Source organism: Caulobacter sp. GW822-FHT07D08 (assembly GCF_058798735.1).
The window spans coordinates 563,375-678,717 of the sequence record NZ_JBXAKU010000001.1; the positions used below are offsets into that span (position 1 = coordinate 563,375).

Genomic DNA, 115,343 nt, shown 5'->3' on the forward strand with positions numbered 1-115,343 from the left:
CGGCAACGATCTCGGCGCCGTCCCTGGAGCCGGCCAGGCTGTAGGCCCAGCGGCGGGCGCACTCGTCGACCGGCGTCGACGGGTCCGAGGCCGCCGTGGCGCCGGGACCGGCGTTGTTTCGGAAGTCGGCGCAGATCTTCGGGTTGGACATGGCCTCATGCCCGTTTTCGCAGGCGGCCAGGGCGAGGGTGGCGAGGGCCACGGCGGCCATCACGGGCTTGCGGATCATCTTTTTGATTTCCGTGTGTTTCTAGCGGGGGCAGATCTGGACCGGGCGCTGGGCCAGGCGGCCGCGCTCGTCGTAGTAGGAGATCGTCGCGTTGCGGCAGGTCCCGCCGGTCGGCGCGGTGGCCGAGACCTGCTGGAAGGTCCCGTTGCGGACTTCGCCGGTCGCGACCGGGTTGCCCATGTGGTCGTAATAGACCTGACGGACGGGCGCGGGCCGCGCTGGCGCCGCCGAGGCGGCGCGATAGCTGGAGCCGGAGCTGTAATAGGCCGTGCGGGTGCGGCAGCCGCTCTTGCCGATTTCGCGGCCGACCAGGGCGCCGCCGACGCCGCCGATCAGCAGACCGCCGCCGCCCTTGGAGACGGCGTTGCCGACCAGGGCCCCGCCCAGGCCGCCGATGACGGTTCCGGTGGCCTTGCGGCTGCGGCAGGTGGCGGCGTCGGCGTCCGTGGGCGCCAGCGTCGCGGGAAGGGCGATGGCGCCGATGGCCAGGCCGACGATAATGAGACGCGTCATGTGATCTTCGCCTTGGTGAAGGTCCCTCGGGCTTCACAACGCGTCTCGTCGGCAGAAGGATGCGCGAACGGCGGGATGTCGACTTAATCCCGCCATTCGCGCTTTGGGTCTTTAGGCCTTGCGCGCCTCGCGACCGGCCCGAACCGCCGCCGCCAACTGGTCGAGCAGGCGCACCGAGGTGTCCCAGTCGACGCAGGCGTCGGTGACCGACTGGCCGTAGGTCAGGGGCTGGCCGGGAACGATGTCCTGGCGGCCCGCGACGAGGTTGCTCTCGATCATCACCCCCATGATCGGCGAAGTCCCGGTCGCCACCTGAGCGCAGACTTCGGCGACCACGGCCGGCTGGTTCTCGTGGTTCTTGCCGCTGTTGGCGTGGCTGACGTCGACCATGATCCGGGCCGGCATGCCCGCCTTGGCCACGGCTTGCGCGGCGGCGGCCACGCTGGCGGCGTCGTAGTTGGGCGTCTTGCCGCCGCGCAGCACGACGTGACAGTCGCCGTTGCCGGTGGTGGTGGCGATGGCCGCGCGGCCCTCCTTGGTCACGGCCAGGAAATGGTGCGGCTGCGAGGCGGCGGTGACCGCGTCGACCGCGACCTTGACGTCGCCATTGGTGCCGTTCTTGAAGCCGACCGGGCAGGATAGGCCCGAGGCCATCTCGCGGTGGATCTGGCTTTCCGTCGTGCGCGCGCCGATCGCGCCCCAGGCCACCAGGTCGGCGATGTACTGCGGGGTGGTGACGTCCAGGAACTCGCAGGCCGTCGGCAGGCCCTGGGCGCTGACGTCCAGCAGCACCCGGCGCGCCAGGCGCAGGCCCTCGTTGATCCGGAAGCCGCCGTCCAGGTCCGGATCGTTGATCAGGCCCTTCCAGCCGACCGTGGTGCGGGGCTTCTCGAAATAGACCCGCATGATCACTTCCAACTCGCCGGCGTGGCGCTCGCGTTCGGCGGCCAGGCGATGGGCGTAGTCGAGGGCGGCCTTCGGATCGTGGATCGAGCAGGGGCCGATCACCACCACCAGGCGGTCGTCGCGGCCGTGCAGGATCTCGTGGACCGCCGCGCGAGCCTCGCCGACGACCTCCGCGACCGAGGAACTGGCCGGCGCCTCGCCGATCACCTGGGCGGGCGGGCTGAGCGTCTGAAGCTTTTCGATACGCAGGTCGTCGGTGGGGACGGGCAGCGAGACGAGATGGGCGGCGGTCGAGGAAGGCATGGCGTACTCCGGAAGATCTGGCGAGGTCCGGTGGCCATGAAAAAAGCCGCCCGGGGAATCCCTGGCGGCTGGTGAAGGTGTCCTTGGTGGCCTGATGTCAGGCCGAACGAAACCCTCCCGGCGCCAGAGGCGTCGGATAGCTAAAATACCAAAACAGCTGTTGGCTGGCGGCGAGGGTCATCACAGCGACCGTAGCGCCACCTTTTCCACATGTCACCCCCGATCGCGTCGTCCGCGACCGATCGTCCTGGATTCACGATTAATCGGGATTCACCAAGCCTCGCGACCCCGCCTTAACCATCCGCCTGCATCTTGTCTCGAAACGGGATAGGAGGCGGCCGCATGGGCCAGCACGTGGAGACCCTGGTGATCGGCGCCGGCCCGGCCGGCCTGACGACCGCCTACACCCTGGCCAAGGCCGGCCGCGCCGTGACCGTGCTGGAGATGGACCCGACCTATGTCGGCGGCATCAGCCGGACGGTCGACTACAAGGGCTTCAAGTTCGACATCGGCGGCCACCGCTTCTTCTCGAAGAGCAAGGAGATCGTCGACCTCTGGAACGAGATCCTGCCCGACGACTTCATCGACCGGCCGCGCCTGTCGCGCATCTATTACCGCGAGAAGTTCTACGCCTATCCGCTGAAGGCCTTCGAGGCGCTCGCGAACCTGGGCGTCTGGACGGCGACCAAGTGCATGGCCTCGTTCGGCTGGGCCAAGCTGAACCCGATCGCCGCGCCGACCACCTTCCACCAGTGGGTCCGCAACCAGTTCGGCGAGAAGCTGTTCTCGATCTTCTTCAAGACCTACACCGAGAAGGTGTGGGGCATGAGCTGCGACGAGATCTCGGCCGACTGGGCCAGCCAGCGCATCAAGGGGCTGGACCTGGCCTCGGCGATCATCGACGGCGTCAAGCGCTCGCTGGGCGTCAAGGCCAGGGCGGGCGAGGGCGCGCCCAAGACCCTGATCGAGAGCTTCCGCTATCCCCGCAAGGGTCCCGGCATGATGTGGGAAGCCTGCGCCGAGAAGATCACCGCCCTGGGCGGGCAGGTCCGCATGGGCCGCAAGGTCGACGGCCTGCACTACGACAAGCTGGCCAAGATCTGGACCGTCAGCGTCTCCTGCGCCGACGGCAAGAAGGAAATCTACACGGCCGACGACGTCGTCTCGTCCGCCCCGATCCGCGAGCTGATGCAGTCGGTCAGCCCAACCCCGATCAGCATCTTCCACGCCGGCGAACTGATGTACCGCGACTTCCTGACCGTGGTGCTGATCGGCAAGCCGCAGAAGGAGCTGCCGGACAACTGGATCTATATCCACGATCCGTCGGTGAAGGTCGGCCGCGTGCAGAACTTCCGCTCGTGGTCGCCCGAGATGATCCCGGACGGCGTCTCGACCTGCCTGGGCCTCGAGTATTTCTGTTTCGAGGGCGATGGCCTGTGGACCACCTCGGACGAGGATCTCGTCATCCAGGCCAAGCGCGAGATCGCCAAGATCGGCCTGATGGACCCGGCGGACGTCTACGACGCCTGCGTGGTGCGCCAGCACAAGGCCTATCCGGTCTATGACGACGCCTATGCCGAGCACATCAAGATGATCCGCCTGGACCTGAAGATGCACTTCCCGGGCCTGCACCTCGTGGGCCGCAACGGCATGCACAAGTACAACAACCAGGACCACGCCATGATGACCGGCCTGCTGACGGCCGAGAACATCATCGCCGGCGAGACCCTGCACGACGTGTGGGAGGTCAACGAGGACGCCGAATACGGCGAGGCCGGCGTCTCCGGCGCCCGCGAGGCCCTGCGCAGCGAACGCCTGGTTCCGGCCAAGGTCGCGGCCTGATCATGGCCCCGGCTCCGCGGCTCTGGCGGCGTCTCCCCGAGGGGCTGCGGGAGCTGATGCTCTATGGCTTCGCCAGCGCCCTGGCCCTGGGGCTCGACTGGGGTCTGCTGCTGGCGCTGACGACGCTGGGTGTGAACTATTTGCTGGCCTCGGCGACGGGCTTCGTCAGCGGTATCGCCGTGACCTATCTGCTGTCGGTCTCGATGGTGTTCCGCCACCGCCCGGTCGCCGACCGCCGGCGCGAGTTCGTCGGCTTCGCCGGCGTGGGCCTGGCCGGCCTCATACTGACGCAGGGCCTGATGGCGCTTTGGGTCGAGGTCCTGAGCCTGCATCCGGGCGTGGCCAAGATCCCGACCGCCGGGATCGTCTTCATGTTCAACTTCACCGTCCGCCGGGCGCTGTTGTTCAATGCCCCCAGAAGCCCCGGGGGCGCCGACCCGGTCCAGCCGTGAGCCGCCTCGATAAGTTCGCCGATAGCCGCTGGCTTGGGTGGCTGGCCGCGTTTGGCCTGTTCCTGCTGAGCCGTCCCTATCTCGGCATCTATCACGACGGTCGCCTCTATGTGGCCGACGCCCTGGCCAAGCTGGACCCGGGCGGGGTCGGGCGCGACCTGATGTTCGTCCATGACGGGCAGTTTGGCTTCAGCCTCTACACGCCGATGCTGGCGCGATTGATCGCACTGCTGGGTCCGTCCGCCGCGACGATGGCGACCGTGGCCCTGACGCTGGCGCTGTGGTTCACGGCGGCGGTCTTGATGGTCGAGCGGCTCCTGGCGGATCGGTCGCCGGCGCTGCGCTGGGCGGCGTTGGTCTTCGTGGTCTCGTTGCCGTCTCTCTACGGGCCTCTGAACGTCATCGGCTTCGGCGAGCCCTACGCCACGCCGCGCGGCCTGGTCGAGGCGGCGGGCCTGGCCGGCATGGCCGCCTATCTGTCCGGACGACCTTGGCTGGGCCTTGGCCTCTGCATCGTCGGCATGCTGTTTCACCCGATCATGGGCCTGTGCTCGGCCGCCGCGATTGGCGTCGCCCTGTGCTTCGAGGACCGCCGCTGGCTGTGGGCCGGGCTGGTGGGAGTCGCCGTCGTCGCCGTGGCGGGCCTGGCGCACCTGCCGGTCGCCGACCGCCTGGTGACCGTCATGGACCCGGCCTGGCGGGCGGTGGTCGAGACCCGCAGCCCCATTCTGTTCCCCTCGCTCTGGCCGGTGGAAGCCTGGAGCCGTCTGGCCGTGCAGGCCTGCACCGTCGCGGCGGCGGGCCTTCTGCTCCAGGGCGCGCCGCGCCGCCTGGTCCTGGGCGCCTTGATCGCCGGCCTCGTCGGCGTCGGCGTCGCCGCCATCCTCGGCGAGCGACTATCGCTGATCCTGTTCCTGCAGATCCAGAGCTGGCGCACCCTGCAACCCGTCGCCGTGCTGGCTCTGGCCTGCCTGGCGCTGCTGGTCGCCGAACTGCCCCGACGCGGGGCGGCGGGGCTGCTCGGCATGTCCCTGATCGGCGTGGCCTGGCTGTTCCGCGATGTCGGCGCGCTCAGCCTGCTCGCGGCGCCGGCGGGCCTGTTGCTTGTCGCCGTGGGCGGCAAGCTGCGCTTTACGCGTCCGAGACTTTGCATGGGCTTGGCGCTCGGCCTGCTGGCCGTGGCTATGATCGGCTATGCTGGATTGGCTGGCGAGGGACTGGCGGACAAACTGACGCGAGCAGGGCGCTATAGCGAAGGCATCGTCTGGTTCAGCGACTTGCCCGCCCTGGCGATCGCGCTGGCGCTCGGCGTCTGGTTGGCCCTAGGCCGACCGACGCCGCCGGTCATGGCGCGCATCGCGGGTGTGGGGGTGGTCTGTCTGCTGGCGATCCTGCTGTGGGACGATCGCTCCGGCTACATCCGCGCGCGTGACCGGGGGAGAGATCCGGGGCTGGTCGCCATGACCTCTGCGCGGCCCGGGCCGGTGCTGTGGCTGGTCGGCGACATGGAGCCTTGGTTGCTGCTGGGCCGACCCAGTTGGTCCGCTCGCGTGCAGGGCGCGGGCGTGGTGTTCTCGAAACCCATGGCCCTGGAAATCCGCGACCGTTCCGACCGCCTGACCAAGCTGGGTTTGGTGGGCGAGGACTTCATTCGGCCGCTGACGGCGCCGGAACGCCGCCTGCCGCCACCGAGTCTGGCGCAGGTCCGGGCTTTCTGCGCGGCGCCGGACGCACCCGCCTGGATCCTCTGGCCACGCTGGGACGACGCCCCGCCGTTGGCCGCCGAATTGAATGCGCAAGACTGGACGCCCAAGGCGCCGTTCATCCGCGAACAAGTCGATCAGGGCGCGCTCCGCGCCCTGAAGGCCAGCCGCTACGCCGTGATTCCCTGCGCCGGCGACTGAGTCTCGGCGGGCTCGCGCGGCGCCTTGAGGCGCTCGATGGTCCAGCCCAAGAGGTGCACCAGCGCGTCGGCCAGGCCGACCATCGCCGCCAGCACGAACAGGCTGGACATCAGAAGAACCATCAGCGCCGACATGAGAAACTCCCGGTTCTCAGGATCAAGCCACGAAAGGCGTAGGCGTTCCCGTGGTAGCGCTATCAGGCGTCGAAAAAGCGCGCGCGTGGTTGACAACGTTGTCACGCTTCCTGTGAATGACGCGTCCGCGCAAAGACGGATTCCACGAATAACGTCCCTAGGGAGTGGTGCAGTGATTGCGGTGAAATACAGCCTCGAGGGCGCCGTCCGATGACCGACGCCGCGATCGCGAAGACCACGACGAAGGACGTAGGCAAGGGCGGGGGCGTCAAGCTCGCCGTCGTCTATGTAACCTGCCTGTTCTTCATCTGGGCGCTGGTCACCAACCTGCTGGACCCGCTGCTGAAGACCTTCAAGACGGTCTTCACGCTGAGCCCTGTCGAGGCCAGCCTGACGGGCTTCGCCTTCTTTATCGCCTACGGGATCATGTCGCTACCGTCGGCGGCGTTCCTGTCCAAGCTTGGCTACGCCAGGTCGGTCATGGTCGGCCTGGGCGGCATCGTCGCCGGCTGTTTTATCGCCATCGCGGCGGCTAAGCTGCACACCTTCGGCGTCTTTCTGGTCGGCCTTTTCGTGATGGCCTCGGGCGTGACCCTGCTGCAGGTGGCGGCCAATCCGCTGATCGCGTCGATGGGCAAGCCCGAAGAGTCCTCGTTCCGTCTGAACCTGTCGCAAGCGTTCAACTCGCTGGGCGCGGCCTGCGGCCTGTGGTTCGGCGCCAACTTCCTGCTCAAGGGCGAGATCTTCACCAAGGGCGTGGTGATCACCCAGGCCATGCGCGAGCAGGCCCTGGGCTTCGTCTCGAACGTCTATCTCGCCATCGGCGTGGGCCTTGCCCTGTTCATCCTGCTGATCTTCCTGGTCCGCCAGAAGATCACCGACGCCGCGCCGAAGACCGGCCAACTGGTCAATCCGTTCACCGCCCTGACCTCGAAGTGGGCGAACCTGGGCGCGATCGGCATCTTCCTCTATGTCGGCGCCGAGGTGGCGATCTCGCTTCACCTGCTGCTGTTCCTGGAGCAGTCGCGCATTCTGGACATTCCGTCCGAGCAGGCCGGCAAGCTGACGACCTTCTACATGGTGTTCGCCATGATCGGCCGCTTCGCCGGCTCGGCCATGCTGAAGACGATCAAGGACTACGCCTTGCTGACCGCCGTGGCCGTCGGCGCCATCGCGCTGTGCCTGGTCGTCATCCTGACCAAGGACATGACTCCCACGGCTCACACCGGCGCGGTCAACCTGTTACTGGCCTCGGCCCCGCTGACCAGCGGCCTGATCCCCGCCTTCGCGGCCCTGCTGATCGGCCTGTTCAACTCGATCATGTTCCCGACGATCTTCACCCTGACCCTGCAACGGTCCTCGGCGCCGACCTCGGCGACCTCGGGCCTGCTGTGCATGGCCATCGTTGGCGGCGCCTTCCTGCCGCTGGCCTTCGCCAAGATCGAGGAGCTGACCGGTTCGATCTCGATGGGCTTCATCGCCCCGCTGGCCTGCTACGTCTATGTCCTGTGGTTCGCGCTGGTCGCCAAGAAGGCCCCGACCCACGAGATCCAGGAGGGCGTGGCTGGCGGCCACTAGGCCGCGCCGCGAGCCCTCCGATAGCCGAAGACCTGCAAGCGCACCCCGGGAGGCTCGTTCTCCCGGGGATTTTTTTGTCCTCGGGGCCGGGCCGGAACATGTTGGCGCCTCAGCCCGGTTTGCGGCCGCGCGGGCTGGCCCCGGTCCAGCGCTTGAAGGCGCGCGAGAAGGCGCTGGTTTCGGAGAAACCGACCAGATAGGCGGTCTCGTTGACCGACAGCTTTTCCAGATAGGTCTCGGCCATCCGCCGGCGCAGGTCGTCCAGCACCTGGTCGAAGCTGACGCCTTCGGCCTTCAGGCGGCGATAGAGGGTCTGGCGCGACAGGCCCAGGGCCGTGGCGACCGCGCCCATAGCCAGTTCACCGGTGTGCAGCAGCGGGATCAGCAGGGCCTCGACCCGACCGCGCGTGGTCTTGGACTCTTCCAGGCTGGCCAGCAGCGCGTCGGCGTGGCCGTTGAACATGCCAAAGGCGTAGCGGTTGGGCCGGTGGATCGCGAGGTTCAGCCACGAGGGCTCGATCCGCAGGGCGTTCCAGGCCGCGCCGAAGGTGACGGGCGCGCGCAGCACGCGCTCGTACTCGGCGGCGTGGGCCGGGCGCGGGCGGGTCAGGTGTACGGCGAGGGCGAAGGTGAAGTCCGGATAGTGCCGGGTCATCTCGCACGTGAAGCGGGCCAGGGCGGCCTCGATCAGCTCCGGAAAGTCCTCGGCGCAGCGGTCCTCCAGCCAGAGCTCGCCATTGCGCGGCGTCAGCTGGAAGCGCGGACCGTCCGAGACGCCGTCGACCTCGACCACTAGGCGCGAAAAGCGGTTCAGCTGCTTCAGGGCCCCGCCCATGGTGTCGGCCGCCTGGCAGATCAGGCCGACGATCGAGATCTGCTCGAAGCGGGTGGCTTCCGGAAACTTCAGGGCCAGGGCCGGCTCGCCGGTCATCTCCTGGCCGGCGCGGTAGAGCGCCTTGTAGCGCTCCAGCGGGATGCGGGCGTCCTGGTCCGCGAAGTCGGTCTCGGCCACGCCGGTTCGATCCAGTAGCGCCGCGCGGTCCGCGCCCAGCGATACCGCGAACGCCAGCAGGGCCCTGAAGAACCCGCCCGACACCGTCGCTTGAACCATGCTTGCCTCAGAACGGATGGCCATGACGCGAGCGGTAGCAGGGTGATCGTCTGGGTCAAGTTCGTGTCGCCTCGCGTCATGGCTTGGCTCGGCCGCGCTCATTAAGCCTGCGAGCGAGGGATGCGTTGGCGGGTTGGTACAGATGGAGAAGATCGCTAACCGGGCGCTGAGCGCCTCGGCGACCGCGTGGTTCATCGCCCTGGTCATGGGGCTGTGGGCGTTCGGGGTCTATATCGTCGGGCTCTACGGCGTGGGCGCCGTCACCGGAGATTGGGAGCGCTGGAACGCGGTGCTGCCGGCGGGGCACGGCTACAATCACGGCGACACCGCCGGAAATCTGGCGCTGGGCGTCCACCTGCTGATGGCGGTGTTCGTGACCTTCGCCGGCGCGCTGCAGCTGGTTCCCGCGATCCGGGCCAAGGCGCCGGGTTTCCACCGCTGGAACGGGCGGGCGTTCATCACCGTGGCCTTCGCCATCGCGCTGTCGGGCCTGTTCATCGCCTTCACCCGGGGCGCGGTGGCCGGGATCTATATGGCGATCGGCAACACGCTGAACGCGGTGCTGCTGATGCTTTGCGCCGGGCAGGCGCTGCGGTTCGCGATCCGTCGGCGGTTCGACGCCCACCGACGCTGGGCGCTGCGGGCGTTCGTGCTGATGCTGGGCGTGTTCTTCTACCGTCTGGGCATGATGCTGTGGTTCGCCGCCAACCAGGGACCGGTGGGGCACACCAAGGCGTTCGACGGACCGTTCGACATCGCCCTGGCCTTCGGTCACGTACTGGGGCCGCTGGCGATCCTCGAGCTCTACCTGCTGGCGCGGGACCGGGGCGGGGCAGGGGCCAAGCTGGTCATGGCGGGCGGCATGGCGGTGGTCACCCTGGCGACGGCGGCGGGCGGCTTCCTCGCTATGATGGGACTGTGGTTGCCGCGTCTTTAGGCACAGGCTCCGTTTCAGTTTTCCTGGGGGCGACCACCGGAAAACCTCGCTCGTAAATCCCACCGCGCGGCACGACATTCCATCCTCAAGTTTGTCGAGGATCGCGCATGGCCGTCGCCCAGCCGAAGAGCAGCCGTTTCATCAACGGGTTCGGAGTCCAGGTCCTGGTCGCCATGGCCCTGGGCCTGGGGCTGGGCCTGCTGGCCCGCAACCTGGGACCGGACGAAGGTCAGGCGGGCTACGCCCTGGCCGAGACCTTGCACCAGGTCGGCTCGATCTTCGTCCAGCTGCTGCGCACCCTGGTGCCGCCGCTAGTGTTCACCGCCATCGTCGCCTCGATCGCCAACATCGCCCAGCTGCAGAACGCCGCGCGCCTGGTCTGGCGGACCCTGTTCTGGTTCGCGGTCACCGCCCTGATCGCCGTTCTGATCGGCATCGCCCTCGGTTTGATCCTTCAACCTGGCTTGCACACCAGCGTCGCGGCCGCGGCCGCCAAGGCGCCCAAGACCCAAGGCTCGTGGCTGGACTTCCTCACGGGCCTCGTCCCCGGAAACATCCTGGGCCTGGCCGCCTCGACCAAGGTTTCGGACGCGGGCGCGGCGACGACCTCGCTGTCGTTCAACGTGCTGCAGATCGTGGTCATTTCGCTGGTGGCGGGCATCGCGGCCCTGAAGGTCGGCGAGGCGGGCGAGGCCTTCCTGAAGTTCAACGCCTCGGCCCTGGCGATCGTGCGCAAGGTGCTGTGGTGGGTGATCCGCCTGACGCCGATCGGCACCGTCGGCCTGTTCGGCAACGCGGTCGCGCAGTACGGCTGGACGACGCTCGGCCAGCTCGGCGCCTTCACCGGCGCGATCTATATCGGCCTGGCTTTGGTGCTGCTGGTGGTCTACCCGACCATCCTGGCCTTGCACGGCCTCAACCCGATCAAGTTCTTCCAGGGCGCCTGGCCGGCGATCCAGCTGGGCTTCGTCTCGCGCTCGTCGGTCGGCGCCCTGCCGGTGACCGAGGCCGTGACCGAGACCAGCCTGGGCGTGCCACGCGCCTACGCCGCCTTCGCCGTGCCGTTCGGCGCGACCACCAAGATGGACGGCTGCGCGGCCATCTATCCGGCGATCTCGGCGATCTTCGTGGCTCAGTTCTTCGGCGTGCACCTGGCCTGGTCGGACTACTTCCTGATCGTCTTCGTCTCGGTGATCGGTTCGGCCGCCACGGCGGGCCTGACCGGCGCGACGGTGATGCTGACCCTGACCCTGTCGACCCTGGGCCTGCCCCTGGAGGGCGTGGGCCTGCTGCTGGCCATCGACCCGATCCTGGACATGGGCCGCACGGCCGTGAACGTCGCCGGCCAGGTGCTGGTCCCGACCATCGTGGCAAAACGCGAAGGGATCCTGGATCTGGCGACCTACAACACCGCTCGCGTTCCGGCCGAGGCGGTCCTGCATCCCGCCGAATAGGCGAGCGCGGTTGCGCCGGGACGCTTTAGCGGCAATTTTGCCGGCCTCGTAAAGCGTCCCCGGGGGATTCCATGGCTTTGAAGACGACGAACGGCGGCCCGCAGGGGCCGAGCCGGCGCGCCTTCCTGTCCAGCGCCACGGCCCTGATGGGGCTGGCCGTCACCGCCCCCCGCGCCTTCGCCCGGGCTTCGGATCGCATCGAAGGGCTGCTGGCCCAGATGACGATCGAGGAGAAGGCCGGCCAGCTGTCCTGCTTCGCCGACATGATCCGGCCGCCGATCGGCGACATCAATCCGCTGGTCAATATCCGCAACGCCGAGATCCTGCTGGCCGAGGTGAGGGCCGGCCGGATCGGGATGCTGTTCAACGGGGTGGGCGCCCAGACCGCGCGCGACACGCAGAAGGCCGCGATCGAGGACTCGCGCCTGAAGATCCCGCTGCTGTTCGCGGCCGACGTGATCCACGGCTTCCGCACCGTGTTCCCGATCCCCCTGGGCGAGACCGCCAGCTTCGACCCGCACCTGGCCGAGCGCACCGCCCGCGCCACCGCTCTGGAGGCGACAGCCTCGGGCCTGCACTGGACCTTCGCGCCGATGGTCGACGTCGCCCGGGATCAGCGCTGGGGCCGGGTGGCCGAAGGGGCGGGCGAGGACGTCTATCTGGGCGAGGTGATGGCCGCCGCCCGCGTGCGCGGCTTCCAGGGCAAGGACCTCAAGGCCGACGACAGCATGCTGGCCACGCCCAAGCACTTCGCCGCCTATGGCGCGGTAATGGCGGGGCTGGAGTACAATTCGGTCGAGGTCTCGGACGCCACCCTGCGCGAGGTGCACCTGCCGCCGTTCCAGGCCGCCTTCGCGGCCGGCGCCCTGACGACCATGTCGGCCTTCAATGACGTCAACGGCGTCCCGGCGACGGCCAACAGGAGGCTGCTGACCGACATCCTGCGCGGGGAGTGGGGCTTCAAGGGCGTGGTGGTCTCGGACTACACGGCTGACCAGGAGCTGGTGGCCCACGGCTATGCCGCCGACGACCGCGACGCCGCGCGCCTGGCCATCCTGGCGGGTGTCGACATGAGCATGCAGAGCGGCCTCTACAATCGTTACCTTCCGGAACTGGTCGCCTCGGGCGCCGTGCCGATGGCTACGGTCGACGCGGCCGTGCGCCGGGTTCTGGCCCTGAAGGAGGCGATCGGCCTCTTCGACAACCCCTATCGCTCGCTGGACCCGCGCGACGAGGCGGCCCGCACCGCCACGCCCGCTTTGCGCGCCCTGAGCCGCGAGGCCGGCGCGCGCTCGATCGTGCTCTTGAAGAACGATCAGGCCCTCCTGCCCTTGCCCAAGGCCGGCAAGCGCCTGGCCTTGATCGGTCCGTTCGCCGACGACCGCGACAACGTGCTGGGGGCCTGGGGCGGCTTCTTCGCGGACCGTCGCCTGAACGTCGATCTGGCCACCGGCGTGCGCGCCCAGCTGGCCGATCCGGCGAGCCTGATCGTCGAGCGCGGCTGCGAGGTCGAGACCACCATCGCCGGCGGTTTCGAGCGCGCGGTGGCCGCGGCTCAAGCCGCCGACATCGTCCTGCTGGCCGTCGGTGAGAGCCAGGACATGACCGGCGAGGCCAAGTCGCGCACGGACATCCGCATCCCGCCGGTCCAGCAGCGCCTGGCCGAAGCGATCGCCGCGACGGGCAAGCCGGTCGTCGTCCTGTTGCGGCACGGCCGCGCGATCCAGCTGGAGGGCGTGGTCCGCGACGCTCCGGCGATCCTGGCGACCTGGTTCCTGGGCAGCGAGATGGGCAACGCCGTGGCCGACGTACTGTTCGGCGTGGTGAACCCCTCGGGCCGACTGCCGGTCAGCTTCCCGATCGACAGCGGCCAGGAGCCGTTCTTCTACAACGGCCGCACCACCGGCCGCCCGGCCCCGGTCGATCCGAACGGCCAGGAGTACAAGGCGCGCTGGCGGTCGATCCGCAACGACGCGCTCTATCCGTTCGGCTTCGGCCTCAGCTACACGCGCTTCGACGTCACGGACGTGAAGCTCTCCACGCAGCGCCTGGCCTGGAACGACACGCTGCACGTGACCGCCAAGGTCAAGAATAGCGGCGACCTGCACGGCGACCATGTCGTCCAGCTCTACATCCGCGACCGGGTCGCCAGCCGCACCCGGCCGGTGCGCGAGCTGAAGGGTTTCCAGCGTGTCTCCCTGGCTCCTGGAGCCGAGCGCGAGGTGCGGTTCGAGCTGAAGCGCGAGAACCTGATGTTCGTCGGCGACAACGATTACTGGATCGCCGAGCCGGGGATGTTCGACGTCTGGCTGGCCAGTTCCGCTGTCGACGGCCTGATGGCCAGCTTCGAGCTGCTAGGGGCGGGGCAGGGCTGAACCCGAATCGGTGGCGTTAGGAGTTTGGGCCAAAAAGCGGCCGACGCCTCGCTTCAAGGCGTTCGCGTTAAGCGCGCGCTAAGCTTGACGTCGCGTGTCCAGGCGCTGTGAACGGACGGTGCAAGACGAAGCTAACACCTTACTTTATAAGGCTTATGCGCGCATCCAACAGGCCGAAATATAGGTGCGTCCGTAAACTCGCGTGGCATGTATAGCGCTGCGTCGGCATGTCTCGTTGAAAGGACTTGGAAAGGAAATATGGTTACCGGAATCGGGCCATAGTCTGGCTTGTCGCGGGGCGCTTGAGTTTTGGGGGGCGTCTCCATGGTTTGCGTCCGGGCCCGCAGGTGCGTGTCCGCCAGCAAGGGTGGGTGAATGTCGATCTCGAGCCTTTCTGCAGCGCAGATCTCGAACCTCTCGATCACGGCGATCCAGGGGCTGTCCACGACAGACATCCAGTCGCTCAACGGGTCTCAGATCGCCGCGATCAGCGCGACGGGGATCGGCGCGCTCGCCGACACCCAGGTCGCCGCGCTCAGCACGACCCAAGTCAAGGCGCTTACCGCCACCCAGATCCCGAAGTTCGCGACTTCGGTGGTCTTCGACGTCACCCAGCTGACGCAGCTCTCGACCAACCAGGTTTCCGCGCTCACTTCGACCCAGCTCGCGGCCCTCGACGTGTCGCACATCGCCAGCCTCGGCTCGACCCAGATCGGCGCCCTGTCGGCGACCAACTTCTCGGGTCTGGTCGGCACCCAGATCGCCGCCCTGAGCCAGGACCAGATCAAGGGCGTCAGCGTCGTCCAGGCGAAAGCGCTAAGCGTCGCCGATGTCGGCGAGCTGGTCGGCACCCAGATCGCCGCCCTTGGCGTCGACCGCGTGGCCGCGCTGTCGACGACCAACGTGTCGGCGCTCGACGCCACCCAGATGGGCTCGCTGACCACCACCCAGATCAAGAGTCTGACGGCCGCGCAGGTCAAGAGCCTGACCACCACCGACATCGGCGAGATGTCGACGACGCAGGTCGGCGCTCTTTCGGCCGCGCAACTGGGCGCGCTGACCACGGGCGCGTTCTCGGCCCTGGCGGCCACGCAGATGGCCGTGCTGACGGCGACCCAGCTCAAGGGCGTCACCAACGACCAGATCAAGGCCCTGACGGTCACCGACGTCGGTGAGCTGTCCTCGACCCAGGTCGGCGGCCTCAGCGTCGCGCAACTCAGCGCCCTGACCACGGGTCAGGCTTCTACGCTGTCGACGGATCAGATCGCCATCCTGGCCTCGACCCAGGTCGCGGCCCTGTCGACCTCCGCCTTCTCGGCCCTGAACGCGACCCAGGTTGGCGGGCTGAGCGAAAGTCAGATCAAGGGCCTGACGGTCCAGCAGATGTCCGCCCTGAGCGTCGGCGACGTTGGCGAGCTGACCTCCACGCAGGTCGGCGCTCTTTCGGCCGCGCAACTGGGCGCGCTGACCACGAGCGCGTTCTCGGCCCTGGACGCCACGCAGGTGGCGGCGTTGTCGACGAGCCAGATCAAGGGTCTGACGGCCAACCAGCTGAAGGCGCTGACGACCACCGACATCGGCGAGCTGACGACGACCCAGATCGGCTCCCTGGCGACCAGCCAGTTGGCCGCCATCACCTCCACCAACATCTCGGCGCTGGCCGACACCCAGGTGGCGGCGCTGACGACGACCCAGATCAAGGGTCTGACGATCGACCAGATGAAGGGGTTGAGCGCCGCCGACGTGGGCGAACTGTCCACGACCCAGGTCGGGGCCCTGCTGCCGAACCAGCTGGGCTCGCTGACGGCGGCGGCCTTCTCGGCCCTGGCCGACACTCAGGTCGCCAGGCTGAACAACAGCCAGATCGCCGGCATCAGCGCGACCCAGATCCGCGGCATGACGGTCACCGACATCGGTGAGCTGTCCTCGACCCAGATCGGCGGCCTGACGACCGCCCAGGTGGGCGTGCTGGCCACCACCCAGGTGCAGTCGCTGACGACCACCCAGATCGGCGGGCTGACCTCGACGCAGCTGGGCGCGGTCAGCACGACCAACCTGACCCTGATGGACGCCACGCAGTTGGGCGCCCTGACGACGACGCAGCTCAAGGGCCTGACCGCCCAGCAGATGGGCTCTCTGACCGTCGCCAATGTCGGCAACCTGGTCGACACCCAGATCGGCGGGCTTTCGTCGACGCAGCTGGGCGCCATCTCGACGACAAGCTTTTCCTCGCTGAGCGCCACCCAGGTCTCGTTGATCAGCGAGACCCAGATCAAGGGCCTGACCGCCAACCAGATCAAGGCGCTGACGACCACCGATATCGGCGAGCTGTCTACCACCCAGGTCCGTTCCCTGACGACCGCCCAGCTGGGCGCGATGTCCTCGACCAATCTTTCGGCGCTCGACGCCAACCAGATGGCGGCCCTGACCGAAACCCAGGTGAAGGGCCTGACAGCCGTTCAGCTGAAGAACCTGACGACCACCGACATCGGCGAGCTGACCACCACCCAGGTCAAGGCGCTGAGCGCCGACCAGATCAAGAACCTGAGCACGGCCGCCGTCTCGGCGATGGTCGACACCCAGGTCGCGGTGCTGAGCAGCACGCAGGTGAGAGGTCTGTCCGCGGCCCAGCTGCAGGCCATGACGGCCAGCGACATCGCCGAACTGGCCGATACCCAGATCGGCGCCCTGGCGACCTCGCAGCTGTCGGCTCTGAACCTGACCAACGTGAAGAGCCTTTCGACGGCTCAGCTGAGCCAGCTGACCGCCACGCAGGTCGGTTCGCTGTCGGCGACGAACTTCGCGGCGCTCGACGCCACGCAAGTCGGCTCGCTGACCGAGAGCCAGGTCAAAGGCCTGACCAGCGCTCAACTGGCCGCCTTGACGGCCTCCGACATCGGCGAGCTGGCCACGACCCAGATCAGCGCCCTGAGCGCGGCCCAGGTCGGCTCCCTGACGGCGACGGCTTTCACCGCGCTCGACGCGAACCAGACGGCGGCCCTGACGACCACGCAGATGAAGGGGCTGACCTCTTCGCAGCTGAAGGCCCTGTCGATCACCGACATCGGCGACCTGGCCGGCACCCAGATCGGCGCCCTGACGGCGACTCAGCTGGGCGCCATGACCTCGACGGGCTTCTCGGCCCTGAACGCCACCCAGATGGCGCAGATCTCGACGGGCCAGATCAAGGGCCTGACGGCTGATCAGCTGAAGAACCTGACCGTCACCGACATCGGCGAGCTGTCGACCACCCAGGTCTCGGCCCTGACGGCCGACCAGATCAAGAACCTCTCGGCGGCGAGCATCTCGGCCCTGGCCGACACCCAGATCGCAGTCCTGGTCAACACGCAGATCCAGGCGCTGAACACGACCCAGCTGAAGGGCCTGTCGGTCTCCGACATCGACGAGCTGTCGGCGACCCAGGTCGGCGCGTTGTCCGCGGCCCAGCTGACCGCTCTGGTCTCGACCCAGGTTCAGGAGCTTTCGACCGCGCAGCTGGGCGCCCTTACCGGCACGCAGGTGGGCGCGATCACGGCGACCAACTTCAGCCTGATGGACGCCACCCAGATGGGCGCCCTGACCTCGACCCAGCTGAAAGGCCTGACCACCGCCCAGGTGGCGGCGCTGACGACCACCAACGTGGCCGCCCTCGCCGACACGCAGATCCAGGCGCTGAGCGCGAGCCAACTGGGCGCCATGGCCGCGACCAGCTTCTCCGCCCTGAATTCGACCCAGGTCTCGCTGATCAACGCGACGCAGATCAAGGGCCTGACGACCGCGCAGGTGAAGGGTCTGTCGGTCACCGATATCGGCGAGCTGAACACGACCCAGCTGTCGGCCCTGTCGACGGCCCAGATCGGCGCGCTGTCGGCCGCCAATTTCTCGGCCCTGGTCGACACCCAGGTGGCGGCGCTGACGGCGACCCAGATGAAGGGCCTGACCGCCGCCCAGATCAGCGGTCTGTCCCTCACCGACGTGGGCGAGCTGTCTTCGACCCAGATCGGCGCCCTGGGCGCCGACCAGATCAAGAACCTCTCGCCCGCCAATCTCTCGGCCCTGGACGCGACGCAGACCGCGGCTCTGACGACAAGCCAGATGAAGGGGCTGACCAACACCCAGATCGCCAGCCTGACCGTCACCGACATCGGCCAGCTGAACCAGACCCAGATCGGCGCGCTGTCGAGCGGCCAGATCGCGGCGCTGAACGTCGCGGACCTGTCCACCACCCAGATCTCGGGCCTCAGCGCCTCGGTGATCGGCGCGCTGGGCGCGACCAAGTTCGCCGCTTGGGACGCCACCCAGGTCAGCGCGCTGAACGACACCCAGATCAAGGGTCTGACCGCCTCGCAGCTGGGAGCGCTGAACGCCACCGACATCGCCGAGTTCTCCACGACCCAGGTCAAGGCCCTGACGCCGACCCAGCTGGGCGCGCTCTCGGCCACGGGCTTCTCGGCTCTGGACGCCACCCAGGTCGGCGCGCTGTCGACCACCCAGATCAAGGGCGTCTCGGCCAACCAACTGAAGGCGCTGACGGTCACCGACGTCGGTGAACTGTCGACCACCCAGGTCAATGCGCTCTCGGCGGCGCAGGTCGGCGCGCTGACGGCCACCGGCTTCTCGGCCCTGGACGCCAATCAGGTCGCGGCCCTGACGACGACCCAGATCAAGGGTCTGACCGCTGACCAGCTGAAGAACCTGACCGTCACCGACGTCGGCGAGCTGCTGACGACCCAGATCCAGGCCCTGACGGCCGACCAGGTGAAAAACCTCTCGGCGGCCAGCATCTCGGCCCTGGCCGACACCCAGGTCGCGGTTCTGGCCAACACCCAGATCCAGGCGCTGAACGCCACCCAGCTGAAGGGTCTGTCGGTCACGGACATCGACGAGCTGTCTTCGACCCAGATCGGCGCGCTCTCGGCCCTGCAGATCGGCGCCCTGGCCGGCACCCAGGTGCAGGAGCTGTCGACGACCCAACTGGCCGGCCTGACCGCCAGCCAGGTGGGCGCGCTCAGCAACACCGCCTTCCTGGCCCTGGACGGGACCCAGGTGCAGAGCCTGACCGCGACCCAGGTCAAGGGCCTGACGGCCACCCAGCTGAAGGCGCTGGACGGCTTCAACACCTCCGAGTTCTCGACCGCGGTGGCCAAGCTGTCCGCCAGCCAGCTGGGGGCGCTGACCACCACCGCCCTGAACGCCCTGGATCCGACCCAGATCGACGCCTTGACGACCACCCAAATGGCGGGTCTGACCGGCACGCAGGCGAACGGTCTGTCGGGCTCCTTCCTGCTGTATATCGACGAGACCCAGGCGGCCTCCATATCGACCAGCCTGCTGTCGGCGCTGTCGACGACCATGCTGGACAACCTGGACAGGACCAAGGCCCAGGCCTTGACGGCGACCCAGCTTAAGGCGCTGACCGTCGCTCAGATTGGCGGCTCCGCCGGCAATATGCTGCACGAGCTGACCGGCACGCAGCTGAGCAGTCTGACGACGGCGCAGATCGGCGCGCTCAATGCGACCAATATCAGCGCGCTCGACGCAACGGCGGTGAAGTCGCTGACCACCAGCCAGATCGGCGCGATCAAGAAGGAAGCCATCAGCAACTTCGCCAACTCCTTCTATGACGACCTGCAAGCCAGTCAGATCCCGGGCCTCACGGCGATCCAGATCGGCGCGCTGCCGCAGGGCATCCTGGGCGCCTTCGGCGACACCAATGTCGCCGCGCTGTCGTCCACCCAGATCGGCGCGCTGTCGACGACCAACCTGAGGTCGCTGTACCAGACCCAGACCGCCGCCCTGACCACCACTCAGGTCAAGGGCCTGACGGCGACCCAGATCAGCGGCATGGGCTATGACGCGTTGGATCTGAGCGAGACGGCCATTGGCGCGCTCAGCCCGACCCAGCTCGGCGGCTTCGAGGCCACGTCCTTTAACAACCTGAGCGAGACCAAGTTCGCGGCGATCACCTCGACCCAGGTCAAGGGCCTGACCGCCACCCAGATCAAGGGTTTCGCCCAGGGCGGCGCGCTCGACCGTCTGGCCGACACCCAGATCCAGGGGCTCTCGGCCCTGCAGGTCGGCGCGTTCAGCACCACGGGCTTCTCGCTGCTGAACCAGACCCAGGTCGCGGCGCTGAACGCCACCCAGGTCAAGGGCATCGCGGCCAGCCAACTGCAAAGCCTGACGACCAACGACATCGGCGAGTTCTCGACCACCCAGATCCGGGCTCTGACCGCGGATCAGATGAAGCAGCTGTCGGCGACCAACATCTCGGCGCTTTCCAGCACCCAGGTCGGGGCTTTGGTCAACACCCAGCTCCAGGCGCTGAACGCCACCCAGCTGAAGGGTCTGTCGGTCACCGACATCGATGAGCTGTCGGCGACCCAGATCGGTCAACTCGCGGCGGCCCAGATCAGCGCCCTGGTCCCGAGCCAGTTGCAGGAACTGTCGACCACCCAGGTTGGCGGCCTCACGGCCACCCAGCTGGGCGCGATCTCGTCCACCAACGTCTCGCTGATGCGCGACACCCAGTTGGCCGCCCTTTCGACGACCCAGATCAAGGGTCTGACGGCGCTGCAGATGGGCGGTCTGAACACCGCCAACATCGCCGCCCTGGCCGACACCCAGGTGCAGGCTCTCAGCTCGACCCAGCTAGGCGGCATGACGCCGACCGGCTTCTCGAACCTGAGCGCCACCCAGGTGGGCGTGCTGACCTCGGTGCAGCTGAAGGGTCTGACGACGGCTCAGGTCAAGGGGCTGACGGTCACTGACGTCGCCGAGTTCGACGAGACCCAGATCGGCGCGCTGTCGGCGGCCCAGATCGGCGCCCTGAGCGCGACCGCCTTCTCGGCCTTGGTCGACACCCAGGTGGCCGCCCTGACGACGACCCAGATCAAGGGGCTGACGGCCGACCAGCTGAAGGGCCTGAACACCACCGACATCGGCGAGCTGACGACGACCCAGGTCGCCAGCCTGGCCCCGACCCAGTTGGCGCAGATCTCGGCGACCAACCTCTCGGCTCTCGACGCCAACCAGACCGCCGCGCTGACGACGGCGCAGGTCAAGGGCCTGACCCTCGACCAGGTGAAGGGTCTGTCGACCACCGACATCGGCGAGCTGGCCGACACCCAGGTCGCCGCCCTGACGGCGCCGCAGGTAGGGGCCTTGAACGCGGCCCAGGCCGGGACGCTGTCGGCCGGCCAGATCGCCCTGATGGCCGCGACCCAGGTCGGCGCCCTGTCGACCACGGCCTTCTCGGCCCTGGCTGGCACGCAGGTCGGCGCGCTCAACAGCACGCAGGTGAAGGGCATCGTTCCGAGCCAGCTGGCGGCCTTGAGCCCGGCCGATGTCGGCCAGTTCATCGACACCCAGATCGCGGCGCTGAGCATCCTGCAACTGGCGGCGATGTCGGCGACCAACATCTCGGCCCTGGACGCCACCCAGACCGCCGCGTTGACCACGACCCAGGTGAAGGGGCTGACGGCTTCGCAACTCAAGGGCCTGTCGGTGACCGACGTGGGCGACCTGGCGGCCTCGCAGCTGTCGGCCCTGACGAGCACCCAGCTCGGCGCCCTGGGCACGACGGTGATCGACGCGATGAGCACGACCCAGATCGGCCAGTTGCAGGCCACGCAGATCTCCGGCCTGACCGCCACCCAGCTGGACTATCTGTCGACGACCAACATCGCGGCGCTGACCACGACCCAGGCCAACGCCCTGACGACCGCTCAGGTGCAGAGCCTGAGCGACGCCCAGATCGCGGCCTACCTGACCGTGAGCTGATCCCGGCCGCCGTCCGCGCCTCCCCGAGGCGCGGACGGCGAACCGCTTGCGATCCTTGCTCTCGGGCATTGGTCGAGTTTCAAACCCCATGCCATGATCACGCAGCGCTGACTCGCGCGCCGCTTTCGCGCGCGCCTGTCCGCCGCCCATCGGTTTCAGGAAGACAATGGCCGACATCGATACGCTGAACCTGCTCAGCACGCTGACCGCCGAGGGATGTTCGCTCGGCGACCTGATCACCCTTGCCTCGAAACTTGGCGCGGAGGGCCAGCCAGCTCTTGCCGACCAGGCCTACAAGGTCTGGATCAAGTTCAACGCCGAGCACCCGCAACTGTCGGTGGCGTTGTTCAACCGCGCGGTCCTGCAGGCGGCTCTGGGCGACAACCCCGGCGCGGCGGCCTCGCTGGAGCAGGCGATCAAGCTCAATCCCGACTTCCTGCCGGCCTATGTGAACCTGGGCGGCATCCAGGAACGGGCCGGGCTGGGCGAGCTGGCCGTCGCCACCTGGGAGGCGGGCGCCAACCGCCAGGTCGTGATCAGCGGCGTGGGCGCCGGCTACGCCTTCACCTGCCTCAAGCAGATCGCGCGGCTGCTGGGCGACATGCACCAGTCGGCCCGCGCCGAACTGGCCCTGCAGCGCGCCGCCGAGCTGGACCCCTCGGCCATGGACGTGATCGGCCAGCTGGTCGCCACGCGCCTGTCGCTGTGCAAGTGGCCGGCCCTGCAGCCGACCGAGCGCGTCCCCCGCGAAACGCTGCTGGAAGGCGTCAATCCGCTGTCGGTCGCCGCCTATACCGATGACCCGTTGCTGCTGCTGGCCGCGGGCGCCCACTTCGTCGAGCGCGAGGCCAAGGTCACGCCCGAACAGATCCGTGTCGACCGCCGCGACGCCCCGATCGACATCGCCGGTCGCCGTCCGCGCATCGGCTACATTTCCTCGGACCTGCGCGACCACGCCGTCGGCTACCTGATGGCCGAGCTGTTCGAGGTTCACGACAAGTCAAAGGTCGAGGTCTTCGCCTACTACTGCGGTCCGGAGTCCAGTGATGGCCTGAACACCCGCATCCGCGCGGCGGCGGAGCACTTCACCGACATCCGCCCGATGTCGGACGACGAGGCCGCTCAGCGCATCGTCGACGACGGCATCGACATCCTGGTCGACGTCAACGGCCACACCCGCGACGCCCGCACCTCGGTCTTCGCCCGCCGTCCGGCCCCGATCATCGTCAACTGGCTGGGTTATCCGGGGACGATGGGCAGCGACTACCACCACTACATCATCGCCGACCCGTGGATCATCCCGCCGGAGATGGAGCTCTACTACTCCGAGGCCGTGCGCCGGATCCCCTGCTATCAGCCCAATGACCGCCGCCGGAAGGTGGAGGAGACCGACCCGACCCGCGCCGAGGCCGGCCTGCCCGAGGACGCCTTCGTATTCTGCTGCTTCAACGGCACGCAGAAGATCACGCCGCACGTCTTCGATCGCTGGATGGAGATCCTCAAGCGCACGCCCGGCAGCGTGCTGTGGCTGCTGGACAGCAATCCCGAGACCAACGCCCGCCTGCGCGACGCGGCCGAGGCGCGGGGCGTGGACCGCACCCGCCTGGTCTTCGCCCTAAAGCTGCAGAACGCCTTCCACCTGGCCCGCTATCGCCTGGCCGACCTGTTCCTGGACACCACGCCCTACGGCGCCCACACGACGGCCTCGGACGCGCTGTGGATGGCCGTGCCGGTCCTGACCTGGTCGGGGCGCTGCTTCGCCTCGCGGGTCTGCGGCAGCCTGGTGCGTAGCGCCGGCCTGCCCGAACTGGTCGTCGACAGCGCGGAGGCCTATGTCGAGAAGGCCGTCGAGCTCGGCGCCGACCGCGCCAAGGCCCGGGCTCTGCGCGACACGCTGGAGGCCAACCGCGATAGCTGCGTGCTGTTCGACATGGACCTGCTGGCCGGCAAGCTGGAAGCGCTTTACGACGAGATGATCGCCGAGCATCAGGCCGGCCAGAGGCCGCGCCCGAACCTGACCAATCTCGACACCTACTTCCGCATCGGCCTGTCGCTGGACCGCGACGATCGCGAGATGCAGACCGAGCCCGACCTGCACGCCCTTTACCGCCACGAGTTGGCGCGGCGCGACCAGGTCAAGACCATCCCCGCCGATGGCCGGCTCTGGGAAGGCGGCGCTTCGTGAGCCAAGTCTCGCCGGCCGATCTGTTCGAACGTCGCGCGACGCGGCCGTCGCAGTTCGGCCAGTTGGCGAGCCTGGGCGATCTATCGGGTCTCGTGGACCAGCTCCGGCGATGCAAGGCGCAGGACCCGGATTACCGAATTCTGGTGGTCGGCGCCGGCCCGCCCCGTTGGCCGGACGATCTGCGCGACGCCGCGCTGGGCGGGGCGGACGCCGATTTCCCCGGCGACCTCTCCGATCCCGAGACCTATCGCGCCGTGCTGGCCCATGTGGCGCGCGAGGGCCGCTTCGACTGTGTGCTGGCCACGCATGTGGTCCAGACCCTGGCCCGGCCGTCCGTGTTGCTTGAGCGCCTGCCGCTGATCGCCGAGGCCGGCTGGATCACCACGCCGTCACGCTATCTGGAGGCCCTCAAGCCCGAGGGCGCCTATCGTGGCTTCGCCCATCACCGCTGGGCCGCCGACCACCTGGACGGCGCCCTAGTGCTGGCCCCCAAGACCCCGCTGCTCGAGCACCTGACCTTTCCGGGCGAGGCTGTGTGGGCGCAGGCCCCGCAGCGTTTCGAGCTGCAGGTCGGCTGGCGCGGCGGCCTGAACTTCGCGGTGATGCTGGGCGAGGGAACCTTGCCGGTCGGCGCCCAGGCCCTGGCCCTGCTGGGCCGCTTCTTCGAGGGCGTGCCGGCCGAGGCACCGCCCGGCGCCGCGCCGTCGGCGGAAACGGCGCTGGACGTCGCCGCCGAGCTGAGCAAGGCCATCGCCACCGCGCGCGATACGCAGTCGGGCCTGCATCCGCTGGGCCGGATGAAGTTCTACCATGACGCCGTCAGCCTGATCCTCTGCGAGCCCCTGACCCGCGAGCGTGTCGAACTGTTCGAACTGCTGCTGGCCGAGGCCGCGGCCATGGGCATGGAGTCGCCCGGCCCGGAGTGGGGCGACTGGGTTAACCACTACCGCGCGGTGATGGAGGCCCTGACCGGAGCGGATCTCGATGGGCCGACCCCGCCCGCGCCGGACGACGGCCCGCGCACCTTCCTGACCGGGGATGGCCAGACCCTGGACGACGAGGGCCTGAAGGCCCACGCGGACGCCCTGGGCGCGCGGGTGGTATTCTTCGCGGCGGGCGATCCCCGCTATGTCGAACTCTACGGCCGCTGGCTGGCGCTGTCGGTGCTGAAGCACGGCGACGTGCCGTTCCTGGTGATGATCCATGTGATCGGCGGCGCGGGCAAGCTGGCCGAGGCCGCCGCGACGGTGCGGATCCACGATCCGCGGGTGGTGTTCGTCGGCGACGACTTCGACGCTTCGGCGGTGACCACCCAGTGCTTCGAGGCGCCGCCGAAGGGGCTGATCGAGATCCCGGTCGCCCACTACCAGTCGGTGCGGTTCCAGCGCCTGGGAGGGTTGCTGGACCTGCTGCAACGGCCCGTCTTTGTGTCGGACATCGACCTGCTGCTGCAGCGCGGCGTCGCCGACCTGCTGGAGCAGTGGACCGACGCCGATCTGGTGCTGAACCTGAACGACAAGAATTTCCAGGCCGGTTCGCGGATCACCGCCAACCTGGTGCTGGCGCGTCCCACGCCGGAGACGTCGATCCTGCTGCGCTGGCTGCGCGCCTATCTGGACGAGCGGCTGTCGCGCGCCACCGTCACCCGCTGGATCGACCAGGTCGCCCTGAACCTGGCCCGCCGTCACCTGGAGCTGCACGCCCCGGGGGCGAAGGTGGGAACCTTCGACACCCAGAGCGACATCAACAACGTGATGTTCAAGGAATATGTCGAGGGCCACCCGTTCCGGTTCCTGTCGCTGTACCACGGGTTCGATACGTCGACGCTGGAGGAGTAGGGCGGCCTAGAAGGTGGCCGTCGCCTTCATCACCACGGCCCCATCGACCTCCGCCCACAGCGCCGCGCCGTCATCGGTCAGGCGGCCCTTGGCCGTGATCGTATCGCCGGCGAAGGCGGGCTTGAGGGCCCTGAACGAAAAGCGCGTCAGCGGCCGGGCGGGCATGGCCTCGAGCAGCAGCAGGGCGATCAGCGGACCATGGACGACGAGGCCCGGATAGCCTTCGACCTCAGTCGCGTAGGGCAGGTCGTAGTGGATGCGATGACTGTTCGCGGTCGCCGCCGAAAAGGCGAACAGCAGCACCGGATCGGTCGGCGTGTCGCGGCTCCACTCAGCCTGAGGAAGCTCGGCGTCGGGCGTGCGCGGCGCGGGCGGGGCGGCGGTATAGACGATCGTCTGCCGCTCGGTGACGCGGATTTCCCCAGCTTGGCTGAACGTTCGATCGACGGTGACGAAGGTCAGCGGACCGCTCGCGCCCGGCTTCTCCTCGACACTGTCGATGGTCTCGACGAGTTCGGTTTCGAGGCCGGGGTACAGCGGTTTTGTAAACCGAAGGTCAGCCGCCGCGAACATCCGCCGAGGCGCTTCGATGGCCGGCAGGAACAGGCCGCGCCTTTGATGGCCGTCGGGGCCGAGATCGGCGCGCGGGATCGGTTCGGCCAGGCATCCCCAGTGCCAGGCGGGCGGGACCGCGGCCGGCGTCGGCCGGTCCAGCGCCGCCGCCAGGCGCGCCAGGTCCGAGGCCGCCAGGACCGTCGTCCGCCGCCTTTGCATCAGTACGAGCGGGGCAGGCCGAGCACGTGCTCGGCGACATAGGCCAGGATCAGGTTCGTCGAGATCGGCGCCACCTGGTAGAGCCGCGTCTCGCGGAACTTGCGCTCGATGTCGTACTCCTCGGCGAAGCCGAAGCCGCCGTGGGTCTGCAGGCACATGTCGGCCGCCGCCCACGAGGCCTCCGAGGCCAGCATCTTGCCGATGTTGGCCTGCTCGCCGCACGCAAGCCCGGCGTCGTAGCGGGCGGCGGCGTCATAGACCGTCAGGCGGGCGGCGTGGGCCTGGGCGTAGGCGCGGGCGATCGGGAACTGAACGCCCTGGTTCTGGCCGATCGGGCGGCCGAACACGACGCGACTGTTGGCGTAGTCGCGCGCCCTGCCGATCAGCCAGGCGGCGTCGCCCAGGCACTCGGCCCCGATCAGGATCCGCTCGGCGTTCATGCCATCCAGGATATAGCGGAAGCCCTTGCCCTCCTCGCCGATCAGGCTGCCCTTGGGGATCACCAGATTGTCGAAGAAGACCTCGGTCGTGGCGTGGTTCAGCATGGTGGCGATCGGGCTGATCGAGAGGCCTCGACCCTTGGCCTCGCGCATGTCGACCAGGAACACCGACAGGCCATCCGCCTTGCGGGCGACCTGGTCCTTGAGCGTGGTGCGGGCCAGCAGGACCATCAGGTCGGAGTGCTCGGCCCGGCTGGTCCAGACCTTCTGGCCGTTGACCACATAGGTGTCGCCCTCGCGGCGGGCGAAGGTCGAGATCGAGGTGGTGTCGGTGCCGGCCGTCGGCTCGGTGACGCCGAAGGCCTGCAGGCGGATCGACCCGTCGGCGATCCTCGGCAGCCAGGTCTCTTTCTGCTCAGGTGAGCCATGCCGCAGCACCGTGCCCATCGTGTACATCTGGGCGTGCACGGCGGCGGCGTTGCCGCCGCTGGCGTGGACCTCCTCCAGGATCGCCGCGGCCGCTGTCAGGCCCAGGCCGCCGCCGCCATACGCCTCGGGGATCAGCACGCCCAGCAGTCCGGCCTGGGTCATGGCGGCCACGAACTCGGTCGGATAGGCCTTCTCGCGATCCAGGGCGCGCCAGTAGGGCGGCGGGAAGTCACGGCACAGGGCCCGCACCGTCTGGCGCAGGGCCTCGATCAGTTCCGGATCGGCCAGCGACACTAGACGCGCTCGAACGACAGCGCCGCGCCCTGGCCGACGCCGATGCAGAGGGTGGCCAGACCGCGCTTGCCGCCGGTCGCCTCCAATTGGCGAAGGGCGGTCAGCACCAGCCGCGCGCCGGAGGCGCCGAGCGGGTGGCCCAGGGCGATGGCGCCGCCGTTCGGGTTCACGTGGGCGCCGTCGTCGGGCAGGCCCAACTGACGCAACACCGCCAGCCCCTGGGCGGCGAAGGCCTCGTTCAGCTCAACGGTGTCGAAGTCGCCGATCGACAGGCCGGTCTTGGCCAGCAGCTTGCGCACTGCCGGGACCGGGCCGACGCCCATGACACGCGGCGCGACGCCAGCGGTGGCGTAGCCAGTGATCCGAGCGCGCGGCGTCAGGCCGTGGCGCTTGACGGCGTCCTCGGAGGCGACGATCAGCGCCACCGCGCCGTCATTGACGCCCGAGGCGTTGCCGGCCGTCACCGTGCCGCCCTCGCGGACGACGGGCTTCAGCTTGGCCAGGGCTTCGAGCGTGGTCTCGCGCGGATGCTCGTCGCGCTCGACGATCGTCGGGCCGGCCTTGCCGGGAATCTCGACGGGGGTGATCTCGCCGGCCAGGAAGCCGTTGGCCTGGGCGGCGGCGGCCCGCTGCTGGCTGCGCAGGGCGAAGGCGTCCTGGTCCTCGCGGTTCACACCGTAGTCGGCGGCGACGTTCTCGGCGGTCTCGGGCATGGAATCGACGCCATAGGCCTTGCGCATGGCCGGGTTGATGAAGCGCCAGCCGATGGTGGTGTCGAAGATCTCGGCGTTGCGCGAAAAGGCGCTGTCGGCCTTGCCCATCACGAACGGCGCGCGGCTCATGCTCTCGACACCGCCGGCGATCAGCAGGTCGTTGTGGCCCGACAGGATGGCGCGAGCCGCGTAGCCGATGGCCTCCAGGCCCGAAGCGCAGAGGCGGTTGACGGTCACGCCCGGCACGCCGACCGGATAGCCGGCCAAGAGTAGGGCCATACGAGCGACGTTGCGGTTGTCCTCGCCGGCCTGGTTGGCGCAGCCCAGCACCACCTCATCGAGGGCTTCAAGATCGAGGCCGGCGTTGCGCGCGGCCAGGGCCTTCAGCGGGATGGCCGCCAGGTCGTCGGCCCGAACCTTGGAGAGCGCGCCGCCGTAGCGACCGATAGGTGTGCGGAGGCCGTCACAGAGATAGGCGGTGGTCATGCGAAGGCTCCCGGATCGTCGCGCTCAAACAAGTGTTAGAGTCGCGAGGCCGGAGCCTCAACAAGTTTTCAGCGCCAGCCGCCGCCCAGGGCCTGGACCAGGGCCACCGCCGTCGTCTGGCGCGAGACCGCCGTCTGCAGCAGCGTCCGTCGCGCCGACAGGGCCGAGGCCTGGGCCGTGACCACGTCGGTATAGGCCACCTGGCCGGCCTTGTACTGGTTCAACAGCATCTGCTCGGTCTGGTCGGCGGCCTGGGAGGCGGTCAGCAGCAGGGCGTATTGCCGCTCGAGAGCCCTCGCGGCGGCCAGTTGGTTCTCGACGTCCTCGAAGGCCTGGAGGGCCGTCTGGCGATAGTCGGCGGCGGTGGCGTCATAGGCCGCGCGCGACTGCTCGACGCGGGCCTTGCGGGCGCCAGCGTCGAACAGGGTCTGGGCGGCCGTCAGGCCCAGCGACCAGGTATTGGCCGAGGTGGTGAACAGGTCGCCCAGGACACTCGAGGTCGAATTGCCGTTGGCCGACAGGCTGAAGGTCGGGAAGAAGGCGGCGCGGGCCACGCCGATGTCGGTATTGGCGGCGGCGACGCGGCGCTCGGCGGCGGCGACGTCGGGACGGCGCTCCAGCAGGGGCGAGGGCACGCCGATCGGGATCTCGGGCACGATCGGCTTCCAGTCGGTCACGGCCGCGATGCGGAAGCCGCTGGCCGGCTCGCCGACCAGCACGGCGATGGCGTTCTCGAAGGTCGCGCGATCCTGGACCAGACCCTCCAGGGTCGACTGGGCGTTGGCCAGCTGGACCTGGGCCTGCAGCACGTCGGACTTGGGCGCGATGGCGGCGTTGTAGCGGTTGGTGGTGATCTGCAGGGTGCGCTGGTAGCCCTCGACCGTGGCCTGGACCATGGCGATCTCGGCGTCGGCGCGGCGCAGGCCCAGATAGCTGGTCGCCAGCTCGCCCTGGGCCGACAACTGGGCGGCGGCGAGGTCGGCGGCGCTGGCTTCGGCGCTGAACTTGGCGCCGCTGAGGCCGGCGCGGATGCGGCCCCAGACGTCCGGCTCCCAGCTGGCGCCGATGCCGACCTGATAGCGCTGGGTGTCGCCCGCGCGGGTCGCGCCGCCGACGGAGGTCGTGGTCTTGGTGCCGCCGCCGCCCGACTTGGTGGCGGAGCTGGAAAGGTCGACCGACGGGAACAGGCTGGCCCGTTGCTCGCGGACCAGGGCGCGGGCCTGGCGATAGGCGGCCTCGGCGCGGGCGATGGTCTGGTTGTCCACCTTCACGCGCTCGGCCAGGACGTTGAGCCGCGGGTCGCCCAGCAGCGTCCACCAGTCGCCGCGATCCAGATGGTCGGACGGCGTGGCGGTCTTCCAGCCCTCCAGGGCCTTGAACTGGGCTGGTGGCGCGGACTTCAGCGCGGGCGTCTCGTAGGCCGGCGTCATCGAGCAGGCGCCGAGGGCGAGGAGCGAGGCGGCGCCGATCAGGCGCGAAAGACGGATCATCTGGCGGGTTCCGGCGCGGTCGGGTGGTGGGTCAGATGCCGCTCGTCCTTGCGCGTCTTCCCGCGCAGGCGATCGAGATAGACATAGACCACGGGTGTGGTGATCAGGGTCAGTAGCTGGCTGGCGATCAGGCCGCCGATGATGGCCACGCCCAGCGGACGACGCAGCTCGGCGCCTTCGCCAAAGCCGATGGCCAGGGGAAGCGCGCCGAGGGCCGCGGCCAGGGTGGTCATCAGGATCGGGCGGAAGCGCAGCAGGCTGGCCTCGCGCACGGCTTCCTGGGCGGAGAGGCCCCGGCTGCGCTGGGCGTCCAGGGCGAAGTCGATGATCAGGATGGCGTTCTTCTTGACGATGCCCAGCAGCAGGAAGACCCCGATCAGGGCGATGATCGAGAACTCCATCTTGAAGATCAGCAGGGCGACCACCGCGCCGACGCCGGCGGCGGGCAGGGTGGACAGCACCGTGATCGGGTGGACGTAGCTTTCGTAGAGGATACCCAAGACGATGTAGATCGCCACGATGGCGGCCAGGATCAGCAGCGGCTGCTGCTTCATCTGGTCGTTGGCCTGGCGGGCCTGGCCCTGGAAGCTGCCGCGCACGCTGGTCGGCATGCCGATCTCGGCCTCGGCCTGGGCGACGGCGATCTGGGCGTCGCTCAGCGACTTGCCGTCCGCCAGGTTGAACGAGACCGTGGTGGCCAGCTCGCCATTCTGGTGATTGACCGAGGTCGGGGTCGCGTTCTGGGAGACGCTGGCGATGGCCGACAGGGGCGTCATGGCGGTGGCGGCGGTGTTCAGGGCCGAGCCGGTCGACTGGTCGCGCAGGGCCGGATTGACGCTGGGACCGGTGGCCTTCGCCGTCCCGGACGGCCGTGTCGGCACGTGGACGTCGTTCAGCGCCTCGGGACCCTGGGCGAACTTCTGCTGCCACTCCAGGATCACGGCGTACTGGTTGACGTCCTCGTAGATGGTCGCGACCTGACGCTGACCGAAGGCGTTGTAGAGCGCGTTGTCGACGGCGCGAGGCGTGATCCCCAGCCGCGAGGCGCTGTCGCGGTCGATGGTGACCAGGGTCTCGACGCCGTTCTCCTGCTGGTCGGAATCGACGTCGGTCAGCACGTCGTCGTGGGCTTTCATCGCCTCGGCCAGCTTGGCGGCCCACTCCTTGAGGGCGGCGCTGCTGTCGCTGGTCAGGGTGTACTGGTAGGTCGAGTTGCTCTGCCGGCCGCCCATGCGCAGGTCCTGCACCGGGTTCAGGAACACGCTGATGCCGGTCACGCGCTGCAGCTGCGGACGCAGGCGGGCGATGACGGCCGAGCCCTTCTCCTTGCGCTCGCCGATCGGCTTGAGGTTCACGAACATGAAGCCGCCGCCCGCGCGGCCGCCGCCGGTGAAGCCGACCACGGTGTCGACGGCGGGATCCTTGTGGATGATGCCGACCACCTGGCGCAGCTTCTTCTGCATGGCCTGGGACGAGACGGACTGGTCGGCGCGCATGCCGGCCATCAACTGACCGCTGTCCTGCTGCGGGAAGAAGCCCTTGGGCACGGCGATATAGAGCCAGGCGGTCATGGCGATCACCGCGACCAGCAGGGCGATGACCAACGGCTTGGCGTGCAGGGCCCAGTCCAGGCTGTGCTCATAGGTCTTGTGGACGCGGTTGAACGCCGCCTCGAAAAAGCGCGACAGGCGGCCTGCCTTGTCCTTCTTCTCGGGGCGCAGCAGGTAGGCGCACATCATCGGCGTGGTGGTCAGGCTGATGACCAGCGAGATCAGCACCGCCGCCGACAGAGTGACCGCGAACTCACGGAACAGGCGGCCGACCTGGCCGCCCATGAACAGCAGCGGGATGAAGACGGCGACCAGCGAGATGCTGATCGACAGCACGGTGAACCCGACCTCGCGCGCGCCCAGCAGGGCCGCCGCGAAGCGGTCCATGCCCTTCTCGATGTGGCGGGCGGTGTTCTCCAGCACGACGATGGCGTCGTCGACCACGAACCCGGTGGCGACGGTGATCGCCATCAGGCTGAGATTGTTGAGGGAAAAGCCCAGCAGGTACATGACCCCGAACGTGCCCAGCAGCGAGACGATGGTCGCCGCCGCGGGAATGAAGGTGGCGCGGGCGCTGCGCAGGAAGATGCTGACTACGACGATCACCAGGATGATCGAGATCAGCAGGGTGACCTCGATCTCGTGCAGCGAGGCGCGGATCGAGTTGGTGCGGTCGCTGGCGACATCGACGGTGATGTCGCTGGGCAGTTGGGCGCGAAGCTCGGGCAGGACGGCGCGGACGCTGTCGACCGTCTCGATGATATTGGCGCCCGGCTGGGCGGTGATCAGGACGATGATCGACGGCTTGCCGTTGAACAGGCCCAGGGTGCGGGTGTCGGCGACGCTGTCGGTGACTTGCGCGACGTCCGACAGGCGGATCGGCGCGCCGTTACGCCAGGCCACCACGAGGCCGGCATAGTCGGCGGCCTTGCGGCCCGCGCCGGTCGTATAGATCTGGTAGCGCTGGCCGTTACCCTCCAGCGCGCCCTTTGGGCGGTTGGCGTTGGCCGACTGGATCGCCGCGCGGACGTCCTCCATGGCCACGCCGTACTGGTTCAGCAGGAACGGGTTGGCCGAGATGCGGACGGCCGGCAGTGAGCCGCCGCCGATCTCGACGTCGCCGACGCCGCTGACCTGGGCCAGGCGCTGGGCCACGACGTTGGAGACCGCGTCATAGATCTGGCCGGGCGTCTTGGTGTCCGAGGTCAGGGCCAGGATGATCACCGGCGAGTCGGACGGATTGGCCTTGCGATAGGTCGGGTTGCTGCGCAGCGTCGCCGGCAGGTCGGCGCGAGCGGCGTTGATCGCGGCCTGCACCTCGCGGGCGGCGCCGTCGATCTGGCGGTTGAGATCGAACTGCAGGGTGATCCGCGTCGACCCCGTCGAGCTCTGCGACGTCATCTCGTTGACGCCCGAGATCGTGCCCAGCCGCCGCTCCAGCGGCGTGGCGACGCTGGAGGCCATGGTCTGGGGACTGGCCCCCGACAGGTTGGCCGACACCGAGACGGTCGGGAAATCCACCTGCGGCAACGGCGAGACCGGCAGCACGAAGAAGGCCGCGATCCCGGCCATGGCCAGGCCGATGGTCAGCAGGATGGTGGCGACCGGCCGCCGGATGAAGGGACCGGACAGGTTCAAGACGGCGCCCCCGGGATCGGCTCGGGATCGACGCGGTCAGGATGCGGGCCGTCATCGCGGCGCTCGCGCTTGGCGGTCGGGGCCAGGCGGTCGAAGGCCAGGTAGACGACCGGGGTCGTGAACATGGTCAGGAGCTGGCTGAGCAGCAGGCCGCCGAAGATGGCGATGCCCAGTGGACGGCGCAGTTCGGCCCCTTCGCCGAAGCCCAGCATCAGCGGGATCGCGGCGAACAGGGCTGCCAGGGTGGTCATCAGGATCGGCCGGAAGCGCAGGATGGCCGCCTGGAAGATAGCGTCGTGCGGGCTCTTGCCTTCCTCGCGTTCGGCGTCGATGGCGAAGTCGATCATCATGATCGCGTTCTTCTTGACGATGCCGATCAGCAGGATGATGCCGATGATCCCGATCACGCCCAGATCGTTACCGGTGATCCACAGGGCCAGCAGCGCGCCGACGCCGGCCGAGGGCAGGGTCGACAGGATGGTCATCGGATGGACGTAGCTCTCATAGAGCACCCCCAGCACGATGTAGACGCAGACCACGGCCGCCAGGATCAGCCATAGCTGGTTGGACAGCGAGTTCTGATAGGCCCCCGCCGCGCCCAGGAAGGTGGTGGTCACCGAGACGGGCATGTCGATCGTCTTCATGGCCTTACGGATCTCGTCGACCGCGTGGCCCAGCGAGACGCCGGGGGCGGTATCGAAGCCGATCGTGGTGGCCGGGAACTGGGCGACGTGGGTGACCTGCAGCGGCGACTGCTGGGTCTTGATGGTCGAGAAGGCGGCCAGCGGCGTCGGCGAACCGCCGCCGGTCCTCAGGTTCAGATTGCCCAGGGTGGTCGGGTCGACCAGGACGCCGGGCTTGGCCTCCAGGATCACGCGGTACTGGTTGGTCTCGGTGAAGATGGTCGAGACGATCCGCTGACCGAAGGCGCTGTACAACGCATCGTCGACATCAGACGCGGTAATGGAGAGACGCGCGGCGGTGTCGCGGTCGATGTCGACATAGGCGGCCTGGCCGGTGGCCGAGGCGTCGGAATAGACGTTGCGGACGGCCTTCACCTTCGCCAGTTCGGCGGTGAGCTTGCCGGCCCATTCCCTGATCGTGGCGGTGTCGGCGCCTTCCAGCGACAGGCGGTATTGGGTGGGCCCCGTCTCGGCGTCGATGGTCAGGTCCTGGGTGGGCTGGAGATATAGCGTCACGCCCGGCACATTGGCCACGCGCTCGCGCAGCCGCTGCATGATCTTCTCCTGCGAGCCCGAGCGATCGGCCTTCAGGTTGATCTGCATCTGGCCGGTGTGGAGCATGGCGTTGTTGGCGCCGTCGACGCCGATGAACGAGGCGACGTTCTCCACCGCCGGATCGTCCAGGATCGCCTCGGCCGCCTGCTGCTGCAGGGCCGCCATGCGGTCGTAGGAGACCGACTGGGCCATCTCGGTGCGGGCTTGCAACTGGCCGGTGTCCTGGGTGGGGAACAGGCCCTTGGGGATGATCATGTAGAGCACGCCGGTCAGGACCAGCGTGCCGACGGCGACGACCAGGGTCGCGACCTGGCGCTGCAGCACCCAGGCTAGGGCGACCTCGTAGCGGGCCTCGACCTTGGCGAACAGATCCTGGGTTTTCTTGCTGATCCCCTTGGCCTCCTGGCCCTCGTGCGGCTTCAGCCAGCGGGCCGACAGCATGGGGGTGAGGGTCAGGGAGACCACGGCCGAGATCAGGATGGTGATGGCCAGGCTGATGGCGAATTCGCGGAACAGGCGGCCGACCACGTCGCCCATGAACAGCAGCGGGATCAGCACGGCGATTAGCGAGATGGTCAGCGAGATGATCGTGAAGCCGATCTCCTTCGCGCCCTTCAGCGCCGCCTCCATGGGTTTTTCGCCCTTCTCGAGGTGGCGGGTGATGTTCTCGATCATCACGATGGCGTCGTCGACGACGAAGCCGGTGGCGATGGTCAGGGCCATCAGGCTGAGGTTGTTCAGCGAGAAGCCCATCAGGTACATCACCCCGCACGAGCCGATCAGCGAGATCGGCACGGCCAGGCTGGCGATCACCGTGGCGCGCAGGCTGTGCAGGAAGAAGAAGATCACCAGCACCACCAGCCCCACGGCCAGCAGCAGCTCGATCTCGACATGGTGCACCGAGGCGCGGATGCCGGTGGTGCGGTCGGCCAGCACCTGGACGTCCAGGGTGGCGGGCAGGCCGGCCTGAAGCTCGGGGAGCTTGGCCTTGATGGCGTCGACGGTCTTGATGACGTTGGCGCCGGGCTGTCGCTGGACGTTGACGATGATCGCCGGGGTCTTGCCGGCCCAGGCGCCCAGGCGGGTGTTCTCGGCGCTCTCGACGACCTGGGCGATGTCCGACAGGCGGATCGGCGCGCCGTCCTTGTAGGTGACGATCAGCGAGCGGTAGTCGTCGACGCTGAGCAGCTGGTCGTTGGCGTTGATCGTGTAGCTGCGGGTGGGGCCGTCGAAGCTGCCCTTGGCGCTATTGGCGTTGGCGGCGCTGATCGCGGTCTGCACGTCCGACAGGGTCAGGCCGTAGCTGGCCATGGCCTGGGTGTCGGCCTGGATGCGCATGGCCGGCCGCTGGCCGCCCGACAGCGACACCAGGCCCACGCCCGAGACCTGGCTGATCTTCTGGGCCAGGCGGGTGTTGACCAGGTTCTGCACCTCGGTCAGCGGCAGGGTGTCGGAGGTGATGGCCAGGGTCAGGACCGGCGCGTCGGCCGGGTTGACCTTGGCGTAGACCGGCGGGGCGGGCAGGTCGGCCGGCAGCAGCGAGCCGCTGGCGTTGATGGCGGCCTGCACCTCCTGCTCGGCGACGTCCAGCGTCTCGCCCAGATTGAACTGCAGGGTGATGACCGAGGCCCCGGCCGTGCTGACCGAGCTCATCCTGGCCAGGCCCGACATCTCGCCCAGCTGGCGCTCCAGCGGCGCGGTGACGGTCTGGCTCATCACCTCGGGGCTGGCCCCGGGATACAGGGTCTGGACCTGGATGGTGGGGTAGTCGACCTGGGGCAGGGCCGACAGCGGCAGCAGCCGGAAGCCGACCAGGCCGGCCAGGACGATGGCCGCCATGAACAGGGCCGTGGCGACCGGCCGCTGGATGAAGGGACGCGAGGGGTTCATCGCGGCTGGGCCCGACTATTCCGGACGCTGCGGGCGCTGGCGACGGGCCTTGCCGTCGCCCTTGCCTTGCCCCGCCGGCTTGGCGCCCGGCAGTTGGACCTTGCCGCCGTCGCGCAGGCGGTCGCCGCCCTCGGTGATGACCTTGTCGCCGACCTTCAGGCCCTGCGTGATCTGCACCTGGACGCCCGTCGCCTGGCCGGTCTTCACCGGGGTCTTGGAGACGGTCTGGTCGCTGTTCAGCAGCCAGACGAACGCGCCGTCGCCGCCCTGGCGCACGGCCGTGGCCGGCACGACGATCGCGCCCTTGAGGGTGTCCAGCTCCATGCGGACATTGACGAACTGGCTGGGGAACAGGGTGTTGCCGGCGTTCGGGAAGCGGGCCTTGGCCTTCACCGTGCCGGTGCCGGTGTCCACGATATTGTCGAGCGTCGAGAACGAGCCGCGATCCAGGGTCTGGGTGCGGGTGCGGTCCAGGGCGATGACCGGCACGTTGGCGCGGCCCTGGCGGGCGGCGATGCGCGGCACGTCGTCCTGCGGGACGGTGAATTCGACGTCGATCGGCGAGACGGTGGTGATCACCGCCACGCCGTTGGCGTCGCCCGCGCCGATATAGTTGCCGACGTCCGTGACGCGCAGGCCGACCCGGCCCGAGACGGGCGCGACGATGCGGGCGAAGCCGAGGTTCAGACGCGCCGTGCCGACGGCGGCGCGGTCGGCCATCACCGTGCCTTCCAATTGCTTGACCGTGGCGGCCTGGGTGTCGACCTCCTGCCGGGCGATCGAGTCCTGGGTCAGCAGGGTCTGGTAGCGGCTCAGGGTCAGGCGCGCCGCGGTCAGCTGGGCCTCGTCGCGGGTCTGGTTCCCCTGCGCCTGCAGCAGCGCCATCTCGTACGGGCGGGGATCGATCTGGACCAGGGCCTGGCCGCGCTGGACCACCTGGCCTTCACGGAACATCACCTGGGTGATCGTACCGCCGACCTGAGGACGCACCGTCACCGTCGCGGCCGGCTTCACCGTGCCCAGGGCCTCGATGACGATCGGCAGGTCCGTCGCGCTGGCCGTGGCCACCGCCACCGTGCTGGCCGGACCGCGCCGACCGCCGCCGCCGAAGCCGCCGCCAGGACCGCCGCCTTCGCCGCCCTTGTCGCCGTGCAGCAGGGTCCAGGCCAGCCAGGCCACGCCGGCCAGGGCCAGGATCGCGATCAGTCCGCCAAGGATCAGCGTCCGGCGGCGCGGGGGCGTACGCGGGGCGTGAAAGTCAGTCATCGTCAGCCTTCGAACGGCCGCGCGCGGGGCGGCGTGAGCGGGCGGCGACTGGCCGCCCATAGGGAACGCGCCGTCGTGAGCGGACGGACCCTTAGTGCCCTAGAGGCCGAACATGTGCGCCGGTTTGCAGATCTGAAATGATCGAGCCTCGATATGGCTCCGCTTTACCGTCGGAAAGTCGCCACGGTCGCGCCGCGCGCGAGACCTCGATCAGCCCATGGGCTTGTCCAGCGTCGTTGGCGGCTTGCTGAACCACTGGGGTCCCCGCGGGGTCATGTGGATGCAGTCTTCCAGCCGCACGCCGAACTCGCCGGGGATGTAGATGCCCGGCTCGTCCGAGAAGCACATGCCCGGCGCCAGCTTCGTCGTCTCGGACATCACGAAGTTCACCGGCTCGTGGCCGTCCATGCCGATGCCGTGGCCGGTGCGGTGCGACAGGCCGGGCAGCTTGTAGCGCGGGCCCCAGCCGAGGCTGTCGTAATAGGCGCGGACGGCGCGGTCGACCGAGCCGGCCTCGACCCCGACCTGGGCGGCCTCGAACGCCACCTGCTGGCCGCGCGCGACGTCGTTCCAGACCTTGCGCTGGCGGGCGGTGGGCTCGCCGAACACGAAGGTGCGCGAGATGTCCGACTCGTAGCCGCCGACATTGCAGCCGCAGTCCATCAGCACGACCTGGCCCTCGCCCAGCACCTGGGGCTGACGCGAGCCGTGCGGGTAGGCGCTGGCCTCGCCGATCAGGATCAGGTTGAAGCTGACCCGCGCGCCTTGCTTCACCGTGAACTCGGTCATCAGGGCGCCGATGTCCTTGGGACCCATGCCGGCTTTGACGTTGCCGTGGGTGTGGCGCAGGGCCGCGACGGTGATGTCGGCGGCGACCTGCATCAGGGCCAGCTCGGCCGGCGACTTGATCATCCGGCAGCCCCGGAACACCGCCGCGCCCGAGACCACCTGGGCCGAGGGCAGGGCGCCGGTCAGGCCGTCGACGATGAAGGTCCGGATCGTCTCCTCGACGCCGATCTTGCCCGACGCCAGCTTGCGGTCGGCCAGCAGCCCGGCGGCGATCGCGTAGGGGCTTTCGTCCTCCTCCCAGGTGCGGACCTCGGCGGGCACGCCCAGGCTCTGGCGGATCGAGGGTTCCTCGAACTTCGGCACGACCATGCCGACCTGACCCTCGCGCGGGATGATCGCCAGGCACGGCCGCTCGCTGCGGCTCCATTGCGCGCCGGTGAAGTAGTCCATCGACGAGCCCGGCTCGGTGACGATCGCCGACAGGCCCAGCTTGACCATCAGGGCCTGGGCGCGTTCCAGCCGCGCCTGGCGCTCGGCCGGGCCGATCAGGGCGACGCCATCGGTCATCTTCTTGACGCCGGGCTGCCGGGCCCAGGCGGGCGCGCCCATCGCGGCCGCGCTCGCCGCGGCGCCGGCCAGGAAGCCGCGCCGGCCCAGGTCTTGAAATGCGGTCATGTCGGTCCTCGAAACCCTGTGAGCCCACGGCGACGCAGCGCGCGTCGAAAGGCCTTTTGTGAGCCCTGGAAGCTTGGCCTGACAAGGCCCGGATCGACGGAGAACGTCCGCCGACGGCGCGGTTCCAGCGCGCCCCTCGCGCCAAGCGCGAGGCCCGGCGGGCTCCCTTCGCGGTAAGGCTTCTGCTACAGCCGCTTGCCCTTGCACGTCATCCGCGCTGCTATCGGGCGTTGTTCGGGGGAGTGCGCATGAACCATCAGTCGTTGTCGGCCTTCATCTGGTCGGTGGCCGACCTGCTGCGCGGTGACTACAAGCAGTCCGACTACGGCAAGGTCATCCTGCCGTTCACCGTGCTGCGGCGGCTGGACTGCGTGCTGGAGGCCACCAAGCCGGCGGTGCTGGAGGAACTGGCCAGGCGCGAGGCGGCGGGGGTCAATCCCGAGCCGTACCTGCTGCGCGCCGCCAAGCAGAGCTTCTACAACACCTCCAAGCTCGACATGGGCCGGCTGATCGGCGACGCCGACAACATCGCCGCCAACCTCTACGCCTATATCCAGGGCTTCTCGGGCCCGGTGCGCGACATCTTCGAGCGCTTCGAGTTCTTCACCCAGGTCGACAAGCTGGCCAAGGCCGGGCTGCTCTATCAGGTCGCCGAGAAGTTCGCCGGCATCGACCTGCACCCCGGGGCGGTCGACAACCACCAGATGGGCCTGGCGTTCGAGGAGCTGATCCGCAAGTTCGCCGAACTGTCCAACGAGACGGCCGGGGAGCACTTCACGCCCCGCGAGGTCATCGGCCTGATGGTGTCCTTGCTGTTCGTCGAGGACGACGACGCCCTGTCCAAGCCCGGCGTGGTTCGCACCATCTATGACCCCACCGCCGGCACGGGCGGCATGTTGTCGGTCGCCGAGGAGCGTCTGACCCAGCACAATCCGGGCGCGCGCCTGACCATGTTCGGCCAGGAGCTGAACGACGAGTCCTACGCCATCTGCAAGGCCGACATGCTGATCAAGGGGCAGGACGTCGGGGCCATCATCCCCGGCAACACCCTGTCCGACGACGGCCACCCGGGGCGCCAGTTCGACTACATGCTGTCCAACCCGCCGTTCGGGGTGGAGTGGAAGAAGGTCGAGAAGATCGTCCGCGCCGAGCACGAGCAGCAGGGCTTCGCCGGCCGCTTTGGCCCCGGCCTGCCGCGCGTGTCGGACGGCTCCCTGCTGTTCCTGCTGCACCTGCTGTCGAAGATGCGCCCGGCCCAGGACGGCGGCAGCCGGTTCGGCATCGTCCTGAACGGCTCGCCGCTGTTCACCGGCGGGGCCGGCAGCGGCGAGAGCGAGATCCGCCGCTACCTGCTGGAGAACGACCTGGTCGAGGCCATCGTCGCCCTGCCGACCGACATGTTCTACAACACCGGCATCGCCACCTATGTCTGGATCGTCTCCAACAAGAAGCCCGTCGCCCGCAAGGGCAGGCTGCAGCTGATCGACGCCAGCGGCTTCTGGAAGAAGATGCGCAAGTCCCTGGGCTCCAAGCGCAAGGAGATGGGCGAGGACGACATCGCCCTGGTCACCCGGCTGTTCGGCGACTTCGTGGAAGCCCGGATCGCCACCCTGGTCGACGCCGCCGGCAAGGAGGCCGGCAAGGTCGTGGTCCGCGCCGGCGAGATCCCGCCCGCCGCGCCGCAGGGCGGCAAGGTCAAGCTGGCGCCGCTGTCGCGGATCTTCCCCAACGAGGCCTTCGGCTATCGCACCATCACGGTCGAGCGGCCGCTGCTGGACGAGGCCGGAGCGCCCGTGGTCGGCCAGAAGGGCAAGGCCAAGGGCAAGCCGCTGGCCGACAGCGCCCGCCGCGACACCGAGAACGTGCCGCTGTCGCAGGACGTCGACGCCTATTTCGCCCGCGAGGTCCTGCCCCACGCCCCCGACGCCTGGATCGACGAGGACAAGACCAAGGTCGGCTACGAGATCCCGTTCAACCGCCACTTCTACGTCTTCGAACCGCCCCGCGACCTGGCCGAGATCGACGCCGAACTGCTGCTGGTCACCGACCGGATCAAGGCGATGATCGAAGGGCTGGCGGCATGAGCTTTCCGGCCTATGGGAGCTACAAGGACAGCGGGGTCGAGTGGCTGGGGCAGGCGCCGAGCCATTGGCGGGTCGTTCGTCTGAACGCGCTCTTCAGGGAAGTTTCGGAACCGGGTTCGGACGATCTACCTGTGCTGAGCGTGTCCATCCACTCAGGGGTATCGGACACCGAGCTAGCTGACGACGAGATGGATCGCGTGGTCGCGCGCAGTGAAGACCGCTCAAAGTACAAGCGCGTCGAGCCCAATGATCTTGTCTACAACATGATGCGGGCTTGGCAGGGTGGCTTTGGCGCAGTTCAAACCACTGGCGCGGTTAGCCCGGCCTATGTGGTCGCGCGGCCCACGAGCGCGCAGAGCACCAAGTTTGTTGAGCGTCTGCTGCGCACGCCGAACGCCGTGACCGAGATGAAGCGCCTCTCGAAGGGTGTCACGGATTTCCGTCTGCGACTCTACTGGGACGAGTTCAAAGGCATCGAGGTCGTGCTTCCGCCACCAGAGGAGCAGGCTGGCATCGACGCCTTCCTCGACCGGGAGACCGCCAAGATCGACGCGCTGGTGGAGGCGCAGCGGCGGCTGATCGAACTGCTGAAGGAGAAGCGGCAGGCCGTCATCTCCCACGCCGTCACCAAGGGCCTCGACCCGTCCGCCCCGATGAAGGACTCCGGCGTCGAATGGCTCGGCCAGGTTCCGGCGCATTGGGAGGTTTGTCTTCTGAAGAGGGCCTTCAGCGAGGTTGACTACGGCATTTCGGACTCACTCGATGCAGATGACGGCGTGGCCGTTTTGAGGATGGGGAACATCCAGGACGGCGAGATTGATCTGACCGATTTGAAGTATGTTACCTCGGTTGAGGAGGCGCTTCTACTCCGGCCGCTGGACCTATTATTCAATCGAACGAACAGCTTGGATCAGATTGGTAAGGTGGGGCTTCTGCGGCAGTCGTCCTCATGTCCATTATCGTTCGCTTCATATCTGGTCCGTTTGCGCCTCAACCCGTCATGTTCGCCGCAGTTTATGTCCAAGCTACTGAATACTCGAGACGTTCTTGGCCAGGCGCGAGCGAGAGCCTTTGTTGCAATTGGCCAGTGCAATCTTAACCCGACGCGTTACGGGGAAATTACCGTTGCTCTCCCGCCGATTGCTGAACAGGAACAGATCGCTGCGTACTTGGAGGGTGAGGCTCACGAGATTGATGCGCTGGTCAGCACGGCTGAAGCGGCCATCACCCTCCTCCAAGAACGCCGCGCCGCGCTGATCTCCGCCGCCGTCACCGGTAAGATCGACGTGCGGGGCCTCGTCCAGACGGCGGAGGCGGCATGACCCGGCTTTGGATCGTCCGCGCCGGCCGCCACGGCGAGCGCGAGCTGGAGGCCATTACCCAGGGCAGGCTGTTGCCCGGCTTCAACGAGCTGGGCGACCTGTCGGGCCTGAAGGATCGCGAGGCCACGGACGAAACCCGCGCCAAGATCCCCCTCAAGCAGATCTGGTCCCCCGTGGCCGGCGTCGACGCCTAGGATCGCGACCATGTCCCTGCACACGGAAAACCGCTTCGAGGACGACGTCGTCGACCATCTGGCCGCGCATGGCTGGCTGTACGAAGCCGGGGCGGCGGCGCGGCATGACCGCTCGCGGGCCTTGTTTCCCGAGGATCTGGTCGCCTGGGTCCGCGACAGCCAGCCCGAGGCCTGGGACGCCCTGAGCAAGACCCACGGCCCGGCCGCCCAGCAGGTGCTGCTGGACCGGCTGCGCAAGTCGCTGGACGAGCGGGGCGTGCTGGACGTGCTGCGCGGCGGGCTCGACATGGTGGGGCTGCGCGCGCGGCTGTCGCTGGCCCAGTTCAAGCCGGCCATGGGCATGAACCCCGAGACCACCCGCCGCTACCAGGCCAACCGTCTGCGGGTGGCGCGGCAGGTGCGCTACTCGACCGGCAGCGAGAACAGCTTCGACCTGGTGCTGTATCTGAACGGCGTGCCGGTCGCGACCGTCGAGCTGAAGACCGACTTCACCCAGAGCCTGCAGGACGCCATCGACCAGTACCGCTTCGACCGCGATCCTCGCCCCCAGGGCCAGAGGGCCGAGCCGCTGCTCAGCTTCCCCGGCGGGGCGCTGGTGCACTTCGCCGTCAGCAGCAGCGAGGTGGCGATGACCACCCGGCTGGAAGGCAAGGCCACGCGCTTCCTGCCGTTCAACAAGGGCGACCACGGCGGCAAGGGCAATCCTCCCAATCCGAGCGGCCATGGCACGGCCTATCTCTGGGAGGAGGTCTGGGCGCGCGACAGCTGGCTGGAGATCCTGGGCCGCTACATGGTGACCCGTCGCGACGCCAAGAAGCAGATCACCGGCGTGATCTTCCCGCGCTACCACCAACTGGACGCCACCCGGAAGCTGGCCGCCAAGGTGCTGGAGGAGGGGCCTGGCGGGCGCTTCCTGATCCAGCACTCGGCCGGCTCGGGCAAGACCAACTCGATCGCCTGGGCCGCGCACCTGCTGTCGGAACTGCACGACGCCAACGACGACAAGCTGTTCTCCAGCGTCATCGTGGTCTCGGACCGCAACGTCATCGACACCCAGCTGCAGGAGGCCCTGTTCGACTTCCAGCGCATCGCCGGCGTGGTGGCGACGATCAAGAGCGAGGGCGGCTCCAAGAGCGGCCAGTTGGCCGAGGCCCTGGCGGCGGGCAAGAAGGTGATCGTCTGCACGATCCAGACCTTCCCGTTCGCCCTGGACGCGGTGCGCGAGCTGGCGGCGACCGAGGGCAAGGCCTTCGCGGTGATCGCCGACGAGGCCCACTCCAGCCAGTCGGGCGAGGCGGCCTCCAAGCTCAAGCAGATGCTGTCGGCCGAGGAGGCGGCGGCTCTGGCCGACGGCGGCGAGGTCAGCACCGAGGACATCCTCTCGGCCCAGATGGCCGGCCGGGCCGCCGAGCGCGGCATTACCTATGTCGCCTTCACGGCCACGCCCAAGGGCAAGACCATGCAGTTGTTCGGCCGTCCGCTGCATCCGGACCGGCCGATCGGCGAGGGCAACTTGCCGGAGCCGTTCCACGTCTATTCGATGCGCCAGGCGATCGAGGAGGGCTTCATCCTCGACGTGCTGCGCAACTACACGCCCTACCAGCTGGCCTTCCGCCTGGCCCACGAGGGACGCGACCTGGACGACCGCGAGGTCGAGCGCGGCAAGGCCAAGAAGGAGATCATGCGCTGGGTGCGCCTGCATCCGCACAACATCAGCCAGAAGGTGCAGATCGTCGTCGAGCACTTCCGCGAGAACGTCCAGCCGCTGCTGGACGGCAAGGCCAAGGCCATGGTGGTGCTGGGCAGTCGCGTCGAGGCGGTGCGCTGGCAGATCGCCGTGCGGCGCTACATCGAGGAGCAGGGCTACAGGCTGGGCGCCCTGGTCGCCTTTTCCGGCGACGTGCCCGACGCCGACCTGGGCGAGGTCAGCGAGGCCAGCGCGACGCTGAACCCCGGCCTGAACGGCCGCGACATCCGCGACGCCTTCAACAGCGAGGCCTTCCACCTGCTGCTGGTGGCCAACAAGTTCCAGACCGGCTTCGACCAGCCCCTGCTGTGCGGCATGTATGTCGACCGGCGCCTGGCGGGCATCCAGGCCGTGCAGACCCTGTCGCGCCTGAACCGCGCCCATCCGGGCAAGGACACCACCTACGTCCTCGACTTCGTCAACAGCTCCGACGAGATCCTGGCGGCGTTCCGGACCTATTACGAGACCGCCGAGCTGGAGAGCGCCACCGATCCGAACACGATCTACGACCTGCGCGCCAAGCTGGACGGCGCCGGCCACTATGACGACTTCGAGGTCGAGCGGGTGGTGAAGGCCGAGCTGAACCCGATGGCGCGCCAGTCCGAGCTGATCGCCGCGATCGCGCCGGTCGCGCAACGCGTGGTCCACGCCTTCAACGCCGCCAAGCAGGCGCGGATCTCCGCCGAGGCGCGCGACGACGCCACGGCCGCCGCCCAGGCCAAGGACCACATGGACGCCCTGGCGCTGTTCAAGAGCGACATGGCGACGTTCCAGCGCCTCTACAGCTTCCTCAGCCAGATCCTCGACTACGGCAACACCGAGATCGAGAAGCGCGCGATCTTCTACCGTCGGCTGCTGCCGCTGCTGGAGTTCGGCCGCGAGCGCGAGGGGATCGACCTGTCGGGCGTGAAGCTGACCCACCACAGCCTCAAGGCCGAGCGCAAGCGCGACCTGCTCTATGGCGACGGCGACGCGCCCAAGCTGAGCGGCATGGCCGAGGTCGGCTCGGGCAGCGTGCAGGACAAGGACAAGGCGCGGCTGGACGAGATCATCGCCCGCGTGAACGACCTGTTCGAGGGGCAACTGACCGACGACGACCAGCTGCACTACGTCAACGGCTTCCTGAAGAGCCACATGCTGGCGTCAGAGGAGCTGCAGGTGCAGGCCATGGCCAACACCAAGGCCCAGTTCGACAACTCGCCGACCCTGCAGCGCGAGTTCCTCGACGCGGTCATGGACAGCGACACCGCCTTCGACACCATGAGCCGCCAGGTGTTGGCGTCGGAGCGTCTGCGGGAGGAACTGCTGAAGATCCTGCTCGGACCGGGCGACCTCTACGGCGCGCTGAGGCGCAAGGCCGGCGCGAACGAGGCTGAAGTCTGACGTTCGCCAGACCCGCGGCAAGTTCTGTCCAGGAATTCAGGGGACTTTCGAGGCGGCGCCCCAGGACGGCTTCAGCGGAAGCCTAGATCTCCAAGAGGAGAATGGTGGGTGTAGTAGGATTCGAACCTACGACCCGCTGATTAAGAGTCAGCTGCTCTACCAACTGAGCTATACACCCATTCGACGGTCCGAAGCACTTGCGAGCCCCGGCGGCGAGGCGCGGAACATACGCAATGATTTTGGGAGCGCAAGCGCTTTTTTCATGGCCAGACGAGATATTAGCGGAGCCGTGGATTTCGCTTACCTGGAAGGGTTCGCGGCGGGGGATTTCGGGGTCGTCGACGAGGTGCTGGCGCTGTTCCGCGAGCAGGCCGCGCTGTGGACTCCGATGCTGGATCCGACCCATGCCGGCTGGCGGGACGCGGTCCATACGGTGAAGGGCGCCGCGCGCGGGGTGGGGGCCTTTGCGCTGGGCGAGGTCTGCGAACGCTGCGAGGCGGGGCAGGACAGCCTGGAAGCGGTCAAGACGGCCCTGGACGTCGCCCTGATGGATATCGCCGCCTACGCCCACGAACAGGCCCTGCGGTCGCTGAAGGGATAGCGGCCAAAAGAAAGGGGCCGAAGCGAACTTCGGCCCCGCAGGCGAGAGGGTATCTGTTCGCGTCCTAGAACTTGGCGCGCATGGTCACCTGATAGGTGCGGCCGTCGTAGTCGATGCGGCGCGGCAGCATCGGGTCGTTCTCGTATTCCGAACGGGTCGCGTCGGTCAGGTTGAAGGCGTCGACCGAAACCGTCAGGTCCTCGGTCAGGTTGTAGGAGGCCGAGGCGTCCAGCTGGCTGCGCGCCTTGACGGTGCGGGCGTCGCCGACGAACGAGTTGCCGGCGGCCAGGTCGTACTTGTCGCGCCAGTTGTAGACCAGGCGAACGCCGAACTTGGTCGACTCGTAGTAGCCGATGAGGTTCAGGTTGTTCTTCGAGACGCTGGGCAGGGTGATATTGTTGCCCGCGGTGTCCTTGCCGTCGATCTTCGTATACGAGTAGTTGAAAGCGCCGCCGAAATTCCTCCAGAAGCCCGGCAGGAAGTCGAGGTTCTGCTGGATGTTGAACTCGAAGCCGGTGACGGTCATCGGCGACTGGTTGGTCTTGCCGGTGATGCGCACCTCGGCGTTGGTCAGGGCGCCGGTGGAGCCGATGAACTGGTTCGAGCTGATGCACTTGCCCGAGCTATCGACCGTCAGTGTTCCCAGATTGACGTCCAGGCCGTCGATCTTGCCGTTCGAGGGGCACAGGATCGCCGCGTCGAGGATCGGGCCGATATAGCCCTTGATCTCCTTGCGGTAGGCCGCGACCGAGACCAGACCGCCGGGGCGATTATACCATTCAAGCGACACGTCGTAGGAGTCGGAGGTATAGGGCTTGAGGTCCGTCGCGCCGAGCGTGACCGTGTAGACGGGGTTGGTCGGCGGGTTCACGTCGACCGGCGCCTGCACGAAGGTGGTCGGTACGTTGTCGCGCGGCTGCGGGCGTACATAGGTGCGGTAGGCCGCCGCGCGCAGGATCAGATCGTCGCGCAGATCGGCGACCAGGATCGCCGAGGGCAGCCAGTAGTCGTAGGTGTTCTTGGTCTTCCGGGTCGATAGCGAGTGATTGATCGGGCCGGCCTGGTTGGACAGGGCGGTCGTGCAGTTCTGGCAGTTCAGCGAGACGATCTCGTTTTTGGTGTATTCGTAGCGCGTTCCAACGGTGCCGCGCACCGGGACGTTGAACAGCTGGGTCTTGAACTTCGCGGTCAGGTACGCCGAGAAGACATCGTTCTCGTTGCTGAAGTTGTTGTTCCAGTAATTGCCGTCCGTATAGTTGTTCACCACGCCGTAGGGCGTCAGGAACACGCCCGGAGAGCCCAGGGCGAACTGGTCGGGCAGACCGTTCGGGTTGGTGGCGCTACGGGGCTGGGTATTGACCGGGGTGATCGCCGCCAGGATGCGATCCACGTCCAGGTTCATCCAATTGCTCGTCGGCCCCGCCGCCTTGCCGCCGAAGAAGTCGCGACCGTACGAGAGCGGCGAGGCCATGTCCGGTGTGATGTTCTGGGTCAGCGCGCCCAGGGCCGAATTGCGCGAGCCGGTGGTGGCGAACTTGTTGTGCTCCGCGCGGCCGCCGAACTGCAAGTTGGTGATGAACGCGCCGTCCAGGGCGCGGTCGAAATCGAGCTGGAACGAGTCGAGCTCGTTTTCAGCGGCGCCGCTGGTTCCGGTCACGCCGAACTTGTCGCCGGCCACGGTGGCGGCCTGCCCCGGCATGGGGGCGCCCGCCTGGGTCGTCGCGGTCGCCGTGGCCGGGATCGTGAAGCCGCCGGTCGGCAGGTGGGTGGCGTGCGGCGTGGTCAGGATCGCCGTATAGTTCGAGAGGTCCGAGCCGCCGACGTCGACCGAGGTCTTGATGCCGTTCAGGCCGGCTGGGCCAAGGTTGCGGTAGGGGTTCTGGACGATGTCCAGTTCGATTTGGTCGGCATGAGTCTTGGCCCGAGAGACCGTCAGGTTCGCGGTGGCCTTCCAGGTGTCGTTGTTGAATTCGAGGGTCGGGTTGATCGCCCAAGTCTGGTTCTCGGCCGGCTCGGAGCGGATCGAGTCGAACGTGTTGATGTTCTCGGCCGAGAAGCTGTTGATATACGCGCGATCGCCGTTTGGGCGGCGGACGACGTGGGGCGCGCCGATCTGGGTGATGTGGGCGACCGCCGAAGTCGAACTCAGGCCGCCGGTCGAGCCGTTACCCGGACCCGCGTCGATATAGAGGATGTTGTTGGTGGCGTCCTTGAGGTTGCGCTTGGTGATGAAGCCGTTCGCACCGACCTTCCACGCGTCGCTGATCCGCCATTCGAAGCCGGTCGCCGCCGACAGGGTGGCGCCGCGGTTGTACTTCACCAGCTGACGCGTCTGGCTGGGATAGTAGACGCCGCCCGGATTGGCCGCGATCAGCGCGTCGTAGACTGGGTTGGCGCCGGCGGCGGCCTGGTTGCCGACCTGGATCGAGCCCAGGCGGTTGTTCCACGAGTTCACGGTGATCGAATCGCGGCGGAACTTCTCGTCCTTCCAGGCCACCACGCCGAACACGGCGAAGTCGTCCGACAGGTGCTTGTTATAGCCCAGCGAGGCGAGCGGGCTGCCGAGGTTGCCCAGGTCATTGTACTCGTACGAGACCTTGGCGAAGCCGCCGTCCTTGCGGCTCAGGGCCGGATTGATGCGCAGGTCGACATTGCCCGACAGGCCGCCGGCCAGATTGGACGCCGACGGCGACTTGATGACGTTGATGGCGGTGAAGATGTCCGAGTTGAAGGCGCCCAGCGGGGTCGAGCCATTCAGGATCGGATCGGCGAACGCGCCGCCGTTCAGGGTGGTGCGGGCGAAGGTGCCAGGCAGGCCGCGCAGGCTGATGGTGGCGTTGCGGCTGTCGGCTTCGCGGTTGATCTGGACGCCCGGGATGCGCTGGATGGCTTCGCCGACGTTCAGGTCGGGGAAGCGGCCCAGGCCGTCCGACGAGATGCCGTCCGAGATTTCCAGGGTCTCGCGCTTGGTCGAGATGGCGTTGGCGTAGGCCTGACGAAAGCCGGTGACGACGACGGCTTCGATGGTGTCCGACTCGGCCTTCTTGTCGCCGGCGGCGTCCTGAGCCTGGGCCTGGGCGGCCGAACCGACCACCAGAGCGGCGCACGACGCCATCAGCGCGGCGCGAAGAGCGAACGTGTTGCGAGCATGGTTCATGAGATTGCCTCCCCCGGCGCACTGAACTGGCGCCCTTGAGCCGACTTATCCGACCAGTTTGGCGCATTGTCAATAATTGGTAATGCCACTTGAGCGAGGATGGTGATCACCTGGTCAGGCCAAACCTGGGGAGCGGACGGACGCTCCTGCGTGACAAAGGCGCGACTGCGGCCAGTGTGATCCCACATGCTGAATTTTCGAAGAAAACACGATCGCTTGCGATTTTTGCAGGATGTCCGTGTGATGGGGTTTGGTCGCCAATTGTCGGGCTAATGGTAAGGCCAGCGCTTTTCGCCGACATAACCGGCAGCGACAGACGACGCCGAGGTGCGGCCAAAAGGCAACGCTCCGTCCGGCCAATCCGGCGCCCGCGCCATGCGGATGAAGGATGCTTCATTGGCGCCGCGGCTGGCGGCTGGCTAGAACGGTGTTCCCCAAGATAAGGAGTCTCTCCCATGCCCCCCAGCCCCTGGAGCCATACCCGCAGCGCCAGCGTCGCCGACGACATCGACTTCGAGATCAAGGGCGAGGACCTGCAGTTCGTCGAGATCGAACTGGATCCGGGCGAGAGCGCCGTGGCCGAGGCCGGCGCTTTCGTCTGGAAGGACGCCAGCGTCCAGATGACCACCGTGTTCGGCGACGGCTCGGCCGACCAGGGCGGCGGCTTCATGGGCAAGCTGCTGGGCGCGGGTAAGCGCCTGGTCACCGGCGAAAGCCTGTTCACCACCGTCTTCACCCATCAGGGCTCAGGCAAGGCCCGCGTCGCCTTCGCCTCGCCGACGCCGGGCACCATCCTGCCGCTGAACCTGGGCCAACTGGGCGGGACGCTGATCTGCCAGAAGGACAGTTTCCTGGCCGCCGCGCGTGGCGTTTCGATCGGCATCCACTTCCAGAAGCGGGTGATGACGGGCCTGTTCGGCGGCGAGGGCTTCATCATGCAGCGCCTGGAAGGCGACGGCTGGGTGTTCGTGCAGATGGGCGGCACGCTGGTCGAGCGCGAGCTTGGTCCCGGCGAGGAACTGCACGTCGATACCGGCTGTCTGGCGGCCTACACGCCGGGCGTCGACTTCGACCTGGTGATGGCCGGCGGCGTGAAGAGCGTGCTGTTCGGAGGCGAAGGCCTGTTCTTCGCCCGCCTGCGCGGGCCGGGAAAGGTTTGGATCCAGTCCCTGCCGTTCGCGCGTCTGGCCGGTCGCATGATGCAGGCCGCGCAGGGGCAGGGCGGCAACCAGGGCGAGGGCTCGATCCTGGGCGGCCTAGGTCGGATGATCGACGGGAACTAAGGGTGGGAGCGCCCCCCACCAGGGGGCGCTTCTCGTCAGCCTTTGGTCTTGTCCCAGCTGTCGTATTCGTACGCGATGCAGCGGTCGATCAGCGTGCGCCAGACAGGCTCGGCTATGGCTTCCGACAGGCCGGATTCGCGGGCCGCGGCCTTGACCTTGGTCACCACGTCCTCGATCCGCGCGCGGTCGAACACCTTGGAGCGGTCGGCCTTGATGCGGGCCGCGGCGTTCATGAAGCCCTGACGTTCGGTGAGGAGCTGGACCAGGGCCCGGTCCAGGGCGTCCACGCCCTGGCGCACGTCGGCCATGGTCTGGCAGTCGGCGGGAGCGAGGTGCTCGTCGACGGTTAGAGTCGTGATTTTCATGCGCCCCTTTAAGCCGGTTCCGCGCCTCAAAACCAGAGCCGCAAAGGCTTAAATCCCTGAACCATTGTCCATGGTCTGGAGCGCCGCCTCGTGCGCCTCGGCCTCGGTTTTCAGCCAGGTCACGAAGGCCTTCACCTGCGGCAGGCGGCCCTTGGCCTTGGGGTGGACGACGTAATAGGCGAAGTCGACGGCCGTGGAGGCCTCGAACGGGATGACCAGGCGGCCCGAGTCGAGGTCGGCCTGGGCTAGGGTGCGCTTGGCCAGCGCCACGCCGCGTCCGTTGGCGGCCGCTTCGATGACCATGCTGGACTGGTTGAAGCGCGGCCCCCGCGCGCCGTCGACACCCTTGATGCCGCGCGCCGCCAGCCACATCGCCCAGTCGGGGCAGCTGTCGTCGGCGTCGGGCGATCCGTCGTGCAGCAGGATGTGGTGGGCCAGGTCCTCGGGACGTTCCAGGGCGTTGGTCTCCAGCAGTTCGGGGCTGGCGACCGGCACCACGGTCTCGTGCATCAGGCGGATGACTTCCAGCCCCGGATAGCGGCCCGAGCCATAGCGGATGGCCATGTCGACCTCGCCGGTGGCGAAGTCGACGACCTCCATGCCGGCCGACAGCCAGACGTCGACCTGCGGATGGGCCTGCTCGAACTTGCCCAGCCGCGGCACCAGCCACTTGGCGGCGAAGGAGGGGGCGGCGGTCAGGGTCAGGCGGCGGCCGTCGACGGCGGCGGTCAGCAGGGACGCGGCCTCGGCCAGGCGGTCGAAGGCCTCGCGCAGGGCGGGCAGGGCGGTCTGGGCCGCGTCGGTCAGCAGCAGGCCCTTGGGCGTACGCTTGAACAGGGCCGCGCCGACATAGTCCTCGAGATTCTGGATCTGCTGGCTGACGGCGCCGGGGGTCACCGACAGCTCGTCGGCGGCGCGGCTGAAGTTCAGGTGACGGGCGGCGGCCTCGAAGGCGCGCAACGCGTTCAGCGGCGGCAGGCGGCGGCGCTCGTTGGGTCTTTCCATAGTTTTACTGAACGCCCCGGCAGAAGTCCTTGTTTGCGAATTGAGCCCTTCACGACGAGTTTGCAAGCGTTCGCTGGCGGATTGGCCCTTTTCGTCGGCGGGCAAAGCGGGGTGGTCCGAGAGGTCCGCCCCGTATTGCGTTTGAGCGTTTTATTCCAAGCGGCTTGATAGAGGTTCTAAACTCCATGGCCCGCCAGCCGGCCCGAAACGCTAAAGCCGGTCTCGCCAAACACGGCCTGGTGGTCGTCGGCGGGACGCGGGCCCACCGCGCGCTCGGCGCGGTGTGGCTGGTCGGCGCCGGTCCCGGTGATCCGGACCTCCTGACCTTCCGCGCCTTCAACGCCCTGCGCGCCGCCGACGTGGTCGTGCATGACGGTCTGGTCTCCGATGAGATTCTGGACTTGGCGCCGCGCCGGGCCCGCCGGATCAATGTCGCCAAGCGCAAGTCGCGCCACACCCTGCCGCAGGACGACATCAACCAGCTGATCGTGGCCCTGGCCCTGGACGGCCTGAACGTGGTGCGCCTGAAAGGCGGCGACCCGTTCCTGTTCGGCCGCGGCGGCGAGGAGCTCCTGGCCTGTCGCGAGGCGGGCGTCGATTGCCATATCGTGCCCGGCGTCACCGCCGCCCTGGCCGCCAGCGCCGGCGCTGGCGCGCCCCTGACCCATCGGGGCATGGCCCAGGCCGTCACCTTCGTCACCGGCCATGCCGCTCACGGCGAGCCTGATCTCGACTGGGCCTCTCTGGCCCGGCCGAACCAGACCGTCGTCGTCTATATGGGCGTTTCGACCGCCGGCCTGATCGCCGAGCGTCTTATCGCCGCCGGTCGCGCGGGTTCAACCCCGGCTCTGATCGTCGAGAACGCCAGCCGCGCCGACGAGCGCCGCGTGCTCACCACCCTGTCGGGGCTGGCCGAAGCGGCCCAGGGCGTGACGGGCCCGGCGCTGCTGATGGTCGGCGAGTCGATGGCCATGGCCGACACATCCACCGATTTCCCCGGCGAAGGCCGGGGACCAGGTGAAGCACAACAACCGCTCCGGATGAATCTGGGTCCCGGCCTTCGCCGGGAAAATCGGGTGAAGGAATGAAAGCTATCACCGCCAACCGCCTGCTGGACGGGGATGTCGTGTTCTGGAAAGCCGGCCAGTGGGTCGAGCGTTTCGGGGACGCCCAACTGTTCGACGAGACCGCCGAAGCCGACCTTGAGGCCGCTGTCGCCACGGGCAAGGGCCAGCCGACCGTGGTGGTGGATGTCTATCCGATCGACCTGACCCCGTCGGAAGGCCACTGGGCGCCCGTCAGCTACCGCGAACGCATCCGGGCTCTAGGTCCCACCAACGAACCCACGCACGGCAAGCAGGCCGAGGGCGGCGACGTCATCGAGGCCCTGCGCCACGCTTCGGGCGCGGCGCGCTCGACCGGCCGTGTCGACCTGATCCGCAGGAAGTAGGGCATGTATCAGTACGACCTCATCGATAAGGAATTCCTGGCCGACCGTTCGGCCGAGTTCCGGGGCCAGGTCGCCCGCCGCCTGGCCGGCGAGCTGACCGAGGACCAGTTCAAGCCGCTGCGGCTGATGAACGGCCTCTATCTGCAGCTCCACGCCTACATGCTGCGGGTCGCCATCCCCTACGGCTCGCTGAACGCGGCCCAGGCTCGGCGTCTCGCCGAGATCGCCCGCGACTACGACAAGGGCTACGGCCACTTCACCACGCGCCAGAACATCCAGTTCAACTGGATCAAGCTGAAGGACGCGCCGGAGATTCTCGACAAACTGGCCGAGGTCGACCTGCACGCCATCCAGACCAGCGGCAACTGTATCCGCAACACCACCTCCGATCCCTATGCCGGCGCCACGGCCGAAGAGGTCGACGATCCCCGCGTCTGGGCCGAGGTGATCCGCCAGTGGTCGACCCTGCACCCGGAATTCTCGTACCTGCCGCGCAAGTTCAAGATCGCCATCACCGCCTCGGCCAAGGACCGCACGGCCGCCAAGGTGCATGACATCGGCCTGCTGATGCGCCAGGGCCGCGACGGCCAACTGGGCTTCGAGGTGATCGTCGGCGGCGGCCAGGGGCGCACGCCCTATGTCGGCCCGACCATCAAGCAGTTCCTGCCGACCGACCGGTTGCTGAGCTATCTGGAAGCCGTGCTGCGCGTCTATAACCGCCACGGCCGTCGGGACAATATCTACAAGGCCCGCATCAAGATCCTGGTCGCGGCCCTCGGCGCCGAAGAGTTCGGTCGCCAGGTGGAAGAAGAGTGGGCCAAGATCGACGCCGAGCGCGCCGACCTGCCGGCCGCAGAGTACGCGCGCATCCGCGCCGCCTTCGCCGCGACGCCGTTCGAGACCCTGCCGGCCCGCTCGGAGGCCTTCGAGATCGCCAAGGCCAACGATCCGGCCTTCGCCCGCTTCGTCCGCAACAACGTCAAGGCGCACAAGCAGCCGGGCTACGCGATCGTCGAGGTCTCGCTGAAGGCCGCCGACCAGACGCCGGGCGACGCCTCGGCGCATCAGCTGGAGGTCGTCGCCGACCTGGCCGAGCGCTACGGCTTCAACGACCTGCGCGTGACCCACGTGCAGAACCTCGTCCTGCCGCACATCAAGCTGGACGACCTGCCGACCGTGTTCGCGACCCTGCAAGCCGCCGGCCTGGCCACCGCCAATATCGACCTGATCAGCGACATCATCGCCTGCCCGGGGCTGGACTACTGCGCCCTGGCCAATGCGCGCGCCATCCCGATCGCTCAGGACATCGCCCGCCAGTTCGCCGATCCCGATCGCGCCGAGACCATCGGCGAGCTGAAGATCAAGATCAGCGGCTGCATCAACGCCTGCGGTCACCACCATGTGGCCCACATCGGCATCCTGGGCGTCGACAAGAAGGGCGAGGAATTCTACCAGCTGTCGCTGGGCGGCTCGGGCGCGGAAGACGCCGCGATCGGCAAGATCCTCGGTCCGGCGCTGCCGGCCGACCGGGTCGCCACCGCCGTCGACCAGTTGGTTGGGGCCTATCTGAACGTCCGCGCCGACGGCGAGCGTTTCCTCGACACCTATCGCCGCGTCGGCCTCGAACCCTTCAAGGAGGCGGTCTATGCCCAGGCTGATTGAGCTGGCCGACGGCCAGGCCCGCTGGGCCGACGACGCCTTCGTCAACGTCACCGACGAGGACGCCATCCCGGAAACGGGCGACGTGATCCTGTCCCTGACCCGCTTCGAGGCCGAGGGCGACGGCCTGCTGTCCTCGAACAGCCGCCGTGTGGGCGTGCGGGTCGAGTCGGACCAGGAGATCGAGGTGCTGGCCTACGATCTGCCGCGTATCGCGGTGGTGGCCCTGGCTTTCCCGAAATTCCGCGACGGCCGCGCCTATACCTCGGCCCGCCTGCTGCGCGAGCGCTTCAAGTACGAGGGCCAGATCCGCGCCGTCGGGGATGTGCTGCAGGAGCAGGCCGGCTTTATGGTCCGCTGCGGCTTCGACGCCTTCGAACCGTCCGATGGCGCGACGCCGGAGGCCTGGACCAAGGCCGCCAGCCGCTTCCGCCACGTCTATCAGCGGGCCATCGACGACAAGCCGGTCGCGTTCGAGGAAAGGGCCTCCTGATGGCTTACGACCAGATCGGGGGGAGCGCCGCGGGTCTCGCCGCCCGGCTGGACGCCGAACTGCGCGACGCCCATCCGCTGACGATCCTGCGCACCGCCCATCAGCACTTCGGAAGCCGCCTGGCCCTGGTCTCGTCGTTCGGCGCGGAGTCGGCCGTGCTGCTGCATCTGGTCTCGCAGGTGTCGCCGACCATTCCGGTGCTGTTCCTGGACACCGGCATGCTGTTCGGCCAGACGCTGGACTACCGCAAGAACCTGGCGTCGCGCTTCGCCCTGACCGACGTGCGCGACCTGCGCCCGGCGTTCGCGGACATCGCCACCCAAGACCCGAAGTCGGACCTGTGGCGCACCGACATCGACGGCTGCTGCAACATCCGCAAGGTGTTGCCGTTGGACCGCGCCCTGGGCGGCTTCGACGCCTGGATCACCGGCCGCAAGCGCTTCCATGGCGGCGACCGTCTGAGCCTGCCGGTGGTCGAGGCGGCCGACGGCAAGCTGAAGTTCAATCCGCTCGCCAACTGGGGCAAGGCCGAACTCGAGGCCTATGTCGCCGAGCACGACCTGCCGTCCCACCCGCTGGTCGCCCAGGGCTATGCCTCGATCGGCTGCTGGCCCTGCACTCAGCCGTCGGAAGACGGTCGCTCGGGCCGCTGGGCTGGCCAGGAAAAGACCGAGTGCGGCATCCACGTCGCCCGCGCCCCGGGTGTCGCGCCGAACGTCGGCGGGGATATTTAGCTACTCCCCCGGCTTGTACGTCTTCACCGCGTGGGCCTTCACGTCCTCCGGATAGAAATAGACGTCGCGCAGGTTGCCCAGGCTGTAGCGCAGGGCCTGGTCGTTGAAGTGCGGGGAGGCGGGGTCGCCGCTCTCACCGCCGGCCGAGACGGCGCGAGCGCGGACCTTGTCGCCGAACTCGACGACCGCCACGAAGCTGTTGCCCAGCGTGCCGTAGTACTTCTTGGTCCCCGGCCAGCGCTTGGCCCCGAACGAGGCCAGAGAGCCCCACTGAGCCGAGGTGAAGGCGACCGGGATGCTGGGCTTGGCGTCATCGAAGGTCTGGATGATCGCGCCGTCGTTGCGCTGGAAGCGGTTGATCTCGCCCCACGGCGTCTTCCACGAGCCGAAGTCGGCGGTCAGGCGGTCCGAAGCCTCGGCCAGGGCGGCCAGCTTGTCAGCGGGCGAGAGCTTGTCGGCCATGTAGTCATAGACGTTCATGCCCGCGGCCTTGGCGGCCGGCGCGGCCTTGGCCCACATCGCCTCGCCCCAGAATACGGCCAGCGAGGTCTCGGTCGAGCGCGCCGACCACTTGCGGTCCCAGGCCTTCAGGGCGGTGACCTGTTCGGCGACCTTGGGATCGGGCGCGGCGTCGTAGGCCGCGACCAGCGTCGGGACCAGCCGCGCGAAGGCGGTCAGGTACGGATCGTAGGCCGCCGTGATCAGCCCGCCGAGGGTGAAGTCCTTGCGGTCCTTCAGCACCAGCGGCGCGTGGACGCCGCGCGGGTTCTCACCGGCCTGGTCCATGTACTTCGGGAAGTCGGCCTTCTTCGGGCTGTAGGGGCCCGCGGCGCCGTAGGGCCAGTTGTTGCTGTTGAAGACCCAGCCGTTCTTCGGGTTCAGCACATGCGGGGCCTTGTCCAGCGGCGTCAGGCCCTTCCAGTCGGTGGCCGGGTCCGAGCCATCCACCGGCTTGGTGTAGTCGAAGCGGTCGTCGCGCACCGGGATGAACTGCGGGTGCAGATAGGCGATCTGGCCCTTGCTGTCGGCGAACAGGGTATTGTTCGACGAGTTGGCCTTCAGCTCGGCCACCTTCATGAAGCTGGCGTAGTCGGTCGCCTTGGTGCGCAGGAACGACTGCTCCAGCGCCGCGATCGGCTTGTTCATCAGGGCGATGCTGATCCACTTGCCGGCCTCTTCGCGGACGATCGGGCCGTGGTGGGTCTTGAAGACGGTGAAGCGTCTCGTGGCCATCGTCCCGTCGACGGCGCGGTAGGGGATGGTGATCACCTCGCTCTTCAACGGGCGCAGTTCAGAGCCGTACTTGTAGAAGCGCTGGCCGTCCTTCTCGACGATGGTCTCGGCGAACTCGTCCACGACGTCGACGCCGCTGGAGGTGTGCATCCAGCCGGCCTTGGCGTTGAAGCCCTGGTAGATGAAGAACTGACCCCAGGTCGTGGCGCCATAGGCGTTGAGGCCTTCATCGCTGGCCACCTGCATCTCCGAACGGAAGAAGAAGCTGGTGTGCGGGTTGATCAGCAGCAGGGCGTGGCCGCCCAGGGTGTTGGACGGGGCGATGGCGATACCGTTCGAGCCCTTGGGCTCCTTGAACAGCAGGCCCTTTTCGTCGGCCGTCATGGCCAGTTGGCGCTGGCCGTAGAAGGCTTCCAGCTGGGTTAGGGCGACGCGCTCGATGTCGCCGCCGATGCTGCCTTCCGAGAAGCTGAGCGCCATCCACGGCTCGAAATGGGTGATGACCTTCGGCTTCACGTCCGGATGGGTCGCCAGATAGTAGTTCAGCCCGTCGGCCCAGGCGTTCATCAGCGCCTTCAGCCAGGCCGGGCTCTTGGCGTAGTCGGCCTTCAGCACGACGGGATCGATGAATAGCTTCTGGCGCAGATCGGCCCAGATCGCCTTCTCGCCCTCGGCTTCGGCGGTGCGGCCCAGGGCGGTGATGAAGTTGGTCTCGACGCGGTTGAAGTCGTCCTCGGCCTGGGCGTAGGCCATGCCGAACACCGCGTCGGCGTCGGTCTTGCCGTGGATGTGGGCGATGCCCCAATCGTCCCGGATGATCTGGACCTTGGCGGCCCGTGTCTTCAGGCGGGAGAGATCATCGGCGTGAGCGGGCGCGGCCGCGAACACGGCCGCCAGGACCAGGACGCTGATGGAAAGATTGCGCATGATAGACCCCGAACCGCTCATCCCCGCGAAGGCGGGGATCCAAGCCGAGTCCGGAGAACAATTCTAGTGTGGACCGTGGTCCGGGCCCGCCTATTGCGGCGGGCAGCCCTTGAATTCGCCGACCTTGCTGACCGAGAGGTTGGAGAGGTCGAGACCACGCAGGGCCTTCATCGAGCTGGCGCCGACGCCGCTGAACAGGTCGAGCTTGAGACCCTTGATCGCGCCGCCGATGTCGGAGGCGTACCAGTAGCCGTCGTGCCGGCCGCCGTCGGGCATGGGCAGGCCGACGGTTTCCTTGATGAAGAGCACGGTGCGACGCGGGATCACCTTGGGATCGACGGCGACGGTGCGCATGGCCGCGACCTTGCAGCCCAGCGAGTCGAACGCGCGGATGCCCTTGGCCCCGGCGTGGTACATCGTCGCCTTCATCGTGAACTCGACCGAGCCGGGCAGGGCGCCGCCGCTGAGGGCCGAGGTGATCAGGTCGCCGAGCGGGTCGACACGCTGCGTCGAGGCAGGCGCGGAGTCCGCGGGAGCGGCATGAGCGAGGGCGGGAATGGCGAATGCGGAGATGACCGCGGTGGCCAAAATTCCGGCGAGCTTGCGTCGCATCGAGGGGGTCCTCTTATCGGCGTGTCTGTCGGTTGGCGGCTTGGATATTCGGATCACGGACCCGTGACAACCCCGAGAGTCGATACGCCGCGGGCCGCTTTCGCCAAACAGGCGAGAAAGTGACATGGATTCAGACGCTTGAAACGGGGCTGTAAGGGCGCGGATTTTTTGCTTTCGAGAGCCTCACGGATGGAACCGGGCCGAGAGCCAAGCGTCCGCCGCGACTCGACTTTCCGTTTCGAAGAGCCGGGACGCGCGGAAACACCGCCGCAATACTGGACGTCTCAGGTTACTGGCGCGCGCGGCGCTGGCGGACATCGCCTCGGCGCCTTACACCCGGCTAGCCCGGCCTATCTGATCCTCGGAGCCTATCCCTTGCGACTGTCGTCCAGCCTGAAAGTCCTCGTCCTCGCCGCCGCCCTGTCAGCGCCGGCCGCCTCGGCGTTCGCCTGGGGGGCTTCGGGCCACCGCACCGTGGGCGTCGTCGGCGCCGAGAGCTTGCCGGCCGACGTGCCGGCCTTCCTGCGCACCCCGACGGCCATCGCCGCGATCGGCGAATACGCTCGCGAGCCGGACCGCTGGAAGGGCTCGGGCAAGATCCACGACACCGATCGCGACGCCGCCCACTTCCTGGACATCGACGACCAGGGCCGCATGTACGGCGGCCCGATGTTCACGGTGGCGACCCTGCCGCCGACCCGCGCCGACTACGAGAAGGCCCTGCAGGCCGCCGGCGTCGACAGCTGGAAGGCTGGCTACCTGCCGTATGCGATCATCGACGGCTACCAGCAGCTGGTGAAGGACTTCACCTACTGGCGCGTGCTGACCGCGGCCGTGAAGCTGGAGAAGGACAAGACCCGCCTGGCCTATTACAAGGCCGATCTGATCCGTCGCGAGGCGCTGCTGCTGCGGGATCTGGGCGTCTGGGCCCACTATGTCGGCGACGGCAGCCAGCCGCTGCATCTGTCGGTGCACTACAACGGCTGGGGCGACTATCCCAACCCCAACGGCTACACCAACGCGCGCTCGACCCACTTCCAGTTCGAAGGCCCGTTGGCCAAGGCCCTGGGCGACGAGGCGTCGGTCAAGGCGCTGGTTCCGGCCTACAAGGCCTGCGACTGCTCGATCGAGACCCGCGTGGTCGGCTATCTGACCGACACCTGGAAGCAGACCGAGCCCCTGTACCAGCTGGAGAAGGCCGGGGGGATGGTCGAGACCGACCCGCGCGCCAAGGCCTTCGTCCAGGCCCGCATCGCGGCCGGCGCCGCGGCTCTGCGCGACCTGGTGGTCGACGCCTGGAGCGCCAGCGCCAATGGCGCGATCGGCTATCGTCCCGAGATCAGCGTGGCGGACGTGGCGTCCGGCAAGGCCGATCCCTGGAACGACCTCTACGGCAAGGACTAAAGGATGCTGGCGTTCGGCGCGCCCGTCGCGGGCCTGAACTACATGGACCGCGCGGCCGCCTTCGGCATCGCGGAGAACAGCCTGGGGCAGATCGCCTTGGCCGAGGTCAGCAAGCCCGGCAAGGCGCCCTATTTCGACCTGCCCGGCGGGGCTGTGGACGGCGACGAGACAGAGGCTGAGGCGGTGGTCCGCGAGTTCGGCGAGGAAACCGGCCTGGTGGTCGAGGCCGGGGCGCTGGTCGAGACGGTCTCGCAGCTCTTTTTGAAGTCCGATGGCCAGCCGGTGCGAAACTTCGGCGGCGTCTATGTCGTCCAGGTCACCGGCGAGACGCCGGGCCTGAAGGTTGAAGACGACCACAAGCTGGTCTGGCTGGATCCGCGCGACGCGGTGGTCGCCCTCCGCCACGACGCCCATGCGTGGGCGGTCGCGGCGTGGCTGCGTCGAGGTTAGGGCTGAAGGCTCGTCAGGCGCCGGCGCGCTTGGCGACCCGCAGTTGGGCCGCCTGTTGCTTGGTCAGGGCGTGCCGCAGGTCTTCACGGAAGTCCATCATGCAGGCCCTGGCCGACAGGCCGCTGAAGCCCTTGGCGTCACAGGCGCGGGTTCCGGCGGCATGGGCGCGGCGGGCGAACTCGCGCGCGTCGGCCGGATTCGACAGGGTCAGGTCGCCGACGCGGATGCGGGCGATGGGCGCGGACGACTCGGCGGCGTGGGCGGCGGTCAGGCCGATGATCGGGGTGGCGGCCAGGGCCAGGGCGGCGATGGCGGCGATGCGGTTGACGAGCTTGCTCATGATCTTGTCCCTCAATTCGTGTGGCCGCCCGTGGCGATCCGTTGAATGAGGGTGTAGTCGCCGGCCTCGCCGAACACCCGTTACGAGTGCTTCATGACTTCTATTTAAGTCTATGAAACGAAAGTAATATTCAGCGCCTGCGCGTGGTCAGGGCCCACACTGTCGCCACGACCGACGAGGCCAGGGTCACCGCGCCGACGACGTCCCAGGCCCCGTCGCCCAGCAGGGCGGCGACCAGGCCGAACAGGCTGAGCGCGGCGATCGCGGCCGGGGCGCGGAACACCTGCCAGAGGGTGTTGTGATGGCCCTTGCTCATCGCGCGGGCTTCCGCTTGGCCAGCCACAGATAGAGGCCCGAACCCAGGATCACGATGGTGGCGATGTCCAGCAGCGCCCAAAGGATCTTCAGCGCCAAGCCGCCATAGTCGCCGAAGTGCAACGGTTGCGACAGCGACAGGGTCTTCACGTACCAGGGCGTCGGGGCGACGGCGGCGAGCTGGCCGGTGCGGGCGTCGATCAGGGCCGGGGTGGTCAGGTGCGCGGTCAGCGGCGTGTCGCCATGGAAGAACACCGCGTAGTGGTGGTCGGTCGAATAGGTCGAGCCGGGGAAGGCGACGAACTGCAGCCGCATGCCGGGCAGGGCGACCTTGGCCCGGTCGACGGCGGCCTGCAGCGAGCTGCGCTGGCCAGGGGGCATGGGCTTGTCGTAGGCCTGGGTCAGCGTCTTGAGCGCCGTGTTCTTCCAGTAGTCGATGATCGGCGTGGCCAGGGTGTTGACCACGCCCGTCGTCCCGACGACCAGCAGCCAGGACAGGGTCACCGCGCCCAGCAGGTTGTGGTAGTCCAGCCAGCGTGTGCGCGCCTGTTTGCTAACCCGCACCGCGCCGAACGGCAGCCGCCGCATGAAGGGCGCGTACAGCACCACGCCCGAGACCAGGGCCGCGATCAACAACAGGCCCATCGCACCCAGGAACAGCATCCCCGGCAGGCCCAGGAACATGTCTGTATGCAGCTGGAGCAGGAACTCCATGACCGGATGGCCGGCCACCGACGGAGCGGGCTCGCCGCTGGTCTGGTCGATGGGCTGGAAGCTATAGACGCCCGCCTTGTCGCCCGGCCTGACGCTGGTGACATTCACGACCGGCCGGTCCTCGTCGAAGCTCATGAAGGCCGGAACCTCGCCCGGCTTACGGGCGAGGGCGGCGTTCAGCACCTGGTCGAGGTTCAGCCGAGGCCCGTCGGGATGGGCCGGGGCCCAGGCCTCGCGCATCAGGACGTGCTCGATCTCGTGCTTGAACACCAGCGGCAGGCCGGTGACGCACAGCATCAGCAGAAAAGCGGTCGAGACCAGGCTCGACCACTTGTGAACCCACGACCAGGCGCGGAGCGTCCGGGCCTTCATGCGGTCTAGAAGTCCGTGGTGAGCGACAGCCGCAGGGTGCGCGGCGCGCCCAGCGTCAGGTAGTTGGCGTTGGGATAGCCGCCCACCGCGACCCACTGGTCCTTGTTTCCCAGGTTCTCGACCCGGGCGCGGACCGTCATCGCCTTGCCGCCGGCCTCGAAGGCGTAGCGGACGCCGGCGTCGAAGCGGGTGAACGCGGCCAGGTCGACCGTGTTGGCGCCGTTGGCCGGCTGCGAGCCGGTGTGGACCATGCGGCCCTCGACGGTCAGGCCGGGGGCGGCCTTGACGTCCCACTCGACGTTCACATTGGCCTGGAAGTCCGGTACGCCGATCGGCGACTTGCCTTCCAGCGCAGCGTCCAGGGCGTGATTGACCCTGGCGTCCAGCCAGGTCGCGCCGCCCAGGACGCGCAGGCCCTCGGCGGGCTGGCCATAGACGGTCAGCTCGACGCCCTTGTTCTCCTGCTCGCCGCCCGAGGTGTATTGACGGCTGCTGGCGACGAAGAATGCGTTGGGTTGCTTGACGCGGAACAGCGAGAGCGAGCCGCCGAACGCGCCGGCGTCGTACTTGGCGCCGACCTCGGCCTGCTTGCCCCGGAACGGCGAGAGGATGTCGCCCGCGTTGGCCACGGCGACGCCGTTGACCTGGGCCGGGGCGACTTGGCCGGGGACAAGGGCCTCGGCATAGTTGGCGTACAGCGAGACCTGGCTGCTGGGCTTGAACACCGCGGCCAGGGCCGGGGTGGTGGCGTGGCCGTCATAGGCGGCGTTGCGGGCGCCGGTGTTGTAGTCGTAGGAGCGCGTCTCGACGTCCTGGTAGCGCAGGCCGGCGGTCAGCAGCAGCGTGTCGTTGAGGAACGACAGGGTGTCGGCGACGGCGACGCTGCGGTTCTTGGCGCGCTCGGTGACGTTCGGGTCCGACTTGCTGCCGCCGACGAAGAAGTTCGGGTTCGGGGCGGCGACATTGACCGGGCTATAGAGATCGCTGGCGAAGCCGGCGAAGTTCGAGAAGGCGTAGGCGTTCTTCGACTTCAGGCTGACCGAGGCGACCGAGGCCACCAGGCTGTGGCCGATCGAACCGGTCTGGAACTTGCCGCGCAGGCCGGCGTCGGCGGAGATGACCTCGTCCTTGCGGACATTGTCGAAACGATAGGCGCTGATCACGCCGTTCGGCTGGGCCGTCGGGTTGGCCAGGACGTTGCTTTCCTTGCCCTTGCGGCCGCCGATCGCGGCCCAGGCGCTGACGGCGTCGGTCAGGTCGAACTCGCCGCGCGCCGCGCCGAACAGCTGGCGCTCGTCGGTATAGGTCCAGGGCTGGGCGAAGTTGCCGCCAGCATCCGGGGCCTTGGGGATCGCCCCAGCCGGGGTGACGGTCGGGCGCGGAGCGTCGATATGGTGGTCCTGGAAGCCGAGGTCGGCCGAGAAGCGGGCGCGGTCGCCGCGACGGTCCAGACCCAGACCCACGACCTTCAGATTGCGCTTCTCGTTGTCGACGGCCGTCTCGCCGTCGCGCAGGCCAAGGTTCAAGCGCGCACCATAGGCGTTGTTCTCGCCGAAGCGGCGAGAAACGTCGGCCGAGCCATAGAATTGCGAGCCGCCGTCCCAGCCGGCGGTGACGCGGGTGAGAGGCGCGGTCCCGGCGCGCTTGGGCATCAGGTTGAAGGCGCCGCCGACGCCGCTGCCGCCCGGCGCCGCGCCGTTCAGGAAGGCGTTGGCGCCGCGGAACACGTCCACCCGCTCGACCAGTTCGGCCGCCACGAACTGGCGGGGCAGGACGCCGTAGAGGCCGTTATAGGTCATGTCGTCGGAATAGACCGGGAAACCGCGAACGACGTACAGCTCCTGGAAGTTGCCGAAGCCCTTGGAGACCCGCACGGTCGGGTCGTTCTGCAGGACGTCGGCGATGCTGCGGGCCTGCTGGTTGCGGACCAGCTCCTCGGTGTAGCTGGTGACGGAGAACGGAGTGTCCAGGGTGTCCAACGCGCCGAGCAGGCCGACCCGGGCGCCGGCCGCCACCTGGCCGCCGGAATAGACGGGTGGCAGGCGCACCTGCGAGCCGGTGATCACCACCGCGTCGACCGTCGTCTCGTCCGCCTGGCGCGCGAGGGCCGGGCTGGCCAGGGCGGCGCCGAGCAGGGCGGACGACAGGAGGAGGGCGAGGCGACGGGACATGATCGATCCTGATATTGCGAGTGCGTCGCAATATCCTCTATCTCGGACCGTGACAACAGCTCGATCCCCATCGCGAGCATCGAGCCGCGACTTCAACAACGTAAGAGGCGAGCGGCGGAGGCTAGGCCGCCACGAAGTCGCGGGCGGCTTTGTGCTCGCTCTGGCGGACGGGCAGGGTGAAGCTGACCGTGGTGCCTTCGCCGGGCTGGGAGTGCATTTCCAGCAGGCCGTCGTGCATGGTGATCAGCGACTTGGTCAGGGCCAGGCCCAGGCCCGTGCCCTGGGTGGTCTTGGAGAACTGGCTCTCGACCTGCTCGAACGGCTTGGCCAGGCGCGCCAGGTCTTCCTTGGCGATGCCGATGCCGGTGTCGGTGACCGACACCTTGACCTTGTCGCCGAACGGATCGCGGCGGAGCTCGGCGCTGACGGTGACGCTGCCGGCGCGCGGCGTGAACTTGATGGCGTTCGACAGCAGGTTCAGCAGCACCTGCTTGACCGCGCGATAGTCGGCCTCGATCTCCGGCAGGTGCGGGAACGCGACGTTCAGCTTCAGGCCGGCGGCCTCGGCGCGGTTGCGGACCAGACGCACGGCGTCCTCGGCCACGTCCTCCAGGTGCATCGGCTCGAACTTGAGGTTCATCTTGCCGGCCTCGATCTTCGACATGTCGAGGATGTCGTTGATCAGGGCCAGCAGGTGCTGGCCCGACGAGTGGATGTCCTGGCTGTAGCCCTTGTAGCGGGCGTCACCCAGCGCCCCGAACATCTCGTTCATCATGATCTCGGAGAAGCCGTTGATGGCGTTCAGCGGCGTCCGCAGTTCGTGGGACATATTGGCCAGGAATTCGCTCTTGGCCTTGTTGGCGCTCTCGGCCTTGACCTTCTCGGTCTCGTACTTGCGGGCCAATTCGGCCAGCTGCTCCTGGCTGCGCTCCAGGCCGGTGATGGCGTTCTGCAGCTGCTCCTCATTGAGGCGGCGGGCTTCTTCCTGGGTCTTGATGGCCGTGATGTCGGCGGCGGTCATGACCAGGCCGCCTTCGGCCGTGCGGCGCTCGCTGATCTGGATCCAGCGGCCGTCCATCATCTCGGCCTCGCGCACCCCCTTGGCGCCGTCCGGCGCCGGGTAGTCCTGCTTGATGGCCAGGGCCGCGAAGCGGTTGACCTCGGCGCGGGCGGCGCCGGGCTTGAGCAATTTCGGCTCGAGCGAGAAGACGCTGCGGTAGTTGCGGTTGCACATCAGCAGCCGGCCCTGGCGATCCCACAGGACGAAGGCTTCCGACACGCTCTCGATGGCGTCGCGCAGGCGGTTCTCGGCGGCCTGGGCGCGGGCCTGGGCCAGGCGTTCCTCGGTGACGTCCAGGGCGACGCCGATGATGCGGACATAGCCGTCGGCGCCGGGCTTGCCGAAGCCCTGGCCGCGGGCGTCGATCCACAGCGAGCGGGCGCCCTGCTCGGTGGCGGGCACGCGGAACGAGACGTCGAAGGCGCCGTACATGGCCGCGTTGGCCAGGGCCTGGCGCACGCGCTCGCGGTGGTCGATAGAAACCCGCTCCAGCAGGTCCTGGCCCGAGACGACGCCGCCGCCGCCCCAGCCGAACATCGCGCCGGTGACGTCGGACAGAAAGACCTGGTCGGCGTTCAGGTCCCATTCCCAGATGCCGCAGCGTGCGGCCTCGACGGCCAGGCGGAAGCGCTGCTCGCTGTCGATGAACTCGCGGTGGGCGAGCTCGGCCTTTCGGCTCTGGATCATCAGCAGCAGCGCGAGCGCGATGCCGACGGCCAGCGGCGCCAGCAGGTTGATCGCGCCTTCCATGACCTGGCGGTCGACATTGGCGACGCTGTGGGTCGGTGCGGCCGCCAGAACCAGCAGGGCGCCCTCGGCCACCGGGCGCACCGCGATATCCAGCGCCGCGCCATCGGCCGCTTGGCCGCGCAGGGCGACGGGACCGCCGACGACATCGTCGGGCGACAGGGCGAAGGCCTCGCGGAAGGTGGCGGCGCCCTGGGCGGCGCGACCGCGGGCGGCGATCAGCGCGCCGCTGGGCAGGGCCAGGGCCCCGCTGTCGCCTTTCTCGGGTTCGTCGATCAGGCGCGAGGCGTCGCCGCTGGCGATCACGAAGGCGCGGGTCTTGTCCAGGGCGGCTGTGGTGGCGACGTAGAGCCGGCCGGTCTCGCCGACCGAACCGGTCCAGGTTGTGCGGCCCGAGGCGGCGGCGGCCTGGGCCGCGCCCTTCCAGTCCGCGCCGTCGTCGCGGCCGGCGACGGAGACGACGCCGGCGGGGCTGACCACGGCGACGGCCGCGGCCTCGCCGCCGGCGGCGCGTAGGGCGGTCTCGGCGGCGTCCATGGTGGCGCCCGGATCGCGCCTGAGCATGTCGGCGGCCGCTGACAGACCGGCGCGCTGGGCGGCGAGGTTGGCCTCGACGCGGCCGGCGATCAGCCCGGCCTTGGCCGACAGCGGCGCGCCGCCAGGCTGGGCCGAGGCCTCCTGCTGCAGGCGCTTGACGCCGAAGGCGGTATAGACGGCCAGCAGCAGCAGGGCCGCCAGGATGGCGATGCGGATGAACCCCTGCGACGGGGCCTGCACGGACTTGGCGCGCACGGCCGCGGGCGCGGTCGGTCCGGCGGACGCCGTCCCCCCGTGTCTCGCTAAGCCCCTGTCCAAACCGCGCGGCTCCCGTCGATCCCCGGAGCGCGCGGCGCGCGCTCCAATCCCAAATCCGAGACCTGTCAGGTACAGACCTCAGGGCGAGTCACTTCGCCGAGATGGTGAATCTACCGTACCGCAAACCGCTCCGTCACCGCCGGAAAGGCGGATTCGGTCCGTATGGGCCCATTGGTCGCAATATAGGGCCGAGCGAATCCTGAAAAGCGGCGTCAGCCAAGCGCCTTGGTCGCCAGTTCCAGCACGTTCTTGGACAGGTCCGGGTGGGCCGCGACCCGCTCCAGCTGTTCGCGCATCAGCTTGCCCAGTTCGGGTTTGTAGCGCCGCCAGTTGCCGAGCGGTTCGACCAGACGCGCGGCCGTCATCGGGTTGAACCCGTCCACCGCCAGGATCTGATCGGCCAGGAAGCGGTAGCCCGCGCCGCTGGGATCATGGAAACGCGCCGGATTGAAGTTGGCGAAGGTCGAGACCAGGGCCCGCAGGCGGTTGGGATTGGTCGGCTCGAAATCCTCGTGCCGGGTCAGGGCGATCACCCGATCCAGGGCGTCCTCGTTTGGATCGCGGCCCTGGACGGCGAACCACTTGTCCAGCACCAGCGGCTCGCTCCGCCAGGCGCGATGGAATTTGTTGAGGGCCAGGTCGCGGGCCGGGCCGCCGATGGTGACCAGCGGAAAGAGGCCGCCCATCGCGTCGGTCATGTTGCGGCCGGTGTCGAAGTGGCTGGTCAGGCGCGCCAGGTTGTCGGCGTGAGGATCCGAGGACAGCACCTCGGCGCAGGCGTTGCGCAGGGCGCGGCGGCCGGCGGCTTCGGCGCTGGCCGAGAACTCGCCGTCGCTCTGCATCTCGCCATGCAGGCGGCGCAGCAGGTCGCCCAGGTGGACGGCGACGCGGGTGCGCAAGGCGTTGCGGGCGTCGTGCAGGGCCGGCGGGTCGGCCGGCTCGGACATCAGGGCCAGGTCGGGCTCGGACGGCAGGGCCAGCAGCAGGGCCTTGAAGGCCGGCTCGGCGGCGTCGTCGACCAGAGCGCGACCCAGCGCATCGGCGTAGCGCTCCTCGCCGACCTCGTCGGGCGCGCCAGCGGCGCGGGCCAGGATCAGGTCGCGGGCCAGGGTCTGACCGGCCTCCCAACGGTTGAAGAGGTCCGGGTCCGAACCGAACAGCACATAGCGCTCGGCCGGCCGCGCATCGGTCGACAGGTTCACCGGGGCCGAGAAGCCGCGCAGCGCCGACAGCACGGGAGCGCTGGCGACGTTCTCCCAGCGGACCGTCAGGGTGTCCTGGTCCAGCAGCACCACCTCGGTGTCGCGCAGCACCTCGCCAGTCTCCGACAGCAGGCCGATGGCGATCGGGATCGGCAAGGCCTTCTTGTTCGGCTGGCCCGGTGTCGGGGCGGTCGACTGGGTCAGCGTCAGGGTCACGGCCTGGGCGTCGGCGTCGTAGGTGGTCTCGATCGTCACCGCCGGGGTGCCGGCCTGTTCGTACCAGCCGAAGAAGTCCGAAAGGTCGCGGCCCGACACCTCGGCGAAGCACTCGATGAAGGCCTCGACCGTGGTCGCCTGACCGTCGTGGCGCTGGAAGTAGAGATCGCTGCCCTTCCGGAACGCCTCGGCGCCGAGGATGGTCTTGAGCATGCGGATGATCTCCGAGCCCTTCTCGTAGATCGTCGCGGTGTAGAAGTTGTCGATCTTCATGTAGCTGGACGGCCGCACCGGGTGGGCGAGGGGGCCGGCGTCCTCGGCGAACTGGCGCGCGCGCAGGGTCCGGACGTCCTTGATCCGCTGGACCGTCGCGCCGCGCTGGTCGGCGCTGAAGCTCTGGTCGCGGAAGACCGTGAAGCCCTCCTTCAGGCACAGCTGGAACCAGTCGCGGCAAGTGATGCGATTGCCGGTCCAGTTGTGGAAATATTCGTGGGCCACGACCGCCTCGATGCGCTCGTAGTCCAGGTCCGTCGCGGTCTGCGGATCGGCCAGAAGCAGGGAGCTGTTGAAGATGTTCAGCCCCTTGTTCTCCATGGCTCCGAAGTTGAAGTCGCGGACGGCGACGATCATGAACAGGTCGAGGTCGTACTCGCGGCCGAAGGTGTCCTCGTCCCACTTCATCGCCCGCTTGAGGCTGTCCAGGGCATAGGCCGCGCGCGAGGCCTGGCCGGGATCGACGAACACCCGTAGCGCCACCTCGCGGCCGCTCATGGTGATGAACTTGTCGGCCAGAACGTCCAGGTGGCCGGCGACCAGGGCGAACAGGTAGCAGGGCTTGGGGAAGGGGTCCTCCCACTCGGCGAAGAACCGATTGTCCGCGAGGGCGCCGGAGTCGATCAGGTTGCCGTTGCTGAGCAGGTGCGTGAACTTGAGATCGGCTTCGATGCGCACGCTGTACCGGCTCAGAACGTCTGGGCGGTCGGGGAAGTAGGTGATCGTGCGGAAGCCTTCCGCCTCGCACTGGGTGCAGAAGCGACCGCCCGACATGTAGAGGCCCATCAGGGCCTTGTTGGCCTCCGGATCGATCTCGACCTCGGTGGTCAGGACGAACTGGTCGGGCAGGTCCGGGATGGTCAGCTGCTCGGCGTCGGCGACATACTGGTTGGCGCTCAGGCTTTGGCCGTCCACGGCCACGGACACCAGTTTCAGCCGCTCGCCGTTCAGCACCAGCGGCTCGTCCTTCGCACCGGTCCGGCGCACCGCTAGCTCGGCCTTCACCCGGGTCTGGGACGGATGCAGGTCGAAGACCAGCCGGGTCGTCTCGATGGAGAACGGGAACGGACGATAGTCCGCCAGACGGACGGCTTGGGGCGTGTCGGTGCGCATCCGTCCAACTTAGTCGTACCGGACGACCTCCGCGAGAGAACCTTGACGGCCAAGCCCAAATTAATGGTCAGTGCCGGCTTGAGTTTAGGCGGGAGGGGCTTGGCGATGACGAGCGAAATCACGGGCGGTCAGGCGGGGCTTGAAGTCGGGCGCAAGCGGTTCCTGCATCCGGGGCCGCTGCGTTGGTTGCGGGCGTTGGGCTGGATGGTCCTGCTCTTCGTGCTGTTCAGCATCGTCTATGCGGGTGCCCAGATGGTGGCCAACCCGATGTTCAAGAAGGGCGGTCATCTCCTTGAAGTGCTGGAGGTGCTGGTGATCTGCTGCGCGGGCTTTGGCCTCTATGCCGGCGTGGTCAGGCTGGCCGAGGGGCGATGGCCCGAGGAGTTGGACCTGCGCCGGATGCCGGCCGAGCTGGCCATTGGCCTGGTGATCGGAGCGCTGATGCTGAGCGCGGCCGTGGGCGGGCTCTACCTGCTGGGTGTCTACGACATCAGCGGTCCGCGTGCGGCCTCGGCCTGGGCGACCATCGCCATGGCCATCGAGTCCGGCTTCATGGAGGAGCTGATCATGCGCGCCATCCTCCTGCGCCTGTTGATGCGGGCCTTCGGGATCTGGCCGGCGCTGATCGTGCAGGCGGCCCTGTTCGGGGCGTTGCACCTGGCCAATCCTAACGCCACGCCGGTCGCCGCCGCGGCTATCGCCATCGAGGCGGGGCTGATGCTGGCTGGCTTCTATCTGCTGACCGGACGCCTGTGGATGTCGGTCGGCGTTCACGCGGCCTGGAACTTCACCCAAGGCTGGGTGTGGGGCGCGTCGGTGTCGGGCATCCCGGTCACCGAGAGCTGGCTGGTCAGCAAGCCCAAGCCCGGCGCGCCGGAGTTTCTCAGCGGCGGCGCCTTTGGTCCCGAGGCCTCGCTGCCGGCCATGGTCGTCGGCACGCTGGTGGCGATTATCGTGCTGTGGCTGGCCTGGAAGCAGGGAAACTTTAGGGCAAAGCCGGACGCGACTACGTAATAACCGCAAGCTTTTTGTGGTCTTTTCTTGAGCGGCGTCAACGAAACCGACCGTACACAGGCGCAAACCCCTTTCGACACAACGAGGTCGTAAAGGGGATACCGATGACCACCAAACTCTTCCTGGCCCTGACCGTGGCGGCCGGCCTGAGCGCCGCGCCCGCCTTCGCCGCCGAGCCGGTGACGCCGAAAGCCAAGGGCGATATCGTCCTGAACGTTCGGGTGACCGACGTCGCGCCGGACGCGGGCAATCCGATCCTGACCGCCGCTGGCGCCGCCACCGGCCTGAAGGCCGACGTCAAGGACGACATCAAGCCGACGATCGGCCTCAGCTACTTCCTGACCGACAAGCTGGCCATCGAGGTGATCGCCGGCACCACCCAGCACACGGTCAAGGCCGTCGGCCCGGGCACGGACGTCGCGGTCCACAAGACCTGGGTCCTGCCGCCGGTCGTCTCGCTGCAGTATCACCCGCTGCCGGGCGCGCGCTTCAGCCCCTATGTCGGCGCGGGCCTGAACTACATGCTGTTCTACAGCGGCAAGGACAAGAACGGCTTCACGGTCGATCTGGACGACGGCTTCGGCTACGCCCTGCAGGCCGGCGCGGACATCCCGATCAACGCCGCCTACAGCCTGAACCTGGACGTCAAGAAAATCTGGTTCGACACCGACGCCAAGATCAACGGCGGCGCGCTGAAGTCCAAGGTCAAGCTTGACCCGCTGGTGTTCTCGGTCGGCTTCGGTCGCCGGTTCTAACTATCTAACTAGTCCGAGCTCGGTCCGGCGACGGGCGCTTCCTGCAGGTAGCGCTCGATCGCCGCGATCTTATGGGCCAGGCCCGTCAGGGCCGGCGGCGCGTCCTCGGGACTGTCGGCCACCAGGGTCAGCAGTTCCCGAGCGATGGCGTGCAGACGCGGGGCGCTGGCGATCAGTCGGGCCTGATATTCCATCTTGTGGGGGTCGCGGTCGTATTCCGCGCCCGGGGTGCGCCAGCCGCCCCAGTCCTGGGCGTCGGTGACCACGACCGGATAGGTGCCCGGATAGGGATGGTGGGCGCAGTCGCCCTCCTGCTGCCATTTGTTGCGGGCCCGCAGCACCCGCCAATTGGAGTCGAGGCCGCCATCCTGCGGATCGACCTTGTCCTCGGCCTTCAGTTCGTGGGCCTGGAACTCGCGGTTCAGCCCGACGTCGTAGGTGACCCGCACGGGCTCGTCGAAGCCCTTGGCCCAGATGGGCACGATCCTGTCGACCGTGGCCCAGCAGCCGACGCTTTCGACCCACACCCTCTGGTTCTTCTGGAAGACGGTCTTGGCCATGCCGTTGAGTAACGTCCGAATGCGCTGACAGACGCGCATAAGAACCTGAAATTCTTGACGCCGGGTCAATCTTTCCCTTCGCGTGAACGTCGTTCAGTGTGACTCCCGCGACCCGCCGAAGAGCGCGGTCCAGGGAGGCTCCAAGTGGATTTCGACTATTCCGACGACCAGAAGTTCCTGAAGGACGAGGCGCGCAAGTTCCTCGCCGGCAATTGCGACGTCGCCGTCGTGCGCGGCGTGCTGGACAATGCCGACCGTTCGTTCGACGAGAAACTCTGGAAAGGCGTGGCCGAGCAGGGCTGGCTGGGCGCCGCGATCCCCGAGGAGCACGGGGGGCTGGGCCTGGGCCGCATCGAGCTGTGCGCCATCGCCGAGGAGCTGGGCCGCGCCGTCGCGCCGATCCCGTTCGCCTCCACCGTCTACATCCTGGCCGAAGGGATCATGGCCCACGGCGCGGACGGCCAGAAGGCCGCGATCCTGCCGCGCATCGCCGCCGGCGAGGTGATCGGCTGCCTGGCGACCTCCGAAGGTCCGGGCGTCGTGGGTCCGAACACGCTGCAGTGCCGGGTCGAGGGCGGCAAGCTCTCGGGGACCAAGATCCCGGTCACCGACGGCGATGTCGCCGACACCGCCCTGGTCCTGGCCAGCGAAGGCGGCCGTCCGGGCCTCTACCTGATCGACCTGAAGCAGGCGGGCGTGAAGCGCGAGACCCTGAAGAGCCTCGATCCCACGCGGGGCGTGGCCAAGATCGTGTTCGACGGCGCGGTCGCCGAGCGGGTGGGGGAGGCCGGCGCGGGCTTCGACATCGTCCAGGCGATCCTCGATCGCGCCGCCGTGCTGCTGGCCTTCGAACAACTGGGCGGCGCCGACCGGTGTCTTGAGATGGCCAAGGAGTACGCCCTGGGCCGCTACGCCTTCGGCCGCGTGATCGCCGGCTACCAGGCCATCAAGCACAAGCTGGCCGACATGTACGTCAAGAACGAGGTCGCCCGCTCCAACGCCTATTACGGCGCCTGGGCCCTGAACGACGACGCGCCCGAGCTGCCGATCGCGGCCTCGGCCGCCCGCATCGCCGCCTCGGAAGCCTTCTGGTTCGCCAGCAAGGAAAACATCCAGGTGCATGGCGGCATGGGCTTCACCTGGGATGTCGACTGCCACCTCTACTACCGTCGCTCGCGGCAGCTGAGCCTGGTGGCGGGCGCGCCGAAGCTCTGGAAGGAGCGACTGGTGAGCGAACTCGAAAAGAAAAACGCGGCGTAAGGCGAGGAAACGACAATGGATTTCAACGATTCCCCCGAAGAAGCCGCCTATCGCGAAAAGGCTCGCGCCTGGCTGGCCGAGAACGCCGCCGCGCACCGCGCCAAGTTCGGCGAGCTCAAGCCCAACACGCCCGAGCACATGGCCGCCGCCAAGGACTGGCAGGCCACCAAGGCCGCCGCCGGCTATGCCTGCATCACCTGGCCCGCGGCCATCGGCGGGGGCGGCGGCACGCCGATCCAGTCGGTGATCTTTGGCCAGGAAGAGGGCAAGGCGGGCCTGGGCTACGGCTACTTCACCATCGGCCTGGGCATGTGCGTGCCCACGGTCATGGCCTTCGCCGACAGCGAGACCAAGCAACGTTTTGTCTCTCCCGCCGTGAAGGGCGAGGAGATCTGGTGCCAGCTGTTCTCCGAGCCGGCGGGCGGCTCCGACGTGGCGGCCCTGCGCACCCGCGCCGTCAAGGACGGCGATGAGTGGGTGATCAACGGCCAAAAGGTCTGGACCACCGGCGCCCACTATTGCGACTACGGCATCCTGCTGACGCGAACGGATCCGGATGTGCCCAAGCACAAGGGCCTGACCATGTTCTGGATCGACATGAAGGACGCCGCCGTCGAGTGCCGGCCGATCCACCAGATGTCGGGCGGGCGCGAGTTCAACGAGGTCTATTTCACCGACCTGCGCGTCAAGGACAGCCAGCGCCTGGGCGAGGTCGGGGACGGCTGGAAGGTGGCCCTGGTCACCCTGATGAACGAGCGGTTGGCGGTTGGCGGCTCGGCCGGCCCGAACTATCGCGAGGTCATGAAGCTGGCTCAGGATCTTGCCGGCCCCACCGGTCCGGCGATCAAGGACCAGGCGTTCCGCGAAAAGCTGGCCGACTGGTACGTCCAGTCCGAGGGGCTGAAGTTCACCCGCTTCCGCACCATGACCGCCCTGTCGCGCGGCCAGACGCCGGGGCCGGAAAGCTCGATCGGCAAGATCATCTCGGCCAATCAGTTGCAGGAGATGGCCAACACCGCCGTCGAGATGGAGGACCAGTACGGCATCCTCGTCGACCCCGACCAGGCCCCGGCCGAGGCGGCGTTCCAGCAGAGCCTGATGTGGGCGCCGGGCCTACGGATCGCTGGCGGCACCGACGAGATCCTCAAGAACATCATCGCCGAACGGGTGCTGGGCCTGCCCGGCGATGTGCGCGTCGACAAGGACGTGGCGTTCAAGGACATGCCGACCGGACGCTGATTTCGTCGAATCTTCGTCTTCCGTCGATACACTGAAGCCGGCAGCTGACGAGGTTAGCTGTCGGCTTTTCGATGTTTGGGAAGATGTTCCGTGCGCGGTGAAGTCGCGCGAAATCCGGGAAATTCGCCTGCCGGGCGAACCCGGACTGTCGTGACAAAGTGTTCATTGGCGGATGGGTTGAGCTGACCTTGACAGTGGCCCATCCCGAGCACATGAGAGATCGTTGTTTTATGGTTAACGGGCTGGGCTGAAGGGGGATTCATGCGCGAGGCCGGCGACGCACTTGCGCGCCTTCGGATGCTCTGTGGAGCGGCCGAGCGCGCGTTCGCCAGCCGCTCCGCCCTGCTGCGTCGCGCCCCGGTGGGGGCGATCGTGGCGGCGGTGGTGATCCCGCTGGTGGGCTGCGACACGGGGCCCAGCTTCTGGTTCCACAAGCGCGCCAGCGCGTGCCCTCGTCCTCAGGCGGCGCAGGGGGTCTCGGGCCAGTTCAATCAGCAGCAGCAAGAGATTCGCGCCCTGCGACAGGGCGGCTTCCGCGGCGACTTCTTCGCCCAGTTGGAGCTGGCCCGCCGCTACGAGGGCCAGCGCGCGGTCGACAAGAACCTTGAGGATCCGGTCGAGGCGGCCGTCTGGTACGCCATGGCCCTGTCCAACGACGGCGGCTATGCGCCAATCTCATCCTATGAGCGCCGGGGTTCCGAATCGAAGGCCGTGTCGCGCTTCGACGACTGCCGCGCGTTCGAGCGCCGCAGCGCCTATTTCGCCCTCGACCGCCTGCTGTCGCGCATGTCGACCGAGGAGCGCGAGAAGGTCCGCAACCGGGTGATCTACATGCTCTCGGCCCAGGGCGCCGACGGATTCCGCACCCTGGCGCGGATCCACGACGCCTATTTCGGCCCGTTCGGCGAGCCGTCCGACAATCTCCAGGCCATTCAGGCCTACGGCAAGCCCAGCCAGCCGGGCGCGCCGGCCGCCCTGGATCTGTTCCGCCGCAACGACGTCGACGCCTATCTCTACAACTACCTGGCGGTGCAGACCGGCGACGTGTCGGCCTATGTCATGCTCAAGGACTTCGAGCGCAGCTCGCCGCAGCGGGCCTCGTACGGCTCGTTCGTCGAGACCAAGGCCAAGCGCTGGATCCCGCCCTACGAGTTCTATCCGCCGGAATCGCCCGACTCGGGCGTGCCGCACTCCGACGAGTCAGACCTGTCGGGCGAGGCGCGCGAGGCGGCGCTGAGCCGGATCAACGAACTGCCCTTCGTCCACGTGGCCGAGGCGCTGTCGTACCTGCGGGTGATCCCGTCGGCGGTGCTCGACGAGAAGCTGCTCAGCGTCAACGACGCCCAGACCCTGGAATCGATGCTGGGCCGGCCGGCCAACGGCCGCCTGTCCTCGATCGAAAAGGTGCGGGCGATCCAGTACGCCGCTGTCAACGGCTCGTCCAAGGCCCAGTTGGTGCTGGCGGTGATGTACTCCGAAGGCGTCGGCGTCCCGCGCGACTACGCCCGGGCCTATCACTGGTACGAGGAAGCCGAGCGCCAGGGCTCGGCCGAGGCCAAGTACGCCATGTCGACCTTCTTCTCCCTGGGCCTGCAGGGCGTGGCCGACCAGGATCGCGCCAAGGCGGTGGTCTACCAGATCGACGGAGCCCTCTCGGGCTTCAAGCCGTCGGCCTATCGGCTGCAGCAGCTGCTGGCCCAGGTCTCGCGTCCGCCCCGGCCCGCGGCCGATCGCGGCCGTCCGTACAGCGAAAGGGACTTTTAGATGCGCAGCCTCAGCCGCCTGCTGGCGCTTTGGGCCGCCTTGATCCTCGGTGTCGCGGCCGCCGCGCCCGAGATCGCGATCGCCTCGCCGGACGCCAAGATCGACCAGCAGATCCGCCCGTGCTTCGGCCTGCTAATCCAGCCGAACCTCTCGCAGGGTTGCAAGGTGCGCTACGCCAAGCCGCGCCCCTGCGCCCGAGGTTACCACCGCTCGCGCGGCCGCTGCGTGGCGGGCGGCGGCTATGGTCCGGGCTATGGCGGCTACGCGCCGCGCGAGATCAACTGCGACTACGCCTATCCCGGCCAGGTCTCGCAGACCCTGGCGCGGCTCTATGACGGCGACACCCTGACCCTGACCTCGACCAATGGCGGGGCCTGCGTCGACTCGCTGAACATCACCCAGTCGGTCAGCATCGTCGTGCGCAACTACTCGCCTGGCCTGGATCGCCCGATCCTGGTGGCCCCGGCCGGCCAGCCCTGCATCCGCATCCAGCCGGGCGTGCAGTACGTCGTGCTGGAAGGGCTGGGCATCGAGGCCTCGCGCGCGGGTTCGTCCTCGTGCATCACCGGCCGCGCCACCGAGATCGCCCTGAAGAACGTCACGGTCCGCTATGACGGCGACGCCTCGGCCTTCGACGTGGGCGACAGCCGCATCGAAATGGCCGGGGTGGCCTTCATCGGCCGCACCCGCTCGGCCGTGGTCAAGGCCACCGGCACGATCATGGCCCAGGACGTCGAGATCGCCGCCGCCGCCATCGGCGGGGCCTTCGAGACCTCGGGCGACAGCCGCCTGCGCGACATCCGCATCGTCCGGCTGGGCGACTGGACCGGTTCTTCGCGCACCCGCAACTCGGCCGGCTTCGTGCTCAGCGGCATGAACCGCCAGCAGTTGGTGACCATCGATGGCCTGTACGTCGATGGCTTCTCGCGCGGCGTCTATATCGGCGGCGGCGACGAGACGACCCTGCTGCGTCCCGTGGTTCGCGACAGCGACTGGGCCGTGACCGTCGAGAACGCCAATCTGCGCCTGAACGCGGGTGAGCTGGAGGCGACCGATGTCGGCCTCTACGTCGCCTCGGGGATCGTCTACGCCGCCAACAACAAGATCGTGGGCGTCATGCGCTCGGGCATCTATGCCGACGCCGGCGGCCAGATCCGGGCGGTCGACAACCGCATCTATGCCCGCCCCGAGGGCTGCAAGGCCCTGGTCAGCGGCTTCTTCGACGGCGAGCTGACCTGCCGTCCGTGGTTCGAGGCGCCGGAGCTCTATCGCACCCAGCGCGACCGCGCCCGTCTCGACTACGAAACCTACTGGCCGGCCCCATCGATCGGTCCCGCGCCGCTGGCCATGAGCTCGGGCCCCGCCGACCTCGCCAATGACGCCGCCGCGACGGGCCTGGCCGGCGCGCCGCCGCCTCGGTCCCTGGCGCCGCAACAAGGGGGAGCCCCCAAATGAGCAAGCTGGCCCATGGTCTGGTCGCCGCCGCCGTCGCGGCCTCGACCCTGATCTCGACGCAGGCCTTCGCCCAGCAGAGCGGCGGCGGCTACGCGCCGACCTACGGCGCGCCGCAGGGACAGCCGCAAGGCTACGCGCCCCAAGGCTACTCACCCAAGCGCCGCGACATCTGCGGCGCGCCGATCACCGGCCAGGCGCCGGACATCATGACCTATGACAGCGCCACCGGCACCCAGGTGTTCGTCGGCGGCCAGCGCGGCGGCGGCACGGACGTGGCCGCCTATAACGCCCAGACCGGCTCGGCCGCGGGGCTATCGGGCGACCTCAGCCGTCCCGGCCTGGTGTCGTCCTGCGCGGTCGACGGCCTGACCCGCGAGTCCTACGGCGTGACCTCCGACCGCCCGGGTCAGGTCACCCTCAGCGGCCGCGACGACCGCGGCGAGCGCTACCAGTTCACCCGCGCCGACGGCCGGACCGATGTCTGGGATCCGCGCTACGAGAACGACTGCTTCCGGTCGGGCACGGGCCTGTTCGGTCCGCCCAGCGCCGGCGGGCGTCGATGCTGAGGCCCGCGGCCCTGCTGATCCTGGCCGCGCTGACCGTGGCGGCCTGCGCGGACGGGCGTCCGTACGCGCCATACTATCCGCCGTCCGGCCCGCCGCCGCCCTCGGCCCCGAACCGGCACAAGGTGACGCCGCCGCCGCCGCCGATCGATGTGGTGCGGCCGAAGGTCCCGTAGCCTCTACGGTGCGATCGTCTTGATGAAGGTCGGCGTCTTGCGGTGGTGCGTGGCCTGCTCGTAGGCGTAGCCCAGGTCCAGCAGCAGCTTCTCGCTCCAGGCCGGGCCGATGAACGAGAGGCCGACCGGCAGGCCGGTGACGGCGCCCATCGGCACGGTCAGGTGCGGATAGCCAGCCACGGCGGGCAGGGTGGTCGACGAGCCGCCATAGTTGTCGCCGTTCAGCGGATCGATGGTCCAGGCCGGGCCGGTGGTCGGGGCGATGATCGCCACCGCGCCGGTGTCCTTGAGGATCTTGTCGATCCCTTCCGGACCGGCCAGGCGCTTCGAATCCGCCAGGGCCTTCAGGTAGTCGGGATCGGAGAGACCCTTGGTCTTCTCGGCCCGCTCGAAGCTCTCCTGGCCGAACCATTCGAACTCCTTGGGTGTCGCCTTGTTGAAGGCGATCAGGTCGGCCAGCGTGCGGCTGGGGACCTTCTTCGGATCGGTCGAGGAGAGATAGGCGGCCATGTCGGCCTTCAGCTCGGTGTAGAGCACCACGCCCTCGGCCTTGCCGATCGGGCCTTCATCGAAGTCCTTCACATCGACCAGGATCGCGCCCTGGTCCCGCAGGTCCTTCAGCGCCGCCTCGAACACGGCGTCGGTGTTGGGCGAATAGCCGGTGTAGAACCGGGCCACGGCCAGCTTGACGCCCTTCAGCGCGTCCTTTGAGAGGCCGGCCGCATAGTCGGTCTTGCGGGCGTCGGCCTCTCTGGTCGCGGGATCGGCGGGGTCGCCGCCGGCGATGATGGTCAGCACCTTGGCGGCGTCCTCGACCGTGGCGGTCATCGGGCCGGCGGTGTCCTGGCTGTGGCTGATCGGCACGATATGGGTGCGCGAAACGAGGCCCACGGTCGGCTTGAGGCCCACCAGGCCGTTGATCGCGGCCGGGCAGGTGATCGAGCCGTCGGTCTCGGTGCCGATGGCCAGGGGCGCCAGGCCCGCCGCCACCGCCGCGGCCGAGCCGCTGGACGAGCCGCAGGCGCTGCGGTCCAGGACGTACGGATTGCGCACCGTGCCGCCCACCGCGCTCCAGCCGCTGATCGACTTGCCCGAGCGGATATTAGCCCATTCCGACAGGTTGGCCTTGCCCAGCATGACCAGGCCGGCGTCGCGCAGGCGCTTGGCGATCGGCGCGTCGCGGCCGGTGACATTGTCCTTCAGCGCCAGTGAGCCGGCCGTGGTGGGCAGCGGATCGGCGCTCTCGATATTGTCCTTCAGCAGGATCGGCGCGCCGTGCAGGGGCGAGCGGACCTTGCCGGCCTTACGCTCGGCGTCGAGAGCCTTGGCGTCGGAAAGGGCGTTGGGGTTGGTGGCGATCACCGCGTGCAGGGTCGGGTTCTTGTCCTTGATGACCGCGAGATAGGCCCTGGTCGTCTGTTCGGCGGTCTGGGCTTGCGCGGTCCCGGCGAGCAGGGCGAGGGCGGCGGCGCCGGCCAGATACGCGGAAGGCAGGCAGGCGAACTTGGTCATGGACGTTTCCCCGTGCGCGTCTCGAGTCTGGGTGCGCGGCGGCGAGGATGAGGTCAAAAATCCGCGCTCGCCAAGGGCTTCAGGGAACGTCCGTACAGGAAGTTCTGATTTTCCCCCTCTTCCGATCTTCCCGGCGAAGGCCGGGACCCAGATTCAGCCTGAGCGGTTTGGGATGGTCCGAGATACGCCCCTTTCAGTCCGTTAAGCGCTCGTGGGTTCGATCTGGGCCCCGGCCTTCGCCGGGGAGATCGGATAAAGGAAGGATCAGGCGAAGACCGCCACGTTCTGGCGCGCCAGGACCAGCGGGAGGCCATTCCGGTCCCACAGGTGCATCTCCTGGGTGGAATAGCCTTCACCGACGGTCTCGGCCTTGGTGCGCAACAGGCGCCAGCCGTCGTCGTCCTCGGCGGGAAGGCCCACCACGTCCATGGCCCAGGTCATGGTCGAGATCGGGGCGAACTGAGTGAACAGGGCCATGGCCGGGGGCGGCGGCATGTCGGCCAGGGCGATCAGGGCCGACAGCGAGCGGGCCGCCGGGTCGCGGTGACGGATCCACAGCAGGTATTCGGGATCCCCGCCGGCCAGCGGTCGCGTGCCGCCCGCCTTGCGCACCTCGAACTGGGCCGAGAAATGCGGCGCGCCCTGGCGGTTCTCCGGAAAGAAGGATTCGCAGGCTTCGGGCGGCGCGACGTCAGGGGCGGGGACCTCGCTGTGCGACAGCGTCGAGGCCCGCGCCGCGCCGAAGGTCAGGACCCCGTGGGTGGCCACGCCCTGCTCGCCGACCAGGTCGACGGCGACGAACAGGGTCGACTTGCCCTGACGCAGCGGCTTGACCTGGATGGCGAGTTCTCCAGACGCAGGGCCGACGAAGGCGAACTGGGCCGAGCGTAGGGGCGGGGCCTCCGGGAAGGTCCGCACCGCCGCTTCGACGCAGAGCGCCGCCGAGAGGCCGCCATAGGTGGTCCGGCCCTGCTTCCAGTCGTCGGTGACGAAGGCGGAGAAGCCGGACTCGGTGGCGGCGACGGCGGCGATCAAGTCGGTGTAGAGCGTCATGCGAAAGAGGTTCGTTTTCTTTCGCTACGGAAGTCAAGCGCCGTTGTCGCCTCAGATTGGGGGATCTCAGCTCGGCTTGCGCGACCGGGCTTCCAACTCGTCGGCGCGACGCTCCATGTCCTTGGCCTTGTCCGGCAACGTGTCGGCCAGGTCGCGTAGTTCGGCGTCGGTGACGACGCTGCCGCGCTCGCGGTTCTCGGCGATCTGCTTGGCGCGATAGGCCGGGTCGCGCAGGCGGACGGCTTCCTCGCGCATCTGCTGAGCGCCGCGCCGCATCTGCACGGCGCCGTTGGCCATGTGGATGCGGGCGTTGGCGACCTGGCGCATGGCCTGCTCGCGAGCGCGTTCGCCGATGATGCGAGCCTGCTCGCCGGCGAGGCGGGCCTGTTCAGCGCCCATCCGCGCGCCCTCGGCGGCCTGGCGAGCGACGTCGGCCTGGGCGCGCGCCATGTCCGAGAGGCGACGGGCTTCGTCGGCGCGGACACGGTTCTGGTCGGCCTGGCGACGCTCGATATCGGCCTCGATACGGGCCTGTTCGGCCTCCTGGCGCGCCTGATCGGCTTCGGCGCGCGCCTGGTCGGCGGCCACACGCTCTGCGCCCGTGGGGACGCGGTAGTAGTTGTAGACGTAGCCGGACTTGTAGGCGGGCGGTTCGGGCGGCGGGGCAGGGGGCGCCGGCGGGGGCGGAGCGGCGGGCGGGCTGACCGGCGGGGCAGGGGGAGCCGGGGGCGCGGCCATCGGCGCGGGCGGCGCCGGGGGAGCCGGCGGCGGCGGCGGGGCGACCCATTCCTGGTGCGTCAGGCCCAGGGCGGCCAGCGGCGTGGCGACAGCGGCCAGGGCGACGACGCTGAGGGCGACGGTCACGGGGCGGCGACGTGAAGCGGTGTGGGTCATGATGTGGGCGATCCTTGTCTTCAGCGTGCGGGCGCTGGCGGCCATCGCGGTCGCGGGACGCGGGCTCATCAGGCGGGCGGTGGGGTGAGACGCCAGGCGCACCAGCGTCCGGGCGTAGAGGGTGCGATCTACGGTCTCGAGCGCGACGGCGTCGGCGGTTTCTTCCGAGCGTTCGGCCAGCACGGCGTGCAGGCGCCAGACCAGCGGGTTGAACCAGAACACCGCCAGGGCCAGGCGGGACAGGACCAGGAAGATCCAGTCCTGGCGGCGCAGGTGGGCCAGTTCGTGGGCCAGGATGGCGCGGACGGCCTGTCGCTCGTCCAAGCTGGCGGGGTCGACGACGATGAAGCCGGGCGCGACGCCCCAACTGAGCGGGCTGGCGATGCGTTGGCTGGCGATCAGGCGCGGACGGTCTTCTTCCGGCGAGAGCTCTTCCAGCGGCCGCAGCCAATCCTGCTGCTCGACCGGACGACCCTGGCGGGTCCAGCGGTCAAGGGTCAGCAGGCCCAGCAGCAACTGGCCGACCACGGCCGCCACGCCCAGCAGCCACAGGCCGCCGACCAACTGAGCCGAGGGCGGCCATGACGGGGCGGCGTTGGCCGGCGCGGCGGCGTTGGCCGCAGTCGCGCCTTCCACCGGGACGTAGGGCGTGATTGGCGGCAGCAGGGCCAGGTCCAGCGCGGGCAGCACGTTCATGATCACGGGGATGGCCAGCAGCAGGCCAACCGTGGCGCGCAGGATGTCCACGCGGTCGACCGGGCGCTGGGCCAGGAAGCGGGCGCAGGCCAGGCCCGCGCCAGCGACGACGCTGGACTTGACCAGCAGCGAAAAGAGAAGCGTCCAGGTCACGACCGATCCTCCGCCGGCCGCTCCACGGCCTTGTCGATGACCCGCTCCAGGGCGGCGGCTTCCTCGGTGGTCAGGCGCTGGCCCAGGCCCAGGAGGGCGGTGGCGGCGCTGGCGGCCGAGCCGGCGAAGAAGGTGTCGATGACCCGCTTCAGCGCGCTGGCCGCGACGGCCTCGGGGCGCGGGGCGGGGCGGTAGACGAAGCCGTCGGGACCGGCCTCGCGCTCGACCAGGCCCTTGGCCTCCAGGCGCGAGAGCATGGTGCGGATGGCCGAGTCGCTGATCGGGTCGGACAGGGCGCTACGCACGTTGGCGACGGCGCCGGTCTCCAGGCGACAGAGGGTCTCGAAGACCTCGCGTTCGCGTCGGGGCAGGGATTCGATCATGGCGGCTTCCGTTATCCGGTGTCCGCTACATGTGTAGCGCTACGTCTGTAGCGCGGCTAGCCTGCGATGCGTGAATTCGGCGTAATGTCGGAGCGGCCTAGTGCAGCGTCGTACTGGCCAGCATCCAGCTTGAGAACGTGCGGTTGTCACGTTCGTCGCGCTGTTCTTCCAGGCCCATCTCTTCCAGCATGATCGCCGCCAGCAGCCATTCCTCGAGTTCCGAGGCCGAGGCGCGGCCGTCCTCGAGCGCTTCCTTCACGGTCGCGATCAGCTGCTCGATGGCTTCGTCGGTCGTCTTCGCCACAACGCGCTCCTCGGGAATCCACTGTGGCGTAACGTAGAGCGTGGTTCGCGGTTCAGGCCTGCGACAAAGCGGCATGTGGGTGGAGCATTGAGTCGCAGGCCCCTCGCGCGCGCCCTGTGTGACGGGGCCGCGCGAGGGGCTTGGAGCCTACTGGCCCTTCAGCTTGCGGTCGAAGAACTCCAGGTGCGTGTTCAGCACGCTGAGGCCCTTGGTCTTGCTGCCGGGCGCGCTGTGGCGCTCGCCGGGATAGAGCGCCATCTCGAACGGGATGGCTTTCTTCTGCAGGGCCGCGATGACGCGGGTGCTGTTCTCGAAGATCACGTTGTCGTCGGCCATGCCATGCAGCAGCAGCAGGCTGCCGGGCTTCAGCTTGTCCAGGCGGGTATTGATGTCCGAATAGGCGTAGCCGGCCTTGTTGTCGGCGGGCGTACCCATGTAGCGCTCGGTATAGGCCGTGTCGTAGAGGCCCCATTCGGTCGGCGGAGCGCCGGCCGCGCCCGCCTTGAACGGGGTGTTGTCGGCCGTCAGCAGCATCAGGGTCATGAAGCCGCCGTACGACCAGCCCATCACGCCCAGCTTGTCGGCGTCGACATAGGGCAGGCTCTGCAGGAACTTGGCCCCCTGCAACTGGTCGTCGACCTCCACCGTGCCGAGGTTGCGGTCGAGGGCGCGCTTGAAGGCCGCCGAGCGGTTGCCGCTGCCGCGGTTGTCCAGCTTGAAGACCACGTAGCCAGCTTCGAGATAGGTGCGCTCGCTCGGGCTATGCCAGCTCTTGGTGACGCGCTGGGCGTGCGGGCCGCCATAGACCGAGACGATGGCCGGGTACTTCTTGGCCGGATCGAAGCCGATGGGCTTGAGGATCTCGTAGTACAGGGCCGAGCCGTCGGCGGCCTTCAGCGAGCCGTATTCCGGAACCGGCAGGGTCGAGGCGTAGGGCCAGTAGGCGTGGCCCTCGGCCAGCTTGTTTTCCTCGATCCAGCGCACAAGCTTGCCGTCGGCCGAATAGAGCGCCGTCTGAGGCGGGGTCTTGGGATCGCTGTAGGAGCCGGCGAAGGCGCCGCCAGCCTCGGCCACCTTGGCTGACCACCAGCCGCCGCCCGAGGTCAGGGCCTTGGGCTTGCCGGGCTTGGCGTAGCTCACCTCATAGATGCGGCGCTCCAGCGGGCTGTCCATCGAGGCGCCGAAGATTGCGACCTTGCGGGCCTCGTCGACGCCTTCCAGCTTGTCGACCGGCCAGTCGCCCTTGGTGATCTGGGCGATCAGCTTGCCGTCGGCGGCGTAGCGGTAGAGGTGGCTGGCGCCGTCCCGCTCCGAGCCCCACAGGAAGGTCCCGTCCTTCAGCGCCTTGAAGTTGTCGAGCAGCTCGATGAAGTGGGTGTCGGTCTCGATCAGGATGGTCTTGCCCGCGCCGGTGGTCGGGTCGAAGGCGATCAAGTCCAAGGTCTTCTGGTCTCGCGACAGGCGCTGGACATAGACGGTCTTGCCGTCCTGGGCCCAGGCGACGCGGGCGACATAGATGTCCTTGTTGGCGCCCAGGTCCAGTTGCACGACCTTGCCCGAGGCCAGGTCGCGGACGAACAGGTCGACCACGGCGTTGGGACGGCCGGCGCGCGGATAGCGCTGATTGACCACGGTGGCGCCGGTCGGGCCGATGTCGGCGCGCGGCACGATGTCGACGCCGTTCTCGTCGACGCGGGCATAGACGATGTGGGCCTCGTCGGGGCTCCACCAGTAGCCGGTCGCGCGGGAGAGTTCTTCCTGGGCGATGAACTCGGCGACGCCGAACGACAGGGCGTCCTTGCCCTCGGTGGTCAGGGCCCTCTCGGGCCCGCCGGCAACCGGCTTGATGTAGAGGTTCTGGTCGCGGACATAGCTGACGTACGCGCCCTTGGGCGAGACCTTGGCGTCGACCTCGTCGCCCGGGGTTTCGGTCAGGCGCGTGACCTTGCCGTCGGCGATGCTATCCAGATAGAGGTCGCCGTCCAGCGGGACCAGGATGAAGCGGCCCTGCTTGTCCCAGCTGTATTCGACAATGCCGCGGGCCGAGACGCGGGCGCGTTCGCGGCGGGCTTTCTCGGCCTCCGACAGTTCCTTGGCCCCCGACGACAGGGTCGCCGAGTCGATCAGGCGATAGGGCTCGCCGCCCTTGACGTCGGCCGCCCACAGGTCCTGGACGTTCGCCGCCTCGGCCTTACCCTTCAGATAGGTGACACGCTTGCCGTCCGGCGACAGGGCCACGCCCTTGGCGGTCGGGCCGCTCAGGTTGGGGTCGGCGAAGACGCGCTGTGGGGTGAGTTTTTCCGCCATGGCAGGGGTAGCGAGGGCGAGGACGGCCGCGAGCGCCGTGAGCGAGGGCTTGATCATGGCGCGGGACGCTATGCGGGAGCGTCGCTATTGTCAGCAGGGAAGTTGTTGCGGGGCTGAAACGCTTAGCGGCACATTCCGTCGACCGCCTTCACATCCACCGGATCGGGCGGGACCGGCAGGCCCTTGGCCTTCAAGGCGTCCTCCAGCGTGGTCGGCTCGGGCGGCAGGCCGGGGTCGAGGTCTGTGCGGTAGAACGGATGCTTCTGCGCCTCCGCCAGCGTCGTGAAGCCGAAGCCGCGATCCTGGAAGAGCCTGTAGAGGCGCGGGGCCATGCGGGCGTCGAAGGCGCCGGCGTGCATCAGCAGGACATAGGGAATGTCCTTGCCGTACAGAGTCTTGCTCATCGCCCGGGCGCGGTCGGCGACGGCCGCCGCGCCGTCCAGATAGCGTTTCTCCAGTTCGGCGATCGCGGCCCGGTCGCCCTTGGCCGCGCAGCGGGCGTAGGGCTCGTTATAGGCGTAGTCGGCGAAGCTCATCGTGACGCTGGCGATCTTGTAGTGGTTGGTCGCCAGCCAGGCGCGAACGGCCAGGCGCTTCTCGGGCGTGTCGCCCTCGGACAGGAACGGATAGCGTAGCCAGCGCCAATCCTCGGCGGCCATCAGGTCTTTCAGCATGGGCTCGTTGCCGGCGGTCTCGGCGGCGAACTGTTCGGGCGTAAGGTCCTTCAGGTTCTGGTGCGACCAAGTGTGGTTGCCCAGGGGCTGGCCGGCGTCGCGCCACATCTTCAGCACCGGCGTCGAGGCCGGCTCGCGCTCGGTCTGGACGCCGTTGATGAAGCCGAAGGCGGGGGCCTTGGCGTCGGCGGCGGCCTTCAGCAGGTCGGCGGCGATCTGGACGCGCGTCACACCCGACGGCAGGGCGCTGTGCGCGGGCAGGTCGTCCCAGGTGAAGGCGATGACGGGTTTGCCGGCCGCGTGGGCGGTGGTGGCCATGAGCGCGACGCACGCAACGCTCACCCACTTCCCGATCTCCCCGGCGAAGGCCGGGGCCCAGATCGAACCCTGGGCATTGGCGGGTTTGGCTGAGGTTTTGGGCGCGTACAAGTCTGATTCCCCGGATGGATCTGGGCCCCGGCCTTCGCCGGGGAGATCGGATTATTTGTTGGTCGCGTTGAACAAACTCAGCGGCACGGCGTCCGCCATGGCCTTGTAGCCCGCCAGGTTGGGGTGCAGGCCATCGTTGTCGTAGGCCGATAGCAGATAGGTGGGTTTGGCCGGGTCGCGCAGGGCCTTGTCCCAATCGATCACGCCGTCGAAGTTCCCAGGCGCGCGGATCCAGGCGTTGATCGCCTGGCGGTCGGCCTCGCTCTCCGGGCCGGGGTGGTAATAGGCCGAGCGGGCATAGGGCAGGATGGTCGCGCCGATCACCTTGATCCCCCGGCCATGGGCGCGGTCGATCATCTGGCGGTAGCCGGCGAGGACCTGTTCGACCAGGGCCTTGTGCGCTTCGGGCGTGGCGGGCGCCTCGCGTGTCAGGGTTCCCAGGTCGTTGACGCCTTCCAGCAGCACCACATGGGTGACGCCGGCCTGGCTGAGCACGTCGCGCTCGAACCGCGCCAAGGCGTTGGGACCCAGGCCGTCGAGCAGCACGCGGTTGCCGCCGATGCCGAGGTTCAGCAGGCCGATGTTCTTGCCCTTCAGCCGTTCGATCAGCCCGTCGGTCCAGCGCAGGTTGGTGTTGGGCTGGACGCCGTAGCCGTCGGTGATGCTGTCGCCCAGCGCCACGATGGCGCGAGCCTTGGCCGAGACCACGTCGACGCTGGAGATCTGCAGCCAGCGGTCGGCGGTCTTGGCGCCGGGCAGATCGGCGGCGGCCACGTGATCGCCGGCCAGGACGTAGGAGGTCGCCCGCGAGCCCGGATGGCCGGTCTGGACGCTGGGGGCGGCGGCGTAGTGGAGGCTGATGGCCAAGTTGGTCAGCGGCGCGACCTTCAGGCTCACGGGATCGGACCAGTAGTCGGCGCCGGCGGGGATGGTCACCTCCGCGCGGCCGGAGAAGGTCAGGGCGCGGTCCGTGGCCGGGTCGATTCGGGCGCTGGCGAGATCGGACGAGACGGCGACATGGGCGGCCTTGATCGTCAGCGGCGCGGTCCCGAAGGCGTTGGAGAGGCGCACCCGCAGCGTCTCGCCGCCCAGGGTCAGGCGCACGATCTGGCGCAGGGTGGCGTCCGGATAGTCCTCGGCGGCGAGGCGATTCTTCTCGTCCGGCGCCATCTGGGCGCTGGCCCAGGCGCCGACCCAGCGGGGAGACTTGGTCGGCTCGGCATGAACCGGGAAAGCAAGGGCCAGGGCCGCGCCGAATACGGCTAGCCGCGCGAGCATCTTCATCGACGTTTCTCCCCACTCCGACCTTGCGGCATCGGTAGCGGTAACATTGGTATGACCTCTCGCGGCCGTCGTAAAGCGCCGCTGTGCGCTGACGATCGTCAAGGCCACATGCGGCAGGCCGTCGCGGCCGTCGAAAAGAGGTTGCGCCATCCAGAGTGTTAGCGCTATCAGGGATCCGTGAGGCGCCGAGCGCCTCTGCCCTTCTTGGGCGTTTCCTCCCTATTGACTTCAAGCCCGGTCGTTTGGCCGGGCTTTCTTTTTGCGCGTCGCGGAAGATGATAATCAGGGACGAACATCGCGAGGTTTCTCCCCCAATGAGAACAGGCATGGCCGCTGGCAAGCCCAAGAAGAGCGAAGTGCTCGAGGTCCGTTTGCCGTACGAGACCAAGACCGCCTTCATGGCCCGCTGCCGCGAGACGGACCGCACGGCCAGCGAGGTGGTGCGGGTCTTTATCGACCAGGAACTGGAAGGGCGGGTGGCCAAGCCCCGCGCCCCCGGTCTAGCGTGGCGAGCCATGGCGGCGGCGCTGGCAGGCTTGGCCGTCGGCGCGGTGGCCGCGCCCTCGCTCGCCCGTCCGACCACGCCCTCGCACGCGGTCTTCGAGCGCCTGGACGCCAACCACGATGGCAATCTGAGCTTCGAGGAATTCAGCGGGCGCTAACGGATCGGCTTCAGCAGCCGGTCCCACTGCAGGTCCAGCCACGTCCACGGCTTGAACAGCGATGCGCCCTGTCGCCACGACACCAGCACGAACTTCGCGCGGCCGACCAGGTTTTCGGCTGGCAGCAGGCCGACGCCGCCGGCTGACGGCGCGAAGCGGCTGTCCAGCGAGTTGTCGCGGTTGTCGCCCATCACGAAATACTGGCCCGCCGGCACCACATAGGCGCCGGTGTCGTCGCCCGGCTGGCCGGGCCCGCCGTCATAGGTGACATAGGCGCGGCCGTTCGGCGTCCGCTCGGCCAATTGCAGAACGGTGCGGTCCGGCGCGTCGTGATCCTGGGTCATGCCCAGCGGCGTCTGGAGGATGGCGACGCCATTGACGAAGACCTGACCGTTTCGCACGTGAACGCGATCTCCCGGCAGGCCGATCACGCGCTTTATCCAGGTCTGGCCGGGATCGCGCGGCAGGCGGAAGACGACCACGTCGCCGCGCTGGGCCATGCGCTCCAGGAACCGGCCTTTGAACAGCGGCGGATTGAGCGGGAACGAGGCCCGGCTCCAGCCATACGACGACTTGGAGACCACGATGTAGTCGCCGGTCACCAGTCCCGGCTCCATCGAGGACGAGGGGATGGTGAAGGGCTGGAAGATCACGACCCGCAGGATCAGGGCGATGGCGAGCGCCAAGCCCACGGTGCGGAGAATCTCGACGAACTCGCGCCAGGCGTTGGCGGAGGGCGGGGCTATGTCGGGGGTGGTGATGTCGGTCATGTCTCGACCAAGCCTCGCGTCGACCGCCAGCGCCAGCAAAGGCCTGTCGGGACGTCCGTGAATTCGTGTCCGGACATGAAAAAAAGGGCCGGGAGACATGCTCCCGGCCCTCCACTTCTTCTTGTTATCCCGGCCGCAGCGAAGCGGAGAGTCGGGACCCAGGGGCGACCGCAGTGCGCCGGCCCTGGGTCCCGGACAGCCTCCGCGAGGCTTCCGGGATGACAAGGGTTGGGTTCTAGAAACGCTTCTTGATCGTCAGGTAGCCCTGGCGCGGGGCGCCCGGCAGCAGGGTCATGGCCGTGCCGGCGCGGTCGGCCTTGGAGGCGCCGCCCGAACCGACCGTCGAGATGTAGTCCTCGTCGCTCAAGTTGGTGACGTTGGCCTGGATTTCCAGGCCGCGCAGCATCGGGGCGGCGTCGTCGCTGAAGCGATAGCCGACCGTCAGGTCCGCGACCGTGTAGCTGTCGACCTTGCCGCCGTCGTTCTCGAACGTGTACCAGCGCGAGCCGACATACGAGAGGCCGGCGCGGGCATAGAGGCCGCCGTTGTCGTACTTCAGTTCGGCCTTCAGCAGGTTCTTGGGCGTGTAGATCACGTCCTTGTCCTTGGTCTTCATGGCCACCAGGCCGCCGGCGCCCGGGACGTCGTCGTCATACTTGGAGTCGTTGTAGCTGTAGGAGCCGTACAGCGACCACTCGTCCGTCATGCGGAACTCGCCGGCGACTTCGACGCCCTTGGTCGTGACCGAGCCGACGTTCGACAGCACGGCCGGCAGGCCCAGGATCGGCGGAGCCGTCGAGGCGCTGTCCAGGCGGTTGTCGAACTTGACGTGGTAGAGGGCCGCGACGCCCTGGAAGCGGCTGGTCTTGACGCGCAGACCGCCCTCGAAGGTCTTCGAGGTTTCCGGCTTCAGGTTCTTGGCGACGTAGTCGACGACCGTCTGGTTCTGCGAGGCGAAGGGACCCGAGGTCGCGGCCGACACGAAGGCGGCCATGTTCTCGGTATAGCCGCCGAACACCTCGACGCCGTTGTCCAGGCTGTAGACAGCGCCGACCTGGGGCAGGAAGCTGTCCTTGCTCTCGATCTTGCCGTTCATCTTGCCGACGATCGACTTGACCTCGTTCTCGACCTTCAGGGCCTTGAAGCCGAAGTTGACCTTGAACGCGTCGGTCACCGACCAGACGTCCTGCAGGTAGCCGGTCGTGGTCTTGGTGTTGAACTTGTACTCCCACGAGGTGCTGAACGGGTTGGACTGGAAGTCCAGCGAGTCACGCGACGGCGCGGCCAGGGTCTCGGCGTAGAAGCGGCGAGCCTGGGAGAAGTCGTTGTCCTCGTGCCAGAAGCCGGCGCTGATCTGGTGGCTGGCCAGGTCGACGACCAGGTTGCCGATCAGGCCCTTGCGGTCGATGTCGTACTCGGTGGTGCGGATCGACAGCGGGGCGGCCGTCGAGCCGGCCGTGCCGTAGCCCGGGCTGACCGTGTAGGGCGTGTACCACAGGCCCTGGCCCTTGTTCTTGTGGCCGTAGCCGGTCAGGTCGACGCGGACATTGTCGCCGATCTTCTGCTTGAAGGTCGCGGCGAACAGGTCGTCGTCACGGATGCCGGCGCCGGCGTAGTAGGCGTCATCCGGCGTGTCGACGCCATAGGCGCGGTAGGGGTTCACGCCCGCGCCGGTCCAGTAGCCGCCGTTCAGCAGCGGCGTGGCGCCGGCGTAGTTGGCCGGGTTGTTCAGCACGGCGGCGACGCCGACGGCCTTGGCCCAGTCGGGCTGGAAGTTGTCGAAGTCGCGGCCCAGGCGCTTGATCATGTTGAACGACATGTCCTGGTAGTCCTGCTCGCGGCGTTTCGAGTGGTCCCACCACGCGGTCAGCGAGCCGTTCTCACCCAGCGGCAGCTCGATCTTGCCGTCGATCTGCAGCTGCTTCTGCTTGGAGCCGCCCTTCCACTTGTCGGCCTGTTGCTCGGCGACCGAGAAATAGCCCTTCAGGCCGTTCATCGACTCGATGGCGCCGGTGTCCAGGCGACCGAACACGCGGTGCATGTTGTCCGAGCCGACCGTGGCGTTGGCCTGCAGGCCGAAGTCGTCGGTCGGGCTGCGCGAGAAGAACTGCAGCGTGCCGCCCAGGTTCGAGGTCGAGGCGGTCGACAGGGCGCCGGCGCCCTGGGCCAGCTCGATCTTGCCGATGTCCTCGCTGGCGATGGCGCGGCTGATGTGCAGGCCGTTGTAGTTGCCGTAGCTCATGTCGCCCAGCGGCACGCCGTCCAGGGTGAAGCCCAGGCGATTCTGGTCGAAGCCGCGAATCGAGATGCGGGTCGACCACTCGTACGCGCCGAAGGCGTCGGCCGACTGGAACGACACGCCGGGCAGTTTCTCGATGGCCTTGAGCGGGCTGGAGCCGGCGGCCTGCAGGGCGACCTGCTGCTCGTTGACGGTCTGGACCTGGCGGCTCTCGCCGCGGCCCAGGACGATGATCGCATCGACTTCGGTGTTTTCGGGCGCGGCGGCCGGAGCGGCGGCGGCGTCGGCGGGCTTCACGTCATCGGCGGCGAAGGCCGGGTTCGCGAAAAGGCCGAGCGCGCAGGCGGCGGCGCTCAGCAACAAGGTGTGCTTCTTCATGATTATCCCCAATCCGGCCCGAACAGAAGGGGAGGGGCCGGTTGGGAGCTTGCGGTAACAGTGGTCGACGACGGCGAGGCGACGGAGCTGTGTCGACTGTTCGACAGTCTGGCGAACGAACCATGACGGCCGCGCCGTCGCGATCCCGCCGCGCGGACCCCGCCACGATTGCGCGAAGCGCTCCGGACCGCTATTTCAGCGCCCAATCCCCGAAACCCTCGTCCAGCGAGAACGCGAGCCTCATGGCGCAGCAATATATTTTCCAGATGCAGGGCCTGACCAAGGCCTATCCCGGCGGCAAGAAGGTCTTCGAGAACATCTGGCTGTCGTTCTACTCCGACGCCAAGATCGGCGTGGTCGGCGTCAACGGCTCGGGTAAGTCGACCCTGCTGAAGGTGATGGCCGGTCTGGACACTGAGTTCTCGGGCGAGGCCAAGGCCGCCGAGGGCATCCGTCGCGGCTACCTCCCGCAGGAGCCCGTGCTGGACCCGACGCTGGACGTCTGGGGAAACGTCATCGCCGACTGCGAAGACAAGCAGATCTTCGACAAGTACAACGCCCTCGCGGCTCAGCTCGGTGAGGAATACACCGATGAGCTGATGGAGGAGATGACCAAGCTCCAGGAGATCATCGACGCCCGCGACCTGTGGGACATCGACTCCAAGGTCGAGATGGCCATCGACGCCCTGCGTTGCCCGCCGAACGACGCCAATATCGAAAGCCTGTCGGGCGGTGAAAAGCGCCGCATCGCCCTGGCGCGCCTGCTGCTCAGCAAGCCCGACATCATGCTGCTCGACGAACCGACCAACCACCTGGACGCCGAGTCGGTGGCCTGGCTGCAGCATCACCTGGAGAACTTCCCGGGCTGCGTCATCCTGGTGACCCACGATCGCTACTTCCTGGATCAGGTCACCAAGTGGACCCTGGAACTCGACCGCGGCAAGGGCATCCCCTACGAGGGCAACTACTCCGGCTGGCTGGAGCAGAAGCAGAAGCGCGTCGTCCAGGAGCAGTCGGAATCCGAATCCCGCCAGCGCGCCCTGACCCGCGAACTGGAATGGGTCCGCAGCTCGCCCAAGGCCCGTCAGTCCAAGTCGAAGGCCCGTCTGGCCAGCTACGAGGAAATGGTCGCCGCGCAGGAGAACGCCCGCGCCGCCCAGACCCACGCCCACATCCAGATACCGCCGGGCCCGCGCCTGGGCAATCTGGTGCTGGAAGTCGAGGGCCTGGAAAAGGAATACGGCGACAAGGTGCTGTTCAAGGATCTGTCGTTCCGCCTGCCGCCGAACGGCATCGTCGGCGTGATCGGCCCGAACGGCGCAGGCAAGTCGACCCTGTTCAAGCTGATCACCGGCCGCGAGCAGCCCGACGGCGGCACGGTCAAGGTCGGCGAGACGGTCAAGCTCTCTTACGTCGACCAGTCGCGCGACGCGCTCGACCCGAACAAGACCATCTGGCAGGAGATCAGCGGCGGCACGGACGTGATGATCGTCGGCAAGCGCGAGATCAACAGCCGCGCCTATGTCGGCTCGTTCAACTTCAAGGGCGGCGACCAGCAGAAGAAGGTCGGCCTGCTGTCGGGCGGCGAGCGCAACCGCGTCCACCTGGCCAAGACCCTGGCCACCGGCGGCAACCTGCTGCTGCTCGATGAACCGACCAACGACCTGGACATCGAAACCTTGCAAGCCTTGGAAGAGGCGTTGGAAGAGTTCGCCGGCTGCGCCGTGGTCATCAGCCACGATCGCTGGTTCCTGGACCGCCTGGCGACCCACATCCTGGCCTTCGAGGGCGACAGCCACGTCGAGTGGTTCGAGGGCAACTTCGAGATGTACGAGGAAGACAAGAAGCGTCGCCTGGGCGCCGACAGCCTCATCCCCAAGCGCATCAAGTTCCAGAAGTTCGCGCGGTAGGCGGCGGACTCGAAATCGAGTTGGAGGGCGGCCGGAAACGGCCGCCCTTTTTTGTTGCGCCAAGGCGAAGCTTGGTTGCGCGACGACAGGGCGTGTAGTCTATAGGTTGAGTTGTCGCCCAAGAGATTTAGAGGTTGAGTTGAGCATCACCCAGCCGTCCGGAGCCCTGAACGTCCTGACCAAGGGCGCTCTCCTCGACATGGCGGTCAACCCCGTCGGCAATTTCGTCTACGTCTCCGACAGCGCGGGGAACATCACCGCCTACGCCTATGCCACGGGCGAGAAAACCGCTCAATGGAAGGTCGGCGTCAAGCTGGGCGGCATGGATGTGTCGCTGGATGGTCGGTACCTCTACGTCGTCGAGCAGGACCGGGATCCCAACGATAGCGGACCCGTGAACCTCACCGTGCACCAGGTCGACACCGCCACTGGCGCGGTGAAGGACTTCACGAAGCTATCGGCGCGAGGTGAGGGGACCCTGTATGACGTGGCCGTCCTCGCGAACGGCGAACTGCTGCTCTCGCAGAGCTATGGCCTGACCTGGATCCCTCTGATCCGGCTCAATCCCTCGACGGGCGTGTTCACGAGCGAAACGGAACAGCTCTACAATTTTCCCAAACTGACAGCCGATCCGACCCATACGAAGGTCATCGTAGCGACGGGGGGGCAGCCGCGCGTCGTCTACACTTCGGGCGTCGGGATCACGGGGCGCGAGGGGGGAGACGATCCGGGCTCGCTATCAGGCATCCAGGCGATCAGTACGGCGGCTCACCTAATCGCCATAGGCGGCAATATCTATACTGACTCGATGCGCTACCAATATAATATAGGTTCGAAACAACCCCAGTACCTAGTCATCACCGGCGAAGCCTTCAGCGCCGACGGCAAGCACCTCTATATCTTCGACCTCTATCAGGGCGGGATCTTCGAGCTGTCGACATCCACCTGGGCGATCGAGCGTGTTCTGCCGGTCGGTTTCGACATACCCAAGGACTACAGCCCTTATCAAATTGGGACCGGCGACCGGTTGAGCCTGGCGCCGGACGGCCATCATCTGCTGGTCATGGGCGACGGGATCCTGTCCTCGATCGATCTGCGGACGGCCGTCGCCTACGGCGGCAACGATGCCGCCAACACACTGACAGGCGATGCGGGAGCGGACACGCTCCATGGCTATGGCGAAGCCGACATGCTCAGCGGCGGGGCGGGCGACGACAAGCTCTACGGCGGAGCCGGCGACGACAGGCTGGTCGGCGGTCTCGGCAACGACGTCATGGACGGCGGAGACGGGATCGATGTCGTCGACTATGCGTCAGCGAGCGCCGGCGTGCGGGTCGACCTCTCCTATGGCTACTACCAGGAGACTGGCGGCGCGGGCGGTGACACGCTGGTCGGCATCGAGAACCTGATCGGCTCGGCCTTCTCGGATGTCCTCACCGGCGACGCGAAGGCCAATGCGATCGACGGCGGCGCCGGCGACGATCTCCTGCGCGGCGGCGACAGCAGCGACACTCTGAAGGGGGGGCTGGGCGACGACATCCTGTCGGGCGACGTCGGCGACGACACCCTGGATGGCGGCGCGGGCGTCGACATCGTGTCCTACGACACCGCGATCGTGGGCGTGACGGTCGATCTGACGAAGACGGGCCTGCAGAACACGCGCGGCGGCGGTCTCGACACTCTAGTCGGCATCGAGGGCGTGACCGGATCGAAGTTCGCCGACACGCTCACTGGCGACACGCGGGCCAATATCATGTTCGGCGGGGCCGGCGACGACCAGATCTTCGGCGGGGCTGGTGACGACCTGATCTCGGGCGGCGAAGGTGACGACCGGATCGACGGCGGCGACGGTTTTGACACCGTCCGCGTGATCGGGCGCGCCAGCGACTTCGAAGTGGTGAAGAACGCTGACGGCGCGACGACGATCACCGACCTGCGCGCGGGCTCGCCCCAGGGACGCGACATCCTGACCTCGATCGAGGCGATCACCTTCGACACGCCGCAGACCACCCAGCAGATCACCAACCAGGTGTACTGGCTGCTGCGCCTGGGCTCGCAGCCGGCCTTGGTCACGCAGCTTTATCAAGGCTGGGTTTCGGGACTGCTGAGCGGCGACCAACTGATGGGCAGGATCATGGCCCGGGCGGACGCAACCACCTCGGTGGCGACGCTGAGCTATCAGTTCTTTACCGGCAGGATCCCGACGGAAGGGGGGATCAACTACCTGGTCTCCGACTACAGCTCCAATCCCAACACGCTGAACAGCGCCTACTACGCTCAGTTCGACACGGTGAACCGCTACATCAACTTCGCGGTCAATCTGGGCAAGAACGGCGAGGGGCGGGCGGCGTTCGAGGTGAAGTATGGGGGACTCACGCTCTTCGACGCTACGCGCGAGGCCTATAGGACGATCTTCGGCGGGACGCCGACGGACGCCAAGATCCACGCCCTGATCGACAGCCGCGTCGACTACCTGGCGGCTTATGGCGGCGACGGCGCGGCGGGGATCGGGACCAAGGCGGCCATGGTCGGCTTCCTGCTCGCGGCGGCCGCGACCGAGAACCTCGGCGTCATGGCCAGGTCGAACGACGCTTGGCTGACGGATGTTTCGGATGGCTCCGCGCCGTTCGCGGTCGACATCCTCGATCCGGCCAAAGGCTACTACAAGGCCGACTTCATCTTCGGCGGGTAGGCCGCCCTAGTCTCCGTCCTCCCATTTTCGCGCAGCATAGAGGCCACCTTGAGCACGCAACAGCCCGCCGGGGCCGTCCAGACGATCGTAACCGGCAAACTGACCGACGCTGTCCTCGGCGGCGACAACAAGACGGTCCTGGTCGGCACCGCCGAGGGCTGGGTCACGGCCTTCGACATCGCGACCGGCGACCTGGTCAACCGCTGGAAGGTGGGGACCAATCTGGGCGGCATGGATGTGTCGCCGGACGGCCGCTATCTGGTCGCCACCGAGCAGTTCGCCCCGCCCGGAGGCGGCGGCACGGGTCAGGCCTACCACACCACCGTCACCGTCCACGTTCTGGACACGACCACCGGCGTGGTCCGGGATTATTCGACCGAGGTGTATGGCGGCGAAAGCGTCTTCGGCGACGCCGCCTACCTGTCGGACGGCACGATCCTGCTGTCGGGAACCGCGTATAGCGACTGGGTCCCCGTGACGGTGCTGAACCCGACGACGGGAACCTTCACGCGTGGTGCAAGGGACCCGCTCAACTCACTCACGGGCAGCACGTTCGTGTCCACGGCCGACGGCGCCGTGGTGGTCACCCAGAGCGGCTACAAGGTCTATACCTATTCGGCGCGCGACGGCCTCAAGCTGGTCAAGGACAATACACCTAACGACAACGGATACGGCGCTGGCTACGCGGTCTCTCCCGACGGCGATATGCTGCTGAGGGGCTCCTATCTCTACAAGGACGGGCTGAAGACCGCGGTCGATCTCTACCGCGTCCAGCCCGAGGCCTGGAATCCGAATGGCTGGGCGTTCAGCCCAGACGGCAAGCACGCCTACATGCTGTCCGTGCGCGAAGGCCGCGTGCTGCAGATGTCGACCGCGGACTGGTCGATCGAGCGCGTGCTGCCGATCGGCTTCGAGATCGCGGACTCTTCCGGCTCATACGGTAAGGCCTATGGCGACCGGCTGACGGTGACGCCCGACGGCAAGTATCTGGTTGTCCTCGACGACAGTGTCCTCACCACGATCAACCTGCAGACCGTCGTCCCGCTGGGAGCGTCGGACAAGGACGACCGCTTCATCGGCGGCGACGGCGCCGACACGTTCTACGCCTACGGCGGCGCTGACATCCTCGACGGCGGCGCGGGCGACGACACCCTCTGGGGCGGTGCGGGTAACGACGTCTTCATCGGCAGCCTGGGCTACGATCACCTGAATGGCGGATCAGGCTCCGACACGGTCGACTATACCAACGCGACCATCGGAATCGAGGTGCGGCTGGATCAGAGCTACGGACGCCACAACCCGACGGGTTTCGCCGACGTCGTATCCGGCATCGAGAACGTCATCGGCGGCGTCCACAATGATATGATCAGCGGTACGCGAGAGGCAAACCGCCTGGAAGGCGGGGCCGGCAATGACCTCCTTACGGGCGGCGGCGGCCAGGACGTCCTGCTCGGCGGCGACGGCGACGACATCCTCTACGCCGCCGACGGCGTCGACGCCGTGGATGGCAGCCCCTCCGACGCCGGCAAGGACATCGTGGATGGCGGAGCCGGCATGGACGTCGTCTCCTATGCCGGCTCCTACGTCGCCGTGACGGTGGACCTATCGACCAGGGTCGGGCCCGGCGGCGATCAGTACATCAGCATCGAGGGCGTCGAAGGGTCGGATTACGCCGACACCCTGACGGGCGACGCCCTGGCCAACGTCCTCTGGGGCGGAAAAGGCGACGACAAGATCGACGGCGGGGCCGGTGACGACACCGCGCGCTACGAGGCCTTCTCGTGGAACTACAAGGTGACGACGAGCGGCGGCGTCACGACGGTGGAAGACCTGCGACCGAGCTATTCCTACCGGTTCGAAGGCAAGGACACGTTGACCTCGATCGAGCACATCGTGTTTGGCCCCTCCGCTTCGGAAAGCGCCTTGCGGACGGAGCTGTTCTATCTCCTGCGCACCGGCGCGGCCTTCACGGCCGAGCAACAGGCGCTGCTAGGCCAGTGGACCAGCGGCGCGATCAACGCCGACCAGATGATCGCCAAGGTCTTCAAGATGGCGGCCGCAACGACGTCGGTGGCGACGCTGAACTACCAGTTCTTCACCGGCAAGATCCCCAGCGACTACGGCGTCGACTATCTGATCTCGACGACGGGCGGCAACAGCAACAACCTGAACAGCGCCTATTACGCCAAGTTCGACACGGTGAATCGCTACATCAACTTCGCGGTGAACCTGGGCAAGGATGGGGATGGCAAGAAGAGCTTCACGGCGGCCTACGGGGATCTGTCGCTCTTCGACGCCACCAAGAAGGCCTATGCGGCGATCTTCGGCGGGATGCCGACCGACGCCAAGGTTCACAGTCTGATCGACACCCGCGTCGACTATCTGGCCTACTACGGCGGCGATGGTCCAAACGGCATTGGGACCAAGGCCGCCATGGTGGGGTTCCTGCTGGCCGCCGCCGCGACCGAGGACGTCGGCGTCATGGCCAAGTCCAACGACGCCTGGCTCGCGGACCTGGCCGACGGTTCGGCGCCGTTCGCGGTCAACATCCTCGATCCGGCCAACGGCTACTATAAGGCCGACTTCATCTTCGGCGGTTGAGCCGCCGGGACGGCGCGCGCCGTCCCGGTCTAGGGCTCTACTTCGGGTCGACCGGCGTGGACATCGGCGGCGCGGTCGCGGCGCCGGGCTGGGTCATCTTGTCCTCGGTCATCGGCGCGTTGGTCGGCGGGGTCATCGGCAAGCTGGGCGGCGCGGCGGACGGCGCCGGGTTCACGGCCGTATCAGGCGCGCTCGACATGGCTGGGGCGGTGGCGGAGGTGTCGGTCGACATGCCGGTCGAGGCGCTGGTCGAGCCGGTCCACCAGTCCTTGCTGGCCTGGGCCTTGGGTGAGGCCTTGGCGTAGGCGTCGAGCTGCGAATAGGGGATCGGCTGCTTGGGGCCGAGCTGGGCCGACGCCTTGGCCTGGGCGGCCAGCGCCGAGCCGCCGCACGCGAGCATCGACAGGGCCGCAGTCGCGGTGAGCATCTTGGTCAACATCTGGAATTCTCCGGATCTGAGGCGCCTAGTGGCGCCGTCAGCAAAACCCCTCGCGGCGGCGGTTGTTCACAGCTTGGCCGTGCAAATCCGGCGTCCGGCGGAACCGCCGCCTCTGGCTTGGGTTCTTGCCGGGCGCGCTCCTTCCCGCGCGGGCGTGCGAGCGGCCTCGTCACCACAGCGTGATGTTCCCGACACTGGCGCCCGCGCGGGGCTCTGCCTAGCTTCTCGAAAAGGCGTTTCCACCGATGCGCCGGGGGCGAGACAAAGATCCGCCGCGGGCTCAACGACCCGCGCAGATGGAGGACATTGGATGCCGGATTCCACTCTTGCGAAGGCGCCCGTCGACAAGCCCTACATCCTGCTCTCGCACGAGATGCTGCTGCCGTTGCAGCCGCTGCTTGAGAGCGCCTACGAGATTTGCCGCCTGTGGGACTATCCCGACAGGATGGCGTTCTTCGAAGGGCCGGGACGTCGTGTGCGGGCCATCGTTCACGCTGGTGAATTCGCGCTGAGCCGCGACATGCTCTCGGAGATGCCGCAACTGGGCCTGATCGCCTGCGTTAGCGTCGGCTATGACGGCGTCGACGTGCCCTGGTGCAAGGCGCACGGGATCGCCGTCACCCATTCCACCGGCCTGAACGCCGCCGACGTCGCCGATCACGCGGTGGGCCTCGTCCTGGCCGCCTGGCGCGGCATCGTCGAGGGTGACCAGCGCCTGCGCTCGGGCCATTGGACCCATGCCGAGCGCATGGCTCCGCGCCACGGCCTGCGCGGCCGCAAGGTCGGCATCGTCGGCCTGGGCCATATCGGCGAGGCTGTCGCCCGCCGCCTGCGGGCCTTCGAGATGAAGGTCGCCTGGTGGGGGCCGCGTCCCAAGGAGGCCGACTATCCCCGCGCCGACAGCCTGCTGGCCCTGGCTCGCGACAGCGACGTGCTGGTGGTCTGCTCGCGCTCGGACGCCTCCAACCATCACCTGATCAACAGGGCGGTCATCGAGGCGGTCGGGCCGCAGGGTCTGATCGTCAATGTCGCGCGCGGCGCCCTGATCGACGAGGACGCCTTGATCGAGGCGCTGAAGAGCGGCGCGCTCGGCATGGCCGCCCTTGATGTCTACGCGCAAGAGCCGACACCGCCCGCTCGCTGGGTGGGCGTGCCGCACACCGTGCTGACCCCGCACTCAGCCGGCGCGACCCTGGACAGCATCCCGGCCATGGTCAGCCTGACCCTGGAGAACCTGCGCCGCTACTTCCACGGCGAGCCGCTGGCGACCCCGGTCGCGGCCTAAGACGGAAACGGCGCGGCGAAGGGCTCGGGCTCCAGCCGCAGACCGTTCACCAGCAGACTGACCGTCCGATAGAAGCCGGCCAGCATCATCAGCTCGATCCGGGCCTCCTCCGAGAACGCGTCGGCCAGGCGCGTCCACAGGGCGTCGTCGATGTCGGCGCGGGCGTTGACCGCGTCGCAGAAGCCGATCAGCAGCGCCTCGCTCGGACCCCAGCAGGCGGAGATCCCCGGCGCTGCGGTGGCGGCCAGTTGCTGGGCGTCGAGACCGGCCGCGCTGTCGAAGAGCGCCGCGTGGACGCCCCACTCGTAGGCCGCGCCGTTCAGGGCGCAGACCCGGTGGATGACGATCTCGCGCTCGCGCAGGGTCAGATGACCTGGGTCCAGCAGTCCGCCGCCGGTAAAGCGGGCGAACAGACGCTCGTCGCGGGCCAGGGTGCGGAACAACGACAGCGGCTGCTCGCCAGGGGTCTTCAACCGCTCCAGCGTACTCGCGACGCTGGGCGGATAGGGCGCTTGGGCGGGTTCGATCCTCGGCGACATGGGCGGTTCTCCGTGCTACAAAATTTGTAACATGGGAAATTCCAGCGACGCTACAAAAAATGAAGCGCCCCAAATGGCCCCCTTGCCGGGGCGCGCCGTTCGAGGCTCGGACAGCGGCAAGCCGATCATGGCGGCGCTGGACCTGCTGGGCCGGCGCGGGGCGCTGCGGATCGTTTGGGAACTGCGCGAGGGTCGCGTCCTGACCTTCCGCGCCCTGCAGGCGGCGGCCGAGCTGCCGCCGGGGACGTTGAATACGCGGCTCTCGGAACTGCGGACGGCGGATATTGTCGCGGCCGACGGCGGCTATCGCCTCAGCCGGCGCGGGTCCGACTTGATCACGGCGTTGTGGCCCCTGCTAAGGTGGTCGGAGGATTGGGCGGACGCCCTGGGTGCTTGAGTTGGGGAGCTGAGCGATGGCCAAGGTGCTGGGTCTGGGCGGGGTGTTCTACAAGGCCGAGGATCCCCAAGCCGCGCGTGACTGGTACGCGCGGGTGCTAGGCTTCGAGATCCATTCGTGGGGCGGCGCGGTGTTCAAGTCGCCGCGCGCCGCGACGACCAACTGGGCGCTGTTCGGGGCCGACACTCAGTATTTCGCACCGTCGACCGCGCCGTTCATGATCAATTTCGTGGTCGATGATATCGACGGCATGCTGGCCAAGGCCGCCGCCGAGGGCGTGGAGCCGACCGGCCGGCAGGACGAGGGCGGCATGGGTCGTTTCGCCTGGCTGATCGACCCGGCCGGGGTTAAAATCGAGCTCTGGGAGCCGCCCGCGGCCGACGCCGAGGCATAAATTCCCCTTGCCAAATCGGACATAAAGATATCTTTATGTCCTCATGAAGCTCCCCGCCGAACAGGTTGTCGAAGTGCTGCGCGCCGCCGGCGAGTCGACGCGTCTGCGCCTGCTGGCCCTGCTGGCGGCCGAAGAGCTGTCGGTGCTGGAGCTGTGCCGGATCCTGGATCAGAGCCAGCCCCGCGTCTCGCGTCACCTGAAGCTGCTGGCCGAGGCGGGCCTCGTCGAGCGCTTTCCGGACGGGGCCTGGGTATTCTACCGCCTGGCCGCTAAGTCGCCGGGCCGTTTCCTCGTGGAGCAGGCCCTGGACCTGATCGACGACGCCGATCCGATCGTGCGCCTGGACGCCGACAAGCTGTCGACGGTGCGCGCCGAGCGCTCGACCGACGCCCAGGCCTATTTCGCGCGCAACGCCGCGCGCTGGAACGAGATCCGCTCGCTCTATGTCGACGAGGCCGAGGTCGAGGCGGCGATCCTGCGCGCCGCGGGGGAGGGGCCGTTCGACGAGATGGTCGATCTGGGCGCCGGCGCGGGTCGTATGTTGACCCTGCTGGGCAAGCGGGTCAGCAACGCCCTGGGGCTGGACCTGTCGCAGCAGATGCTGAACATCGCCCGCGACGAGGTGACCAAGGCGGGGCTGACCCGCTGCGAACTGCGTCATGGCGACATCTTCCGCACGGGCCTGCCGGGCGGCTGCGCTGATCTGGTCACCGTGCATCAGGTGCTGCACTACCTGTCGGATCCCGCCCACGCGGTGGCCGAGGCCGCGCGGCTGGTGACGCCCGGCGGTCTGCTGCTGATCGCCGACTTCGCCCCGCACGACCACGAATTCCTGCGCGAGGTGCATCAGCATCGCCGCCTGGGCTTCGACGACGTCGAGATCGTCACGTGGCTGCAGGCCGCGGGCCTGCATCTGGAAAGCAATATCGCCCTGCCGCCGGCCACGGCCGAGGGGCTGACCGTCAAGATCTGGACGGCCCGCCGCCCCGTCGCCGCCGTGGCCGAGAGGAACGCCGCATGACCCTTCCGCCCACCCGCCGCGTGATCGGTCCCGTCGCCCGCGCCGGCGAGCGCACCTATCGTCCGCGCGTCTCGTTCGAGTTCTTCCCGCCCAAGACCCCGGCGATGGAGGAGAGCCTGTGGCAGGCGATCACCCGCCTGGCCCCTCTGGATCCGGCCTTCGTTTCGGTGACCTACGGCGCGGGCGGCTCGACCCGCGAGCGCACGCACCGCACCGTCAAGCGCATCCTGGACGAAACGAACCTGAAGCCCGCCGCCCACCTGACCTGCGTCGGCGCCAGCCGCGAGGAAGTCGACGAGGTGATCCGCGAGTATTGGGAGACGGGCGTGCGCCACATCGTCTCGCTGCGTGGCGACCCGCCTCCGGGCGAAGGCGGCATCGGCGGCGTCTATGCGCCGCGCGCCGATGGCTACGCCAACGCCACCGAGCTGACCAAGGCCCTGCGCGGCATCGCGCCGTTCGAGGTGATGGTCGGCGTCTATCCCGAGAAGCACCCGGAAAGCCCGTCGCTGGAACACGACATCGACGTCCTGAAACAGAAGGTCGACGCCGGCGCGACGCTGGGCATCAGCCAGTTCTTCTTCGATCTGGACGCCTTCCTGCGCTATGTCGATAAGGTTCGCGCCGCCGGGATCACCATCCCGATCGTGCCGGGGATCATGCCGGTGACCAATTTCGCGGGTCTCAAGAAGATGGCCGCCGCCTGCCAGACGGCGATCCCGTCGTGGCTGGGCAACCTGTTCGATGGCCTGGAGAACGACGCCGAAACCCGTCGCCTGATCGCCTGCTCGGTCGCCGCCGAGATGTGCGCCAAGCTACAGGAACAGGGGTTCGAGGACTTCCACTTCTACACCCTGAACCGGGCCGATCTGGTCTATGCGATCTGCCGCGTGCTGGGCGTTCGCGAGACCGCGCCGGCCCCGGCGGAGGCCGCCGCATGAAACGCGCCCTGATCGCCCTGGCCTTCGCCCTGGCCGCCGTCGCGGCGCCGGCGGCGCGCGCCGATATGCCCGCCAACTGGAGTAAGCCGATCCGCCCGTACCGCGTGGTCGGCAACATCTACTATGTTGGCTCCGAGGGATTGTCGGCCTGGCTGATCACCTCGTCGCAAGGCCATGTGCTGCTGGACGGCGGCCCCTCGGCCGAGGGCGCCAAGCTGATCGAGCGCAACATCGCCACCCTGGGCTTCCAGCTGGCCGACGTGAAGATCCTGATCAACAGCCACGCCCACTTCGACCACGCCGGCGGCTTGGCCCAGCTGAAGGCCGATATCCCGACGGCCAAGGTCTGGGCCTCGCGCGCTGACGAACCGGCCCTGGAGAAGGGGCAGCACTTTGGCGACAACGACAATGGCCTGACGCCCTTTCCGGCCGTGAAGGTCGACAAGGGCTTCGGCGACGCGACGAAGCTGAAGCTGGGCGAGACCACGCTGGTCGCCCACCTGACGCCGGGCCATACGATCGGCTGCACCACCTGGACGACGCAGGTGACCGAGAAGGGCCGCCCGCTGAACGTGACGTTCCCGTGCTCACTGTCGGTGGCTGGCAACCACCTGGTCGGCAACAAGACCCACCGCAACATCGTGGCCGACTATCGCGCCAGCTTCGCGACGATGCGGAGCCTGCCGACCGACGTCATGCTGCCGAGCCACGAAGAACAGGGCGACCTGCTGGCGAAACGTCAGAAGCTCTTGCGCGGCGACCCCAACGCCTTCGTCGACCCGACCGAGCTCTCCCGCTTCGTCGACGCCTATGAAGGCCAGTTCAACCAGGAACTGGCGCGCCAGCAGGCGGCCGCTCCCGGAGCCAAGCGATGACCGACCTCTCCATCCGTGCGAACCGCGTCGCGGCCCTCAAGGCCGCCGCCAAGCAGAAAATCCTGATCCTCGACGGCTCCTGGGGCGTGATGTTCCAGAAAAAGGGCCTGACCGAGGCCGACTACCGGGCCGAGCGCTTCGCCAACTACGACGGCCAGATGAAGGGCAACAACGACATCCTGTGCCTGACCCGGCCGGATCTCGTGGCGGAGCTTCACGACGCCTATTTCGCCGCCGGCGCCGACATCTCCGAGACCAACACCTTTTCGGGCACCACCATCGCCCAGGCCGACTATCACCTGGCCGAGAAGGACGTCTGGGACATCAATTTCGAGGGCGCGAAGATCGGCCGCTCGGTCGCCGACCGCTGGAACGCGCAGAACCCGGCCAGCCCGAAGTTCATCGCCGGCTCGATCGGGCCGCTGAACGTCATGCTGTCGATGTCCTCGGACGTGAACGATCCGGGCGCGCGCAAGGTGACCTTCGACCAGGTCTATGCGGCGTACCGCCAGCAGGTGGACGCGCTCTACAAAGGCGGCGTCGACCTTTTCCTGATCGAGACCATCACCGACACCCTGAACTGCAAGGCCGCGATCAAGGCCATCCTCGACTTGCGCGACGAGGGCCATGAAGAGCTGCCGATCTGGATCAGCGGCACCATCACCGACCGCTCGGGCCGCACCCTGTCGGGCCAGACGGCCGAGGCGTTCTGGAACAGCGTCAAGCACGCCAAGCCGTTCGCGGTGGGCTTCAACTGCGCCCTGGGCGCTGATTTGATGCGCCCGCACATCGCCGAAATGGCCCGCATCGCCGACACCCTGGTCGCGGCCTATCCCAACGCCGGCCTGCCCAACGCCATGGGTCAGTACGACGAGGAGCCGCACCAGACCGGCCACGCCCTGCACGAATGGGCCAAGGACGGTCTGGTCAATATCCTGGGCGGCTGCTGCGGCACCACGCCGGACCACATCCGCCACGTGGCCGACGAGGTGCGCGGCGTGACCCCGCGCGCCATCCCCGAGCGCCCCAAGGCCATGCGCCTGGCGGGGCTCGAGCCGTTCGAGCTGGCTTAGAAATCATCGGCGTTTCCGCCGTCCTCCTTCCCCCTCGATGGGGGAAGGGTAGGGATGGGGGTGAAAGCGCTTCAGAATAGGGCTCAGCGGTCTTGGCCGACCGCCGCGTCACCCCACCCCTACCCCTCCCCATCAAGGGGAGGGGACCGATATGTCCGGACCGCCCATCATGAGACCCGTCTTCGTCAACATCGGTGAGCGCACCAACGTCACCGGCTCGGCCAAATTCAAGAAGCTGATCGTCGAGGGGAACTACCCTGAGGCGCTGTCGGTCGCGCGCCAGCAGGTCGAGGCTGGCGCCCAAGTCATCGACGTCAACATGGATGAGGGTCTGCTCGACTCCAAGGTGGCCATGGTCACCTTCCTGAACCTGATGGCGGCCGAGCCCGACATCGCCCGGGTGCCCGTGATGATCGACAGCTCCAAGTGGGAGGTGATCGAGGCCGGGTTGAAGTGCGTCCAGGGTAAGGCCATCGTCAACTCGATCTCGATGAAGGAGGGCGAGGCCAAGTTCATCGAGCAGGCCAAGCTGTGCCTGCGCTACGGCGCGGCCGTGGTGGTCATGGCCTTCGACGAGGTCGGCCAGGCCGACACCGCCGCCCGCAAGATCGAGATCTGCGAGAAGGCCTACAAGATCCTGGTCGACAAGGTGGGCTTCCCGCCGGAAGACATCATCTTCGACCCCAACATCTTCGCCGTGGCGACGGGGATCGAGGAGCACGACAACTACGCCGTCGACTTCATCGAGGGCACGCGCGAGATCAAGAAGCGCTGCCCCTACGCCCGCATCTCGGGCGGGGTGTCGAACGTCTCGTTCAGCTTCCGCGGCAACGAGCCGGTGCGCCGCGCCATCCACTCGGTGTTCCTGTACCACGCCATCAACGCCGGCATGGACATGGGCATCGTCAATGCCGGCGACCTGCCGGTCTATGACGCCCTGGACCCCGAACTGCGCGAGGCCGTCGAGGACGTGATCCTCAACCGCCCGCAGCGGACCAACGTCTCCAATACCGAGCGCCTGGTCGACATGGCCCCGCGCTACAAGGGCGAAAAGGGCCAGGTTCAGACCGCCAACCTGGAATGGCGCAAGGGCACGGTGAACGAGCGCATCACCCACGCCCTGGTCCACGGCATCACCGAGTTCATCAACCAGGACACCGAAGAGGCGCGCCTGTCGGTCGAGCGGCCGCTGCACGTGATCGAAGGCCACCTGATGGATGGCATGAACGTGGTCGGCGACCTGTTCGGCTCGGGCAAGATGTTCCTGCCGCAGGTGGTCAAGTCGGCCCGCGTCATGAAACAGGCCGTAGCCTGGCTGGAGCCGTTCATGGAGGCCGAGAAGGCCGGCAAGCCGCGCGAGCAGGCCGGCCGCATCCTGATGGCCACGGTCAAGGGCGATGTCCACGACATCGGCAAGAACATCGTCGGCGTGGTTTTGCAGTGTAACAACTACGAGGTTATCGACCTGGGCGTCATGGTCCCGGCCGACCGCATCCTCGACGAGGCCCGCAAGCACAAGGTCGACATGATCGGCCTGTCGGGCCTGATCACGCCGTCGCTGGACGAGATGGTGTTCGTGGCCGCCGAGATGGAGCGCCAGGGCTTCACCATCCCGCTGCTGATCGGCGGGGCCACCACCAGCCGCACCCATACGGCGGTCAAGATCGAGCCGGCTTATCACAAGGGCTCGACCACCTATGTGCTGGACGCCAGCCGGGCGGTGGGCGTGGTCTCGGGCCTGCTGTCGGCCAGCGAGCGCGACCGCCTGCAGGCCGAGACACGGGCCGAATATGTCCGTATCCGCGAGCAATACGCCCGGGGCCAGACGGCCAAGGCGCGCACCAGCATCGCCGAGGCGCGTCGCAGGAATTTCGCCATCGACTGGGAAGGCTACACGCCGCCCAAGCCGGCCTTCATCGGGACCCGGGTGTTCGAGCCCTCGCTGGAAGAACTGGTCCCCTTCATCGACTGGTCGCCGTTCTTCGCCAGCTGGGAGCTGATCGGCCGCTTCCCGCAGATCCTGGAGGATGACGTGGTTGGCCAAGCCGCCACCGACCTCTACCGCGACGCCCGCGCCATGCTGGACAAGGTGGTGGCCGAGAAGTGGTTCGGGGCCAAGGGCGTGATCGGCTTCTGGCCGGCCCAGGCCCAGGGCGACGACATCGTTCTCTATACGGATGAGACCCGCACGGCCGAATATTCGCGCTTCCACACCCTGCGCCAGCAGATGGACAAGGGCGAAGGCAAGCAGAACGCGGCTCTGTCGGACTTCGTCGCGCCGATCGGGCAGGGCGCGGACTATGTCGGCGGTTTCGCTGTCACCGCCGGCCACGGCGAGGACGAGATCGTCAAGACGTTCAAGGACGCCGGCGACGACTATAGCGCCATCATGGCCTCGGCCCTGGCCGACCGCCTGGCCGAAGCCTTCGCCGAGTGGCTGCACTATAAGGCCCGCGTCGAACTCTGGGGTTACGCCCCGGACGAGGCGGCCGACGCCGCCGTGATGATCGCCGAGACGTATCAGGGCATCCGCCCCGCGCCTGGCTATCCGGCCCAGCCCGATCACACCGAGAAGGGCACGCTGTTCAAGCTGCTCGACGCCGAGGCGGCCACTGGCCTGAAGCTGACCGAGAGCTATGCCATGACCCCGGGCGCGGCGGTCTCGGGCCTCTATTTCAGCCATCCGAAGGCGCACTATTTCGGGGTCGGCAAGATCGACGCCGACCAGGTCGAGGACTATGCCCGCCGCAAGGGTTGGGACGTGGCCACGGCCGAGCGCTGGCTATCGCCGATCCTCAACTACGATCCCGCCGCCCGGGCGCGGGGCGCGGCGGCTTGACGACGCGCGGGGCCCGGCCTGCCGGCGATGTGGACACCGATCGGGCCGTTCCGGCGCGGACGTGTCGGGTGGCGGAAACCGTGAAACCCAAATCGCGTAACGCTGTGCGATAATTTGTCCGCCGGGTCATCACGGTAAGGAATTCGGCAACGGTTCCCATGAAGGATGCGCCATCTCAGGGGAATGGGATGGATCGTCGGAACATCGAGCTCAAGATCTTTGGCCTGATCGCGGGCATGGCGGCGAGCATGATTCTGCTCGCCAGTGTCGCCTTGACCGTCGCCACACGCCACGCCGACGCGCGCGAGCGTCAGTACGAGCAGACCCTGGTTGGCAACGGCCTGCGCCAGCGCGGCAAGGAGATCCAGACCGCCCTCAATCCCTACGTCATCTGGGATGAGGCGATCATCAAGCTGGACAACCACTACGACCAGGCGTGGGCCAGCCAGAACATCGGCGCTTCGCTGGGGGGAGCCCTGGGCTACAAGGTCGCCTTCGTTCTCGACGCCGACGGCAAGCCGATCTACGGCCACATCAACGGCAGGGACGTCGCGCCGCAAGCCTATTCCCGATACGCGACCTCGACCGAACGTCTGGTCGCCGAAATCCGCAAGATCGAGACCGATCCCAAGAAGGTCGCCGCGCTGCGCGCCGTGCACGGGAGCCGCGTCGAGTTGATCGGCGACGAGCCCGTGCTGATCACCGTCTCGCTGATCCGCCCGGACCTGAAGGCCAAGACCCGCGGGCCCCGCGCGCCGCTGCTGGTGACGGGCATCCCGGTGGCCAACAGCGTTATCAAGACCTTCTCCGACCGCTTCCTGCTGCACGACGCCCATATCGAGGTGGTCAAGCCGGACGCGGTCCGCATCGACGCCGCCCAGGCCGTGCTGGGCCAGGCCGCAGACGGTCGCCGCGTCGTCCTGAGCTGGACCCCGCGCAAGCCGGGCGAGGAACTGTTGAAGTCGGCCACCCCGATGCTGGCCTTGGCGGTGCTGGCCGCGGCGGCCGGCTCGTTCCTGCTGTTCCGGGTCACTCGCCGAGCGGCCAAGAAGCTTCTGCTGAGCGAGGCCGAGGCCAAGCACTTGGCGCTGCACGACCCGCTGACGGGCCTGGCGAACCGCACCCTGTTCACCGATCGCCTGGTCCACGCCCACGCGCTGTTGCGCCGCAAACCGGGGCATCTTGGCGTGTTGTGCATCGACCTCGACCGGTTCAAGGAGGTCAATGACAGCTACGGTCACGAGGCCGGCGACCAACTGATCCGCGAGGTCGCCCGCCGCCTGATGCATATCTGCCGTGAGACCGACACTATCTGCCGTCTGGGCGGCGACGAGTTCGCGATCATCCAGCCCGACACGACCCCGTCCGGCGCGGCCACCCTGGCCCAGCGCGTGGTCGACGGCCTGTCGGGCGAGGTGGATCTCTCGATCGGTCGCGCCGAGCTATCGTGCTCGGTCGGCGTATCGGTCGTCTCCGACGCCGACCAGGGGCAGGCCGAGCTGCTGCGCCAGGCCGACGTCGCGCTCTACCGCGCCAAGGAAGCCGGCCGTGGCCGCTTCGCGTTCTTCGAGCCCGAGATGGATGCGGCCCTGCGCCTACGAAAGGGGCTGGAGCGCGACCTGCGTTCGGCCCTGGAAAGCGAATCCCTAGCCGTCGCCTACCAGCCGCTGACCGACGCGCGCGGCGCGATGATTGGCGTCGAGGCCCTGGCCCGCTGGACCCATCCCGAACGCGGCGAAATCTCGCCGGCCATCTTCATCCCGCTGGCCGAGTCCAGCGGCCTGATCGGCTTGGTTGGAGCGGCCGTGTTCCGCCGCGCCTGCTACGACAGCCTGCGTTGGTCGGGCTTGGAGGTGTCGGTCAATGTCTCGGCCATCCAGCTGTCCAGCCCCAGCTTCGTCGACGAGATGGTCGCCACCCTGGCCGAGACCGGGGCCCGCGCCGACGTCTTCATGCTGGAGATCACCGAGACGGCCCTGCTGAAGGACAGCGACGGCGTCCACGAGGCCTTGCGTCGCCTCAAGCGCCTGGGTTTCCGTCTGGCCCTGGACGACTTCGGCACCGGCTACGCCAGCCTCGCCTATCTGCGCCGCCATCCGATCGACAAGCTGAAGATCGACCGCTCGTTCGTTTCCAGCCTGCCGGGCAACAGCGAGAGCATGGCTGTGGCCAGCGCCATCATCAGTCTGGCCAAGTCGCTGGGTCTGAAGACCACGGCCGAGGGCGTCGAGACCCAAGGCCAGTTGGACGCCCTGGTGAAGCTGGGCTGCGGCGAGTTCCAGGGTTACCTGCTGGGGCGCCCGATGCCCGCCGACTCCATCGCCGGGGTGCGCGAAAACGCCGGGGTTCGGTAGCCTTTCCGCCTCATTGCGCTTCATGCGCGGGACCCGTCGTTCCGCCGCAAGCACGCGGCGGAACGACAGGTGTGCGAACGCCGAAGGCTCAAGCCAAGCAGCCGTCAGTCCGCCTTGCAGATCAGCACGTCGCGGCCGCCGCGCTTGGCGGGGACGAGGCTGCCGGCGCAGGGGATCGGGTTAACCGGGTCGACGATCACCTCATTGCCGCCGATCGGCGGCGGCTTGGCGGCCGGGGGCTTGGTCAGCGGCTTGGCGGCGGCCGACTTGGTCTCGGTCTTCGCCGTCTTGACGGGAGCGGGTTTCGCCGGCGCGGGCTTGGCGATCATCGGCTTCGGCGTGGGCGCCGCTTCGGCGACCGGCGTCGGCGTCGGCGCCGGCGGCGCGGCGGGCGTCGGCGTGGCGTCGAACGCGGGGTTGGACGTTTCCGGCTTGGTCTCGACCTTGGAGGCCGCGGCGGCGTTGTTGTAGTTCAGGGCCTTGCCCAGAATGGTCGAGCGGGTCTCCAGCGCCTTGGCGCGCTTCTCGCAATCGCCGGGCGGGCTCCAGCTCATCCACATCTGCGCCAGACGCGCCTTGTCGACCGTGTCGGCGCCTTGCCAGACGGACTGGCCGCGCTTGACCTGCGCGCCGCCATATTCCGAGATCGGGCGCGGGCTGGCTTTCTCGGCCGCCGTGATCGCCGAGGCGAAGACCTTGAGGTCCTTCCGCGCCTGCTCGCGCATTTCCGGATAGGTCTTCAGCGAGGCGGCGACGCCGTCAGGACCGGGGAACGCCTTCTCGATCCGCGTCACCTCCGGCATCACGCGATCATAGAGATTGGCGTAGCCGCCCAGGGCGCCGTAGCACCAGGCGACATAGCCGTACTCGTCGGTCGGCGGCGCATTGGGCGACTGGCCGGCCTGACCGTCCTGGGCGAAGAGAGCGAGAGCGAGGAGGAGGGCGTTCGCCATGCGGGCGGATGTCCTTTTTACAATACGTCGAGTCTGACTAGAGCATTTCGATCGGGAATGGGACCGTTGCGTGGCGATGAAGCCAAGCGCGGCCATAACGAGCGAAGCGCCAATCGGCTCCCTCGTCGCGTGAATGGGCGGTTTCGCCGCATTGCACTAAAGTCATGTGAACGATCATTCTCATTGTGCTAGAAGCGAGCTGACGGGTGATCCGAGAGGGCCCGTCACGCGTATCTTCTTCGTCCGTCGCTGGTTTCGAGGCGCTTCATGACCTTCTGGCGCAACATTGCGAGTATCGCCGCCCGGCGTCTTGACCTGGCCGACTGCACGGAGTGTCCGAGCGGCCTGCCGGGCGAGGACCCGGCGTTCTCGACTGCGGTGACCGCCTTGGGCGCCAAGCTGGCCAAGGTCGACGGCCGCGCCGACGGCGGCGAGTTCCTGGCCTTCACCGAGGTGTTCCAGCCCGACCCCGCGTCGGAGCAGAACATTCACCGCCTGTACGACCTGGCGCGCCAGACGACTCACGGCTTCGAGAGCTACGCCAAGCGCCTGGCCAAGCGCTACAGCACCTGTCCGCAGTTGCTGGAAGACGTGGTCGACGGCCTGTTCCATATCGCCAAGGCCGACGGCGTCGTGACCCAGGACGAGCTGGACTATCTGGAGCGGGTCTCGGATCTGTTCGGCATGTCGCCGCTGTCCTTCCGCCGCCTGCGCGCCACCCATCTGGGCGTGGGCAAGGACGATCCCTACGCCATCCTGGAAGTGCCGGCCGACGCCGACGACGCCACGGTGCGCAAGGCCTGGAAGCTGGCCCTGTCCAACGCCCATCCGGATCGCGCTCGAGCGCGCGGGTTGCCGGCCGACTTCATCGCGCTGGCCGAGACCAAGGCCGCCGCCATCAACGCCGCTTTCTCGACGGTGATGCGCGAGCGCAAGGAACTGGGTCTGGCCGCCGCCGGTTGAGCCGAGACGATCCGCCGCTCCATAAGGAGCCGGAAAAGGGCTTTTCATCCGAAGCCGTCGGGTGTTCAGTTGCGGTTCAGCGCTTGTGAACCAACTTGGTTGATCATGAGCGTGGACGAGAGGATTACGATGAGCAGCCAAGGCGTCGCAGCTTCGCCCTTCCATAGCCTGGCCTGGATGGCCGGGGCTCTTGCGACCTCGGTCGCGGTGGTGATCGGCGCGGTGCTGGCGGTGGTGTTCGCCGCGACCGTGGTCGCCGTCGGTTTTCTGGGCAGCGCGCTTTTCGGTCTCGCCGCTTTCACCTTCCGCGGCCGCAAGGTCGCCAAGGCCCCGGCGGGTGATCCCAGCCTGATCGAGGCCCGCAATGTCGGCGGCCACTCCTGGGTCGCCTACGGCTGGAACGAGCGTCCTTAAAGCCAAAGACTCAGCAGAATATTCCGTCATTCCAGCCCCGAAATGACTGGGATACACCGCTACCGGCGACCCCATCGCCGATAGGCGCCAGGCAAGACCAACTCAAGATTGACGGAGCAATCTACAGCGGTAAATCTCCCCGTAGATTTAGGGGGCTCCATGAAGACGCGTCTAACCGCAGCTTTGCTGCTCGCCGGCGCTCTCTGCGCACCGGCTCTGGCCGCGCCGTCATCTCTGTCCATCAAGGCTGAAGGGCCAGTCGTCATAGCGGACGCCATCAGCCTGACGGTCCATTCCGCGATCGTGGGCCGGGACTTCGTCATCGAGGTCACGCCGCCGCGAACGCCACCGATTCTGCCAGGGCAGACGGCGCCCGTGCTCTATGTCCTAGATGGCGGCTACGACCTGGCCGGCCCGGCGGGCTATATGCTTG

At 68.0% G+C, this 115,343-nt stretch carries 81 protein-coding genes, 1 tRNA gene and 6 pseudogenes (2 of these 88 running past the window's edge); 47 read left to right on the plus strand and 41 right to left on the minus strand.

Annotated elements, in window-relative coordinates:
* From AC1RJ9_RS02545 to AC1RJ9_RS02560, 4 genes are all read right to left on the minus strand, one after another.
* Positions 1-229, minus strand: the beginning of a protein-coding gene (locus AC1RJ9_RS02545; RefSeq protein ID WP_492835002.1) for a hypothetical protein. 233 nt of this gene lie to the left of the window's left edge; only the first 229 of its 462 coding nucleotides appear in the window; it begins with the start codon at positions 227-229; the stop codon falls past the left edge of the window.
* 21 nt (positions 230-250) lie between these two features.
* Positions 251-742 (minus strand): hypothetical protein, encoded by a 492-nt coding sequence (locus AC1RJ9_RS02550; protein WP_492835000.1) that lies wholly within the window; start codon positions 740-742, stop codon positions 251-253.
* Between the two features lie 111 nt (positions 743-853).
* Positions 854-1,951, minus strand: coding sequence for a 3-deoxy-7-phosphoheptulonate synthase (locus AC1RJ9_RS02555; RefSeq protein ID WP_492834998.1), 1,098 nt, complete (start codon positions 1,949-1,951; stop codon positions 854-856).
* A 97-nt stretch (positions 1,952-2,048) separates the two neighbouring features.
* Complete coding sequence (locus tag AC1RJ9_RS02560; RefSeq protein WP_125156646.1) at positions 2,049-2,132, minus strand: hypothetical protein; 84 nt, start codon at positions 2,130-2,132, stop codon at positions 2,049-2,051.
* A gap of 161 nt (positions 2,133-2,293) precedes the next feature.
* Between AC1RJ9_RS02560 and AC1RJ9_RS02565 the strand changes: the two genes are divergently transcribed.
* Genes AC1RJ9_RS02565 through AC1RJ9_RS02575 form a run of 3 tightly spaced genes read left to right on the plus strand, consistent with a single transcriptional unit; the run spans position 2,294 to position 6,149 of the window.
* Positions 2,294-3,793: an NAD(P)/FAD-dependent oxidoreductase gene (locus tag AC1RJ9_RS02565; RefSeq protein ID WP_492834996.1), complete on the plus strand. Its 1,500-nt coding sequence runs from the start codon at positions 2,294-2,296 to the stop codon at positions 3,791-3,793.
* A gap of 2 nt (positions 3,794-3,795) precedes the next feature.
* Positions 3,796-4,245, plus strand: a complete 450-nt coding sequence (locus AC1RJ9_RS02570; RefSeq protein WP_492834994.1) for a GtrA family protein — start codon at positions 3,796-3,798, stop codon at positions 4,243-4,245.
* Positions 4,242-6,149 (plus strand): hypothetical protein, encoded by a 1,908-nt coding sequence (locus tag AC1RJ9_RS02575; protein ID WP_492834992.1) that lies wholly within the window; start codon positions 4,242-4,244, stop codon positions 6,147-6,149. The genes AC1RJ9_RS02570 and AC1RJ9_RS02575 overlap by 4 nt, the downstream gene beginning before the upstream one ends.
* On the opposite strand, the gene AC1RJ9_RS02580 is transcribed toward AC1RJ9_RS02575, so the two are convergent.
* The gene (locus AC1RJ9_RS02580; protein ID WP_492834990.1) at positions 6,119-6,283 is read right to left on the minus strand and encodes a hypothetical protein; all 165 of its coding nucleotides are present in this window, start codon (positions 6,281-6,283) and stop codon (positions 6,119-6,121) included. The two genes, AC1RJ9_RS02575 and AC1RJ9_RS02580, sit on opposite strands and share 31 nt — an antisense overlap.
* A gap of 210 nt (positions 6,284-6,493) precedes the next feature.
* Between AC1RJ9_RS02580 and AC1RJ9_RS02585 the strand changes: the two genes are divergently transcribed.
* Complete coding sequence (locus tag AC1RJ9_RS02585; RefSeq protein ID WP_492834988.1) at positions 6,494-7,861, plus strand: sugar MFS transporter; 1,368 nt, start codon at positions 6,494-6,496, stop codon at positions 7,859-7,861.
* 109 nt (positions 7,862-7,970) lie between these two features.
* Here AC1RJ9_RS02585 and AC1RJ9_RS02590 read toward each other — a convergent pair whose 3' ends face one another.
* Positions 7,971-8,972 (minus strand): AraC family transcriptional regulator, encoded by a 1,002-nt coding sequence (locus AC1RJ9_RS02590; protein WP_492834986.1) that lies wholly within the window; start codon positions 8,970-8,972, stop codon positions 7,971-7,973.
* A 142-nt stretch (positions 8,973-9,114) separates the two neighbouring features.
* Between AC1RJ9_RS02590 and AC1RJ9_RS02595 the strand changes: the two genes are divergently transcribed.
* From AC1RJ9_RS02595 to AC1RJ9_RS02620, 6 genes and pseudogenes are all read left to right on the plus strand, one after another.
* A complete protein-coding gene (locus AC1RJ9_RS02595) occupies positions 9,115-9,909 on the plus strand; it encodes a DUF2306 domain-containing protein (protein WP_492834984.1) in 795 nt (264 codons plus the stop codon).
* A gap of 107 nt (positions 9,910-10,016) precedes the next feature.
* Positions 10,017-11,363 (plus strand): dicarboxylate/amino acid:cation symporter, encoded by a 1,347-nt coding sequence (locus tag AC1RJ9_RS02600; protein WP_492834982.1) that lies wholly within the window; start codon positions 10,017-10,019, stop codon positions 11,361-11,363.
* A 71-nt stretch (positions 11,364-11,434) separates the two neighbouring features.
* A complete protein-coding gene (locus AC1RJ9_RS02605) occupies positions 11,435-13,738 on the plus strand; it encodes a glycoside hydrolase family 3 N-terminal domain-containing protein (protein ID WP_492834980.1) in 2,304 nt (767 codons plus the stop codon).
* Positions 13,739-14,113: 375 nt separating this feature from the next.
* Positions 14,114-21,520 (plus strand): beta strand repeat-containing protein, encoded by a 7,407-nt coding sequence (locus AC1RJ9_RS02610; protein ID WP_492834978.1) that lies wholly within the window; start codon positions 14,114-14,116, stop codon positions 21,518-21,520.
* A 166-nt stretch (positions 21,521-21,686) separates the two neighbouring features.
* Positions 21,687-23,705 carry an O-linked N-acetylglucosamine transferase, SPINDLY family protein gene (locus AC1RJ9_RS02615; RefSeq protein ID WP_492834976.1) on the plus strand — a complete coding sequence of 673 codons (2,019 nt, stop codon included), beginning with the start codon at positions 21,687-21,689 and terminating at the stop codon, positions 23,703-23,705.
* Positions 23,706-23,725: 20 nt separating this feature from the next.
* Positions 23,726-25,543, plus strand: a pseudogene (locus AC1RJ9_RS02620) (FkbM family methyltransferase); the annotation flags it as partial.
* Positions 25,544-25,549: 6 nt separating this feature from the next.
* On the opposite strand, the gene AC1RJ9_RS02625 reads toward AC1RJ9_RS02620, so the two are convergent.
* From AC1RJ9_RS02625 to AC1RJ9_RS02660, 8 genes are all read right to left on the minus strand, one after another.
* Entirely contained in the window at positions 25,550-26,317 is a 768-nt protein-coding gene (locus tag AC1RJ9_RS02625) for an HTD2 family dehydratase (protein WP_492834974.1), read from the minus strand.
* Positions 26,317-27,480 (minus strand): acyl-CoA dehydrogenase family protein, encoded by a 1,164-nt coding sequence (locus AC1RJ9_RS02630; RefSeq protein WP_492834972.1) that lies wholly within the window; start codon positions 27,478-27,480, stop codon positions 26,317-26,319. The genes AC1RJ9_RS02625 and AC1RJ9_RS02630 overlap by 1 nt, the downstream gene beginning before the upstream one ends.
* On the minus strand, positions 27,480-28,679 hold the full coding sequence (gene pcaF / locus AC1RJ9_RS02635) for a 3-oxoadipyl-CoA thiolase (protein ID WP_492834971.1): 1,200 nt from the start codon (positions 28,677-28,679) through the stop codon (positions 27,480-27,482). The genes AC1RJ9_RS02630 and pcaF overlap by 1 nt, the downstream gene beginning before the upstream one ends.
* Positions 28,680-28,747: 68 nt before the next feature.
* Positions 28,748-30,169 (minus strand): efflux transporter outer membrane subunit, encoded by a 1,422-nt coding sequence (locus AC1RJ9_RS02640; protein ID WP_492834969.1) that lies wholly within the window; start codon positions 30,167-30,169, stop codon positions 28,748-28,750.
* Positions 30,166-33,357 carry an efflux RND transporter permease subunit gene (locus AC1RJ9_RS02645; protein WP_492834968.1) on the minus strand — a complete coding sequence of 1,064 codons (3,192 nt, stop codon included), beginning with the start codon at positions 33,355-33,357 and terminating at the stop codon, positions 30,166-30,168. The genes AC1RJ9_RS02640 and AC1RJ9_RS02645 overlap by 4 nt, the downstream gene beginning before the upstream one ends.
* Entirely contained in the window at positions 33,354-36,485 is a 3,132-nt protein-coding gene (locus AC1RJ9_RS02650; protein ID WP_492834966.1) for a multidrug efflux RND transporter permease subunit, read from the minus strand. Before AC1RJ9_RS02650 ends, AC1RJ9_RS02645 begins: the two co-directional genes overlap by 4 nt.
* Before the next feature lie 15 nt (positions 36,486-36,500).
* Entirely contained in the window at positions 36,501-37,751 is a 1,251-nt protein-coding gene (locus AC1RJ9_RS02655) for an efflux RND transporter periplasmic adaptor subunit (RefSeq protein ID WP_492834964.1), read from the minus strand.
* 210 nt (positions 37,752-37,961) lie between these two features.
* The gene (locus tag AC1RJ9_RS02660) at positions 37,962-39,215 is read right to left on the minus strand and encodes a M24 family metallopeptidase (protein WP_492834962.1); all 1,254 of its coding nucleotides are present in this window, start codon (positions 39,213-39,215) and stop codon (positions 37,962-37,964) included.
* Positions 39,216-39,463: 248 nt separating this feature from the next.
* Here AC1RJ9_RS02660 and AC1RJ9_RS02665 point away from each other — a divergent pair, with 248 nt between their 5' ends.
* From AC1RJ9_RS02665 to AC1RJ9_RS02680, 4 genes and pseudogenes are all read left to right on the plus strand, one after another.
* A complete protein-coding gene (locus tag AC1RJ9_RS02665; RefSeq protein ID WP_492834960.1) occupies positions 39,464-41,299 on the plus strand; it encodes a type I restriction-modification system subunit M in 1,836 nt (611 codons plus the stop codon).
* Positions 41,296-42,621 carry a restriction endonuclease subunit S gene (locus AC1RJ9_RS02670; protein WP_492834958.1) on the plus strand — a complete coding sequence of 442 codons (1,326 nt, stop codon included), beginning with the start codon at positions 41,296-41,298 and terminating at the stop codon, positions 42,619-42,621. Before AC1RJ9_RS02665 ends, AC1RJ9_RS02670 begins: the two co-directional genes overlap by 4 nt.
* Positions 42,618-42,746, plus strand: a pseudogene (locus tag AC1RJ9_RS02675) (restriction endonuclease); the annotation flags it as partial. The gene AC1RJ9_RS02670 and the pseudogene AC1RJ9_RS02675, both read left to right, overlap by 4 nt.
* A gap of 79 nt (positions 42,747-42,825) precedes the next feature.
* Positions 42,826-45,660 (plus strand): annotated as a pseudogene (locus tag AC1RJ9_RS02680) (type I restriction endonuclease subunit R); the annotation flags it as partial.
* A 387-nt stretch (positions 45,661-46,047) separates the two neighbouring features.
* Here AC1RJ9_RS02680 and AC1RJ9_RS02685 read toward each other — a convergent pair.
* A tRNA-Lys gene (locus tag AC1RJ9_RS02685) sits at positions 46,048-46,123 on the minus strand.
* Between the two features lie 84 nt (positions 46,124-46,207).
* Here AC1RJ9_RS02685 and AC1RJ9_RS02690 point away from each other — a divergent pair.
* Positions 46,208-46,546, plus strand: coding sequence for an Hpt domain-containing protein (locus tag AC1RJ9_RS02690; protein ID WP_492834956.1), 339 nt, complete (start codon positions 46,208-46,210; stop codon positions 46,544-46,546).
* Between the two features lie 64 nt (positions 46,547-46,610).
* Here AC1RJ9_RS02690 and AC1RJ9_RS02695 read toward each other — a convergent pair whose 3' ends face one another.
* Complete coding sequence (locus AC1RJ9_RS02695) at positions 46,611-49,703, minus strand: TonB-dependent receptor (RefSeq protein ID WP_492834954.1); 3,093 nt, start codon at positions 49,701-49,703, stop codon at positions 46,611-46,613.
* 455 nt (positions 49,704-50,158) lie between these two features.
* Here AC1RJ9_RS02695 and AC1RJ9_RS02700 point away from each other — a divergent pair, with 455 nt between their 5' ends.
* The gene (locus tag AC1RJ9_RS02700; protein WP_492834952.1) at positions 50,159-50,986 is read left to right on the plus strand and encodes a TIGR00266 family protein; all 828 of its coding nucleotides are present in this window, start codon (positions 50,159-50,161) and stop codon (positions 50,984-50,986) included.
* Between the two features lie 35 nt (positions 50,987-51,021).
* Here AC1RJ9_RS02700 and AC1RJ9_RS02705 read toward each other — a convergent pair whose 3' ends face one another.
* Positions 51,022-51,351, minus strand: coding sequence for a chorismate mutase (locus AC1RJ9_RS02705; protein ID WP_492834950.1), 330 nt, complete (start codon positions 51,349-51,351; stop codon positions 51,022-51,024).
* 48 nt (positions 51,352-51,399) lie between these two features.
* Positions 51,400-52,356 carry a transcriptional regulator GcvA gene (gene gcvA, locus AC1RJ9_RS02710; RefSeq protein ID WP_099580047.1) on the minus strand — a complete coding sequence of 319 codons (957 nt, stop codon included), beginning with the start codon at positions 52,354-52,356 and terminating at the stop codon, positions 51,400-51,402.
* Between the two features lie 185 nt (positions 52,357-52,541).
* Between gcvA and cobA the strand changes: the two genes are divergently transcribed.
* From cobA to AC1RJ9_RS02735, 5 genes are read left to right on the plus strand one after another with little or no spacing between them, the layout of a single operon-like run.
* Positions 52,542-53,444 carry a uroporphyrinogen-III C-methyltransferase gene (gene cobA / locus AC1RJ9_RS02715; protein WP_492834948.1) on the plus strand — a complete coding sequence of 301 codons (903 nt, stop codon included), beginning with the start codon at positions 52,542-52,544 and terminating at the stop codon, positions 53,442-53,444.
* Positions 53,441-53,806, plus strand: a complete 366-nt coding sequence (locus AC1RJ9_RS02720) for a DUF2849 domain-containing protein (protein ID WP_492834946.1) — start codon at positions 53,441-53,443, stop codon at positions 53,804-53,806. The genes cobA and AC1RJ9_RS02720 overlap by 4 nt, the downstream gene beginning before the upstream one ends.
* A gap of 3 nt (positions 53,807-53,809) precedes the next feature.
* Entirely contained in the window at positions 53,810-55,468 is a 1,659-nt protein-coding gene (locus tag AC1RJ9_RS02725) for a nitrite/sulfite reductase (protein WP_492834944.1), read from the plus strand.
* Positions 55,452-55,958, plus strand: a complete 507-nt coding sequence (locus AC1RJ9_RS02730) for a DUF934 domain-containing protein (RefSeq protein ID WP_492834942.1) — start codon at positions 55,452-55,454, stop codon at positions 55,956-55,958. The genes AC1RJ9_RS02725 and AC1RJ9_RS02730 overlap by 17 nt, the downstream gene beginning before the upstream one ends.
* Positions 55,958-56,692: a phosphoadenylyl-sulfate reductase gene (locus AC1RJ9_RS02735; RefSeq protein WP_492834940.1), complete on the plus strand. Its 735-nt coding sequence runs from the start codon at positions 55,958-55,960 to the stop codon at positions 56,690-56,692. Before AC1RJ9_RS02730 ends, AC1RJ9_RS02735 begins: the two co-directional genes overlap by 1 nt.
* On the opposite strand, the gene AC1RJ9_RS02740 is transcribed toward AC1RJ9_RS02735, so the two are convergent.
* Entirely contained in the window at positions 56,693-58,852 is a 2,160-nt protein-coding gene (locus AC1RJ9_RS02740) for an acylase (RefSeq protein ID WP_492834938.1), read from the minus strand.
* Between the two features lie 90 nt (positions 58,853-58,942).
* A complete protein-coding gene (locus tag AC1RJ9_RS02745) occupies positions 58,943-59,464 on the minus strand; it encodes a 3D domain-containing protein (RefSeq protein WP_492834936.1) in 522 nt (173 codons plus the stop codon).
* Between the two features lie 375 nt (positions 59,465-59,839).
* On the opposite strand from AC1RJ9_RS02745, the gene AC1RJ9_RS02750 reads away from it, so the two are divergent.
* Both AC1RJ9_RS02750 and AC1RJ9_RS02755 read left to right on the plus strand, forming a co-directional pair.
* Positions 59,840-60,868, plus strand: a complete 1,029-nt coding sequence (locus AC1RJ9_RS02750) for a phospholipase C/P1 nuclease family protein (RefSeq protein WP_492834934.1) — start codon at positions 59,840-59,842, stop codon at positions 60,866-60,868.
* A gap of 3 nt (positions 60,869-60,871) precedes the next feature.
* Complete coding sequence (locus AC1RJ9_RS02755; protein ID WP_492834933.1) at positions 60,872-61,318, plus strand: NUDIX domain-containing protein; 447 nt, start codon at positions 60,872-60,874, stop codon at positions 61,316-61,318.
* 13 nt (positions 61,319-61,331) lie between these two features.
* On the opposite strand, the gene AC1RJ9_RS02760 is transcribed toward AC1RJ9_RS02755, so the two are convergent.
* From AC1RJ9_RS02760 to pepN, 6 genes are all read right to left on the minus strand, one after another.
* Positions 61,332-61,658, minus strand: coding sequence for a UrcA family protein (locus AC1RJ9_RS02760; protein WP_492834931.1), 327 nt, complete (start codon positions 61,656-61,658; stop codon positions 61,332-61,334).
* Positions 61,659-61,788: 130 nt separating this feature from the next.
* Complete coding sequence (locus tag AC1RJ9_RS02765) at positions 61,789-61,974, minus strand: hypothetical protein (RefSeq protein ID WP_492834929.1); 186 nt, start codon at positions 61,972-61,974, stop codon at positions 61,789-61,791.
* Positions 61,971-63,155, minus strand: coding sequence for a PepSY-associated TM helix domain-containing protein (locus tag AC1RJ9_RS02770; RefSeq protein ID WP_492834927.1), 1,185 nt, complete (start codon positions 63,153-63,155; stop codon positions 61,971-61,973). The genes AC1RJ9_RS02765 and AC1RJ9_RS02770 overlap by 4 nt, the downstream gene beginning before the upstream one ends.
* On the minus strand, positions 63,065-65,230 hold the full coding sequence (locus AC1RJ9_RS02775) for a TonB-dependent receptor (protein ID WP_492834925.1): 2,166 nt from the start codon (positions 65,228-65,230) through the stop codon (positions 63,065-63,067). Before AC1RJ9_RS02775 ends, AC1RJ9_RS02770 begins: the two co-directional genes overlap by 91 nt.
* Before the next feature lie 121 nt (positions 65,231-65,351).
* A complete protein-coding gene (pleC, locus tag AC1RJ9_RS02780; RefSeq protein WP_492834923.1) occupies positions 65,352-67,892 on the minus strand; it encodes a cell cycle histidine kinase PleC in 2,541 nt (846 codons plus the stop codon).
* 212 nt (positions 67,893-68,104) lie between these two features.
* Positions 68,105-70,696, minus strand: a complete 2,592-nt coding sequence (gene pepN / locus AC1RJ9_RS02785) for an aminopeptidase N (protein ID WP_492834921.1) — start codon at positions 70,694-70,696, stop codon at positions 68,105-68,107.
* 105 nt (positions 70,697-70,801) lie between these two features.
* Here pepN and AC1RJ9_RS02790 point away from each other — a divergent pair, with 105 nt between their 5' ends.
* Entirely contained in the window at positions 70,802-71,710 is a 909-nt protein-coding gene (locus AC1RJ9_RS02790) for a CPBP family intramembrane glutamic endopeptidase (RefSeq protein WP_492834919.1), read from the plus strand.
* 104 nt (positions 71,711-71,814) lie between these two features.
* Entirely contained in the window at positions 71,815-72,465 is a 651-nt protein-coding gene (locus AC1RJ9_RS02795) for an OmpW/AlkL family protein (protein WP_492834917.1), read from the plus strand.
* An 8-nt stretch (positions 72,466-72,473) separates the two neighbouring features.
* Here AC1RJ9_RS02795 and AC1RJ9_RS02800 read toward each other — a convergent pair whose 3' ends face one another.
* A complete protein-coding gene (locus AC1RJ9_RS02800; protein ID WP_492834915.1) occupies positions 72,474-73,025 on the minus strand; it encodes a hypothetical protein in 552 nt (183 codons plus the stop codon).
* A 144-nt stretch (positions 73,026-73,169) separates the two neighbouring features.
* Between AC1RJ9_RS02800 and AC1RJ9_RS02805 the strand changes: the two genes are divergently transcribed.
* The 6 genes from AC1RJ9_RS02805 to AC1RJ9_RS02830 all read left to right on the plus strand — a co-directional run bounded on the left by AC1RJ9_RS02805 (position 73,170) and on the right by AC1RJ9_RS02830 (position 79,482).
* Positions 73,170-74,285: an acyl-CoA dehydrogenase family protein gene (locus AC1RJ9_RS02805; RefSeq protein ID WP_492834913.1), complete on the plus strand. Its 1,116-nt coding sequence runs from the start codon at positions 73,170-73,172 to the stop codon at positions 74,283-74,285.
* A 15-nt stretch (positions 74,286-74,300) separates the two neighbouring features.
* Positions 74,301-75,524 carry an acyl-CoA dehydrogenase family protein gene (locus AC1RJ9_RS02810; protein WP_492834911.1) on the plus strand — a complete coding sequence of 408 codons (1,224 nt, stop codon included), beginning with the start codon at positions 74,301-74,303 and terminating at the stop codon, positions 75,522-75,524.
* Between the two features lie 261 nt (positions 75,525-75,785).
* Positions 75,786-77,288, plus strand: coding sequence for a tetratricopeptide repeat protein (locus AC1RJ9_RS02815; protein ID WP_492834909.1), 1,503 nt, complete (start codon positions 75,786-75,788; stop codon positions 77,286-77,288).
* Complete coding sequence (locus AC1RJ9_RS02820) at positions 77,289-78,743, plus strand: hypothetical protein (protein ID WP_492834907.1); 1,455 nt, start codon at positions 77,289-77,291, stop codon at positions 78,741-78,743.
* Complete coding sequence (locus tag AC1RJ9_RS02825; protein ID WP_492834905.1) at positions 78,740-79,309, plus strand: hypothetical protein; 570 nt, start codon at positions 78,740-78,742, stop codon at positions 79,307-79,309. The genes AC1RJ9_RS02820 and AC1RJ9_RS02825 overlap by 4 nt, the downstream gene beginning before the upstream one ends.
* Positions 79,303-79,482, plus strand: coding sequence for a hypothetical protein (locus AC1RJ9_RS02830; RefSeq protein ID WP_492834903.1), 180 nt, complete (start codon positions 79,303-79,305; stop codon positions 79,480-79,482). Before AC1RJ9_RS02825 ends, AC1RJ9_RS02830 begins: the two co-directional genes overlap by 7 nt.
* A 3-nt stretch (positions 79,483-79,485) precedes the next feature.
* Here the strand turns inward: AC1RJ9_RS02830 and AC1RJ9_RS02835 are convergent.
* The 8 genes and pseudogenes from AC1RJ9_RS02835 to AC1RJ9_RS02870 form a co-directional block, all read right to left on the minus strand.
* Positions 79,486-81,055 (minus strand): annotated as a pseudogene (locus AC1RJ9_RS02835) (amidase).
* Between the two features lie 203 nt (positions 81,056-81,258).
* Positions 81,259-82,047 (minus strand): thioesterase family protein, encoded by a 789-nt coding sequence (locus AC1RJ9_RS02840; protein WP_492834901.1) that lies wholly within the window; start codon positions 82,045-82,047, stop codon positions 81,259-81,261.
* A 66-nt stretch (positions 82,048-82,113) separates the two neighbouring features.
* The gene (locus AC1RJ9_RS02845) at positions 82,114-83,790 is read right to left on the minus strand and encodes a M56 family metallopeptidase (RefSeq protein ID WP_492834899.1); all 1,677 of its coding nucleotides are present in this window, start codon (positions 83,788-83,790) and stop codon (positions 82,114-82,116) included.
* Entirely contained in the window at positions 83,787-84,173 is a 387-nt protein-coding gene (locus AC1RJ9_RS02850; RefSeq protein WP_395443024.1) for a BlaI/MecI/CopY family transcriptional regulator, read from the minus strand. Before AC1RJ9_RS02850 ends, AC1RJ9_RS02845 begins: the two co-directional genes overlap by 4 nt.
* A 97-nt stretch (positions 84,174-84,270) precedes the next feature.
* Positions 84,271-84,477 carry a hypothetical protein gene (locus AC1RJ9_RS02855; RefSeq protein WP_492834897.1) on the minus strand — a complete coding sequence of 69 codons (207 nt, stop codon included), beginning with the start codon at positions 84,475-84,477 and terminating at the stop codon, positions 84,271-84,273.
* Positions 84,478-84,624: 147 nt separating this feature from the next.
* The gene (locus AC1RJ9_RS02860; protein WP_492834895.1) at positions 84,625-86,841 is read right to left on the minus strand and encodes a S9 family peptidase; all 2,217 of its coding nucleotides are present in this window, start codon (positions 86,839-86,841) and stop codon (positions 84,625-84,627) included.
* Between the two features lie 65 nt (positions 86,842-86,906).
* Positions 86,907-87,776: a polysaccharide deacetylase family protein gene (locus tag AC1RJ9_RS02865; protein WP_492834893.1), complete on the minus strand. Its 870-nt coding sequence runs from the start codon at positions 87,774-87,776 to the stop codon at positions 86,907-86,909.
* Positions 87,777-87,938: 162 nt separating this feature from the next.
* The gene (locus AC1RJ9_RS02870; RefSeq protein ID WP_492834891.1) at positions 87,939-89,171 is read right to left on the minus strand and encodes an SGNH/GDSL hydrolase family protein; all 1,233 of its coding nucleotides are present in this window, start codon (positions 89,169-89,171) and stop codon (positions 87,939-87,941) included.
* Positions 89,172-89,497: 326 nt separating this feature from the next.
* On the opposite strand from AC1RJ9_RS02870, the gene AC1RJ9_RS02875 reads away from it, so the two are divergent.
* Positions 89,498-89,833 (plus strand): hypothetical protein, encoded by a 336-nt coding sequence (locus tag AC1RJ9_RS02875; protein WP_492834889.1) that lies wholly within the window; start codon positions 89,498-89,500, stop codon positions 89,831-89,833.
* Here the strand turns inward: AC1RJ9_RS02875 and lepB are convergent.
* The gene (gene lepB, locus AC1RJ9_RS02880; protein WP_492834887.1) at positions 89,830-90,603 is read right to left on the minus strand and encodes a signal peptidase I; all 774 of its coding nucleotides are present in this window, start codon (positions 90,601-90,603) and stop codon (positions 89,830-89,832) included. The two genes, AC1RJ9_RS02875 and lepB, sit on opposite strands and share 4 nt — an antisense overlap.
* Before the next feature lie 235 nt (positions 90,604-90,838).
* Positions 90,839-93,220, minus strand: a complete 2,382-nt coding sequence (locus AC1RJ9_RS02885; RefSeq protein WP_492834885.1) for a TonB-dependent receptor — start codon at positions 93,218-93,220, stop codon at positions 90,839-90,841.
* Positions 93,221-93,462: 242 nt separating this feature from the next.
* Between AC1RJ9_RS02885 and ettA the strand changes: the two genes are divergently transcribed.
* From ettA to AC1RJ9_RS02900, 3 genes are all read left to right on the plus strand, one after another.
* Positions 93,463-95,130 (plus strand): energy-dependent translational throttle protein EttA, encoded by a 1,668-nt coding sequence (ettA, locus tag AC1RJ9_RS02890; protein WP_492834883.1) that lies wholly within the window; start codon positions 93,463-93,465, stop codon positions 95,128-95,130.
* Positions 95,131-95,269: 139 nt separating this feature from the next.
* Entirely contained in the window at positions 95,270-97,822 is a 2,553-nt protein-coding gene (locus AC1RJ9_RS02895) for a hypothetical protein (RefSeq protein WP_492834881.1), read from the plus strand.
* Positions 97,823-97,870: 48 nt separating this feature from the next.
* Positions 97,871-100,423 (plus strand): hypothetical protein, encoded by a 2,553-nt coding sequence (locus tag AC1RJ9_RS02900; protein WP_492834880.1) that lies wholly within the window; start codon positions 97,871-97,873, stop codon positions 100,421-100,423.
* A 37-nt stretch (positions 100,424-100,460) separates the two neighbouring features.
* On the opposite strand, the gene AC1RJ9_RS02905 is transcribed toward AC1RJ9_RS02900, so the two are convergent.
* On the minus strand, positions 100,461-100,862 hold the full coding sequence (locus AC1RJ9_RS02905; RefSeq protein ID WP_492834878.1) for a hypothetical protein: 402 nt from the start codon (positions 100,860-100,862) through the stop codon (positions 100,461-100,463).
* Between the two features lie 310 nt (positions 100,863-101,172).
* Between AC1RJ9_RS02905 and AC1RJ9_RS02910 the strand changes: the two genes are divergently transcribed.
* Positions 101,173-102,147: a 2-hydroxyacid dehydrogenase gene (locus tag AC1RJ9_RS02910; protein WP_492834876.1), complete on the plus strand. Its 975-nt coding sequence runs from the start codon at positions 101,173-101,175 to the stop codon at positions 102,145-102,147.
* Here the strand turns inward: AC1RJ9_RS02910 and AC1RJ9_RS02915 are convergent.
* Positions 102,144-102,403: pseudogene (locus tag AC1RJ9_RS02915) on the minus strand (carboxymuconolactone decarboxylase family protein); the annotation flags it as partial. The gene AC1RJ9_RS02910 and the pseudogene AC1RJ9_RS02915 overlap by 4 nt on opposite strands.
* Positions 102,402-102,686: pseudogene (locus AC1RJ9_RS02920) on the minus strand (carboxymuconolactone decarboxylase family protein); the annotation flags it as partial. The pseudogenes AC1RJ9_RS02915 and AC1RJ9_RS02920, both read right to left, overlap by 2 nt.
* 73 nt (positions 102,687-102,759) lie before the next feature.
* Between AC1RJ9_RS02920 and AC1RJ9_RS02925 the strand changes: the two are divergent.
* The 8 genes from AC1RJ9_RS02925 to AC1RJ9_RS02960 all read left to right on the plus strand — a co-directional run bounded on the left by AC1RJ9_RS02925 (position 102,760) and on the right by AC1RJ9_RS02960 (position 112,580).
* The gene (locus AC1RJ9_RS02925; protein ID WP_492834874.1) at positions 102,760-103,083 is read left to right on the plus strand and encodes a winged helix-turn-helix transcriptional regulator; all 324 of its coding nucleotides are present in this window, start codon (positions 102,760-102,762) and stop codon (positions 103,081-103,083) included.
* 16 nt (positions 103,084-103,099) lie between these two features.
* The gene (locus AC1RJ9_RS02930) at positions 103,100-103,477 is read left to right on the plus strand and encodes a VOC family protein (RefSeq protein ID WP_492834872.1); all 378 of its coding nucleotides are present in this window, start codon (positions 103,100-103,102) and stop codon (positions 103,475-103,477) included.
* A 43-nt stretch (positions 103,478-103,520) separates the two neighbouring features.
* On the plus strand, positions 103,521-104,498 hold the full coding sequence (locus tag AC1RJ9_RS02935) for an ArsR/SmtB family transcription factor (protein ID WP_492834870.1): 978 nt from the start codon (positions 103,521-103,523) through the stop codon (positions 104,496-104,498).
* Positions 104,495-105,439 carry a methylenetetrahydrofolate reductase [NAD(P)H] gene (metF, locus tag AC1RJ9_RS02940; RefSeq protein WP_492834868.1) on the plus strand — a complete coding sequence of 315 codons (945 nt, stop codon included), beginning with the start codon at positions 104,495-104,497 and terminating at the stop codon, positions 105,437-105,439. The genes AC1RJ9_RS02935 and metF overlap by 4 nt, the downstream gene beginning before the upstream one ends.
* The gene (blaCAU, locus tag AC1RJ9_RS02945; protein ID WP_492834866.1) at positions 105,436-106,314 is read left to right on the plus strand and encodes a CAU/MBL1b family subclass B3 metallo-beta-lactamase; all 879 of its coding nucleotides are present in this window, start codon (positions 105,436-105,438) and stop codon (positions 106,312-106,314) included. The genes metF and blaCAU overlap by 4 nt, the downstream gene beginning before the upstream one ends.
* Positions 106,311-107,387, plus strand: a complete 1,077-nt coding sequence (locus tag AC1RJ9_RS02950) for a homocysteine S-methyltransferase family protein (RefSeq protein ID WP_492834864.1) — start codon at positions 106,311-106,313, stop codon at positions 107,385-107,387. Before blaCAU ends, AC1RJ9_RS02950 begins: the two co-directional genes overlap by 4 nt.
* A gap of 151 nt (positions 107,388-107,538) precedes the next feature.
* Positions 107,539-110,226 (plus strand): methionine synthase, encoded by a 2,688-nt coding sequence (gene metH / locus AC1RJ9_RS02955; RefSeq protein ID WP_492834862.1) that lies wholly within the window; start codon positions 107,539-107,541, stop codon positions 110,224-110,226.
* A gap of 188 nt (positions 110,227-110,414) precedes the next feature.
* Positions 110,415-112,580: a bifunctional diguanylate cyclase/phosphodiesterase gene (locus AC1RJ9_RS02960; protein WP_492834860.1), complete on the plus strand. Its 2,166-nt coding sequence runs from the start codon at positions 110,415-110,417 to the stop codon at positions 112,578-112,580.
* A 104-nt stretch (positions 112,581-112,684) separates the two neighbouring features.
* Here AC1RJ9_RS02960 and AC1RJ9_RS02965 read toward each other — a convergent pair whose 3' ends face one another.
* Entirely contained in the window at positions 112,685-113,533 is an 849-nt protein-coding gene (locus AC1RJ9_RS02965; RefSeq protein WP_492834858.1) for a hypothetical protein, read from the minus strand.
* Between the two features lie 267 nt (positions 113,534-113,800).
* On the opposite strand from AC1RJ9_RS02965, the gene AC1RJ9_RS02970 reads away from it, so the two are divergent.
* The 3 genes from AC1RJ9_RS02970 to AC1RJ9_RS02980 form a co-directional block, all read left to right on the plus strand.
* Positions 113,801-114,496 (plus strand): TerB family tellurite resistance protein, encoded by a 696-nt coding sequence (locus tag AC1RJ9_RS02970; RefSeq protein ID WP_492834856.1) that lies wholly within the window; start codon positions 113,801-113,803, stop codon positions 114,494-114,496.
* Positions 114,497-114,595: 99 nt separating this feature from the next.
* Positions 114,596-114,910: a hypothetical protein gene (locus tag AC1RJ9_RS02975; RefSeq protein WP_492834854.1), complete on the plus strand. Its 315-nt coding sequence runs from the start codon at positions 114,596-114,598 to the stop codon at positions 114,908-114,910.
* 159 nt (positions 114,911-115,069) lie between these two features.
* A protein-coding gene (locus tag AC1RJ9_RS02980) for an alpha/beta hydrolase-fold protein (RefSeq protein ID WP_492834852.1) crosses the window boundary here: on the plus strand, positions 115,070-115,343 show its 5' portion. The gene runs 848 nt beyond the window's last position; the window shows 274 of its 1,122 coding nt (coding positions 1-274); the start codon lies at positions 115,070-115,072; the stop codon falls past the right edge of the window.

What these genes read in the sequence shown, in the direction of transcription:
- AC1RJ9_RS02550 (WP_492835000.1), bottom strand. Translation starts at nt 742, where the DNA reads ATGACGCGTCTCATTATCGTCGGCCTGGCCATCGGCGCCATCGCCCTT.
- AC1RJ9_RS02555 (WP_492834998.1), bottom strand. Translation starts at nt 1,951, where the DNA reads ATGCCTTCCTCGACCGCCGCCCATCTCGTCTCGCTGCCCGTCCCCACC.
- AC1RJ9_RS02560 (WP_125156646.1), bottom strand. Translation starts at nt 2,132, where the DNA reads ATGACCCTCGCCGCCAGCCAACAGCTGTTTTGGTATTTTAGCTATCCG.
- AC1RJ9_RS02565 (WP_492834996.1), top strand. Translation starts at nt 2,294, where the DNA reads ATGGGCCAGCACGTGGAGACCCTGGTGATCGGCGCCGGCCCGGCCGGC.
- AC1RJ9_RS02570 (WP_492834994.1), top strand. Translation starts at nt 3,796, where the DNA reads ATGGCCCCGGCTCCGCGGCTCTGGCGGCGTCTCCCCGAGGGGCTGCGG.
- AC1RJ9_RS02580 (WP_492834990.1), bottom strand. Translation starts at nt 6,283, where the DNA reads ATGTCGGCGCTGATGGTTCTTCTGATGTCCAGCCTGTTCGTGCTGGCG.
- AC1RJ9_RS02585 (WP_492834988.1), top strand. Translation starts at nt 6,494, where the DNA reads ATGACCGACGCCGCGATCGCGAAGACCACGACGAAGGACGTAGGCAAG.
- AC1RJ9_RS02590 (WP_492834986.1), bottom strand. Translation starts at nt 8,972, where the DNA reads ATGGTTCAAGCGACGGTGTCGGGCGGGTTCTTCAGGGCCCTGCTGGCG.
- AC1RJ9_RS02595 (WP_492834984.1), top strand. Translation starts at nt 9,115, where the DNA reads ATGGAGAAGATCGCTAACCGGGCGCTGAGCGCCTCGGCGACCGCGTGG.
- AC1RJ9_RS02600 (WP_492834982.1), top strand. Translation starts at nt 10,017, where the DNA reads ATGGCCGTCGCCCAGCCGAAGAGCAGCCGTTTCATCAACGGGTTCGGA.
- AC1RJ9_RS02605 (WP_492834980.1), top strand. Translation starts at nt 11,435, where the DNA reads ATGGCTTTGAAGACGACGAACGGCGGCCCGCAGGGGCCGAGCCGGCGC.
- AC1RJ9_RS02610 (WP_492834978.1), top strand. Translation starts at nt 14,114, where the DNA reads ATGTCGATCTCGAGCCTTTCTGCAGCGCAGATCTCGAACCTCTCGATC.
- AC1RJ9_RS02615 (WP_492834976.1), top strand. Translation starts at nt 21,687, where the DNA reads ATGGCCGACATCGATACGCTGAACCTGCTCAGCACGCTGACCGCCGAG.
- AC1RJ9_RS02625 (WP_492834974.1), bottom strand. Translation starts at nt 26,317, where the DNA reads ATGCAAAGGCGGCGGACGACGGTCCTGGCGGCCTCGGACCTGGCGCGC.
- pcaF (WP_492834971.1), bottom strand. Translation starts at nt 28,679, where the DNA reads ATGACCACCGCCTATCTCTGTGACGGCCTCCGCACACCTATCGGTCGC.
- AC1RJ9_RS02640 (WP_492834969.1), bottom strand. Translation starts at nt 30,169, where the DNA reads ATGATCCGTCTTTCGCGCCTGATCGGCGCCGCCTCGCTCCTCGCCCTC.
- AC1RJ9_RS02650 (WP_492834966.1), bottom strand. Translation starts at nt 36,485, where the DNA reads ATGAACCCCTCGCGTCCCTTCATCCAGCGGCCGGTCGCCACGGCCCTG.
- AC1RJ9_RS02655 (WP_492834964.1), bottom strand. Translation starts at nt 37,751, where the DNA reads ATGACTGACTTTCACGCCCCGCGTACGCCCCCGCGCCGCCGGACGCTG.
- AC1RJ9_RS02660 (WP_492834962.1), bottom strand. Translation starts at nt 39,215, where the DNA reads ATGACCGCATTTCAAGACCTGGGCCGGCGCGGCTTCCTGGCCGGCGCC.
- AC1RJ9_RS02665 (WP_492834960.1), top strand. Translation starts at nt 39,464, where the DNA reads ATGAACCATCAGTCGTTGTCGGCCTTCATCTGGTCGGTGGCCGACCTG.
- AC1RJ9_RS02670 (WP_492834958.1), top strand. Translation starts at nt 41,296, where the DNA reads ATGAGCTTTCCGGCCTATGGGAGCTACAAGGACAGCGGGGTCGAGTGG.
- AC1RJ9_RS02690 (WP_492834956.1), top strand. Translation starts at nt 46,208, where the DNA reads ATGGCCAGACGAGATATTAGCGGAGCCGTGGATTTCGCTTACCTGGAA.
- AC1RJ9_RS02695 (WP_492834954.1), bottom strand. Translation starts at nt 49,703, where the DNA reads ATGAACCATGCTCGCAACACGTTCGCTCTTCGCGCCGCGCTGATGGCG.
- AC1RJ9_RS02700 (WP_492834952.1), top strand. Translation starts at nt 50,159, where the DNA reads ATGCCCCCCAGCCCCTGGAGCCATACCCGCAGCGCCAGCGTCGCCGAC.
- AC1RJ9_RS02705 (WP_492834950.1), bottom strand. Translation starts at nt 51,351, where the DNA reads ATGAAAATCACGACTCTAACCGTCGACGAGCACCTCGCTCCCGCCGAC.
- gcvA (WP_099580047.1), bottom strand. Translation starts at nt 52,356, where the DNA reads ATGGAAAGACCCAACGAGCGCCGCCGCCTGCCGCCGCTGAACGCGTTG.
- cobA (WP_492834948.1), top strand. Translation starts at nt 52,542, where the DNA reads ATGGCCCGCCAGCCGGCCCGAAACGCTAAAGCCGGTCTCGCCAAACAC.
- AC1RJ9_RS02720 (WP_492834946.1), top strand. Translation starts at nt 53,441, where the DNA reads ATGAAAGCTATCACCGCCAACCGCCTGCTGGACGGGGATGTCGTGTTC.
- AC1RJ9_RS02725 (WP_492834944.1), top strand. Translation starts at nt 53,810, where the DNA reads ATGTATCAGTACGACCTCATCGATAAGGAATTCCTGGCCGACCGTTCG.
- AC1RJ9_RS02730 (WP_492834942.1), top strand. Translation starts at nt 55,452, where the DNA reads ATGCCCAGGCTGATTGAGCTGGCCGACGGCCAGGCCCGCTGGGCCGAC.
- AC1RJ9_RS02735 (WP_492834940.1), top strand. Translation starts at nt 55,958, where the DNA reads ATGGCTTACGACCAGATCGGGGGGAGCGCCGCGGGTCTCGCCGCCCGG.
- AC1RJ9_RS02740 (WP_492834938.1), bottom strand. Translation starts at nt 58,852, where the DNA reads ATGCGCAATCTTTCCATCAGCGTCCTGGTCCTGGCGGCCGTGTTCGCG.
- AC1RJ9_RS02745 (WP_492834936.1), bottom strand. Translation starts at nt 59,464, where the DNA reads ATGCGACGCAAGCTCGCCGGAATTTTGGCCACCGCGGTCATCTCCGCA.
- AC1RJ9_RS02755 (WP_492834933.1), top strand. Translation starts at nt 60,872, where the DNA reads ATGCTGGCGTTCGGCGCGCCCGTCGCGGGCCTGAACTACATGGACCGC.
- AC1RJ9_RS02760 (WP_492834931.1), bottom strand. Translation starts at nt 61,658, where the DNA reads ATGAGCAAGCTCGTCAACCGCATCGCCGCCATCGCCGCCCTGGCCCTG.
- AC1RJ9_RS02765 (WP_492834929.1), bottom strand. Translation starts at nt 61,974, where the DNA reads ATGAGCAAGGGCCATCACAACACCCTCTGGCAGGTGTTCCGCGCCCCG.
- AC1RJ9_RS02775 (WP_492834925.1), bottom strand. Translation starts at nt 65,230, where the DNA reads ATGTCCCGTCGCCTCGCCCTCCTCCTGTCGTCCGCCCTGCTCGGCGCC.
- pepN (WP_492834921.1), bottom strand. Translation starts at nt 70,696, where the DNA reads ATGCGCACCGACACGCCCCAAGCCGTCCGTCTGGCGGACTATCGTCCG.
- AC1RJ9_RS02790 (WP_492834919.1), top strand. Translation starts at nt 70,802, where the DNA reads ATGACGAGCGAAATCACGGGCGGTCAGGCGGGGCTTGAAGTCGGGCGC.
- AC1RJ9_RS02795 (WP_492834917.1), top strand. Translation starts at nt 71,815, where the DNA reads ATGACCACCAAACTCTTCCTGGCCCTGACCGTGGCGGCCGGCCTGAGC.
- AC1RJ9_RS02800 (WP_492834915.1), bottom strand. Translation starts at nt 73,025, where the DNA reads ATGGCCAAGACCGTCTTCCAGAAGAACCAGAGGGTGTGGGTCGAAAGC.
- AC1RJ9_RS02810 (WP_492834911.1), top strand. Translation starts at nt 74,301, where the DNA reads ATGGATTTCAACGATTCCCCCGAAGAAGCCGCCTATCGCGAAAAGGCT.
- AC1RJ9_RS02815 (WP_492834909.1), top strand. Translation starts at nt 75,786, where the DNA reads ATGCGCGAGGCCGGCGACGCACTTGCGCGCCTTCGGATGCTCTGTGGA.
- AC1RJ9_RS02820 (WP_492834907.1), top strand. Translation starts at nt 77,289, where the DNA reads ATGCGCAGCCTCAGCCGCCTGCTGGCGCTTTGGGCCGCCTTGATCCTC.
- AC1RJ9_RS02825 (WP_492834905.1), top strand. Translation starts at nt 78,740, where the DNA reads ATGAGCAAGCTGGCCCATGGTCTGGTCGCCGCCGCCGTCGCGGCCTCG.
- AC1RJ9_RS02830 (WP_492834903.1), top strand. Translation starts at nt 79,303, where the DNA reads ATGCTGAGGCCCGCGGCCCTGCTGATCCTGGCCGCGCTGACCGTGGCG.
- AC1RJ9_RS02840 (WP_492834901.1), bottom strand. Translation starts at nt 82,047, where the DNA reads ATGACGCTCTACACCGACTTGATCGCCGCCGTCGCCGCCACCGAGTCC.
- AC1RJ9_RS02850 (WP_395443024.1), bottom strand. Translation starts at nt 84,173, where the DNA reads ATGATCGAATCCCTGCCCCGACGCGAACGCGAGGTCTTCGAGACCCTC.
- AC1RJ9_RS02860 (WP_492834895.1), bottom strand. Translation starts at nt 86,841, where the DNA reads ATGATCAAGCCCTCGCTCACGGCGCTCGCGGCCGTCCTCGCCCTCGCT.
- AC1RJ9_RS02865 (WP_492834893.1), bottom strand. Translation starts at nt 87,776, where the DNA reads ATGGCCACCACCGCCCACGCGGCCGGCAAACCCGTCATCGCCTTCACC.
- AC1RJ9_RS02870 (WP_492834891.1), bottom strand. Translation starts at nt 89,171, where the DNA reads ATGAAGATGCTCGCGCGGCTAGCCGTATTCGGCGCGGCCCTGGCCCTT.
- AC1RJ9_RS02875 (WP_492834889.1), top strand. Translation starts at nt 89,498, where the DNA reads ATGGCCGCTGGCAAGCCCAAGAAGAGCGAAGTGCTCGAGGTCCGTTTG.
- lepB (WP_492834887.1), bottom strand. Translation starts at nt 90,603, where the DNA reads ATGACCGACATCACCACCCCCGACATAGCCCCGCCCTCCGCCAACGCC.
- AC1RJ9_RS02885 (WP_492834885.1), bottom strand. Translation starts at nt 93,220, where the DNA reads ATGAAGAAGCACACCTTGTTGCTGAGCGCCGCCGCCTGCGCGCTCGGC.
- ettA (WP_492834883.1), top strand. Translation starts at nt 93,463, where the DNA reads ATGGCGCAGCAATATATTTTCCAGATGCAGGGCCTGACCAAGGCCTAT.
- AC1RJ9_RS02905 (WP_492834878.1), bottom strand. Translation starts at nt 100,862, where the DNA reads ATGTTGACCAAGATGCTCACCGCGACTGCGGCCCTGTCGATGCTCGCG.
- AC1RJ9_RS02910 (WP_492834876.1), top strand. Translation starts at nt 101,173, where the DNA reads ATGCCGGATTCCACTCTTGCGAAGGCGCCCGTCGACAAGCCCTACATC.
- AC1RJ9_RS02925 (WP_492834874.1), top strand. Translation starts at nt 102,760, where the DNA reads ATGGCCCCCTTGCCGGGGCGCGCCGTTCGAGGCTCGGACAGCGGCAAG.
- AC1RJ9_RS02930 (WP_492834872.1), top strand. Translation starts at nt 103,100, where the DNA reads ATGGCCAAGGTGCTGGGTCTGGGCGGGGTGTTCTACAAGGCCGAGGAT.
- AC1RJ9_RS02935 (WP_492834870.1), top strand. Translation starts at nt 103,521, where the DNA reads ATGAAGCTCCCCGCCGAACAGGTTGTCGAAGTGCTGCGCGCCGCCGGC.
- metF (WP_492834868.1), top strand. Translation starts at nt 104,495, where the DNA reads ATGACCCTTCCGCCCACCCGCCGCGTGATCGGTCCCGTCGCCCGCGCC.
- blaCAU (WP_492834866.1), top strand. Translation starts at nt 105,436, where the DNA reads ATGAAACGCGCCCTGATCGCCCTGGCCTTCGCCCTGGCCGCCGTCGCG.
- AC1RJ9_RS02950 (WP_492834864.1), top strand. Translation starts at nt 106,311, where the DNA reads ATGACCGACCTCTCCATCCGTGCGAACCGCGTCGCGGCCCTCAAGGCC.
- metH (WP_492834862.1), top strand. Translation starts at nt 107,539, where the DNA reads ATGTCCGGACCGCCCATCATGAGACCCGTCTTCGTCAACATCGGTGAG.
- AC1RJ9_RS02960 (WP_492834860.1), top strand. Translation starts at nt 110,415, where the DNA reads ATGGATCGTCGGAACATCGAGCTCAAGATCTTTGGCCTGATCGCGGGC.
- AC1RJ9_RS02965 (WP_492834858.1), bottom strand. Translation starts at nt 113,533, where the DNA reads ATGGCGAACGCCCTCCTCCTCGCTCTCGCTCTCTTCGCCCAGGACGGT.
- AC1RJ9_RS02970 (WP_492834856.1), top strand. Translation starts at nt 113,801, where the DNA reads ATGACCTTCTGGCGCAACATTGCGAGTATCGCCGCCCGGCGTCTTGAC.